Here is a 114,083-nt window from a genome sequence, read left to right as displayed (position 1 = left end):
AGGCCGGTAAGATTGAACAGATTAACCCGGGGCTGGCACCCTCGCTGGCAGAGGAAAACCTGGCTTTTCATCACCAGTCCGAAGAGGGCGGGAAAGGAAGCGGCTGGCTACTGTACCGTGATCTGGAAAACCCTTCAGATGCTTTCTGGCAGCCCGTTCTCCGGCGCTCCGGAAATCTCGCTGAATTGGTGGCCTGGTGTTATTGCAACGGTTTGCTGACCCGTTCCACTCGTCTCAACGTCCGCTCCGGGCAGGGCGTCGCCTCCGTCAGTGAATTGCGGGAAATGCTGAATGCGCTTTTGGGTTTTGTGCCATTTCCTTTGGGGCCTGCTGAGCGGGAAGCTCTGGCTCGCGGCGTTCGCCCCCTGCGTAACTTGCTTCTGGTCAATGTGGGCGTTGATCCGCAGGCCCATCTTACAGAACGCGGGCTGCACAAACTTAGTGCCTGGCATGATTCACTGGGCTTCAGCGGTGGGCGAGAGAATCTGGTTGTTACCATTGATCAGGTCACGCTTAATAGTTGGCACGAGGTCAGCCTTCAGCACTACGCCTCCGGTGATACTCTGATTCAGTGCCTCAAAAACGTACTTGCATCGGTTGCTCTCGATCCCCGCGCAGTTCCCGGCATTGAGGTACACAGCCACAAGCGTGGTCATGGCAGTGCTATCGCGCGGCGGGTGCAGGAGCTGTTTGCCGATGTATTGCGTCAGTTCTTTGCCGGGGGGGCTGGCCCGCATCCGTTGCGTTATGTTATCGAAATGGACCGCCGGTATTTTCTGCTGGAGTTCAGCGGTACCGAGCCGGGATTCATTGCTCTGGAAAGTCGGGATGCTCTCATGGAGTGTCTGGCCCAGCCTCGGGATGTATATCTGCCCATCATATTTGACCGCCACGCACTTCTGGACGAGCCCGCGTTGCGGGCGGCCTGCCAGGCCAGTGAGCCGGACAGTATTCAGGTGTTTTATACTCTTCGTGGCGAGCGGGCGCAGATCTGGGTGATTGACGAGCGCGGCTCATTGTTCGGTTGGGAGCAGACGGTTCCCCACCGCCGTTATCTTCTGGCACCTCTGCTGCGCTTTCTGGAAAATCTGGTAGAGCGGCGCACCTTGCGCTTCAGCGAGGTGCCTGTGGCGCTGGCCGGTGTGCGGTGTTACGAAGTGGTTGCCAGTAATGGGCTCTGGCGCCCGGAATACCGTCCGCAACTGGATTCCGGAGTTGCTTTGCCGGGGCTTGAGGTGCAAGCCGTGGGTGTTCAGGAAGGTGAAAACCGGGTTCGCTTTGATCTTTACTGTGGTGAGCAGGAGTTCACGGTGCTGCAATACGGTGATCAGCTGATCCCGGCCTTTGCTCACTATATTCATTCACTGCGCCAGAGCGGAGAGCGCTATCCGGTTTATCTTACGGATGTGCATCTGCCCCACGACCTGGATCCGCGGGTTTATCAGCAGGATATACAGACCAGTCAGTACCTCTATTATCGTGCCGCTCTGGAGGATGCCCTGAACCGTGAACTGGCGGCGTTTCGATAGCCCGTCCCCCTCGCCGTGCTGGCCACGGGTCAGGTATACTTCGGTCATTACAAACTCAGGGGTGGCAAGTATGCGCGCGTGGACACTGCCAATCGTTATTCTGGTCGTGGCGGCGACACTTGGTGGCTGCGGCCAGAAAGGGCCTTTATACCGGGAGAATCCGGAGATGTCAGCCGTGCCACACCAGACTCCGAAACACGTTCAGGAACCTAATGGATCATTTTAACTACCGTGACGGCGAGCTTTACGCCGAAGATGTCGCTGTCTCTGCTATAGCCAAACGCTTTGGTACGCCGGCTTATGTATATTCCCGGGCCACCCTGGAGCGCCATTACAAGGCATATGATGACGCTCTGAAGGCGCGCGAGCATCTTGTGTGCTACGCAGTCAAAGCCAATAGTAATCTGGCGGTGTTGAATGTTCTGGCACGCCTGGGTGCTGGCTTTGACATTGTGTCGGCCGGTGAACTGGAGCGTGTGCTGAGGGCCGGTGGTGATCCAGGCAAGGTGGTATTTTCCGGTGTTGGCAAGCAGGAATGGGAAATGCGTCGGGCTCTGGAAGTGGGTGTTCGCTGCTTCAACGTGGAATCCGACACCGAGCTGGACCGGCTCAATGCGGTGGCCGGTGAGCTGGGCGTCAAAGCCCCGGTTTCCCTGCGTGTGAACCCGGATGTCGATGCCGGGACTCACCCGTACATTTCCACGGGTCTGAAAGAGAACAAGTTCGGTATTGATATCGCAGAAGCACCGGCGGTCTACGCCCGGGCTGCAACACTGCCGAACCTGGATATCAAAGGCGTGGATTGCCATATTGGTTCACAGCTCACATCGGTTTCGCCATTCCTGGATGCGCTCGATCGTGTCCTGGAGTTGGTCGACGCGCTGTCGGAGAGTGGCATTCACATCCGTCACCTGGATATGGGAGGGGGCTTGGGCGTTACTTACAACGATGAACAGGCGCCGCAGCCGTCAGAATACGTCAGGGCTCTGGATGAGCGTATCGGCGACCGCAAGCTGGAGCTGATACTCGAGCCAGGCCGTTCAATTGCAGCCAACGCCGGCATACTGCTTACCCGGGTCGAATTTCTGAAGTGCACCGAACATCGCAACTTCGCGATCATCGATGCCGCCATGAACGATCTGATCCGCCCGGCGCTTTACAGTGCCTGGCAAGCCATTGTGCCGGTACAGCCTCATCAGAATGTTGAAGAAAAGATTTGGGATCTGGTTGGCCCTGTCTGTGAAACCGGGGATTTTCTCGGTAAAGACCGGCCGCTCCGGCTCAGGGCTGGTGATCTCCTGGCCGTGCGCTCTGCGGGCGCCTATGGTTTTGTTATGAGTTCTAACTACAACACCCGAAACCGCCCGCCCGAGTTGATGGTTGATGGAGAGCAGGTGCATATTGTTCGCCGTCGCGAGACCCTCGAGGATCAGCTTGCGCCAGAAAGCAGTCTCCCAGAATGAGTGCAGGCCAGGAAGTGACTCAGCATCGCCGAAATCATGGGCCGCTGCTCCGGTTCAGTAAAATGCACGGGCTGGGTAACGATTTCATGGTGGTTGATGCCATTAGTCAGCCATTCCGGCTGCGCCCGGAAATGATCCGGGAGCTGGCGGATCGGAACTTTGGTATCGGCTTTGATCAGTTGCTGGTCGTGGAGCCTCCGGGATTGCCGGATGTGGATTTCCGTTACCGGATATTCAATGCCGACGGTTCCGAGGTTGAACAGTGTGGCAATGGTGCGCGGTGTTTCGCAAAATTTGTGCGTGATCAGCGGTTGACCAACAAAAAGATCATTCGGGTCCAGACCTCCGCAGGGGTGATTGAACTGCGGGTGGTCAAAGACGGTATGGTGATGGTTAATATGGGCGTACCTGAGCTGAATCCGCCGGCCATTCCTTTTGCTGCTGAGCAGCGCAAAAATGTGTATACGGTGGAAACGGGTGCGGAAACGGTTGAGCTCAGTGCGGTTTCCATGGGTAACCCCCACGCCGTTATCGTGGTCGATGACGTGGACACAGCGCCGGTCGCAGACCTTGGTCCACGCCTGGAAAGCCACCCGCGATTCCCGTCGCGGGCCAATATCGGCTTTCTGCAGATAGTAAGCCGAGGCCACGTGCGCTTGCGGGTATATGAGCGCGGCTCAGGCGAAACTCTGGCTTGTGGCAGCGGTGCCTGCGCGGCTGTGGTTGCCGGGTGTCTGCGTGGCTTGCTCGATAACCGCGTAGAGGTGGATCTGCGCGGGGGGCGGCTGGTCGTTGAATGGCAGGGTGAAGGGACGCCTGTTATGATGGAGGGGCCCGCAACAAGCGTATTCGAAGGGCAGTTGAGACTGCCTGGTGACTCAGGTGGTAGCCGGCGCCGAAAGCCTAACCGCCCACATAAACAACCGATCTGACAGCCAGGAGATCACAATGACAGACCAAACGGCCCGCCAGAAGGCCGGTGAACTCACCCCGGAAGAGGTGGCTGAGTACCTGAGAAACAATCCTGATTTTTTTATTGAGCAGGATGAGCTTCTGCGCAGCCTGACCCTGCCTCACGACAGTGGCAGGGCCATTTCCCTGGTTGAGCGTCAGGTACACCTGTTCCGTGAGCAGCGGGACACGCTACGACATGAGCTGGTGGAGCTGGTCTCCATCGCCCGTCACAATGATCGCCTGTTTGAAAAAAGCAAACGGTTGCTGATGCAGGTGATTGAAGCTCGCAACCTCATTGATATGGCATCCACCATCGATGACAGCATTCGCGGTGATTTCGGGCTGGATGCGGCTTCGGTGATCCTGTTTACTGATGCGGAAGTGCCCGGCAGTTCCCAGGGCGCGCTTTATGTTGTGAGCCCGGCAGAGGCCCGGAATCGTCTCGGTAACCTGCTGGAAGGCAGCAGAGCGGTATGTGGCCAGTTCCGGGAAAGTGAGCGGAAATTTTTGTTTCCGAATCGGGATGAGCCCATTGCGTCGGTTGCCCTGGTGCCTTTGCGCACCGACGATCTGCTAGGCGTTTTCGCGGTTGGCAGTTGCCAGCCTGGCTATTTTGACCAGAGCATGGGATCGCTGTTCCTCAGCTACATCAGTGATACGCTCAGCCGGCTTTTGCCACCAATGGTTCAGCGCTATACCACTGCCGCTCCGGTATCCGATCTTGCGACGGAGTCCCGCTAGAGTGACCGTTGTACCCGTGTCGGCTCAATTACCCGATGAGCTGAGCGGGTACATGGCGGATTTCGTCCAGCACATGGCATCTGAAAAACGTCATTCCCCCCGAACCTGTGACAGCTACCAGCGCGACCTGCATCGGCTTGCCGCCTGGCTCGTGGAGCAGGGCAGCACTGAATGGCGAGCTGTCAGTGGTTATGATCTGCGTCGTTACGTAGCCAATCTCAGTCGCCAGGGGCTTAGTGGTCGCAGCATTGCTCGCCATTTGTCAGCTATAAGGCGTTTTTATCAGCATCTGTTGCGGGAGCGACGGGCCACGGATAATCCGGCACTGGATATCCGGGCTCCGAAGAGTAGCAAGCGCCTGCCCCGGGTGGCGGATGTGGATCAGCTCAATGCCCTTCTTGATGCCCGGCCGGATGATCCGTTGGAAGTTCGTGACCGCTGCATGTTCGAACTTATGTATTCTTCTGGCTTGCGTTTGGCGGAGCTGGCCAGCCTGGATATCGATGCTGTTGACTGTAAGGGTGGCGAAGCACGGGTTGTGGGTAAAGGTAGTAAGACACGACTGCTCCCGGTTGGCCGGAAGGCGCTGGAGGCCATAGCCCAGTGGTTGCCCGTCCGAGCAGGGCTGGCTCCGGAGGCCCAGGCAGCCCTGTTTGTAAGTCGCCGGGGCGACCGCCTGAGCCATCGCAGCATTCAGGCTCGCCTGAGCCGGTGGGGCGTCGTCAAAGGCGCTGATCAGAAGCTCCACCCGCATATGCTGCGGCATTCATTTGCCAGCCACATGCTTGAATCCAGTGGAGATTTGCGTGCGGTGCAGGAATTGCTCGGCCATGCGGACATAGCCACCACACAGGTCTATACTCATCTTGATTTCCAGCATTTGGCCCGGGTTTATGACCAGAGCCACCCCAGGGCGCGCCGACGCAATTCGCGTGACCACGACGACCAGAACACCGGACAGGAAGGAAACGCTTAATGTCATCGGATCAATCCTGGAAAGAAAAGTATTTCCAGGAGCTTGAGGCTGCAGAGCACAGAGAAGGGCATTGGAAGGCCGAGCGCAATACACTTGAGCGAATGCTGGTGCGCACATGTCTCGCCTCTGAAGGCCAGGCACTGGAGCTTGATAGCCTGCTTGCCCGTGTTCGATCTGACCTGCGCAAGAACAAGGTTGATGTGGATAGCTGGAGGGAGCTGCAGGAACAGATCGACCGCCAGGTTGCTCTGCTGGATGATGTGCCTGTCAGTAACGTCGGAGCTCGGCCCAAACTTTCTTCAGAGACTGTTTCTGAGCCAAAGCCTTTAGCCGAGGCTAAGGGTGAGTTTGATCTGCCCGATGCTGGAAACGATAGCCAGCGGCTTCGGATTGCCCGGCGTGTTGGTCATCTGCTGGGTCAGCTGCTTAGCCAGGTCTCGCTGGATCCAGATGCTGAGATGACGGCGAGGAATCTGCAAAGGGCACTGCTATCCAGCGATAACTGGGACGAGCTGCGGGATGGGCTGAATCAGGTGGCAGACCTGATTGTCGCCGCTGTTACCCGCAGTCAGAGGGAGTTTGAGGCCTTTCTCAAGCGCCTTGATGAGCGTCTTGAAGCGCTGCAAGAGCATTTTTCCGTGCAATCATCTGCGCAGTCTGGTCGTCAGGCGGCGGTAGAAACCCTTGATCGCAACATCCGTGAAGAAATTGAACAGGTTGGCCGACACATCGAATCGAGTGATGACCTCCAGGATCTGAGGCAGTCAGTCAGTCGCCACCTGGAGTTTATCGGTCATGCGGTTGGCCGTTTCCAGATTGAGGAAACGGAGCGGGAAAAAATGCTTTCCGAACAGTTGCTGGCCATGCAGGAAAGGGTGGCAGTTATGGAGGCGCATTCAGAACAGATGCAGGGGCAGGTTCGCAGGGAGCGTGAGCGAGCTATGACAGACCTGCTTACCCAGCTGCCCAATCGGGAAGCCTGGCAGGAACGTTTGTCTTTTGAGTTCAATCGCTGGAAGCGTTACCAGTACCCACTGACCGTAGGCGTTATGGATATAGACCATTTCAAGCGGGTTAACGATTCATATGGCCACAAAGCCGGTGACAGAGTGCTTCAGCTGGTGGCCAGAGAGATCAAAAACCGCGTGCGTAACACGGACTTTGCAGCCCGCTTCGGTGGTGAGGAATTTGTGCTCCTCTTTCCGGAGACCCGGGTAGATGACGCACTGGCAGTGATGGATAAACTCCGGGCCCATATCAGTGCTCTGCCGTTTCATTTCGGCGGCAACCCTGTAACGATTACCTTCTCTGCAGGCCTGACGGCTTTTGTCCCTGACGATACCGAAGAAACTGTCTTTGATCGTGCGGATCGCGCACTGTATTCCGCCAAGGACGCAGGTCGGAATTGCGTCAGAGTCAGCTAGCCGGCGAGTTAGTGCAGGCCTCCTGAATACGGCGGCCTCTCAATGTCGCATCATGGCATCCAGTTCGTCGATCACCTCCGCCCAGTCACTGTCATCTTCCAGGCCTTCTTCGAGAAGCTGGGACTGGCTTTCAGACCAGAAAGGCGCATCTTGCAGGGCAATTTCACGGGGCAGGGGAGAATATCGGGTGGTGAACGCTTCTATGCTTTTCTCGTCAGATGCCAGCCCGAGCTGATCAAAAAGCGTGCTCAGATTATGTTTGCTTGTGTCCATGGAAAGGTTCTCCCGGTTAGTGATTGCCTGAATGAAATTTCGCGCATTTGCAGGTATTGTTTCCTGAAATGTAGCGCAACCCCTGAGGATATCCAGTGAAGGCCACCCTTCTGTTTCTATGTAGCTGGCTGTTGCTGGTTTTTCAATCCACGGCTCTGGCAGACCCACCCCAGGCATCACCTGCTCCGGTTCTGGGTAGCAAGGACCTGAGTTGGGTCAGTGAGCAGGAAAGCCTCCGGATTGGTGTGCGTGCGGATCAGGTACCCTTGGTGTTCGATACCGGTAACGGAGATCTTGCCGGCACTTATATTGACTATCTTGCACTTCTTTCCGACAAGTTGGGCTTGCCCATTGAGCCTGTCGTCATCAGCACTGGCCCCAACGCGGGGGCGGTGCCTGACCAGCCGAAAATCGATGCGCTTCTGACCACCAGAGTATCGGGCACACCTGTGCCAGATGGCAAGCGCTTTACCAGCCCGTTGATGTCACTCACTTATGGTCTGTTCGTTAGTGCCGGCGATGCTGCAATCCGTTCACTGGCCGACCTGGAGGATGGTCGCATAGCCGTGGTTGAAGGCGATCCCAATCAGTACACCATGCTTGATTCGGTAGAAAGTTTTACCCCGGTGCCTGTTCAGAGCCTGGGTGAGGCTGTCAGCCGAGTGCTGTCCGGCCAGGCCGACGCCTTTCTTGGCCCGGTACCCGTGGTGTCGGACTATCTTCAGTCAGCAATGATTAATGGTATTGGTCTGTCCGTGTTGCTTGATCAGAAATCGGTAGACGTTGTATTTGAGGTGGATGAGAGCAACGGATCTTTGTTCCGCGTTCTGGATCAGACATTAAAGGCGATCAGCCATAACGAGCATCGCGTTATTCGGCAGTCATGGCTGCAGGTCGACCTCACCGAGCTGGAACAGAGCTGGGTAGAACTCTCTGCTTCTGATATTGATTGGCTCAAGCGTCATCCTGCGTTAAAGGTCGCATACCGGTCTGACTGGCCACCGTTTGAGTACGCTCAGGACGGTCGTGCCACCGGCCTTGTGCCAGATCTCGTCGCCCGCCTGGAAAATCAGCTGGGCACACGGTTTGAGAAAAAGATTCTGGAAAGTCGCGTCGTTGCAGAGCAGGCACTTGTTTCCGGGGAAGTGGATATTTTGCCCGGGTTGTCGCGCACACCGCGAACAGAGGAGTCATTTCTGTTCACCCGGGCCTATGTGAACGTGCCGATTGCTCTGGCGATTCGTGATGACGGGCGCTTTATCGGGGATTTGCGGGAGCTGCGCAGTGAGCGTGTGGGGGTGGTCAACCGCCATGCGGCTCACGACTACCTGCTTATTAATCATCCGAATCTGGATCTTTACCCCGTAGCAACGGTAGAAGAGGGGTTGCTAGCCCTTTCCAATGGCGATCTGGATGTCATGGTGACTCATATCCCAGCGGTCAGTTATACGGTTGCCAGACTGGGGCTGTCCAACTTGCGTATCACCAGTATCACGCCATACCAGTACGATCTCAGGCTTGCTGTGCGTAAAGACAGCCCGGAGCTTCATCGCATTCTGAACAAGGCGCTGGGTAGCCTGAAAGCTGCCGAAACCGAGGCCATATACAACCGGTGGATCCATCTCGATATTGAGCAGGAAACCGATTACACCGTGGTTCGCCGGGTTGTCCTGATTGCTATTGTGGTTGTACTTATTTTCCTTTACTGGAATCGTAAGCTGTCGCGGGAGGTGGACGAGCGAATCCGCTCTGAAAATGCGCTGCGCCGTAGTGAGGATGAGTTGCGGGCAGCTAAACTCGAAGCAGAGCGTCTGGCCCGGGAGGCGGAAGCGGCAAGCCGAACCAAGAGTGAGTTTCTGGCCAATATGTCCCATGAGATCCGGACACCCATGAACGCGGTGATCGGCTACAGTGATCTGCTGAGCAACAGCGTTACCGACCCGCAGCAACGCAACTACCTGAATGCCATCCGGGCGGGCAGCCGCAGCCTGCTGATGCTGATCAACGATATTCTTGATCTCTCACGTATTGAGGCCGGAAAAATGCGGCTGGACTACTCACCGGTATCCGTACGCCGGCTGCTTGATGACGTTCGCCACATCTTTGATTTGCGTGCGCGGGAACAGGGCATCACGCTGGAGGTGAGTGTTGGTTCAGACATGCCGGTTACCATGATGCTGGATGAAACCCGTTTCCGACAGGTGCTGTTCAATCTTGTAGGTAACGCTATAAAGTTCACCCATGAGGGCGGTGTGGCTGTGCGGGCAACTGTTCAGGCGGTTAAAGGCGAAACGGGGAAAACCCCGGAGCATCAGGTCTACCGGCTCACAGTCAAGGTAAAGGATTCCGGTGTCGGAATCCCCTCTGATCAGCGCGAACGGATCTTTGACGCGTTTGAGCAGCAGGAGGGGCAGAATACCCGCCGCTACGGAGGTACTGGTCTGGGGCTCGCTATCAGCCGCAAGTTGGCCCAGATGATGGGCGGGGAACTGGAAGTGGAAAGCGAACCAGGGAGTGGATCTGTTTTTACGCTCACCTTGCCCCAGGTTGAGGCGACCGGCGAACAGGCCGAGGACGAAGGCGAAACCAAAGAATCGGAACGGCTACTGGCACAGACGTTGAGTATGCAGGAGCGGGGCTGGCTGAGAGAGCAGCTGACTGCAGACTTTGGCGATGAATGGCAGGCCGTGCGTGAAAGCGGTGATCCTGAAGAGATGAGGGATTTTGCCGTCCGCGTGCTGGAATGGGGGCAGCGCTATCGATCCCGGTTGGTCACAGGTTATGGGGAGAAGTTGATGGCAGACGTAGAGGCGTTCAATCTGGACGCCGTCAACAGTGCACTTGAGGCGTTTCCAACTCTGCTGTGGCGAGAGGACTAGCAAATGTGTTGATTCGGTCTTAGGCAGGCTTACAGGCAGTCGAACTGGGAGCGACGATCAAAGGCAACCGAAACCATATCGTAGCCGGAGTCAGACAGGCTACGAATCAGTTCCCGGTCTTTCAGCAAAGCCATGCAGACTTTATGAACACTGGCCTGGAGTTGCTCTGATGCAGGTTGCGCTGTCGCAAGGCGAAAATCCACGATGAGGTACTTCCGTTCAATAGCAGCGGAAACCGGGATATCTTCACGCTCAACGCTCTCATAGCCGATGTAGGTTGCGTGATCCTGAGGGAATACCTGGCTCATTACGATGTCCAGATTCTCCGCGTGGACGGTTGGTGCAGAAAACAGTGCTATCGCGGCTGCAGCACGGATCAGATTCTGGATATTCATGGTGCCGGCTCCCCGGAAGGCGTTCCGGAACGAGTGTAACAGGATGTAATGTTTGGTTACGATTAATTATCGCAAAGACTGTCGTCTATTGCGCGGTATCTGGCCGACCTTTTTCAATTGTTTGCAGTTTGCATGAATTGACAGCAGGGTTCTGTGTGCGCGGGGCTCCCCTGGTGATGTTCTATCAACTATCATGAATCCAAAACCGACGGCAGGAGAGTGGCCCATGTTTCAGCTCGTATTCAAGGGTGAGTGTGCCCCCGGCACTGATATGGCGACGGCAAGGAGCAATGCCCGCGCGCTTTTCAAAGCCAGTGTTGAGCAACTGGAGCGCATGTTCAGCGGCGGCACGGTGGTGATCCGGAACAAGCTGGATGAGGAGCAAGCAGAAAAGTATCGCGCGGTACTTAACAAGCACGGCATGGTTGCTTATGTTGAGCCCATGCCGGGTACCCAGGCAAAGCCAGCGCCAGTTGCTCATCCGGCCAGTACCACGCCTGAACCCGTGCCTGCGAAGACGGTTTCCCGCACCGCCAGTCCACAGCCCCGCACTGGCGCTCCGGATGTTGAGTCGGGTGGTCGTTTGTCTGTAGCAGGCGACAAGGTCGATGACATTCTTGCGGGGTCAGCGCTTGGGCTCGACCCCGTGGGTGTAAAACTGGTGGAGACGGAAGAGGTAGAGCCTCCCATGTTCCAGCATCTTGATGACTGGACGCTGGCGCCGGCGGGTAGCGATATAGGTGTAGAGCGGGATTTGCCGCCGCCCATAGTGCCAGATGTTTCGCACCTGTCGCTGGTAGATGAAGAGCGGGACAATAAGTGAGTATCGGGTATATAGGGTTTGCCAGATTTTGAAACGATCATCGGGATTGACCCTCATCTGCCTGGCTGTAGCGCTCCTCATGTCGCTTCCTGCTGCAGCCAGTAATACCATGACCGAACGGCCCCGGGTCGGCCTTGTGCTCAGCGGCGGTGGGGCTAAAGGCATGGCCCATGTGGGCGTGCTTCGAGTGCTGGAAGAGATGAATATCCCGGTGGATATGGTGGTGGGAACCAGTGCAGGCTCAGCGGTGGGTGCACTTTATGCCTCTGGCATGTCGGTAGCAGAAATTGAGCAGCGCTTTATCAATATGGACTGGTTGTCGAGCTTCAGAGACGACCCCGGCCGGGCGTTCAAACCAGTCCGCAGGAAGCAGGGAGAGTGGCGATTTCCCGTTACGCCGGGCCTTGGCGTCAGCGCGGACGGCCTGCATCTGGGCGCAGGTATTATCGCCGGTCAGAACCTTGGCTTTATCCTCAACGAACTGACCCGTAACGTTGCCTTGGTGGAGGATTTCGACCGCTTACCCATTCCCTTTCGTGCTGTTGCGACCGACCTGGAAACCGGCGATATGGTGGTGCTCCGCAGTGGCAACCTTGCTACGGCAGTGCGCGCCAGTATGAGCATTCCCGGAGTTTACGCTCCAGCCAACCTTGATGGCCGTTTGCTGGTAGACGGTGGCGTTGCGAACAACCTGCCGGTCAATGTCGCCCGTGATATGGGAGCTGACGTCATTATTGCGGTTGATATCACCGACGCGCTGGTGGGGCCTGACAATCTGCGGGAGGCGTTCTCCATATTCGGCCAGCTGACTACCATCATGACCCGGCGCAATACCGACCAGCAACTCGATTTGCTGGGGGAGCAGGATGTGCTTATCCAGCCGGACCTGGAGGGCCACAGCTCTGCAAACTTCTATAACGCGCCGGTATTGTTTGAGCTGGGAGCGAGCGGTGCCCGGGCACATGCGGTCGAGCTGAATTCTCTGGCCGTATCAAACGAGGCCTGGCAGGCATACCGGTCGCGACTGGCCTCTGCCAATCATAATAACTCAGGACTTATTGCCCGTGTTGAGGTCGAGCATGATCGCCGTCTGGGCCGGAAGTTCCTCCGGGAGCGGATACGCCAGAAAGCTGGCGAGCCGCTGGATGTGGAAGCGCTGGAAGCAGATCTCAAGCGCATCTATGGCCTGGGCTATTACGAGACTGTTTCTTACTCCCAGTCGCCATCACCGGATGGGACACTGCTTAAAATCAAGGTTCAGGAGAAAAGCTGGGGGCCAAATTATTTGTCGTTTGGTCTGAACTATGAGGACAACTTTGACGGTGATACTCGCTTCAATCTCGCTTCTTCCCTACGCGTGACCGAGTTGAATGAACTGGGAGCCGAGTGGCAGACAGGCTTGCAGTTTGGCACGGAGCCGCGTATCCGTACCCAGTGGTATCAGCCGCTTGATTATGGGTATGAGCGTTTTCTGGTGGTGGGTGCTGAGTATTCCCGCGATACATTCAGTATATATGGCTCTGGAGACGAACGTGTTGCTGAGCTTGATGTGACGTTCCGCCGAGCTGACTTGAGCCTGGGTATGGAACTCGGTGGCAATGCCGAGGTGCGGTTTACATACGCGCGTGGTTACGCCACCGTAGATGAACAGATTGGCACGGCTGTAGCGCCTGATGGCGCGGTCCACCAAGGCAATCTTAGCTTGCAACTGGTGCACGACTCCCTCGACGATGCGTTTTTCCCTCGTGAAGGAGCTTTTGCCGGAATCCGGGGTCGATTGGAGCGAGAAGGCCTGGGGTCCGACCGGCATTTCGACTCGGTGACGGGTATGGCGCTTGGTACGGATAGCTGGAAAGGCTTTACTCTGACGGGGCTGCTCTATGCTCACACGGTGACCCGCGGAGAAGCGGGCATTGAAAATGCGGTGCGCCTCGGTGGTTTTCGGCGTTTATCCGCATACGCTCCGGGCCAGATTACGGGTAACAGTGCGGCTATGGCTTCTGTCTATGCCAGCCAGGCGTTCGGAGGTCCTATTGTTCCCTGGTTTGCGGGGATGGGGCTGGAGGCCGGGAACGCCTGGGAGTCTCTCAGTGATGCCGGATGGAACAGCTCTGTAAAATCCTGGAGTATCTTTGCCGGTCTGGACACTTTTCTTGGCCCGGTGCAGATAGCAACGGCTTACAACAATAAAGACAACTGGGCTGCTTACCTGAATATTGGCTTTTCATTTACCCAGCTCTTTTATTAAGAAGACTCGGCAAGGGGGCGTGTGGCTAAAGCAGCCTCACGAACTTGCTGGCACTGCTGAATGGCATAACGGTGGAGGACAGACGCAAGCCTGACTTCATCCCTGTCTCTGATTGCGCTGATGGATTCCTCCATGTGCGACAGGTTATCTTCCCGCACCCGTTTTCCACCACGCTTGAAAGCGACGAAGGCGCAGCGTCTGGCCGATGGCCAAAGATCGTCGATTGCCGCAAGAATAAAATAATTGTCGGCGTAAGCCAGCGAAGCCTTGGTATATTCAACGCCCAGATCCAGAAACGCCATCAGATCATTCTTTTTGAAGCAGTCTTCCATTTGGTGGTAGAGCTGTTCCAGCCGTTCCAGATCATCCGGCTGCCATTGTCTGGCGAGTTTGCGGCCGGTATGGGTCAGGTACAGCTCCAGCGTCTCATAAAGACTGCGCACAAAATAGTCGTCCAGAGTTGTGACAAAAGCGCCTTTGCGGGGCACATTTTTCACGAGGTGGCGCTTCTCAAGGAGTAGCAGGCCCTCCCGGATTGAGCCGTTGCTGACCTCTATCTGCTTTGCCATGGCGGCTTCGTAAATACGTTCTCCGGAATCAAGCTGACCGAAAACAATCAGGTTCTCGATGTGGCGGGCGACCTGTTCGGTCAAAGTAACTTTGGGTTTGAAGGCCTTCATGGAAGATGTTCACTGGGTTTGATTGGCTGAATGAGGGAAGAATAGTCGCATATTCCCCCGTTTCGGAGCCAGCACCCTTGGCCTGACTATAGCAGGGGCGCGAGCAAGCGAATTGCCCGGCAGGTCAACCGGAACAGAATAGAACGGCCCTCGTAGTCGTGCTCGGTCATCTTGCGGCAATTGATGAGATCTTCTGTGAGCATGGCATCCACTTTGGAAACAAAGGATTCCGAGGTGGTGATCGCAGTGATTTCAAAGTTGAGACGCATGGAGCGGTTGTCGAGGTTCGCTGTGCCCACAGCTGCATAGTGGTTGTCTACCAAGACCACCTTCTGGTGCATGAAGCCGGGTTGATACTGATAGATGCCAATGCCCGCCTGATTAGCCTGAACCAGATAGGAGTATGCAGCGAGGCGGGCAAGCTGGCTGTCCGATTTTTCCGGTATCATGATTCGCACATCTACGCCCCGAAGGGCAGCAAGCTGAAGTGCGTTGACGATCTGGAAGTCTGGAACAAAATAGGGTGAGGCAATCCAGATGCGGGACTGTGCATTATTGATGCAGTTGAGGAAAAACAGCGAGCAGGTTTCCCAGGTATCTGCGGGGCCAGTGGGGAACACCAGAACCCGCTCATCTCCCGGTATGTTGTCCTCCGGAGCCCAGTCGAGATCGGGGAATTCATTACTGGCCCAGTTCCAGTCTTCCAGCCAGGCAAGCTGAAGCCCGGTAACGGCTGGGCCTTCGATTCGGCAGTGGGTATCCCGCCAGGGCTCCTGATCTATCACGGTGCCGAGGTATTCATCGCCCAGGTTGATGCCACCGACAAAACCGATTTTTCCGTCACAGACCAGCAGCTTCCGGTGGTTGCGGAAATTGATCTGAAACCGCCGACGCCGGATATTGCCATCACCAAAAGAGGCAACCCGGGCACCGGCCGCTGTGAGCTCTTTCAGATAGATGCGGGGCAGCCCGACGCTGCCTATTTCATCGTACAGGAACCAGACCTGCACGCCTTCCGCCAGTTTGTTCTCCAGAATGGTCTTGATGCGTTGGCCAATCTTGTCTGAGCGCACAATATAGAACTCAAGAAGAATATAGGAAGTTGCGTTTTCCATGGCTCTGATCAGAGCTTCGAACGTTGCCTCGCCATCACGCAACAGGGTGCACCGATTGCCTTCGGTAAAGGGTTGCCGCCCAAGTTTGCAAAGAACCTGTAGCTGCTTATCAAGCTGTGCCTGGTCTGGTGTGGAGAGAGAGGTTGTCTGCCGTTCAAAGCGGTTAAGCAGGTCGGTGAGAGACTTGTCTCCCATGCGCCGGGCTTTGATGTAACCACCGAAGCGCGAGCGGCCAAATACAAGAAACAGTGGCACGGCGACATAGGGCAGGCCGAGCAGGCTGATAATCCACGCGATGGCGCCCTGGGCGGTGCGGTAGGTCAGTAAAATGCGATAAATACAGGCAGCCGAGCCCAGGTAAAGCAGGCCAACGGTGATGGCCACTAATGAGGTGTCAGGCATCATTGAGCGGTTTCCCGGGTCAGGTGATGTGCCCGGTATTGTGCCGGTGCCACGCCTGTCCAGCGCTTGAAGGCCCGACTGAAAGCACTCAGCTCGGAAAACCCGAGAAGAAAAGCGATTTCCCCGAGAGCGTAGCGGTCGGAAGCGACGTAGCGCAGGGCCTTGTCTTTCCGTACCTGCTCCACAAGTTCATGAAAACCCAACCCTTCCTTTTTGAGCCTCCGATAGAGAGTCTGGCGGCTCATGTGGCACTGGCGGGCCAGAGTGTCTGCATCAATTTTTTCGGTAGACATCTGACGCGATATCAGCCTGCGGATTCTCCGACCGAATGAGCGCCGGGTCTGAAGGCGTGCCAGTAATCCGTTGACCTGTCGCAGAACGGCTGAATATACATAAGGGTTGCGGTGAGGAATCGGATGGCTGAGATGACGACTGTTGAATGCCAGCCGGGTTGCGGCCGCTCCGAAGGTCACCCGCCCTCCGAGCAGCTGTTCATATTTGTGGGCGTAGTCCGGGCGGGGGTGCGCAATTTCTGCCCACTCAGCCTGTATTCCGGAATAAATGAAATGTCGGGTACGGCACAATGCAGCAGCCAGCGTACGATCCATATCCTGCCGGCAGTAGTGCTCTGGTGAATCCGCCTGCCAGGTAAGAATGGCCAGTTCTCCGGTCTGCTCGAAGCTTAAAGTCACCGATTCATTGATCAGTCTGTGCAGGCGCACATACTGGGTAACCGCCTCGCCCAGAGTGTCGCAATTAAAGAACACGTGCCCGACGAGCCCCATGCGCTCCGGGTCAATAATCTGCCCAGCATTCAGCCCGATAGCCGGGTCCCCGGTGACCCTTTCGGCGTGATCCCACAATTTGTAGTGCGCCTCTGCAGGTACGCGCCTGTCAGGATCCTCAAGCGCTGCCATATCCAGGCCGGTAAGCTGTTCTACGCGCCGGCTGTCCAGAACACCCTGGAGGTTCAGGTAGTGAACCAGTGCCAGTGTGCTGGAGGCAGCAACGAAGAGTGTCGTTATATTGTCCGTAGGCGCAGGGGCCACATTAACCGCCTCATTAACGAGTTGTCATGGATGCTGATACAAAATGTCAAGCGTGTGGGACAGTCTGTCAACGGGTTTTGCCTTCTTCAACGATAGCATCTAATGAACAGATTAAAGTAACTGGAAGATCAGTCAGGAGGCGTTTTATGCAACACGAAATTTTTGTACCCCGCACTGAGCATGAGCGTGAAAACGTCGTAGCACTTGCTGAATACCTGCGTGATATGTACTGCTGCTAGGGATTCAGACGCACCATCTATGACCTTCAGGCCGGGCTTTGCCCGGTCTTTTTTTGCCGCAAGAAAACCTCACCCGCCCTCGCGCCTCTTGCTCGTGTTTCTGGCAATGTTAATGTATCGGCATTTAAACAATGCGATTCCTGACGGAGGCAGCCTGCCTATGAGCGTTAAGCTGAACCACAAAATTACCGGAGAAGGTTTCCCCCTGATCCTGTTGCACGGAGTGTTCGGATCCCTTGAGAACCTCGGCGGTATCGCCAGAAAATTGCAGGGGGAGTGGCAAATACACGCTCTGGATCAGCGTAACCACGGCAGTTCGCCTCATACCGATACCATGGACTACCCATCCATGGCTGCAGATGTAGTTGCCTATATGGATGAGCAAGGGATCGACAAGGCCTGCCTGCTGGGACACTCGATGGGCGGGAAAGTGGCCATGCAGGTTGCCCTGCAGGCCCCGGAGCGCGTTGAAAAGCTGATTGTGGCTGACATTTCGCCTGTGGCCTACAAGTCGGGCCATGATGCGATCCTTGAAGGGCTGAAGCAGATGGATCTTACGGATGTGCGCTCGCGTGGTGACGCAGACAAGCTGATGGCGGAATTCGTTGAGATGGCAGCTACAAGGCAGTTTCTGCTTATGAATCTTGAACGAATACCGAAGCAGGAACAGGTGGAAGGTGGCCCGGTTTACCGCTGGCGCCTGAACCTGAAGGCGATTGAGGCCTGTTATGCCAACCTGGCTAGCGCGCCGGAAGCTGGAGCCCCTTACACAGGGCCGGTTCTGTTTCTGAAAGGTGCCGATTCGGCCTATATTCAGGAAAAGCACCGGGATGAAATCCGCCGGCTGTTTCCGCATGCTCAGCTGAGCATTATTGAGGGCACAGGCCACTGGTTGCATGCTGAGAAGACAGACACCTTTGTGGCGCTGTGCCGGCGGTTTCTGGAAGGTCGCGATACGGACTGACGCCCTATAACAACAAGCAGATAACAGGCAGGTTAAGCGTATGAAGTGGTTGATGGCTGGGTTGCTGGTTCTGTTTCTGCTGTTGGGTGGATTTCTGCTGGTTCCGTCCCCTATCGATGCCCAGACATGGCAGTCGCAGGCTCCAGAGCCCATGAGCGGCTTGCTGGCGCCGAATGAGTACCTGCGTCAGGCGGAACTGTTAGCTCTGGGTCAGGTCTATGGCCCTGAAGATACAACCGTTAATTCTGAAGGCGTAGTCTTTGCGGGAACTCAGGACGGACACATTGTTCGTGTGTTTCCGGACGGCAGTGTTGAAAACTGGGTGTCTACAGGGGGCCGTCCCCTTGGAATGGTTTTTGATCAGACAGGGAGCCTGATTGTCGCCGATGCCTGGAAAGGTCTGCTCTCCATTACGCCGGGTGGCGACATTACCGTGCTAACCCGTGAGGCTCAGGGCATTCCGTTCCGGTTTACCGACGATGTTGATATTGCCGCTGATGGCCGAATCTACTTCACCGATGCCAGTTCCCGCTTCCAGCAACCGGATTACCGGCTAGATCTGCTGGAAATGAGACCCCACGGCCGGCTGTTGCGTTACTCCCCGAAAACCGGCATGACCGAGGTTTTACTGGGCGACATGCACTTTGCCAACGGCGTTGCCGTGGCGCCAGACGGCGATTATGTGCTGGTTAACGAAACCTGGAAATACCGCATTCTCCGTTACTGGATAAGAGGGCCAAAAGCCGGTCAGGTGGAGGTCTTTGCGGATAACCTGCCAGGGTTTCCGGACAACCTCGCGGTCGATGAAAAAGGCCGGTTCTGGGTAGCGTTCCCCACACTCCGTAATGCCAGCATTGATGCCTTGCATCTGAAACCCTGGCTCAAGGAGCTTGTAGCCAAACTACCGAAAGGCCTGCAGCCGGCTCCTCAGGAATACGGCCTGGTTGTGGCGTTCGATCGAGGTGGCAAGGTGATCGCCAGCCTTCACGACACTCGTGGCAAGCACCTGCAGGAAATTACGTCGGTTAATCCCTATGATGGTCAGCTCTATTTTGGTTCACTTCACAACGACCGTATAGGGCGGTTATCGTTGAAGGCGATTCCAGGCCTTGGAGATCAGCAATGACAGAACAGCCAATACAGTGGGATCTGCCAGATCCTTTCATCCTCGAGATCCAGGTTGTTGAGGAGGACACCGACCGACTGGGGCACGCCAATAACGTAGTTTACGTGTGCTGGCTGGAAGATATCAGCTGGGCCCATGTCGAGAGCCTGGGCATGACCTGGGAGCTGCATGAGGCAACCGGTAAGGCCATGGCCATCACGCGCACTGAAATCGACTATCTGGCGTCTGCCAATGCTGGTGACAGGCTGGTTATGGGCACCTGGCTGACTGATTTCGACGGCCGCTTCCGGTCTGCGCGGGAGTTCCAGTTGGTACGCCCGGCTGATGGCAAAACCCTTGTGCGGGCCGTGTCGACCCACGCCTGCGTGGATCTGAAAACCCAGCGTCCGTCACGCGCACCGAAAGAGTTTGCAGATATTATGAAGGCGGCCACTGTGGCCGGCGGAATGGGCCTTTAGGGCACCTGAGTCACTATTATTGCCAACTTCTGTTAGTCTGAAGGCGTAGCAGCAGAGCTCACTTTTGTTAACCCCCTTGTCCGGAGATATTCATGGAAACGACCGTTGGCCAGCATTCTGATTCTTCCATGCGTCAGGTGGTATACCGCCAGTTTGGTGAGCGTGATGTTCTGCAGGTTGTCAGCTCGGATATGCCTTCGCCGGAAGATAGGCAAGTGCTGATTCGCGTTCATGGCGCAGGGCTTAATCCTATCGACTGGAAAACCCGGAAAGGACTTGGATTTGTGGCGCAGCAGATTGAAAGCTCGCTGCCTTGGACTCCGGGCTACGATGTTGCGGGGGAAGTAGTTGCCATCGGAGATGGAGTGGCCACTCTGGCGCCCGGAGATCGGGTCATGGGAATGATTGGTTTTCCATTGAATGGCGGGGCTTATGCTGAGTATGCCCTCGCGACTGCAGATGAGTTGGCTATCGTGCCGGAAGAGCTCGACCTGGTAACGGCCGGGGCACTGCCACTTGCTGCGCTCACCGCCTGGCAGGCACTGTTTGAAGTGGCCAAGCTTGAATCCGGGCAGAAAATTCTGGTACACGCAGGCGCCGGCGGTGTGGGGCATCTTGCTGTGCAGTTCGCGCTGGCACGGGGCGCTCATGTTATTGCGACCGCTTCAGCGGGCAATCGGGACTTTCTTGCAGGGCTTGGTGTGCACGAAGTTATTGATTATCACACCGCAGATTTTGCCGATGAGTGCTATGGACTGGATGTGGTACTGGATCTGGTAGGCGGTGACACGGGCAAGCGGTCCCTGCGCACCTTGGGTGAGAATGGCATGCTGGTTACCATTCCTACGGTTACGGCAGATGAGATCGTCAGTGCTGCCGAAGAGCAGGGGTTAAGGGCGCATGGCATGACCGTACGCCCGGATGTGTTCCACCTGGATGAAATCGCTGAGCTGATCGAAGATGGCGATGTGAAGGTACACATTGAGAAGGCTTTTACACTGGGTCAGGTGGCACAGGCCCACGAACTTCTTGAAGGTGGGCATGTGCGCGGCAAGTTGGTACTGGACTGCCGCTAGGTGTTCAGCTTCCTGGGGTAGAGCCTTCTGTTGAGGGCTCTTTGCCGGGAGCTGAAGGCTCCTTACCCAAGGCTGAAGGCTCTATCCCCTCCCTGTTTTCCTTTTCTTTCCGCTCTTTGCGGTCCTGGGGTGGCACCAGGCTGATCAGTATCCAGTCGTCACCCGGCTTCAGGTCGTCCATGCTGCGAACTGGCTTAACGTGGCTCTTGCTGTCGAAGATGAATAATACCAGTGCCTGCCCCTCGTACTTTTTGAGGAAATCGTTGTAATCGAACTCTTCACTGAGTTCCGTGGTTTTCACGGAGTAACCCTGGCTGGCAAGGCTGGCCAGTTTTGCATAGCTCACGCCGTCGAAGAGACCACGGGTCATCTGGATCTTCTCCGCAGTCTGGTGCCGTGCCTTCTGATCCTGATCGCCTTCCGCAAGGCTGAATACTTTGGTGTCACCGAACCAGTCGAGAAAGTGATACGTCGCCAACGAGTTCATGTGTTTGTAAGGCGAGATGACCAGCAGGTTGCCGATCCCGGTGAGGTCGAGGTGGCTTGAGGCATGCTCAGAAATCGGGTTGCCGAAATACACCTTCAGATTGTCCATGCGCGCCTGGCGCATGTTCTCCCAGTTGGTATCCGCCAGGGTAACCGGGACCTCATGTTTTTTAAGTGCCAGCCCGATCATGCGGGCAACCGGGTTGGCTCCGAGAATCAGGAACCCATACTCTGCTGGCTCAGTGACTTTCAGCAACCGGGCGATCGGCCGGGCGGTCAGGCTTTGCAGGGTAACGGTGGCAATGATCAGCACAAACACCATGGGAACCAGGGCGCCAGCGTTGTCATAACCAAGTTTCTGCAACTGGAAAGCGAACAGGGCGGAAACCGCCGCGGCCACAATGCCCCTTGGGGCGATCCAGCTCAGAAACAGTTTTTCCCGCCAGCTAAGGTCGGTGCCGATCGCTGACAAAAACACACTGAGCGGGCGGGCCAGCAGCATCAGCAGAGCCAGAACCACGGCCAGGCCCCAACCGAGGTCGGCAATCGCGGCAAACTCGACCCTGGCGGCCAGGATGATAAACAGCGCCGATATCAGTAGTACACTCAGGGATTCCTTGAACTCAAGAATGCTGTCGACAGAGACCTGCTTCATGTTGGCCATCCAGATGCCCATAACCGTTACCGTGAGCAGGCCGGATTCGTGGGCCATTTCATTGGAGAGCGCATAGGCACCGAGCATGAAGGTGAGGGTGCCGGCATTGTGAAGGTACTGTGGGATCAGATGCTTGCGCAGTGCCAAGCCATTCAGATAGCCGGCGAGGGCGCCGAGAGCGAAGCCAATCAGCAGTGTCTTACCGAAAATATACAGGGAGTGGCCGAACACATTGCCCTGGCCCCAGGAGACGATGCCCTCGAACACCAGAACCGCCAGCAAGGCGCCCACCGGGTCAATGATGATGCCTTCCCAGCGCAGGATATTGGCGATCTTGGCGCTCGGGCGAACCGAACGCAGCAGCGGCGCGATAACCGTTGGGCCGGTAACAATCGAAATGGCGCCGAAGAGCAGCGCAACCGCCCATGAAATTTCCAGAACCCAGCGCGCGGCGAGAGTGCCGATAATACCGGTTACGATCGAACCCACAGGGATGAGGTTGCGAGTCATCTTGCCGTGCCCTCGGACTTCCTCAAAGCGCAGAGTCAGGCTGCCTTCAAACAGGATGATGGCGACGGCCAGCGAAACCAGCGGAAACAGCAGGTCACCGAATACCTCATCCGGGTTGAGATAGCCCAGTACCGGGCCCACAAGTATCCCGCCGGCAAGCAGGAATAGAATGGCAGGCACCCGCATACGCCAGGCGAGCCACTGAAAAGACAATGAGAGGACACCAATGCTGGCAAGAATCAGGACTGTGCTGGCTGGCATAAAGGTTTGGGGTCCGTATGTTTATTGGTCGGCGCGTCGTGCAATGCGATTTAACAGCCGGGAGGCTGCGAACAGGCCAAAGCTGGCGGTAACCGGGCAGGCGGCGCCAAAACCGGAAGCACAGTCAAGCCGCGAGGGGCCGTCGGTTGCAGGCTTCTGCAGACAGACTTCACCATCGTCGGCAGGATACGTGAGCTGTTCTGTCGAGTATACGGCCTCAATGCCGAAGCGTCGCTTGGGATTGCGAGAGAAGCCGTACTCCCGGCGCAGAAGGTTGCGAACCTTGGCCAGTAAAGGATCCTGGGTCGTTTTACTGAGATCCGCTACCAGAATTTTCGTGGGGTCTGTCTGGCCGCCAGCGCCACCGGCACAGATGATCGGGATTTTTCCGCGCTGACAGTGGGCAATCAAAGCGGTTTTCGGCTTTACGCTGTCTATGGCATCGACCACGCCCGTTATGTCAGGCGTGATCAGCTCCGTGAGGTTTTTCAGAGTGAGAAAGCCAAAGTGGATCCGGATATCAGCGTGGGGATTGATGGCTTTCAGGCGCTCAGCCATGGCATCGGTTTTGGTACGTCCATACTGCCCGTCCAGAGCATGTAACTGGCGGTTGGTGTTGGACACGCAGATATCATCCATATCGATCAGGGTGAAGGTCCCAATTCCACTGCGGGCCAGAGCTTCGGCGGCCCATGAACCAACCCCGCCCAGACCGACAACAGCAATGTGGGCGTCACGAAATGCGTGCAGGGCGCGGCGCCCGTAAAGCCGTTCAATACCGCCAAAGCGGAAAGCATAATCGTCTGCGTTCATGCGGTCTCCGTTCAGATCCGGACGCAAGCCGGAGACTATCAAAGGGTGCATCAAAGGGCGCAATTGTACCCCAGTGCCGGGGCAGACAGAAAAAAGCTGTAAAAAAGCCACGCAGTGCGTGGCTCAATTCAGAACGCCTGACTGATGGCTCAGGCCGCCCAGTGATCATCTCCCATATCCATCAGGCTGTCTTTGCCGCTCTCAATGTCGCTCAGCAACCAGTGAATTTCAGGCAACAGTTTTTCAAAGTAGAAGCGAGCTGATACAAGTTTGCTTTCCAGCAGAGGCTTGTTGCCTTCTCCCGCTGCAATCTGATGGCTGGCAACGTTGGCCATGCGTGACCACATGTAGCCAATAACCGTCAGAGCCATCAGCCGCAGGTATGGCGTGGCGGCGGCGCCGGCCTGCTCCGGATCTTTCGGAGCATTGGTTGCCAGCCACATGGTGGCCTTTTCCAGCGCACCTATTGCGCTTTTGAGCTCGTCGCGATGGGGTGCTTCCGGGTTGTCCTTCAGGTAGCCCGAGAGCACGCCAAACAGAGTGCGTACAAGTTGTCCGCCTTTCAGGCTCAGTTTACGGCCCACCAGATCCATCGCCTGGATGCCGTTCGTACCCTCATAGATGCGTGCAATACGGCCATCGCGAACCAATTGCTCCATCGGCCAGTCGGTGGTGAAGCCGGAGCCGCCGAGCACTTGCAGGCCGGAGTTCGCATTATTGGAACCTTCGTCGGTCAGGAATGCTTTGACCACCGGGGTAAGCAGCTGCACCAGGTCATCGGCGGATTCCCGTGTAGATTCATCCGGATGAGCGACCGAGAGATCAAGCTGGTGGCCGGTAAAGAGGGCGAGGGCGCGCATGCCTTCATTCAAAACCTTCTGGCGCATCAGCATGCGGCGAACGTCCGGGTGCACGATAATCGGGTCAGCCGGGCCATTCGGGTTCTTGGCGCCGCTCAGGGACCGGCTCTGCAGGCGATCGCGGGCGAACCCGAGGCTTTCCTGATAGGCCATCTCGGCAAGACCCAGGCCCTGCATACCAACCATCAGGCGTGCTTCGTTCATCATGGTGAACATAGCGCGCATGCCGTCGTTAGGTTCACCCACCAGCCAGCCTTTGGCGCCTTCGAAGTTCATCACGCAGGTCGCGGAGCCTTTGATACCCATTTTGTGTTCCAGACCACCGCAAAACGCCGGGTTGCGCTCGCTGGATTCCGGCAGAACCTTGGGAACCACAAACAGGGAAATGCCTTTTGTGGTATCCGGAGCGCCGGGCAGCTTTGCCAGTACCAAGTGCACAATATTGTCCGTGAGGTCGTGTTCACCGCCGGTGATCCAGATTTTGGTACCTTCAATGGCGTAGCTGCCATCTGCGTTGGGCGTGGCGCGGGTGCGAATCAGACCCAGGTCGGTACCACACTGGGGCTCGGTAAGGCACATTGTGCCTGCCCACTCGCCGGAAACCAGTTTTTCCAGGTAGGTCTGTTTGAGCTCATCGGAACCGTGCGTGTATATAGCGCTGATGGCGCCGTGGGTCAGCCCCGGGTACATGCCCAGAGACAGGTTGGTGGAGCAGACCATCTCATCCACGACAAACTTCAGGGTGTGGGGCAGGCCCTGCCCACCAAACTCCAAGGGTGCGTCCAGTGCGGTCCAGCCACCTTCGACAAACTTTTTGTAGGCCTCTTTGAACCCTTCTGGCGTTTTTACATCGTGGGTTTCCGGGTCGTAATGGCACCCTTCGCGGTCACCGGTCTGGTTAGTCGGCTGAATGACTTCCGCCGCCAGTTTACCGGCTTCGTCAATAACTGCGGAAATCAGGTCCGGCGTGGCATCGGCGTATTTTTCCAGCTCATGAAGCCGGTCTACACCCAGTACATCAAACAACAGAAAACGAAGATCATTTGCCGGGGCCTTGTATTGCATGAGCACTCTCCTCAATGGGGTTATTCAGCCTTAATAGGTTTCTCGGGCCTTAACGGATCTCTATGGACTTTTTAGCGGGTTGCGAAACCGTGGTAGCAACCTTCAAGAGATATCAGTGCTATTTCATACGACTGTTTTAATTTCGTGGTTCACCCGTTTATGCGGTCTGCTGTGCCAGTTGTTCGTATATGGTTGAGAACCACATGGAGGGATGACATGAAGCGAATTTTAGTAGCCGGCGTATCCGGTGCGATTGGTGGTGCTCTGGCAGAGGCACTGTTGGAGCGTGATGAAGAATCGGTGGTGGTGGGCTTATGCCGTGACACAGCGAAGGTGCCTGAGTCACTGCGCAGCCACAGCCGGCTGACACTGTTGGCTTGGGATGCGGAGGATAGTCAGTCGCCTGGTGTGGTGGTGCGGGCTCTGGAAAAGACGATTTCCGCCGCGAAGGGTATCGATACGTTTATCTACGCCGCAGGTTTGCTTCACGACGGCCCCATGTTTCCGGAAAAACGGCTGGAAGAGCTCGAGGCGAATAGTATGGCTCGGGCCTTTGCGGTGAATGCGACAGGCTTCGCCCTGCTGGTTCAGGCGCTGCTGCCGTGGCTCCGGCATCGTGATTTCAAACGGATTGCCGCCGTTTCGGCCAAGGTGGGCTCGATTGAAGATAACCGCCTGGGTGGGTGGTACGCGTATAGAAGCTCGAAAGCGGCCCTGAACATGCTGGTGCGGACACTTTCGGTGGAATTAGGTCGCCGCTGCAAGCTTGTTGCCTGTGTCTCATTACACCCCGGAACAACCGACTCAGCCCTGAGCGATCCCTTCAGGCAGTCTCTGGCGCAGCTTCAGGTGCATAGCGCAGCCGAAACCGCCGGAAATCTGTTAACGATCATTGAGGGGATGACTTCTGAGGATAACGGCCGCTTTCTGAGTTGGGACGGCTCAGAACTTCCTTGGTAAAAGCGGCCATAGGGATAACAAAAAAATCACTTGATAAACGGATTCAGCATGCGGGTGAAGGTTCCTGTCAGTTTCACCGGAGCGCTCAGCACAGAGAGAGTGATGCAGTCTTCGCACCCGACTGCGACCGGCTTGTGCTCATCCTGATCGGTGAGAACGACAAAGTCCCACTGGTTGAAAACGCCTTTCTGATCGGCAAAAGCACCTTGCAACACAATAGTTGTCTCAATACCGCGATGAGTATGAGCCGGTGCTTTGCCTCCTGAGACCAGCTTCTGGAGAACAACCTGTTCCTCCTGGCCCGGAAACTTCTCAGTGATATCCAGAACGCTGACATCACCCAGCTGACGTTTCCAGGGAAGGTTGTTTATGTCGTCTCCAAGCAGCTTTTGAAGGATGCTGATCCTGGGTGCAGTCTTTGTCTCAGGCTGGGGTGACGGTGCGTTATCTATCTTTGCCAGGATGCTGTCAAACATTGACTCGGAAACACTGACCTTAGGCTGTCGTTCCATCATCACAGCGCCAAGGCTGTCCAGCGTGTCTACTCGACTGCGGCAAAGGGAGCAATCGTTGAGGTGCAGCCGGATGCACAGGGCGTGAGGCTCGCTCAGGTTGCCCGCGCTGAACTCCATCAGGTGCAGGCTTTCGGGGTGATGCCGTGTCATACGTTCTGATCCTGCAAAATCACTTTCAGCTTGTTCAAAGCAAGCCGTACCCGGCTCTTCACCGTCCCAAGGGGGATGTTCAGTTCGTTCGCCACCATTTGATGGGATTTCTGCTCCATATACACCTTGGCGATCACGGTAATCTGTTCTTCTGGCAAATGGCTCAAGGACTCTCTCACACGCCGCTCGGACATCAGGCGATGCAGTGAGGTTACTGGTTCGTTGTCATCTTCGCCGGGGATCTGCCACAGGTCTTCTGTCTCAACTTGCATTTCTGCGCTGGTACGGCGCATCTTGCGCAGCATATCAATGCGCTGATTACGTGCGATGGTGAAAATCCAGGTTGAGGCTGCAGCTTTTTGCCAGTCGTAAAGGCATGCGCGCCTCCAGATGGAGACAAAAACTTCCTGCACCAACTCTTCTGCGTGGCTGGCCATGCCATTTGCCATGGCATAGTATTTGAGCTGCGGGGCAAAATGCTCAAACAATGAATGATAAGCCTGGCGATCCTGGTTTTTCCCCACTTTCACCAACAGTTGACTCCAAGGATCCTTTCGGCCCTCACCGCGTGCTGGTTTTTGATCCAGTGTGGTCACCGGACGCTCCTCGACAGTCGCATGATTTAAATTCGTTCTGCTTATCATTCTATGCACTCGCCACGGGTTTGTCAGTGGTGATGTTTACGCGCCCGCTCTCAGTGTGGATCAGCCTTCCGTTAAAGTAATTTTGTAATCGTGCGTTTCTTTGCGTCCAGATTCCATAGAGTTCCTAGTATTCCAGATAGGTATAACCTTCAAGCCCGGCGGCCAGTTCTCCCAGCAAGGCTGCTTGAGCATCCTCAGGAAGCTCGCTCGCGGCAAACTTGCTGCGGTACGCCGCCAGAAGGGTTTGGGGCTCAAAGTTCACATATCTGAGAACGTTGGCGACTGTATCGCCAATAATGGGAGAGCCGGTGTCGAATCCGCCAGCGTCGTTCAGGCGCACATCCACAGAGTGAGTGTCGCCAAACAGGTTGTGCATATCCCCCAGGATTTCCTGATAGGCGCCGGTCATGAAAAAACCCATCAACAAGGGTTCGCCGGGCTTGTCTTCAGGCAGGGCCAGTGTGGTTTCCGTGCCCTGGCCATCCACGTAACGGTCGATGCGACCATCGGAATCGCAGGTGATATCCTGAATCACCGCACGCCGGCTGAGTGGCCGGTTCAGGCCGTTCACTGGCATGACCGGAAATATCTGATCGATGCCCCAGACATCCGGTAGCGACTGAAACAGCGAGAAATTAACGAACAGCTTTGCGGCCAGCTTTTCGTTCAGCTCATCAATGATTTCACGGTGGGCCCGGCTGTTTTTATCCAACTGGCCCTGCAGCAGCCTGCAGCAGCGGATATAGAGTATTTCTGAATCTGCACGCTCCTGTAAGGAGAGCGTACCGTGGGCAAACTGGCCGTGAACGTCCGCCATGGCGTGCAGCACATCGTGGTAGATTTCTGCCAGCGAGCGCGGGGATTCCAGGTCTTCCAGGCTTTCCAGATCGCGCCAGAGATCCTGCAGCGGTGCCGACGCATCCTGTTGCGGCTTTGCAGCGGGTCGGTCTTCCGGCTCTTCGTGATCAATAACGTTGGTAACAAGCACAGAGTGGTGTGCGGTCAGCGCCCGGCCGGATTCGCTGATCAGGTCTGGATGAGGAAGGCCGTGGCGGTCACATTCGGCTTGCAGCACGTGCACCACGTTATAGGCATATTCGTGCATGCTGTAATTCATCGAGCAGGCACTGCGGGAGCGAGTGCCCTCGTAATCGACGCCCAGGCCGCCGCCGATATCAACGGTATTCACCGGGGCGCCCATCTGCCTGAGCTCACTGTAGAAACGCGCGCACTCCCGCAGCCCCGTCTGGATATCGCGAATGTTGGCAATCTGGGAGCCCAGATGGAAGTGCAGAAGCTGAAGAGTGTCCAGAGCGCCAGCTTCGCGCAGTGTTTTCACCACATCCAGAACCTGGCTGGCGGATAATCCGAACTTGGACTTTTCACCACCTGTATTCTGCCAGTTACCTTTGCCGATGGTTGCCAGGCGAACGCGCACGCCAATAAGCGGAGATACTTCGAGTTTTTTGGCTTCCTCGAGAATAAGCGGCAGCTCCGACTGTTTTTCCACCACAATAAACACCCGGTGGCCGAGCTTCTGACCGATCAACGCCAGGCGAATGTACTCCCGATCCTTGTAGCCGTTGCACACGATAACCGACCCCGGCTGTCGTGCCAGCGCAAGCACCGCCATCAGTTCCGGTTTGCTGCCTGCCTCCAGGCCGATCTGCCTGTTGCTGGCAGCCGGCTCTGCGGCGATCAATTCTTCAACCACCCGGCGTTGCTGGTTTACCTTGATGGGGTAGACGGCGGTGTACCGCCCTTCATAGCTATGCTCTGTGGCAACTTTGTTGAACGCGTTGCACAGTTTATTCACCCGGTCGTGAAGAATGTCTGTAAAGCGGATAAGCACAGGTAGTTGCAGCCCTGAGTTCACCAGCGAACGGGTCAGTTCCGGAAGATTGATCTCCGCGTCACTTTTGCCACGGTTTGGTCGGATAACAACCTCACCCTCTGGGTTGACGCCTATGTAGCCATCGCTCCAATGGGCAATGTTATAAACCTTGTGAGCCGGGGAGGCGCTGGTATTGCTCATGGCTGCTATCCTTCTGCGAAAACCGGGGCCGGTCAGGCCGTCTGAATGGCTGGTATTGTAGGGCCTGACCTTTGCACCTGAAAGTCTCCGCTGCTGTTCTCCGCGTTTGCAGTGTTGCTAAACCGAAACAAACACTTTGGCTGACTGCTTCGCGCCCCTACAATACTCGTTTTCGACATCGCACCCAGGTTTCGCAGGAGAGCACCATGACGACGCTGAACAACAACTGGTTTACCGAGATATTCCAGGACCAGGGAACCGCATTTTCCCTGCAGGTGAAACAGAAGCTGCATGAAGAGCAGACCTCGTTTCAAAAACTGGAAATCTATGAAACTGAAACCTTCGGCAACCTGATGGTGCTGGATGGCTGTGTGATGCTGACCACCCGGGATAACTTTCTCTACCATGAGATGATGACTCACCCGGCTATTTTCACTCACAAAAAGCCAAAGAAGGTGGTAATTGTGGGTGGTGGCGACTGCGGCACCCTGAAAGAAGTTCTGAAACACCCTGACGTGGAAGAAGCCTGGCAAGTTGAAATCGACGAGCGTGTTACCCGCCTGTCGGAGGAGTACTTTCCTGAACTGTGCGAATCCAACAATGATCCACGGGCCAATTTCTTCTTTGGCGACGGCATAAAGTGGATGCGGGAAGTGGACCCCGGCAGCATCGACATCCTCATTATAGACAGCACCGACCCGGTCGGCCCTGCCGAAGGCCTGTTTGCCCTGGATTTCTACCGCGATGCCATGCTGGCGCTGGGTGAGGGCGGCATTATTGTTCAGCAAAGCGAATCTCCACTCCTGCACACCCATACCATCATAAAAGACATTCACAGCGACATGCGCAAAGCCGGCTTTGACCACGTGCAAACGCTGCCGTTCCCCCAGCCCGTTTACCCCACTGGCTGGTGGAGCTGCACCATGGCCAGCAAAGATAACCCGGTGAAGTATTTCCGTGAGGACGACGCAAACAACCGCCCGTTTGTAACTCGCTACTACAACGCCGGCATTCACCACGGCGCGCTCGCCATGCCCCAGTTCATGATTGATGCCCTGGAAGACGAAGTGCACCCGCAAGAGGGTTAACTTAAGAACTTGCTCCACCACCCAGGTCTGCGGGAGTGTCAGCCGGTCTGGGGCGGTCTGGTACGCACGGATACCACCCTCGTTCGAGGGACTAAAGTGATTCAGCGTTTAGATGGACACGGAGTGGTAAAATGATCAAGCAAAACGAACCCTGCCTGACGCCTCAGCAGGCGCTTGCGCAAACCCTGGACGATTGTCAGCCCGACACACTGCTGGTATGCGGTACGCTGCCGGTTCGTCTGGGCCGGGCCTGGCATGAGCAGTATCCGGACAGACATTACACCGAACTGTTGCTGTCAGCTCTCAACAACGGTCTGCCGTCGGCAGATACCCACGATCTGGCACTGATTGAGGGCGCTCTGGAGCAGTTGAGTCATGAAGAAGGCACCCTGATGCTCGGCCAGCTACGCAACTTTGGCACGCATCGGATAGCTGTGATTATGACCAACGAGTCGGGCTGGCAACTGGGTGACTTTCTCGGCCTGGGTTTCAAACGTCAGGCGCACTTGCAAGGTGCTCCAGCGCGCACGCTGTATACCTACAACATCGATAGTTACAACCGGCGACGGGACTGGAATAACCCCCAATACTGGGCTAACCCGGAAATGTGGGACAAGGCACGCTGGTAAATCCCTGCGTTATCAATAACCCGGTGCCTTCTACCAAGTCTTGCTCACTCGGTGCGCCGAGGGCTGGTCCTTCATCTATCCTTAGATGGCCAAAGTGCAGAGTGACAGTAGTCGAACCTGGAAACACTGTCATCTGTTGGACTTGTCAGAGCCATCGCTGAGAAACAGAACTCTTGTAAATGAAAAGGGGTGCCGTTTCAGGCACCCCTTCCAGTTCACTTTCAGAGTCTGTTACTTGCTGCTGACAAACTCCGGATAGGCTTCCATGCCGCACTCTGACAGGTCTACGCCTTCGTACTCTTCTTCTTCGCTGACACGCACACCCATTACTGCTTTGATGATGCCCCAGACCAGCAGGCTTGCGAGGAACACCCAGCCGAAGATGGTTGCAGCGCCAATCAACTGCCCGCTGAAGGTAACGCCACCATTAGTGATAGGCACAAGCATCAAGCCGAGAAAACCACACACCCCGTGGGCTGAAATGGCGCCCACCGGGTCATCGATGCGCAGTTTGTCCAGAAAGATGATGCTGAATACAACGGCTACACCACCCAGGCCACCCCAGAGGGTTGAGACCAAAGCGCTAGGTGTAGATGGCTCGGCGGTGATAACCACAAGGCCCGCAATGGCGCCGTTGAGGAGCATGGTCAGATCGGCCTTGCCAAACAGCAGTCTACCGGTTATCAGCGCTGCGATAGCGCCACCAGCGGCTGCGGCGTTAGTATTGAGAAACACCATGGCAACCGAGTTGGCGCTGGCGATATCGCCCAGCTTCAGAACCGAGCCACCGTTAAAGCCGAACCATCCCATCCACAGGATAAAAGTACCCAGCGCCGCCAGAGGTAGATTGGCACCGGGGATGGCACGGATTTCGCCGTTGGGGCCGTACTTGCCTTTCCGGGCTCCAAGTAACAGCACCCCGGCAAGCGCTGCGGCCGCACCGGCCATGTGAACAATGCCGGAACCGGCAAAGTCGCTGAAGCCAAGATCGCCCAGGTTATACAGACCGAAGACGTCGTTGCCGCCCCAGGTCCAGGAGCCTTCCATCGGGTAGATGACGCCGGTCATGGCAACCGCAAAGATCAGGAATGACCAGAGTTTCATGCGCTCAGCCACAGCGCCGGATACGATCGACATGGCGGTGGCTACGAACACCACCTGGAAAAAGAAATCCGCCGCGCTGGAGTATATCGCTCCGCCTTCGAAGCCATCCTCCCGAGTGGCAAAATCCCCTAATACTGTTGCGGCATCCGTTTGCTCGATGCCGTTCAGTAACAGGGTGCCGTCATACATGATGGCGTAGCCACACACGAGGTACATGATGCAGGCGACGGCGTAGAGCGCGACGTTTTTAGTGAGAATTTCCGTCGTGTTTTTGGCTCGTACCAGCCCGGACTCGAGCATGGCAAAGCCCGCGGCCATCCACATTACTAATGCACCGCAAACCAGAAAATAAAAGGTATCTATTGCGTACTGCAGGTGAAAAATGTTGCTTTCCATGAGAGGCCCTCCGCACGAGGCACTTCAGATTGATTTTTTTGCGTTAGCTGCTAATTGATCAGAGCAGGATCAGACCGCTTCTTCGCCGGTTTCGCCTGTCCGGATCCGGATTGCCTGTTGCAGTTCGGTCACGAAAATCTTGCCATCACCGATCTTGCCGGTATTGGCGGCCTTGGTGATGGACTCGATAACTTGATCCAGCAGGTTGTCGCCAATGGCAACTTCCACTTTTACTTTGGGTAGAAAATCCACCACATATTCCGCGCCACGATAGAGTTCTGTGTGGCCTTTCTGCCGCCCGAAGCCTTTGACCTCAGTGACGGTTACGCCTTGTACGCCAATCTCGGATAGTGCCTCACGGACATCATCCAGTTTGAAAGGCTTAATGATCGCTGTCACAAGTTTCATCGCTTTCTCCTTGGTAAAACCGTCCCAACAGTGAGAGCCCATCGGCCAGTTGTTGAGTTCGGGGTGCTGCCGCTTCGCACGTCAATTGTGCGGATTGCGTACAAGAGCTTTAGCACCGGGTATGCCAACGCAAAAAAATACTTATAAATCAGAATGTTATCTATCATGGTGATCATCTAGCATAAATCTGAGAGCACAACTTGTGCGCCATAATGGTGCGCCATGCCGCCCAGTGAGCCAGATTGGAGCAGGCCGGGGCGGGCAAGGCTATAATGGTGCTCACCGCGCACAGTATGGCAGGGCTGGCGGTGTGATACACTCCTGTAAATCGGCCGCGGCTCCAGTCTTTTGGTCGAAACCGGACATTATTTGAATCAGTGAGGTGATGAGTGAAAGGTCCACAGGATATATTCGCCCAGCTACAGGGGCAGTTCGGCCAGTTTGTCCCGGATATGGCGCGCGCCGCGCGTGAAGATTTTGAAACCCAGGCCCGGGCTACAGTTATGTCGGTTCTGTCGCGTCTGGAACTGGTGACCCGTGAAGAATTTGATGCCCAGCAAGCGGTGCTTATGAAAACCCGCGAAATGGTAGAGGCTCTGGAAGAAAGGGTTGCGGAGCTGGAGAAAACTCCGAAAGCGCAATAATCCTGAACGATTCCCGGCAGGATGCCGGGTCGGCCGACTTAACCCGGCCCCCATACTGATATTCAGAAACCATGGAAGGTTGTTATGTTTGCCGTCGTCCATTCTCGCGCCAGCGTTGGCGTGTCTGCACCAAAGGTGACCGTTGAGGTTCACCTCTCAGGTGGTCTGCCCGCGCTCACTATTGTCGGTCTGCCGGAAACCGGCGTGCGTGAAAGTCGGGAGCGTGTACGAAGTGCCCTGCTGAATGCGGGTTTTGAATTTCCTGCCCGTCGAATAACGATCAACCTCGCTCCTGCAGATCTGCCCAAAGAGGGCGGCCGCTTTGATCTGCCAATTGCCCTCGGCATTCTTGCCGCTTCCGGACAGATCCCGCCGGAAAGTCTGTCTTCCTGTGAATTCCTCGGAGAACTCTCGCTCGATGGCGCGCTTCGGCCCCTGAAGGGTGTACTTCCCGCTGTACTGGCTGCGCGCAAAGAAGGCCGGAGCTTGCTGGTGCCAAATGGTAACGCCGAAGAAGCCGCCCTTGCGAGCCAGGATGATGTGCTGGCGGCGGGCCATATACTGGCAGTCTGCGAACACCTGTGTGGCCGGGCGCGGCTGGTTCCGGTGTCCCGGACGGTGCCCGAATCCGCTGCGGCTGCCGGCATGCCGGATCTTGCGGATGTGCGAGGGCAGAGTGTTCCGCGACGGGCGCTGGAGGTGGCTGCGGCGGGTGCTCATAATCTGCTGTTTTTTGGCCCTCCAGGGACCGGGAAAAGCATGCTGGCCAGTCGTTTGCCCGGAATTCTGCCGGATCTGAGCGACGAGCATGCCATGGAAGTTGCCAGTGTGCACTCGGTTGCCGGGATGCCGTTAAGAGCGGGAGGCTGGCGCCAGCCTCCGTTCAGATCTCCGCATCACACCGCCTCGGCAGTGGCGTTGGTAGGCGGTGGCAGCAGCCCGAGGCCCGGAGAAGTTTCCCTTGCGCACCGTGGCGTGCTGTTTCTTGATGAGCTACCAGAGTTTGAACGCCGCGTTCTCGAAGTACTGCGTGAGCCCATGGAAACCGGTGAAATTTCGATCAGCCGAGCTGCGCGTCAGGTCAATTTCCCTGCACGATTTCAGGTCATTGGTGCCATGAACCCCTGCCCGTGCGGCTACAGTGGGCACCCGGCCATTGAATGCCAGTGCACGCCCCAGCAGGTGATGCGTTACCGGTCTAAAATTTCCGGTCCCTTGCTGGACCGGTTTGACCTGCACGTGGAAGTGCCCGTGCAAAGTGGTGACGTACTGATGCAGTGCGGCGGTGATGGCGAACCCAGTGCGGTGGTGCGCGAACGAGTGGCGCGTGCCAGGGAGCGTCAGGCTAAGCGTGGTTGTGTTAATGCCACTTTGTCCGGGCGCGAGTTGCAGGAAGCCTGCAGCCTTGAACGTTCCGGTGAAAAGCTGCTTTCCGGCGCCATGGAGAAGCTTGGGTTGTCGGCCCGGGCGCTGCACCGGATACTCCGTGTGGCGCGCACCCTGGCGGACCTTGAAGGGTGTGATGCCGTTGCGCAGTCGCATCTGGTGGAAGCGTTGGGTTACCGTCAGTTTGATCGCCAGACCGGTAAGAGCTCTGTGGTATCCGCCTGACCCTTCCTACTCTGGTAAACTGTATGCAAATTCCGTTAATCAGACCCGCAGCCTGCGGTTGAGGATTGCAGATGAGTGACCAGAAAGAGCCGCATGATCTTAACGACGAAAGCGCCCTGAAACAGCCGGCCATCGATTCACCCATGACTACGCGCCGGGGAGTTCGCAGTTTTGTGCTGCGCCAGGGCCGTATGACAGAAGGCCAGAAAAAGGCCTATGAACGCAGCTGGCCGAAGTTTGGCCTGAGCCGTGAAAACGGCGTGATTGATCCGCGCCAGGTGTTTGGCCGGGATGCCATGCTCAACCTTGAAATCGGTTTTGGCATGGGCCGTTCTCTGGCGGAAATGGCTGAAGCCGCACCGGAGCAGGATTTCATCGGCGTGGAAGTTCACCTGCCTGGTGTCGGTGCCTTGCTCAAGGACATTGAGGATCGTGGGCTGGAGAATGTCCGCGTTTACAACATCGATGCCAACGATGTGATTGATCTGTGCCTGCCGGACGCCTGCCTGGATCAGGTAATGGTGTTCTTCCCGGATCCCTGGCACAAAAAGAGACATCATAAGCGCCGGCTTGTGCAGCCTGAATTTGTCCAGCGTATTCGTCATAAGCTGAGAGTGGGCGGTATCCTGCATTTGGCGACAGACTGGGAAAACTACGCTGAGCACATGATGGAAGTGATGGGTGAATCTGAAGGCTTTGCCAATACTCAGGAGCAGGGAGCATATTCACCGCGACCCGAATACCGCCCAGTAACCAAGTTTGAGAAGCGCGGTGAGAATCTGGGCCATGGCGTGTGGGATCTGCTGTTTCACCGCACTAATTAAAATTTGGCTGAAGCACTCTAAAGCTCTGGTCTTTTGGGCTGATTCAGCCCGGTGCTAATGGGTGGCGCCGGGCTGCCCGGATGATCACTAGCCCCGCGATACCAAGTGTCAGGGCGGTAAACTTTGCCAGCGCGCTGATGGTGGCGGCAATGCTGATGGCATCCGTGGGCGCTTCCAGGTTGTTCAGCAGTAGCATGTTCTCTGTCACATCGGCCACGCCGGCAGCTATAAACATTGTGCGGATCCAGCGCGCGGTCGTGCGCTCGCGAACGCCGGGCCTGTCCAGAGTGCATTGCCGGGTCAGCAGTATCAGGGTCAGGCAGTAAAGCGGGATGAACAGGAAATCCACCCACAGGGAAATCTTTGCCCATTGCAGTCCTTCGTTGCCCCAGCTTTGCACGATAGCCAGCGCCTGCTCGGCGCTTCCCGCCAATTGGTAGCTTACAATCCCTTGATGCGCAGACCCGGTTTTCAGGGGCTGATTGATCATCACCAAGGCTGCCAGCAGAACCAGCGTTGCAGTCAGACAGGCTTTCAGGCTTTTAGGTAAAGCCGGTAATCTCTTTTCCGAGTCCATTACAGAAAACGCTCCAAAAGACTGTTCAGATACCTTTGCCCCAGGCCTGTTGCCTGAAGCCGGTCACGAACCAGTAATTTATCTTCACGCAGCTTTTCAAGTTGTACCGCAACGGATGTCAGGGGTAAACCCGTTCGTTCGGGAAAAAGGTTTTCATCCACACCTTTTCGCAGGCGCAGTGCGTTCATCAGGAACTCCAGAGGGAGTTCTTCTGGTTCAATTTTTTCGCTTCCGGCGGTACGGCTACCAATCCGGTTCAGATAGGCATCCGGCTGCCGCGTTTTCCAGTAGCGCTTGATAGTGCCGTCTGGAAGGCTGATCTTACCGTGGCCACCGGCTCCCAGCGCCAGGTAGTCCCCGAACGTCCAGTAATTCAGGTTGTGCTGTGAGGCTTTGCCTTCCCGGCTCCAGGCCGACACCTCGTAGTCATTAAAGCCCTGCTGGCGCAGATACTCCCCGCCGTGCTGAGCGATCTCCCAGAGTTGGTCGTCGTCTGGCAGGTCCGGTGGCCGGCTGTAGAACTCGGTATTTGGCTCCAGTGTCAGCTGGTACCAGGACAGGTGCGGCGGTTCATGGCTCATGGCAGATTGGAGGTCTTCCAGGGCCTCGCTGGGGGTCTGGCCGGGCAGGCCATGCATCAGGTCCAGGTTGAAGTTATCGAATCCGGCCTTTCTTGCGGCGTCGATTGCCCTGTGTGCTGCCGCGCTGTCATGGATGCGGCCGAGCGCTTTCAGGTGGGCTGGATTGAAGCTCTGCACGCCAATGGAGAGGCGATTGATACCCGCTTCCCGAAAGGCTTCAAACCGACCTTCTTCCAGAGTGCCGGGGTTGGCCTCGAGGGTGATTTCTGCATCCTCTGCAAACGTCAGGCGCTCCCGGAGACCCATGAAAAGCCGCCGGTAAAAATCACCGCTCATCAGCGACGGCGTTCCTCCACCGATAAACACCGTCTCGATAGTGCGGCCTGATGCCAGTGCAAGATCCTGGTCCAGGTCTTCAAGCAGGGCGTTCAGGTAGGCGGATTCGGGAAGGTCGTTCTGGATGGCGTGGGAATTAAAATCACAGTACGGGCATTTGCGCACGCACCAAGGCACATGAATATACAGGCTCAGAGGTGGTGTGACTGGCTCTGGGGTAAGTGTTGTCACAGTGTTCAGATCTCCGCCCGGAGCTGTTCCATCAGCAATGCCAGAGCCCGGCCTCGGTGGCTTATCCGGTTTTTCTCTTCCCGGCTCAGTTCTGAGGCGCTGCAGTTCTTTTCCGGGCAAAGAAAAATCGGATCATAACCAAATCCGCCATCGCCCTGTGGCGCCCTGAGAATCGAGCCAGGCCAGCGGCCATGGCAAATGATGGGTGTTGGATCATCTGCGTGCCGAAGGTACACCAGTACACAATGGAACTGTGCACCCCGTTGGCCCTCGGGTACATCGGCCATGGCTTCCAGAAGTGCATTCAGATTATCGAGATCGGAAGCGCCGGCTCCGGCGTAACGTGCCGAGCGAACACCGGGTGCGCCCTCCAGCGCGTCCACGGCCAGGCCACTGTCGTCAGCCAGTGCCGGTAAACCGGTTTCCCGCGCGGCATGACGCGCTTTCAGGATGGCGTTTTCTACAAAGGTGACCGCCGGCTCTTCGGCTTCGTCGACGTCCAGTTCGCCCTGGGGTACCGGAACAAGGTCCAGTGGCGCAAGGAGATGAGTGAATTCGCTGATTTTGCCTTTGTTGTTGCTCGCAATAACAAGTTGCTCAGACATGGTTCGCTCAGTCGTTGAAGAGAGTGTGGGCGAATCGCACCTGCAGATCCCGGCTATGCCCGGCAGGGCGGGCGGTAATGTTGAACGTTATCAGCTCGGCGGATGAATACTGATATTGGGCAACAAAGTAGACCGAATCGCCCTCCGTTATCCGGCGGAATGCCAGAAACTTCACTTGCTGGATGTCGTTTGAAGACTTTCCTTCGACCTGACCTGTAACGGGTTGAAGGATGCCGTTTTCGTTTTTCTGCATGATGGAGATGTTGACTATGCCGATGCCCTTGCTGCGCTGCAGGTTGTTTGCCTTTGCTGTTTCGGGAGTCAGGAAGGTGCTGGGTAATACACTCCAGCGCACCTGATAGTCTCCGAAGTCCTCGGAGCCGGCGTGGGCAGGAAGGCTGAAAAGGGCAGCGAACAAGGCAACTGACGCCATGGTAAGAATGCTGTGCAGAGCTCTATTCATCATTGTGTTTTCTCCCGGGTAATGCGGTAGATGGCAATTTCTCCCAACAGGTTCGGCCAAAAGCGCGCCAGCCAATTGTTCTGGTGCTGACCGTCCACTACACGTCTGCTTTTGATGCGAATGCCTTTCTGACGACACAAAGCTTCAAAATCCTTGAAGGTGCAGAGCCGTATGTTGGGCGTGTTATACCATTTATACGGTAGAGCTTCGGATTCGGGCATTCGGCCGCTAAGAGCGAGCCCCCAGCGCAGGCGCCAGTGCGCGAAGTTCGGGAAGGTGACTATGCCTTCGTCACCAAGGCGCAGCATTTCATCCAGTACCTTGTCTGGCCGGCGCACTGCCTGCAGTGCTTGCGTCATCAGCACAATGTCGAAGCTGTTGTCTTCAAAGTTATCCAGACCCTGAGTATCCAGATTCTGCTCAATGACCGAGACACCACGATTCATACAGGTAGTGATGTGATCCGGGTTAATCTCCAGGCCAAAGCCGCTGGCATTGCGCTCCTGTTTGAGGAAATCGAGCAGGGTGCCGTCGCCGCAGCCAAGATCCAGCACGTGATCGCCGGGTTTTACCCATTGCTGAATGATTTCAAGGTCCGCTCTCATGCGCCTACCTCCCTGGCAACACGATCCATATACGCGGTGAAGATATCTGTGTAGCGCGGGGTCGGAATCAGAAACGCGTCGTGGCCCCAGGGCGCATCGATTTCCGCATAGCTGACTTTCCGGCGGGCTGCGATCATGGCGTTCACCATTTCTTCAGAGCGTGCCGGCGTAAAGCGCCAGTCGGTGCTGAATGACAGCACCAGAAACTCACAGCTGGCCTTGGTGAGCGCTTTTGACAGGTCGCCGCCAAACACATAAGCCGGGTCAAAATAGTCCAGCGCCCGGGTCATCAGCAAATAGGTGTTGGCGTCGAAAACCTCTGAGAAGCGTTCGCCCTGGTAGCGAAGATAGCTTTCCACCTGGAACTCGGCGTCGTAACCAAACTTGTAGGCCTGATCTCTCAGTTCGCGGCCAAACTTCTCGCCCATAGAAGCATCTGAGAGATAGGTGATGTGCCCTACCATCCTTGCCAGCATAAGGCCGCGGCGGGGCAGGGTATCGAAATCCTGGTATCGGCCGTCATGGAATTCGCGGTCTGAGGTGATTGCCTGCCGCGCAACCTCGTTAAACGCGATGTTCTGAGCGGTCAGGCGGGGGCTGGAGGCGATGGCTACTGCATGCTTCAGGCGATCCGGGTAGTCCAGACTCCATTGCAGCGCCTGCATGCCACCAAGAGAGCCCCCCACTACAGCTGCCCAGCACTCAATATCCAGACGATCTGCCAGCAGTGCCTGGCTCTTTACCCAGTCGCTAACAGTGATGACCGGAAAGTCCGGGCCATAAGGCTTGCCTGTAGACGGGTTGGTTGAGCTGGGGCCGGTGCTGCCGTGACAGCCGCCCAGGTTGTTAAGGCTGACCACAAAGAAACGATCGGTATCGACGGGTTTGCCAGGCCCGATGCAGGTATCCCACCAGCCCGGTTTGCGGTCGTCCACGGAGTGGTAGCCGGCGGCATGATGGTTTCCGCTCAGGGCGTGGCATATGAGCACGGCGTTGCTGCGATCAGCGTTGAGTTCGCCATAGGTCTCCACCACCAGATCGTAGCGTTCCAGTGCTTTTCCGCACGCCAGCTCTATAGGCGTTTCAAAACGGTACGTCTGTGGGGTGACTACCCCTACAGAATCCACGGGCATGGGATCGGGCATCGGCGCGAAAGGTTCCTGGTTCGGTCCGTTGGTAACTGTTTTGCTGGCTGGGGCAAAAAACCTCTACCAGCAAAACAGTTTAAAGGCGGGCCGTCATGGCTGCAACCGACAGGCTGTGCGGCGCTTAGATTGCGCCGGAGATATTAACCACTTTCTGTTGGATCATGGTGGGGGCAGGTTTACGGATTTGTCTCTGCATAGCATCAGCTAGTTCCAGCTGCCTGCGTAAGTCGCTGATAGTATTGCCTAGCCGGTCACGCTCGAAGCGGCCGTCACGATCGCTTCTTACCATATCCCGGAGGCGTCGTATCTGGTGCTCCAGCAATTGTTTCTGTTCCATGGAGTACTGCATGATCGGCAGCAGTGCTTCTGAAGGCCAGCGCTCCACATCCTGGCGTACACGAGCATGCAGGGTTCTGGCTTCGCTCACCATCACATTGAAAAAACGTTGTACCAGAACGGACTGCTCGGTGAGCAGGTTCTTGGGGCTGACACGGAAGCGTCGGGCTTTTTTACGCAGCTCCCTGACAGCAATAACATGCCGGCCGGCACGCAGCGGGATGGGTTCCAGGTGCTGGGCACGGGTATCCTCGTTATACCGACGATAGATGGCTCCGACCATTTTCTCCGCGAGGCGGCCCTCGCTGAGCAGGTTGGTGAAATCGCTTTCCAGCAGCTCAAAAAACTGGTCCATGGCGCTGTTCATACCGGCCGTAGTCCAGCTTTTGGACATACTTTTGTGGATCTTCTCGGCATGAGACTCAAAGCGATCTTCGGCTACCAGGTTTTTCAGCATCTCACCCTGAGAACCCATCAGTCGGCGGCTTGAGCGCAGCGTGATCAGCTTCTTGTAGTAAAAGTCGTAATCTCGCTGAGCTCGATCTGCCAGCCGTGCGAGGGCGGCCTTGTCCATGGTGGTGCCTGAGCAGGCCTGAGACTCTTCTTCGAGTGAATCGAGGCGGGTCTGCATCGCCGCCTGGCTGTTTTGCAGCATGCCCAGCAGGTCATTAATCAGGCTTTGGGTGATCAGCTGCTCTTTGTGCATCAGAATGCGCTGGATGATCAGCTGTTCCAGGTTGCCAATGTTGGAGCGGGTGAACAGATCGTTGTCTTTCCTGACCCTTGCGACCAGGCCCTGCTTGGCGGACAGGGGTATTACGTCCTGCTGCCGGATGCCGAGATGATCCGCTGTATACTCACGCACCCGCTCAATGGCTTCGCGGGTGTGTTTCTCGCCCTGCAGGTCGTCCCAAAGCACATCTATTTTGTTCAGTACGGCAAAGCGACCGGCGCGGTGATCAGCGTGCTCGGTGTCGATGTGCTCTTTCCAGATGGTCATGTCGCTGGCGGTAACGCCGGTATCTGCACTGAGCACAAAAATGATGGCATGAGCTCTTGGCAGCATGCTTATGGTGAGTTCGGGTTCAGAGCCGAGCGCGTTAAGGCCTGGTGTGTCAAGAATGCGCAGGCCGCGCTCGAACAGCGGGTGGCGAATACTGATCTGGGCATTTCGCCAGGCTGGAATCAGGACATTACCGGGGTTGTTGCGGTCATGCTCTAGCATGCCTTCGTCGAAGCCGAGCGTTCGCGCCTGCTCAGGATCAACACTTTTGACCCGGGCAACTTCTCCCAGGATCTCTCGCATGATTTCAGGATCGCGTTCATCCAGTCCGTGCTTTACCCAGCGTTCCGGCTGTTTGCGCAGCTGTTGTAATGACAGGTCACCGGTACGGGTCTCTATTGGGAGCAGTAACAAATAGTTTTCGTTGGCGCTGCGGTCAAAAAACAGCTCGGTCGGGCACATGGTTGTGCGCCCGGCCTGGGATGGCAGCATGCGTTGGCCAAAATCCGAGAAGAACAGAGCGTTTATCAGCTCCGTTTTGCCACGGGAATACTCGCCGACAAACGCGATAGTGAGCTCGTCCTCAATGAGAAGCTCAAGCCCATGACGGATACGCGTGCTGATGTCGTCTGAGAACAGGTTGTTGTCCTGAAGCCATAACCGGTAGCGGCCGATCTGGCGGATCAGCTCTTTTTTCCAGTTGTGGTATGCCTCTACCTGTTGAGTCAGATTTCCCTGGTGATTCATTGGATTTTCCTTGTACACGACTTCCGGCATTCCCCGGGCAGATTCGCTGGGATCTACTTGACGTACGGGTTAATTAATTACGGTTAATACTAGCTTGTTCCCGGAGTTTTTGCGGCTTGGTGTTTGCGGGTGTGTGGCAATTATTGACATGACCGGCATAAAAAAAGCCGCAAAATCAACGGAGTGAACTTGCGGCTTACAGGTCAGGCTTTTTGTGGAAAACTGTTACAGATTGTTTATTTGAGACCTGGTTTACAGTCCGAGACCAATGGATCCAAGACCGGCTGCGACTTTCATGTGTTCAATAACAACAGAAAGGACGTTCAGGATAAGGAAAACGATAATGGGTGACAGATCCAGCCCGCCCATGGACGGCATCAGTTTGCGTACAGGGCGCATAACAGGTTCCGTGATCTGCGCAACCAGCTGAATAGCAGGGTGTCCGCTGCCGGGGGCGATCCAGCTGACGACGACGACAGCGATAACTGACCAGAAGTAAATTTTGACGATCAGGTCCAGGACATTCAGAACGGCCCAGACCAGCAGGGTGAGCGGATTGAATGAAGGAATGCCGCCATTCAGGGCAACAAGGATCAGAAAGAAGGTGATCGCCTGAATGATAATGGCAAGAACCAGGGCGGCACCATCAATTCCGCCCCAGCCAGGAATAACCCGGCGCAGAGGTCTAAGCAAGGGGTTGGTGGCCTTTACAGCAAACTGGCAAATCGGGTTATAGAAGTCGGCCCGTGCCAATTGCAGCAAAAAGCGCAGCAGTATAATCGTCATGTAAAAAGTGGACGCGATCAGCAGGATCGTAATCAGGATGTCTGCCAGCATGTAGCCGTTTCTCCGTTGTCAGTGACTGTTTTACTCTTTGCCTGCCAGTTCTTTGGCCATTTCTTCCGAACGCTTGTAAGCAGCGCTATACGCTTTCTTTACCAGGTCGCGCAGGCCGCCTTCTTCGAAGGTATTAACCGCCTGTTCAGTTGTGCCACCCGGAGACATCACGTTTTTCTTCAGCTGGGCCGGGTCATGCTCGCTTTTGGCTGCCATTTCAGCGGCGCCTGCCATGGTCTGTATGGCAAGTTGCCGGGCAGTTTCCGGGTTTACGCCTGCTTCGGTTGCAGCCGCCTCAAGCGCCTCCAGCATCAGGAAGAAATAGGCGGGGCCGCTGCCCGAAAGGGCCGTCACGCCATGAAGCAGGGCTTCGTCCTCAACCCACACTGCGATACCAATGCCTTCAAAAACCGATTGCACCATCTCTTTCTGGGCACTGCTGACGCTTTCGTTGGCAAAAAGCCCGGCTGCACCTTTGCCTACCAGAGACGGTGTGTTGGGCATGACCCGCACAACCGGCAGGCCGCCACCAAGCCACTCATCAAGTGTATCCGCGCCCAGGCCTGCTGCAATAGACACCATTAGCGGGCGGGTATTCTGGGCGATGGGGGCTATGTCATGACAAACGTCCGCCATTGCCTGGGGCTTCACCGCGAGCACAACCATATCTGCCTGCTGTGCACAGTAACGGTTGTCTGTTGTCACGCTTATCCCAAAACGTTTGCGAATGGATTGCAGGTGGCCGTCGTCCGGCGCGCTTGCCCATATGTTGCTAGCTTTGAATCCGCTATCCAGCATGCCGCCAATAATGGCGCTGGCCATGTTGCCGGCACCGATAAACGAAATGGTTGGTGATTTGCTCAAGGTTTGCTCCAACGGTTATTCGGTTAGACATCCGGCTCCGATAATAGCAGGAACCGGTCAATTCAGCTCTTAGATGGCCGTTCGCCAAAAACAGCCGTGCCGATACGGACCCAGGTGGCACCTTCTGCAATCGCCATTTCGAGATCACCAGACATGCCCATGGATAAGGTGTCCAGTGGCCCGGCCTCGGGGTATTTCTGCCTCAGCTCTTTCAAGGTGTTGGTCAGCTTGCGAAAACTTGCTCTCAGCGCGGACTCTGCCTGCTCCGGATCTGGGATCGCCATAAGCCCCCGCAGAGTGAGTCCCGGCAGCTGGCTTATTTCCGAGACCAGTTCGGGCAGATCTTCAGGCTGGCACCCGGACTTGCTCTGTTCATTGTTGATATTGACCTGCAGGCAAATGTTCAAGGGTGGCAAGCCGGATTCTCGTTGCTCGCTGAGGCGGCGGGCAACTTTCAGGCGGTCCACACTGTGCACCCAGGAAAAAGCCGAAGCGATCTGCCGTGTTTTATTGGACTGTATCGGGCCGATAAAATGCCAGTCGATGTCGGTCAGATCGTCCAGTGCTGCAATCTTGTCCAGGGCTTCCTGAAGGTAGTTTTCCCCGAATGCCCGTTGGCCGGCAGTCACAGCTTCTCGCAGCTCTTCCGGCGAGCGCGTTTTGCTCACCGCCAACAGCTTCACAGAATCGGGCTCCCGGCCCGCCTGCAATGTTGCTTTTTGTATGCGTCGGGTTACGCTCCCGAGGTTGTCTGCTATGCTGCTCATATTATCAAATAGTCGCGTTTAGTCAGCCTGTTCCTTGGCGATACGTTACTCGCAGGTCACTGAAATGCCAAGTGATCAGAGCCGGGTTGTGCCAGATAGACGTTACCTGTGTAAAAGAAAAGCCTTCCGAGGACTTCTATGGATATTACTGAACTGCTTGCCTTCTCGGCAAAACAGGGTGCGTCTGACCTGCACCTTTCTGCCGGCCTGCCCCCTATGATTCGTGTTGACGGTGATGTTCGCCGCATCAATCTTCCGCCCCTGGAGCACAAAGAAGTTCACGGGCTGATCTACGACATCATGAACGACAAGCAGCGCAAGGACTACGAGGAATTTCTGGAAACCGACTTTTCCTTTGAAGTGCCGGGTGTCGCGCGCTTCCGTGTTAACGCCTTTAACCAGAATCGCGGGGCTGGTGCCGTTTTCCGTACCATCCCCTCGAAAGTACTGACAATGGAAGACCTCGGCATGGGCCAGGTGTTCAAGGATGTTTCTTCTGTGCCCCGTGGGTTGGTACTGGTAACCGGGCCGACTGGTTCCGGTAAGTCCACCACGTTGGCGGCGATGATTGATTACATCAACGATACCCGCTACGAGCACGTTCTCACCATAGAAGACCCGATCGAATTTGTGCACGACTCCAAGAAGTGCCTGATCAACCAGCGGGAAGTGCATCGAGATACTCTGGGTTTTAACGAAGCCCTGCGCTCCGCATTGCGGGAAGACCCCGATATTATTCTGGTAGGTGAGCTGCGAGACTTGGAAACTATCCGTCTGGCGCTCACCGCGGCGGAAACCGGCCACCTGGTGTTTGGCACTCTGCACACCACGTCGGCTGCGAAAACCATTGACCGGGTAGTAGACGTGTTCCCGGCGGAAGAAAAATCCATGGTGCGTTCCATGCTTTCCGAGTCGCTGCAGGCTGTTGTTTCCCAAACGCTGATGAAGAAAATGGGCGGTGGACGGATAGCCGCTCACGAAATCATGATAGGTACGGCCGCTATCCGTAACCTGATTCGCGAAGACAAAATTGCCCAGATGTACTCATCGATTCAGACCGGCGCTTCGTTGGGCATGCAGACGCTGGATCAGTGTCTTGAGCGTTTGCTGCAGAAGGGGCTGATTTCCCGCGAGGCGGCGCGGGCCAAGGCGAAAATGCCTGATAATTTCTGATCCCCGGCGTTTTGGCTGATAGTCATATAAAAAGAATATAGGTAATCAAAATGGAATTCGAAAAGCTGCTTCGCCTGATGGTAGAAAAAGGAGGCTCAGACCTCTTTATCACGGCCGGTGTTCCACCCAGCATGAAAGTGAACGGTAAAGTGCTGCCGGTCACCAAAAATGCGTTAACGCCGGAGCAGACCAGGGAGTTTGTGTACGGCTCGATGAGCGACAAGCAGAGAGCCGAGTTTGAGGAAACTCATGAGTGTAACTTTGCCATCAGCGCCCGTGGCATTGGACGCTTCCGGGTGAGTGCGTTCTTCCAGCGCAACTTGTGCGGCATGGTACTGCGCCGGATTGAAGTGAAAATTCCTCAGATCGACGATCTGTCGCTGCCGGAAATAATTAAAGAGCTGGCCATGACCAAACGTGGCCTGATCATGTTTGTCGGGGCGACGGGTACCGGTAAATCGACGTCGCTGGCCGCCATGCTAGGGCACCGTAACCGGAATAGCCGGGGACATATTATTTCCATCGAAGACCCTATCGAATTCGTACATCAGCACCAGGGCTGTATCGTGACGCAACGGGAAGTCGGGATCGATACCGAGAGCTTCGAAGTTGCGCTGAAAAACACGCTCAGACAGGCACCGGACGTTATTCTCATTGGTGAGGTGCGCACCCGCCAGACCATGGAATACTCTGTTCAGTTTGCCGAGACAGGTCACCTTTGCCTGGCAACACTGCACGCTAACAACGCCAACCAGGCGCTTGACCGAATTATCCAGTTTTTCCCGCCGGAGCAGCACAACCAGATCTGGATGGACTTGTCTCTTAACCTCAGGGCAATTGTGGCTCAGCAACTGATCCCGACACCGGACGGAAAAGGCCGCAAGGCCGTTATTGAAGTTCTGATCAATACACCGCTGGTAGCAGACCTGATTCGCAAGGGTGAGGTGCATAAACTCAAGGGGTTGATGGCCAAGTCCAACGAATCCGGCATGCGGACCTTCGATCAGGCTTTGTATCAGCTTTATGCTGAAGGCTCTATTACTTACGAAGATGCGCTGGCTCACGCCGACTCGGCTAACGACCTGCGCCTGATGATAAAACTGGGTACGGATGCCCAGGGGGCAGACCAGTTGTCATCCTCTGTTGATAAGCTGACTATTCAGGATAACTGATAACCCTGATGCCGACGAAAGTCGGAAGCAGTTAGTTTTTCAAATCAGTAGTTTTAGCATTTGAGACCATTGGACACGGCTGCGTATACTCCGCCCCAAACTACAAAGGAGATACCGCTGTTATGAGATCCACACTGCTAACCCGTGCTGTTCGGCTGGCGACGCTGGCCGCAGTAGCTGCTCCCACCAGCGTTCTTGCTGGTGGTTTTTCCCTGAACGAACAGAGTGCTAGCGCAATGGGTGTTGCTAACGCCGGTGCCGCTGCAAACCCGGAGAATGCTACCACGGTATTTTTTAACCCGGCGGGCATGAGCCAGTTAAAAGGTACGAATATATCTTTTGGTGCTGCGATTCTGGATATTGATGCCGAGGCAAAAGAAGGAGCCAGAGCAAACAATCAGCTTCCCTCCATTGCACCCCAGAGTGAGGTTCAGGGTTCTCTTGGCGGCGATATTGCGGATCCGGCCGTTTTGCCAAACGTCTATCTGACTCATGAAATCAATGATTCAATTGATGTGGGTTTTGGCATCCACGCACCCTACGGCCTTGCCGCAGACTACGAGGATGATTTCGTTGGTCGTTTCTTCGCGGACAAGACCGAGTTGACAGCGCTTTCCTTCACACCAGCTATTTCCGTTAATAACGGCCAAGGCTTGTCTATGGGCTTGGGCCTTAACGTAATGTACGTCGAAGGCAAACTTACGAAGTTTATCGATAACTCAGGCACTATTGCCCAGGCGCCAGGTGGGGTTGTTCCCGGTACTCCAGCGCAGGGCTACGCCGACATTGAAGGTGATGATGTTGCCGTGACCTTTCAGGTGGGCTTTCTGTATGAGCTGAATGACAGAACTCAGATTGGACTGAAGGCTCAGACGGGTACAGAGCTTGAGCTCAAGGGTGATGCCAAGTTTACCAATTTAGCCGTGGCTACTCCCGCAGGTACCCCCACTCCTCCGGGGCCAGGAGTTGCTGTCGCGATTGACTCGACTGAGCCGGCCAGAGTCCCACTGGCTATCCCCGAGAGCATCACGGCCGGTATCAGACACAGTCTGACCGATGAGATTACGGTTCTGGCCGGTGCTACCTACTCCAGATGGAGCCGGTTCGAGTCTCTGGATATTTACGGGCGCGATTCCAGCAAGCCTCTGACGGCTCAGAGCCCGGGCGGTATGCCTAACCAGCTGACACATATTCCCGAAGAGTGGGAAAACACTTGGCAACTCAACGTGGGTGGTATTTGGCAGGCAACGCCTGAGTGGGCTTTCAAGGCCGGGTATGCCTGGGATGAATCGCCAGTTGATCAATACGTCACCGCTCGAATTCCCTCCAGTGATCGTCACTGGCTGACGTTGGGCGCCCAGTGGAAGCCGGCTCAGAGCGGCTGGACAGTAGATGCTGCGGTAGGCACCCTGCTGTTCACCGACGACCCAACAGTGTCAGACAAATCTTACGTCCTGACTCCGGGTGGCACTATCCCTAGCCCTGCGGACACGAACTCGTTCTATGAGGGCGAGTACGATCTTGAGGCCTGGAGTGCGGCCATCCAAATCAGCAAAGCCTTTTAACGTCTGATTTCAAAGAAATAACGGCAGACTGGTTTAACCTACTACCTGTCCGCGGTAGATGATTTTTTTCTTCCGCGGCAGGCCCTCTTCCTGACTTGCTTCCGCTATCCTGGCTGTGGGTGTGTCATCGATAATCTCCTGCCCCCGATACATTTTCCTGGAGTGCTTCTCCGTTTTCATTCCCAGTTCCGGAACCTGGGCAAGCAGGCATTCCCAGGTATCGACTAACTGCCGGGAGCGGCTTTTACCGGCATAGTCTGCCAGCTGCTGCTCCAGATGCTCTTCCGTCAGGTGCAATCGTACTCCAAATTCGGCGCTAATCAGCCGGCGGCACTGGTAAACAAGCTTCAGAAGGTTGCGGTCCATTAGCCAGCTGCGCTCAGAGGTTAGAGATGTCATTTTCCGGTACCGTTATGGGTGTCACAACATGGGCGTCACCGGTACGGTGGTGAGCAGGTGACGATCGACATAAAAGGGGATGCGAATTTCGTGCCGTTCCGGAATGTGAGGTCAGGGTGGGAATTGAGTGGGGAAGGGCAGGCGCCTGCACCGTTTTGCGATGTAAAGACGCACGGTTTCAGTGCGTGCTGGGTTTTCTGTCGTGGCTGCCCCCGCGCCCGGGGGAACCATTGAAAGCTGTTTTTATTAACTCCCTAGTGGGCTTCGTCCCAGTTGTCGCCCACGCCAGCTTCTACCAGCAGTGGCACCGCTAACTTCACCGCGCCGGACATGCGTTTGATAAGCCCTTCGCGGATCTCGTCAGCGGCTTCTGCCTTCACCTCCAGAATCAGTTCGTCGTGCACCTGCATGGTCATGCGGGCAGTTTCAGGGTGCTCCGCAAGCAGCCAGCGCTCTACTTCAATCATGGCCAGCTTGATAATATCGGCGGCTGTTCCCTGCATGGGGGCATTGATAGCCGTCCGCTCGGCGGCCTGCTGCAGCTGTTTGTTGCGCGCATTGATTTCAGGCAGATACAGGCGTCGGCCATACAGTGTTTCAACATAGCCATCGTTGTGGGCCTGCTTTCGGATGTTATCCATATATTGCAAAACACCCGGATAGCGCTCGAAATAGCGGTCGATATATTGCTGGGCAATCTTGCGACCCACATCCAGTTGGCGGGCCAGTCCGAACGCCGACATGCCGTAAATCAGGCCGAAGTTGATGGCTTTGGCGCTGCGGCGCTGGTCGCTGTTTACATCGCCCCGCGCCACACCGAAGACTTCTGCTGCTGTTGCTTTATGAATGTCTTCGCCATTTTCGAAGGCCGTCAGCAGACCTTTGTCACCAGACAGGTGGGCCATGATCCGCAATTCAATCTGCGAGTAGTCCGCCGCCAGAAGTTTATAGCCTTTCTCGGCGATAAAGGCCTGGCGAATGCGCCGACCCTGCTCGGTGCGGATAGGAATGTTCTGCAGATTTGGCTCCGATGAGGACAGACGTCCGGTGGCTGTGACCGCCTGGTGGTAAGAGGTATGCACCCGCCCTGTGCGGTGGTGGATCAGCTCCGGCAGGGTATCTGTGTAGGTGGACTTGAGCTTGCTCAGGCTGCGGTGTTCCAGAATCAGTCTGGGCAGTTCGTGCTCGTGGGCCAGCTCCTGCAATACTGGCTCTGCTGTAGAAGGCGCGCCTTTGGGTGTTTTCTTGATCACCGGGAGGCCCATCTTCTCGTAGAAAATGACCTGCAATTGCTTGGGTGAGCCCAGGTTAAAGTTTTCGCCAGCCACTGCGTGGGCTTCTTTTTCCAGTTCGGCCATCCGCTCCGCCAGTTCCTGGCTATGCTGGCGCAGGGTGCTGGCGCTGATCAGCGTGCCGCGCTGCTCCATGCGAGACAGCACTGGCACCAGGGGCAAGTCTATGTCCTCATAAACCGACTGTAGTTTGCCGATCTTGGCCAGTTGCGGTCGTAGAACCTGATGCAGGCGCAAGGTTATGTCAGCGTCTTCTGCTGCATAGGGCCCCGCCATTTCCAGATCCAGCTGGTTAAAAGTGAGCTGCTTGGCACCTTTCCCGGCAATGGACTCAAAGGTAATGGTTTCCTCGCCCAGATAATTTCGGGCCAGAGTGTCCATGTCATGGCGGGATGAAACCGAGTTCAGCACGTAAGATTCCACCATGGTGTCTTCAGCGATGCCTTCCAGACAGATGTCGTGGTTGGCCAGTACGTTCTTGTCGTACTTAAGGTTCTGGCCAACTTTCTTCTGCTTTGGGTCTTCCAGCAGAGGTTTGAGCTGGGTCAGTACTTCCTCGCGATCGAGCTGCTCAGGAGCCCCCATATAATCGTGGCCAAAGGGCACGTAAGCCGCCTCGCCCGCCTTGATGGCGAACGACACACCCACCACCTCGGCGCTCATGTACCGCAGGCTTGTGGTTTCAGTGTCAAAAGCGAATAGCTCGGATTTTTTGAGTCTTGTTACCCACTCATCGAGTTCTTCCTGGCTGGTGATTACGCTGTAATGTTTTTCCTGTGCAGCCAGCGCATTATTGTCATCGGATTCTGCAGTCCGATTGTCGCCGGCTTCAGCGGTTTTAGAGGCTTTGGCCTCCAGTTCTGCAACCCAGCTCCTTAATTCGTATTCTCTGAACAGTTCCAGAAGATCTTCGTCGCTTTGCTGTCGCTCCTGCAGATCTTCCAGACCAAACGCGAGGGCTACATCCATTTTGATGGTGGCCAGTTCCCGACTCAGGGGCAGGGTATCGATGGCCTCACGCAGATACTCGCCAATCTTGCCTTTGATCTCGCCGGCATGCTCAATCACGCTGTCCAGATTGTCGTAAGCCTCTAGCCATTTTACCGCTGTTTTCGGGCCGCATTTGTTGACGCCGGGAATGTTGTCTACCTTGTCGCCGACCAGAGCCAGGTAGTCGATTATCTGGTCGGGGCGAACGCCAAACTTCTCTTTCACACCGTCCCGGTCCATCCGCGTTTCGGTCATGGTGTTGATCAGCGTTACGTGATCGCTGACCAGTTGGGCCATATCCTTATCGCCGGTTGAGACCACCACATCAATGCCTTTGCTGGTGGCTTCGTTGGCCAGAGTGCCAATCACATCGTCGGCTTCCACTCCCTCCACAATCAGTAGTGGCAGCCCCATGGCTTTTACCATCTGGTGGATGGGCTCAATCTGCATGGCCAGATCGTCCGGCATTGGCGGGCGATTGGCTTTATACTCTTCGTAGAGATCGTGGCGGAAGGTTTTGCCCTTGGCATCGAACACCACAACCAGCTTTGAACCGGGGAAGTCCTGCTCCAGCCGCCGGATCATTGCGATGACGCCCTTGATGGCGCCGGTGGGGTGATTTTTGCTGGTGGTTAGTGGCGGAAGTGCATGATAAGCACGGAATAAATAGGACGAACCGTCCACAAGTACCACAGGTGGGTTCTTTTGTTCAGTCATGTCAAAACGGATCCGGATTCTGATTGAAGCGTGGGTTGGCTTGTGCAACTCTGTACTCAATTCGATGAACAAAAGGGTATCACGAAAATGAAAAGAATCGCCTGTTCCGCATTGTTGCTTGTCAGCGGCCTTGGGCCTGTGCTGGCACAGGAAAGCGGTGCTCTGGATGAGACCGTTGTAGAAACGCCCAGAGAGCCGGTCGTGGTGTCTGATTATCAGTCATCCAGTGACGGCCCGCAGATTGTTATCCGGCCCGGTGATGACAAGGTGTTTTACGAGTACAGGGTGAACGGACAGCTCATGGAGATAAAAGTAGTGCCGGAAGTTGGCCGTGAATATTACCTGGTGCCCGCTGACGGCGGCGGATGGATCCGGGAGGCTGATTCCGGCATGCTGATTCCGAGCTGGGTTCTGTTCCGCTGGTAAGCGCTCCGCTCAGATCAGATCGACCATTACGGCTGGAGAGCGCCTGCTTTCCAGACCCTCTGCATCAACCGTTGTAATCGCAAATTCGTAAGCGCCAGGTGGCAGGTCAGTGAGTGGCTGGCTTGTGCGCTGCGGGTTGTTGACTGGTATTACGCTGAAGCGTTTTTCATACCGTAACCGGTAGTAGATCCGGAACCCGGCAATTTGCCCAGGCTTTAACGCGGAGCCGTCTTCCCGTGTTTGCGGCGCGCTCCAGCTCAGTGCCTTGGGCGGTTTTGCTTCTTTTGCAGAGCTGTTTGCCTGTTTTCCCTGCCCAAGTGTTTCAAGCAATCCACCTGTAGCCATGTCGAGCCGACCGTTTGCCAGCTCTGATGCGCGGAGAACGGTTGTGTGGGTGCCTCGATCGTCTTCCTGGCAGCCGGTAAGCAGAGTCAGCGCAGAGATGAAAGCAATAAAAGGCACGCAAGCAAACAGGTTAAACCCGCTCCGCCGGGAGGATAATCGGTAAGGCATGGCGCTCTTCATGGCACTCTCTATAACTATAGAATTCGCACGTCAGGGCTGGCGTTGCAGCCTCTGTTTTTACGGGTTCGCAGAACCGGTATAAAACGGGGAGGCGTGCTACAAAAAAGAGCTACGCATTATGCGGATTGAGGGGCGTCTGGCAAGTGAATAATCCGTAAAAAAACCTATATGCTTCGTGCGTGCATCCTCCGCTTTTAGTATGAACATTCTAATTTTTCCCCGTAACCTTGGTTCCAAGATCAAAGAAAAGCTTTCACCTTAGAGCGGATCAGGCAGATCAAGCATTGGTCAGAAGCGATAGGGAGAGGTTTCAAAAGAACTTAAGCAAATCAAGGAGAAATGACATGGGTAAACTTAAAACTTATCAGGAACAGCTACAGGAAATCGTAGACAAGGGCATCAACGCTGCTGAAGAGCAGCAGAAGAAGCTCGCGTCCATGCCGTTTGACTACGCGGAAAAGCTAGAGTCTGGGGCGCGTGAGTACAGTGTTAAAACTTTGCGCACTCGTTATAACGGCTACAGTGACAGTCTTTTCGGCCAACTGCGTAACCTGAACAGCCGCTTTGGCAACTTTGCAGCCGATCTGGTAGCAAAGCTTGAGAAAGAAGCAGTTGAAGGCGCAGACGCAGTATCTGAAGCGGCAGACGATGTATCCGATGCAGCTCAGGAGGCCAAGAAGTCTGTAGCGGCCAAGAAGCCTGCAGCCAGCAAGCCTGCTGCCAAGAAAAAAGTAGCAGAGAAGACGGAAGCTGCTTCAGCCTGATTTAGGGTGAACCAGTAATGCCAGCACGAAGTTTGTGCTGGTGCACAAAAAAGGGGCGCCGAACTGAGTTTTGGCGCCCCTTTTTTGTTTGGTTAATGGTGCTCTGGTGTTCGTGCCCCGAAAGCTGGTTAATCCACGGTATTGACCGGATCCAGCGATAGCGTGCGGGTTTCGCCAGTGACTTTTTCAAGCCGTTTTATATCTGCCTCAAACGACTGTATCAGGGAATCCGTTTCCTGAGTTTGCCAGGAGATTTCCCTCTCGATATCGCGGATCTGTGATTCAAGACGGCGGATCTTGTCAAGAGTTGCGTCCGGTACTTTTTGCCCGGAACGCTCCATGTTTGCGGCCCGACTCTGCTCGTTGTCGAGTTGGCTTGAGATAACAGAGATGTTGCCCCGCTTGAGCTGAATCAGGCCTCGCAGCTCATTCAATTTGCGATGCATGGCTCTGATTGCCTGATCCGGATGGCTGAAGCGCTTTAGTAGTTGAGCGTCATTCTCGCGCTGAACGGCGAGTTCCTTCTGGCGCTGCTTTTCTGCTTCGCGAACGGCAATTTCATCTTCCGTCGGCGCCGGAGGGATGACTTTCTCTACGCGACCATTTGAATTGAGGATGTCGTAGCCGCGTTTTGTGGCTTGCTGGGGAATGGTGTTGCTGATCACGATCTGGCCGCTTTCGTCCGTGTAACGGTACATGCCCGCTTCTGCATGGGTTGCTATACTCAGCGTCAGCAAGAGTGCAGAGGCCGTGGCTGAAAATGCAGTCAGGCGCTTTTGCATCAGTCAGACTCCGTAACGTTCCCGGTAGCTGGCTACCTTCGCGGCGTGGCCAGAAAATTCCGGATTGGTCTCAAGATAGTCCAGAACCTGTTCCAGACGTATGATGCTGACAACCGGGATGCCAAATTCGCTCTCAACTTCCTGTATGGCGGAGAGTTCGCTGTTTCCCCGCTCCTGTCGGTCCAAGGCGATCAGTACACCGGCTGGTTCTGCCCCGGCGGCACGGATAATATCTATAGATTCGCGTATGGCTGTGCCAGCAGTAATTACATCATCGACGATTAGTACTTTACCTTGCAACGGTGCGCCAACAATATTACCGCCTTCACCGTGATCTTTCTTTTCTTTACGGTTGAAGGCAAACGGCTTGCTGTTACCCTCGCGGGCCAGCGCCATGGCAGTCACGGTTGCCAGCGGAATGCCCTTATAGGCAGGCCCGAAAATGATGTCATAATCCAGACCGCTGCGGCCGATGGCTGCAGCGTAGGCCGTGCTGAGCTGAAGCAGGTCGTCCCCGGTGTTAAACAGCCCTGCGTTAAAAAAGTATGGGCTGGTGCGACCGGACTTGAGTGTGAAATCACCAAAACGAAGTACGTTGCGGCGGATGGCGAATTCAATGAAATTTTGCTGATAGTCGTGCATAGCAAGGCTTCTGGCGGGTGTGGATCTTTAAATAACGCGTAAAAACGGTATCATACACACAAACCGAATCAGGGAACACGTATGCGGGTAGTATCAATCAGCGTCAACGGTCTTGCCCGGGCTGTTGAGAAAGGTTTCTTTGACTGGCTAGCCGAGCAGGACGCAGACGTTGTCTGTGTTCAGGATCACCGTATGCGCGCGTATGAAATTGAGGATTTCAATCTCATCCCTGAAGGGTATGAGGCCCATTTCATTGATGGCGAAAACAATGAGGATGGCGGCGTGGGTATTTACACGCGGCATTTCCCCAAGGCCATTATGTACGGTTTTGCCAACGAGCAGGCGGATCGTGAAGGGCGCTTTATTCAGGCGGATTTTGACAAGGTTTCTGTTGCCTGTGTGCTGGCTCCCTGCGCTCTTGGTCGTGAGGATGAGCTGATCAGTGAAGATGATCTGACGGTGCTTGACCACAAAGATGACTTTATGGAGGCATTCGGGCTCCACATGCAGAAAACGCTGCGTAAGCGCCGTCAGTTCATTTTCGGTGCGAACCTGCAGACGGCTCATCATGTGACGGATGCCAGTCCTTTGTACCACAAGCTGGATTTTTCCGGGTTTCTGCCCCACGAGCGTGCCGGGCTTGACCGGCTGTTTGATGAGATGGGCTGCGTTGATGCGTTCCGCGACATCAACAAGCAGGGTAATCAGTTTACCTGGTGGCCGGAGCAGGCTGAAGGTTCACCGAAGAATGCGGGTATTCGGGTGGATTACCAGTTGATCACGCCGGGTATTCGCAAGACCATTCAGGATGGCTGGATCGACAGCACGACGCGCTTTTCGGATCACGCTCCTGTGATCATGGATTACGATATCGAGATTGGCCTTTAAGCTGGCTTGAGCCTTGGGGGAGTGTCGGCAGTGATGCTGTGCTCCCAGACACGCTGCAAGTACATCCCTGTACGCTTGTTTCCGGCCATCCTTGGCCTCCAACAGTCTGGGAACACAGCATCACTGCCGACACCCAGGCTTCTGCGTTGGCTTCTTTATCCTTCCAGCGCTTCTTTCTGCAGTACGAATAACTTCTCAATGCCTTGTTTGGCAAGCACCAGCATGCTGTCCAGTTCTTCCTGAACAAACGGCGCACCTTCTGCAGTTCCCTGGATTTCGATAAAGCCGCCCTGGTCGGTCATGATGACGTTCATATCTGTTTCGGCTTCGGAGTCTTCCGGGTAGTCCAGATCAACCACCGGTGTGCCTTTATAAACGCCAACGGAAAGTGCCGCTACCATTTGCTTCAGGGGTGACTTCTTCAGGCGCTTTGTCGTAACCAAATGGTTCAGGGCGTCGACTAAAGCCACGCAGCCGCCGGTAATGGCTGCTGTGCGGGTGCCGCCGTCAGCCTGGATCACGTCGCAGTCTATGGTGATGGTGTGCTCGCCCAGACCTTCCATGTCGACGGCTGCGCGCAGGGAGCGGCCGATCAGGCGCTGGATTTCGACAGTGCGTCCGCCCTGTTTGCCACGGGCGGCTTCGCGGCCCATGCGGCTGCCGGTTGAGCGGGGCAGCATGCCGTATTCGGCGGTGATCCAGCCTTTGCCTTGGCCGCGCAGGAAGGGCGGCACTTTGTTTTCTACGGACGCGGTGCAGATGACTTTGGTGTCCCCGAATTCAACCAGCACGGAACCCTCAGCGTGGCGGGTGTAGTTCCGGGTAAGGCGAATCTCTCTGGGCTGTTCGGGCGTTCTGCCGCTTGGACGCATAGTATTTCCTGATATCTGAGGTAAGTGTCCGGGAAACTGTCCCGGTCGGACTCGGGTTTAAAAGCCGTGAAGTATAACACGTTGGGTCAGGGTACCGGAGTGCCGGGCGGGGGCTCTCTTAGTTGTTTAAGGGACTGCTTGAATAATCGCTTGAAGTGGAGTTCGCCGCAGGTGATCGCTGCCTGTTAGACTCGTGTTATACGATCACAATTAATGACAAAGCCGGAGCTGCCATGATCAGAAGTATGACTGCATTTGCCCGGAAGGATGTTCAGGATAGTCAGGTAACGCTGACCTGTGAGATTCGTACCGTCAATCATCGGTATCTGGAGCCGTCTTTCCGGTTGCCGGAAGCTCTTCGGGAGCTTGAAAATCCGTTTCGGGAGGAGCTGCGAAAGCAGTTGAAGCGGGGCAAGGTGGATGTGTCGATTCGTCTTCAGTCGGCTGAGTCGAGCAGTCCGGGGTTTGAGATTAATGAGGATATAGCGCATGCGGTTAATGAGGCTGCAAACCACGTTAATCGAATGCTGGATAACCCGGCGCATATCAGTGCCCTGGATATTCTGCGCTGGCCCGGCGTGTTGTCGGTGCCGGAACAGGACTTCAGCTCGGTCCGGGAGGCAGGCCTGAACCTGTTCCGGCAAACTGTTGCAGAGCTGGTGGTTGTTCGTGAGCGGGAGGGTGAGCGTCTGTGGCCTTTGTTTGAGGAGCGCCTGGCGCAGATGAGAGCTCTGGTTGTCACAGTTCGCGATGGGATGCCCGGATTGCTGAAGGCGCAGGAGGAACATCTGCGTGAGCGTTTCCAAAAGGCCAAAGTAGAGCTGGATCCTGAGCGTGTTGCTCAGGAAATGGTGATGCTGGCACAGAAGAGCGATGTGGCGGAAGAGCTGGATCGGCTGGATGCCCATATCAGCGAGGTTACTGACACCCTTAAGCGTGATGAGGCGATTGGGCGCCGGCTGGATTTTCTGATGCAGGAGTTGAACCGGGAGGCCAATACCCTGAGCAGCAAGAGTATTGATGCCGGTGTAACCCGTGCTGCAGTCGACTTGAAAGTGCTGATTGAGCAGGTGCGGGAACAGGTGCAGAACGTCGAGTGATTCAGCTCTGCCCTGGTCAGGCCGGACCCAGACTGTTCAGCGGCTCCGGCAATTCCAGTTTCACCCGCTGTCGGCTCAGGGGGCAGTCAAACTCAAGGCTGGCAGCCAGCAGTTGTAATGGAGTCTTGGCGGGCTTGCCGTAAAGGCGGTCGCCGACAATGGGGTGTCCTATGCTCTGCAGATGCTTGCGAATCTGGTGTTTTCGCCCCGTTTCGATGGCTATCTGCAGGAGGCTGGTCTGGCCGGTTTCATCCGTGCTCAGCGTGGTAACTCGGCTAATGGCAGCTTTACCGTCAACCGGCGTGTCGATGAGCTGATCCTGAGTATGGATAATGCCTGTTACCCTGGCCAGGTATTGCTTGGTTATGGTGCGCCCGGCAAAGCATTGGGAGAGGGCGCCAGCGGCTTTCGGGTCGTGAGCGATAAGCATCAGCCCGGCTGCATCGGCGTCCAGCCGGTGGATCAGATGGCAAGGGCGTTTGAGTTCAAGCTCAGCCCAGCGCAACAGGCTGCAGTGGTCTCCCCATTGTGAGCCTTGTGCCAGCATGCCATGGGGTTTGTACCAGACGCTGTAGCGGCTTTTGTCCACTATCAGAGTTGCCGCTTCTGGCTTTCGATCCAGCACGTTCTCGTCGTAGTAAAGCTGCAATCGCGTACCAGCCTTGACCTCCCGGGTTGCGCGCCGGAGTCGTACCTGCTTGCCCTTTAGTGTCCACCAGCACGCGCCCTTGTTCATGGCATCCTTGATGCGCTGGCGCGAAAGCCCTGATGCCTGGCTCAGGGCTTCAATAGCGGTTTCGGGTTGTTCTGTCGTAACGTCGAATTTTCTGCGCATTACTGGCCAGCATCTCCGGGTTTGATGGCAAGCAGATCGGTTCTCAGGTGAGTGAGCACTTTCTCTGCGGTATTGCCAATTACCCTGGCTCTCAGGCCGGTTTTGCCGCTGGTGCCAATCACCACCAAATCAGCTTTCAGCTTGCTGGCAATGCTGGGGATAACCTTGTGTGCGGGGCCAACGGCCATATGAATCTGATCCCGGCTCAGGTGCCAGGTATTGCACAGGTGAGTGATGGCAGGCTCCAGTGCTTCTCTGTGCCTCTGTTCGTGCTCGGCCACATTGATGATCTCAAGATCTGCCAGCACCTCGGAAATATGCAGCGCATGGACCAGGTGGACTTCCGTTCCGAACGTTTTGGCCAGAGCGCTGGCCTGTTCGATGATTTTTGCGTTGAGCGCCTTTTTGACCGGCTTGGTAGAGCTCAGGTCTACCGCTGCCAGGATCGGATGGGCGTGATTCCACTTCTGTTCCGCAACGAGCATAACTGGAACCGGACATTCCCGGATCAGGTGCCAGTCGGTCGGTGTGTACAGAAGGGTTTCGGAGCGGCTTCCGGTTTTGATCACGGCCTTGAAACGGTTGGGGTGGCAGTGTTCGATAATCCACTGATGTATATTCTTTTCCCACACCGTGTGCGTGGTTGCTTGAACGTCGCTGCAATCCGAAAGCGCCAGCATCTGATCCAGCCAACGCTGGCGAAGCTCGATCAGTGCATCCCGGGCGCGCTGCTGTAATGCAGGATCTGAAGGCGGAGCGCCAAGGTGTTCATGGGTGAAGGCCACGATTTCCAGGTGAGCGCCAGTGGCGCGCGCCAGTTCGATTCCTCGGGCCAGAGCCTTCTGGTGCTTGTGGGCCGGATCCATGACAATCAGAAGTTTATCCATGCTGGCTTTCCGTCGTTTTGCTGTGCTTGGGATTGATGCTGCGGTATTACCTGCAGCGAGCCTAATGTTACCAGTTGTCGAGGCATCCGGGATGCGGTGTTTGGTCAAAGGCCGTATAATTGCCGGTTTTCCGGGCCTTCAGTAATGGCGGCCAGATCCAGTTCAGGAGTTGTCGAGTCATGAGCCAGGCCGGTGAAACGGGTACTCTGTTTGTCATTTCTGCGCCATCGGGTGCTGGCAAAACCAGTCTTGTAGCAGAAATGTTACGCGCAGATCAAAAACTGGGAGTGTCTGTCTCACACACTACCCGCCCTATGCGCGAGGGTGAGAAAGACGGCTTCAACTACCATTTCGTCAGCCGTGGTGAATTTGAAACCATGATTGGTCGTGGGGACTTTCTGGAACATGCCGATGTTTTCGGCAATTACTACGGCACGTCCCAGGTTTGGGTCCGGGAGATGCTGGCCAGGGGGCAAGATGTCATTCTTGAGATCGACTGGCAGGGTGCCGGGCAGGTAAGACACCTTATCCCCGAGTGCGTCAGTATTTTCATCGTGCCGCCGTCACCTGAAATCCTGCGGGATCGCCTGGTGGGCAGAGGTACTGATGCGCCGGAGGTGGTTAAGCGTCGTCTGTCTGAGGCCAGAGAAGAGTGTCGCCACGTTGCGGAGTTCGATTATCTGGTCGTTAACGATCACTTCCGGGAGGCTCTGGCCGATCTGCTGGCAATTGTCCGCAGCCAGCGCCTGCAGATTGTTATCCAGCAGACACGGCACCAGCGCCTGCTCTCGGGGCTCTCGGATGTAAACAATAACCCGGCATGACTCGGGCTTTTTCTATATACAAATTGTGCCGCTGGCAGTAGACTATGCGGTCTGCTGAATCAGTCATTTTTATATTGTCGGGGAAGTTATGGCACGAGTTACCGTTGAAGACTGTCTGGAACACGTTGATAACCGCTTCCAGCTGGTGATGTTGGCTACCAAGCGTTCCCGTCAGCTTGCCACCAAAGGTGCCGAGCCGATGGTTGCAGACGAAAACGACAAGCCCACGGTAATCGCCTTGCGCGAAATTGCCGCAGGCTTGGTTAGCCGCGATCTGCTGAACGAAATCGAAGAAGATTAAGGTTGATGCGGGCATATCTAGCCCGTGCTGCACAGGAAAGCATTGAAATCTGTCTCCGCAGTTTTATAGAGTAACTCTCTGGACGGTTGCTGGAAGGACAGAAGAGAGGCCCGGATGCATGCATTCGGGTTTTTTTGTTTCTGCTCCTGGTAACAGTGGGGAATCGGAATATTACGGAGGCGCGGTGTCGCTTGATGCTACGGTAGAAGGGCTGGCGGGTGAGCTCAGTACCTATCTGGATACCAATCGCGTTAATCAGGTGCGAAGGGCCTACTATTACGCCGAGCAGGCCCACGAAGGCCAGATGCGCAAAAGTGGCGATCGTTATATAACCCACCCCCTTGCCGTTGCTCATATTCTTGCCGGCCTGAAACTCGACCATCAGAGCCTGATGGCCGCTATGCTTCACGATGTCATAGAAGATACCGGTATCCCCAAGGATGCGCTTGCCGAGCAGTTCGGCGACGATGTAGCAGAGCTGGTCGATGGCGTCAGCAAGCTGACCCAGATAGAGTTTCGTACCCGTGCGGAAGCCCAGGCGGAGAACTTCCAGAAGATGACCCTGGCTATGGCCCGGGATATCCGGGTTATTCTGGTCAAACTGGCTGACCGCCTGCATAACATGCGTACTCTGGGCCCCATGCCCTATGAAAAGCGCCAGCGCATTGCCACAGAAACCCTCGATATATATGCCCCGATCGCCAACCGTCTGGGTATGCATGCGATCTCCACCGAGCTGGAAGACCTGGGTTTTTCATCCCTGCATCCGATGCGCTCCCGCTATATCTCCAAGGCCGTAGAAAAACTGCGCGGCAGTCACCGTGAGATTATTGAGGATATCCGCAGCAGGCTTCAGGAAAAGCTGGAAGAGCGTGGTTTTCCGGGCCGGATACTCGGGCGTGAGAAGCACCTGAACAGCATCTACAATAAGATGAAGCTCAAACAGAAATCGTTCCACGAAATCATGGACGTATACGCCTTCCGCATCATTACGGATAACGAAGACGACTGCTATCGGATTCTGGGCGCAGTTCACAGCCTTTATAAGCCAATGCCTGGCCGGTTCAAAGACTATATCGCGATGCCCAAGGCCAATGGTTACCAGTCACTGCACACAACCCTGTTTGGCATGCATGTAAACATCGAAATCCAGATCCGCACCGAGGAAATGGAACATATTGCCAACGATGGTATTGCGGCGCACTGGATGTACAAGAACGAGCCGACCAGCGCGACCAGCGCGAACCAGACAAGGGTAGACCGCTGGGTTAAAGGCTTGATGGAAATGCGTGAGCGGACAGATGACTCCCTCGAGTTTATCGAGCACGTAAAGGTGGATCTCTTTCCGGACGAAATCTATGTATTTACCCCAAAGGGTAAGATCATGGAGTTGCCCAGAGGCGCAACCCCGGTGGATTTCGCTTACGCGATCCATACGGATATAGGCAATGCCACGGTGGCCTGTCGGATAAACCGGAATCTGGGTTCTCTTAGCAAACCCCTGCAGAGCGGTCAGACCGTCGAGGTGATTACAGCACCCGGCGCCCGCCCCAATCCTGCGTGGCTCAGTTTTGTGGTAACCGGCAAGGCGCGCAGCAGCATTCGCCACACTCTTAATAGTCAAAAGCAGGCGGAATCGCTCGATCTTGGGCGCGCTCTGCTGAAAAAGTCCCTCAATGGGTTTGGCGTTCGTTTGTCCAGTCTTGACGATGCCCAGAAACAAGCCGTTGTTAATCATAATCAGGTTAACAGCTTTGATGATCTGGTCAGCGATATCGGCCTGGGCAACCGCATGGCCTACCTGGTGGCACGCCAGCTTGTCAGTGGTGCGGAAAGCGCAGAGTCCGGAGCGTCGGCAACGGATATCAAGGGCGCTGACAATGCCCCTGTAACCATACAGGGAACCGAAGGCATGTTGGTTCACTTTGCCACATGCTGCAAACCGATCCCCGGGGATCCGGTTGTCGGGGTGATGGACTCCGGAACGGGCATGGTGATCCATTCAGACACCTGCTCTCGCCTGCCAGAAGATAATGAAGGTCGGTCCCGCCTGACCAATCTTACCTGGGCCAAGGATATTACCGATGAGTTCTCCGTAGAGTTACGCGTTGAACTTGAGCGCCAGCGCGGCGTGATTGCGGAAGTCGCCAACGCAGTAGCTATGGCGGATGGCAATATTGAGCGCATTAACGTGGACGAGCAGAACGCTCGCTTCGGCGTGGTCAGCCTGGTGGTTAAGGTACATGGCCGCAAGCACCTGGCCCGCGTAATGCGCAGGGTTCGTAACATCAAGGCCATCACGTCGATCAATCGTGTGAAATACTGAACCTGGCGCAGGTGTGTGGTTGACAGCTCCTGTGCCGAAGGGCGACGATTGGCGTTTTAGACGAGAGGAAATTGAACGGTATGACCAACAAATCTGTAATCCAGACTGAAAACGCACCTCAGGCAATTGGTACCTATTCTCAAGCTGTAAAGGCGGGTGACACGGTCTATATCTCTGGTCAGATTCCGCTGGTTCCCGAGACAATGGAAGTGGTGGCTGGGGATTTTGCAGCCAAAACCCGACAGGTGTTCGAAAACCTTAAAGCTGTATGTGAAGCGGCTGGCGGTGAGCTGAAGGATATCGTCAAAGTGAATATCTATGTGACTGACCTGGCGAACTTTGCCACGGTCAACGAAATTATGGCGACTTACTTTCCAGAGCCTTACCCGGCCCGGGCGGCCGTTGAGGTTTCAGCTCTGCCCAAGGGTGTTCCGGTAGAAATGGAAGCCGTGATGGTGCTGAGCTGATATTGCACAAAACGGTAAGACTCAGAACAAAGGCGGCCTAGGCCGCCTTTGTTCGTTAATGGGTCTGGCCTTTGTCAATCATTTCGCGGTAGCCGGCCCGGAAATCCGGATAGCGAAAGGTAAATCCGGTTTGCAGCAGCCGCTGATTGTTACAGCGCTTGCTGCCGGCCCTGCCGCCTTTTCTGGCCTCAGCTACCGGCTCAGCGCAGGGAACCTGCTGGCGAACCCAGTCAACCACTTCATCAAGGCGAACCGGCTCGCAGTCGCTGGCTACATAGCAGTTGTCCAGTGGCTTTCCTGAAAGCGCCAGCCCGTTGAGATAGGCCACGGTCGCTGCTGCGTCCTCCTCGTGAATGCGGTTGCTGAACGGCGCCGACTTCATTGGATTCATGCGGCCCTCAATAACCTCTTCCAGAAAACGCCGCCGCGAAGGTCCGTAAATCCCACTGAAGCGAACAATGGTTGCGGGGTGGTCGCTGTTTAGTGCCGTTTGCTCACCGGCAAGTATTTGCTGGCCCGTGACGCGGGAGGGGGAAGCCGGGCTGCTTTCATCTACCAGGCTGTCATCATTCTGGGCGTAAACGCTCGTGCTGCTGATAAAAAAGAGACGTTTCAGTGACTGGTCACCTAATGCCTCAAGCAGGTTGCTCAGGCCGTTAACATAAGCATCTTGATACCCCTGCTCGTCGTAACTGGAAGGAGTCAGGCAGTATATAATGCTATCCAGGTTCTCCGGCAGTTTGCCGGCGAGGGTTTCCGGGCGAGTCAGATCTGCACCAATACCCTCCACGCCTTCAGGTACTTTATCCGGATTGCGACGAAGTCCGTAAACCTGAGCGGACTCTTTCAATATACCGGCGATGGCGCCACCAAGTTTGCCGCAACCGGCAACAAGAATTCCCGGCATACTATTGCGTTCAGTGATTGCCATAGACAATATCAATCCTTATCCTTTAACCCATAAATAAGTGACATTTCGACCCGTATCTATTTGACCGGAGACCACCATGACTCTTACCGAGTTACGATACGTCGTTACGCTTGCCCGTGAAAGGCATTTTGGCAGGGCTGCCGAGCGCTGCCATGTCAGCCAGCCAACACTCAGCGTCGCGGTCAAAAAACTGGAAGACGAATTGGGCATTCCTCTGTTTGAGCGTAGCAAGAGCAGCATTCGCGTAACGGAAACCGGTCAGCGCATTGTCGAGCAGGCCCAGCGTGTTCTGGATCAGGTGGGCGTGATCCGCGATATGGCTCAGGATGGCAAAAGCCAGCTGAGCTCGCCGCTCAAGGTCGGGGCAATTTACACCATTGGGCCCTATCTGTTCCCGCACCTGTTGCCAGAGCTGCGCCGTGCGGCACCGGAAATGCCGCTGTACATCGAAGAAAACTACACGGCCAGTCTGCGCCAGAAGCTGCGCCAGTCTGAACTCGACGCCATTATCATTGCGCTGCCGTTTGAAGAAGCGGAAGTACTCACATTGCCACTATATGACGAGCCTTTTGTTGTGCTTCTGCCTGCGGACCACCCTCTGGCAAAAAAGGAACAGATCACCGGTAAAGAGCTCGCCCACGAGCAACTTCTCCTGCTTGGTCCCGGGCACTGCTTCCGGGATCAGGTGCTGGAATCCTGTCCGCCCCTGGTGGACGCAGTTACCCGCAGGGCCGATGTCGGGTCGCCTTCGCTGGTCACCGAGGGAAGTTCCTTGGAGACCATTCGTCATATGGTTGCGTCCGGTTTGGGAATTACGGTACTGCCGCTCTCTGCGGCCACCGTCATGCATTATCACAAAGATGTACTTGTAACCCGGCCTTTTGCTCCGCCTGTGCCTTTTCGCACTGTTGCGCTGGCCTGGCGGGTAACCTTTCCCCGGCCGAAAGCTATTGATATCCTCTCGCTTGCAGCCAGCCAGTGTCGTGTGATTGAGAAAGCGAAAGCGGACACTCCGGTTGCTGCCGAAACGGACTGACATCAGCCATGGCATCATTGGATGATATCCCGGTTACTGAGCTTAAGGGCGTAGGAAGCGCCCTGGCTGAGAAGCTTGCGCGGTTGGGTATCGCCTCGCTGCAGGATTTGCTGTTTCATCTCCCCCATCGTTATGAGGATCGCACGCGCATTGTCCCTATGGGCAGCCTGAGGATAGGCGATGTCGCCGTGGTTGAAGGCGAGGTTATGAAGGCGGATCTGATGATGGGGCGGCGCCGCAGCCTGCAGGTTACGCTGAAAGATAACAGCGGGTTTCTGGTAATGCGGTTTTTTCACTTCAATGCCGCCCAGAAAAACCAGCTGGCAGAAGGCGCCCGGGTTCGATGCTTCGGTGAAGTGCGCCCGGGCCGTGCCGGATACGAGTTTTACCATCCGGAATATCAGGTGAATCCGCCTCCTATGCCAACAGGCGAGCAGGCAGTTCTGACGCCAGTCTACCCGCTGACCGAAGGTGTTCAGCAGCCCCGTGTCAGAGGGCTGTGCCAGCAGGCTCTGGGATACCTTCAACGCCATCCGATTCGTGACTGGCTGCCCGCTGAACTGTTGGCTGGTTATCGGCTGCCTGGGATCAGCGAAGCTGTCCAGATGGTACATTCTCCGCCAGCCAATGCCCCGGTTGATCTGCTGATGGAGGGGCGTCATCCGGCACAGCAGCGGCTGGTTATGGAAGAGTTGCTCGCCCATCAGTTAAGTATGCTGCAGGTTCGCGCACAGATTCAGGCGCGCCAGGCCCTGCCTCTGCTGCCTGCAGGAAATCTGTCCGAACGTTTTCTCGAGGAGTTGCCGTTTTCACTGACGGGCGCTCAGCGTCACGTTGTGAGCGATATTCGGCAGGATCTTAGTCAGCCATTGCCCATGCTCCGGCTGGTTCAGGGCGATGTGGGTTCCGGCAAAACCGTGGTCGCTGCGCTGGCGGCGATCCAGGCCATAGGGGCGGGAGCTCAGGTGGCTCTTATGGCACCGACAGAAATACTCGCCGAGCAGCATTATCGGAATTTCTGTGGCTGGCTTGAGCCCCTGGGCATAAGGTTGGCCTGGTTGTCTGGCAAGGTAAAAGGAAAGGCGCGGAAAGAGGCGCTGGAAGCAGTTCAGACTGGAGCCGCCAGCGTGGTGATAGGCACTCATGCGCTGTTCCAGAATGATGTAGTGTTTCATCGCCTTGCCCTGGTTATTGTCGATGAGCAGCACCGGTTTGGCGTGCACCAGCGCCTGGCATTGCGTGAAAAAGGGGTAGGTGGCACTCTGGCGCCGCACCAGCTGATCATGACCGCCACGCCTATACCGCGCACTCTGGCCATGAGCGCCTATGCCGATCTTGATACTTCGGTAATTGACGAGTTGCCGCCGGGCCGAAAACCGATTGAGACCATCGTAATCCCGGACAGTCGCCGGGAAGATGTGATTGAGCGTGTGCGCAGCGCTTGTACAGAAGGGCGCCAGGCTTACTGGGTCTGTACCCTTATCGAAGAATCCGAAGTATTGCAGTGCCAGGCAGCAGAGGTGACTGCTCAGGAGCTGGAGGAGCGGTTACCGGGCCTGAAAACGGGGCTGGTACACGGACGTCTCAAATCGGCAGAAAAAATTGCGGTGATGGAGCGATTCAAGCAAGGAGAGCTGGACCTTCTGGTTGCCACAACCGTGATAGAAGTAGGTGTGGATGTTCCCAACGCCTCGCTGATTATTATTGAAAACCCCGAACGCCTGGGGCTTGCCCAACTTCATCAGTTGCGGGGCCGGGTGGGCCGGGGCGAGCAGGCGAGCTTCTGCGTACTCATGTATCATCCGCCTTTGTCTGCCAACGGCAAAGCGCGATTGCAGGCACTGCGTGACAGCCAGGATGGATTTGTTATTGCCGAGAGAGACCTCGAAATACGAGGGCCTGGTGAAGTGCTGGGCACCCGGCAGACTGGCATGATGCAGTTTCGGCTGGCAGACTTTGAGCGAGACAAAGGCTGGATTGAGCCGGTGCGCGAGATGGCACCAGGGCTTATGCGGCACCCTCAGCTGGTGCAGGCTCTGATCAGGCGCTGGCTGGGCGAAAAAATACGTTATGGCGATGTGTAAACTGGCTCTATATAAACGTTTATACTCAAACCATGCCCTATAATTATAATGAAGGGCCCCACGGCAGATTTGAAGGCCGGATGGCAAGCAGCAACACTGGGGAGAATATGATGGAATTACCTGTCACGGTTCAGCAAGCTCTGGGCGACGCAGCCAAGGGAGTGTCGCTGAGAGACGCACGCCAGGCTAACAGGCACGAGCTGTTGCGGATGGTGTTGCTCGAAGACGGGCAAGAGAACCTTCAAGCCATTTGTTGTAAAGAAGATCTGATTGATCTCGAGCGTTTGAACAAACAGCTGGGGCGAGATTTTCGTCTGATGAAGTCCCGCGAGCAGGTTCGCGTGAAAGAGCGCGCCGGGCTGAGGGAGCTTCCAGCACTGCCTTCGCTTACAGGTTGGCCCACCATAGTGGATCGCCGGGTGGATGATTTGCCCTCGGTAGCTTTGGAGTTGGGTGAGCAAAATCTGGCCATGGTGATGCCAGCCGAAGACTTTCGGGCGCTGACGGCAAACGCAGATCGTCGTTCATTCACGGTGGCATCGGAAAATATAGTGGTCAACCTGGATGACCCGGCCAATGACCGGAGTCAACTGAATTTCGCCATCAAAAAATTTACCAGCCTGCGCATTCAGCAGCGTCTGGAAGACACGTTGGAGCTCCCGCCGCTGCCGGAAACTGCACAGCGCATCATTCACTTGCGGGTGAACCCGAATGCTGTGATGGGAGACCTGGTGGACATTGTTGAGAGTGACCCCAGTCTGGCTGCTCAGGTTGTCAGCTGGGCATCGTCTTCCTTTTATGGGGCCGCCGGGCAAGTTCGCTCTGTGCACGATGCCGTATCAAGAGTGCTCGGGTTTGATATGGTCATGAATCTGGCCATGGGGCTGTCCCTTGGGCGTGCACTCAAGCAACCCCAGGATCATCCGGATGGGTATATGGGCTACTGGCAGCAGTCCATCTGGCAAGCGCAGTCGGCGGGAATTCTGGCGAGCATGATGCCCCGTGGTGAGCGCCCTGTGTTCGGGCTGGCCTACCTTGCCGGCCTGCTGCACAATTTTGGCTATCTTCTGCTGGCTCAGATTTTCCCTCCCCATTTCAAGTTGGTATGCCGCTCTCTGGAGGTGAACTCAGCTATCGATTCCTCAGTAACAGAGCACTATCTCCTGGGCATTACCCGTGAGCAGATTGCAGCCCAGCTCATGGAGAACTGGGGGATGCCGGATGAGGTCACACTGGCTCTCAGGTATCAGAAAAGCCCTGGTTATAAAGGCGCTAACAGCGTTTATGCCAGGCTTCTATGGTTGGGCAGGCAACTGTTGACGGCCAGAGGTGTAGCCTTGGGCGCCAGTGACATTGTCGGGCAGAATGTTTTTGACGAGCTGGGGCTGGATCGCAAGCAGGTAGAAGATCAGTTTGATGAGCTGGTAGCCAGCAAAGACAACATTATGGCTATGGCCGGCATGATGAACCAGTAACAAAAAAGCCGGCCCGGAAAGAGGCCGGCAAGGCTTCCGTTGATAGCAGAGTCGTCCGAACGTATCAGGAGAAACAACGCAGGACGGCAATCGATGCAAAAAAGCCCACCGTCCTGAATTCAATTTAGACAAGGTCTGCAAAAAGAAAAGGTAGTTGAGAGATACAGCTGAACCTGATTGCTGCGTCACTTTTTATACCTTGAGCAAGCTGATGATATTGAATGAATAAAATTATTTTCAGCAACTTTCCATGTTACAAAAAGAAACAAATATCAGTGTTGATCAGAACGGATGATTTCGGATGGCTGTCGCGGCACGGCGTATTTCATCAGCGTGGCGTTTTTCTACCGCAAACCGCTCCTTGTCCATTTTATCCACAAAACGCGCTTCCGTATCCTGACGTGCCTGATGAGTGGGCATATGGCGAAGCTGTTCATATACCTCCATAAACACCCGGAAGGGTGGCTTCTCCATTAGCTGGGGCTCGACATGGTCGAGCAGGCCCTTGATGCGCAGGCAGGCTTCCGAGTATTCGACCTGATCTTCCTCAATCGCCATAGCAATAACGTGGATACTGTCGATCATATCCTGACGCCGTTTCGCCTGGAAAGCCTCTGCCTTGTGCTGGCGCTTGCGGTTTTCCGATAACATAACCATTTGCCGCCGGATAAAAACCAGCAGCGCAATGATGGCGATAGCGCCGCCAGTAATGAGACTCAACTGTAGCCATTGAGGCATCCTGTTCTCCCTGTTTCGTTCAGGCCGATATACGTTGCTGTTTCGGCTGCCAGACTTTGACAGTTACAGCCTGACCATTCAATACGGATGTACCCGCTACTGGATCGGTATCCTGGTCACTCAATATATCGTTAATGCTCGCGCCGGCATGGTCTGAGGCCGTAGATTGCAGTGTACCGTCGCGGTCATGACCCCAGCCATGGGGTATGGAAACCACGCCTGGCATCATGTCTTCGGTGATTTCCACGGGCAAGACGACCTTGCGGCCACCGGCACTGATTTCTGCCTGACCGCCGCCCTCAAGGTTCAGACGATTCGCATCATGCGGGTGCACCAGCAGCGTGCAGCGGTCTTTGCCTTTCACCAGCCTCCGGCTGTTGTGCATCCAGGAGTTGTTGCTGCGCATATGGCGCCTGCCAATCAGCAACAGTTCGCCGGGCGAGTCTGGCGCAGACAGCTGCTGATGCAGGCGCTCCACGTCTTTCAGATAGCGCCGTGGGGCCAGGTTTATTTTTCCGTCCCGCGTGAACAGACGATTGGGCAGAGCTGGTCGCAGAGCCCCCAGGTCGATCCCGCTGGGGTTCTCCTTCAGTCGTTTGAGGGACAGCCCTTTTGGTAGTCCCTGCCATTGCGGATTGAGTGAGCTCAGTTTGGCGAGGCCGCGCAGTGGGTGGTGTTTCGGGAGCAAGCCCATAACCAGGCTTGTCGCTGGCTCCAGTATCTCGCGGGCTCGACCGGTATCGGTGCCATAGGGCCCAGTTCGCAGAAGCAGGTCAATGATCGGGTCAGGGCCTGCCTGCTTGAACGCCCGCCAGCCCAGTTCGGAACGGATTGGCAACTTTCCTCCTTTGCGCAGCTTCTCCAGCTTGTGCGCCAGCTCCAGAAGAATCTGCCAGTCATGCCGACTGTCGGGGCCGGCATCAAACAGTGCCTCGCTGTATTTGGATACGTTACGCACTGCCAACATGTTGAAAACGATATCGTAATGGCTGCGCTCAAGAGCTGCTGTCGGGGGCAGGATGATGTCTGCGTGGCGGGTGGTTTCGTTGATGTAGTAATCCACCGACACCATAAAATCCAGCCCGCTCAATGCCTCGTCCAGCCGGCGTCCATTGGGACTCGAAAGCACCGGGTTTCCCGCTACGGTCACAAAGGCACGGATTTGTCCCTCACCTGGAGTCAGTATTTCGTCCGCCATGGTGCTGGCAGGGTACTCACCGGCAAATTCCGGCAGCCCTTTTACGCGGCTGTGGCGCTTGCCGAAATGCCCTCGTTGCCCGGCCATAGCCCCCAGGGCGATCAGATCGATTGCAGGCTGCGTGAACATGACGCCCCCAACAGTGTCCAGCTTCCCAGTCAGGATGTTCAGGCAGTATGCCAGCCAGGTCGTGATACTGCCGAACGTCTGGGTGCTGGTACCCATGCGCGTGTAGAGTGCTGCCTTGGGGGTGTTTGCTAGCTGGTGCGTAAGGTCGCGTATAGTCTCAGCTGAAATGCCAGTGCGCTCAATAACGGCTTCGGGAGTGAAGGGAAGGGAGGACAGGCGTAAAAGATCCAGATCTTTGATCAGATGTTCCGCCGGCCCCGGGCTGATCAGCTTATCCATAAACAGGGTATTCACCATTGCCATCAGCAGAAACGCATCGGTACCGGGCCGAATAAAATGAAATTCCTCAGCCTGCTTCGCGGTTTCCGTGCGCCGTGGATCCACCACAATCATTTTTCCATTGCGCTGCTTGAGGGCTTTCAGCCGGCCACGGAAGTCCGGCACGGTCATCAGGCTGCCGTTGGATGCCATTGGATTGCCGCCTATACAGATAAACAGATCGGTATTGTCGATATCCGGAACAGGGAACAGAACCTGATGGCCGAACATCTCCAGGCTCGCAAGCATATGCGGAAGCTGGTCATTGGACGTTGCGGAGAAACGGTTCTGGGTGCCAACGGCATGCAGAAACGGCATGGTGGCGATTAACGAGCCGTGGTTGTGCACATTCGGGTTGCCCAGATACACCCCAACACTGTTGCGGCCGTGGGCGGTGCGGGTATCGTGGAGCTTTTCGGCGACCGTATCAAAAGCCTCGTCCCACTCGATCTCCTGCCATCCGGTAGACGTTTTGCGAACCGGCTTGCGCAAACGCTCAGGATCTTCATGAAGATCCTGCAGAGCGACGGCCTTGGGGCAAATGTGTCCATGACTCAACGGATCTTTCTCATCTCCGCGAATGGCTGCAATCCGGCCCCCTTTCACTTCGACGGCAACGCCGCACATGGCTTCGCATAAATGACAGGTGCGGTAATGGATGCCGTTGTCCATGAAAATCTCTCCTGATGTCTTTTGTTGCGACAGGTTGGGTTTCATTGTGCAACCAGATTAGCAGGAAAACGGTCGTGGTGGGAACTTATGGGGAGTGTTCTGGGTATAAAAAAGGCCAGTCCGGAGACTGGCCTGAAGAGTGCTGCAGTGGGCCTACCGCTCTGCGGGGAGATTTTTTACGAAGTTGAGGTAGGTTCCTCCAACTGGGATTTCCATATCTGGCGAACCCCGCAGGCAACTGCAGGGTTTGCCTACACTCATTGGGCTCAGCTGGCCATTGAAGCTTCATAATCGCGGATTATGCTGTAAAGCTGATCTTTCAGGCTCAGCCGCTTTTTCTTCTGCTCTTCCAGGTATTCATCTGAAGTGGTCTCGACACCCTGTTCAATGCGGTGCACCTCGTGATCAATGTCATGATAGGTTTCGAAAAGCTTCGCAAAATGCTGATCGGTCGTTTTCAGTTTATGGATGGCGTCTTTAGACTCTGGCAGTTCATGTAGAAGATCGTGTTTTTCGAGTGACATTCGTTAGTACTCCTGGGATAAGTGAGCGTATCGGTCAGTTTCATTTTAGGCTGTTTCGCATCGACATGCTTGATCTTCGTCAATGTGCCCGGAATTCAAGTGGGCTGGCTTGAATGGCATTTTTGAAATGGCATTTTTGAAGGGGGAGAGAGCTCTCCCCCTTGGTTTTCAGGTGCTCGGGGAAGCTTAGTTTTCCCGAGTCTCGATCTTGCCTTCTTTATCCGAGATGACAATCTCCACGCGGCGGTTCTGTTGCCGGCCAGCGGAGGTGTCATTACTGGAAACAGGATATTGCTCACCGTAGCCCCTGGTTTCTACCCTGCGGCGTTCAATGCCCTGGGAAACCAGTTCATCGCGGACCGCTTGGGCACGACGCTCGGACAGCATCTGATTATAGGATTCGGCACCGGTGCTGTCAGTATAGCCTTCCACCCGGACTCTACGATCCTCATACTCTCGCATGAACTTTGCAAGGCGGCCGATGGTCTGCTCCCCTGATAGTTTCAGATCGGCTTTATTGAGGTCGAAGAGGACATCACCCAGAGTCAGAACCATGCCACGGTCGGTTCGCTCAGCTTGCAGCTCCTCCATTCTCTTGCGCAGCATCTCGGCTTCTTTGCGTGCCCGCTCGGCTTCACTGGAACGCTGATCAAGCATCAACTCGCGACGGCGCTCTTCTGCAGAATCAATCTGATTCTGCAGCTTTGCGCGCTCGCCCTGCTCGCTGGCGATCTGCGCGTGGCGATTGGCCAGGTAAGCTGCATGCTCAATGCGAACTGTGTCCTTCCCGTCTTCCAGCAGGGACTCAGCGCGACTGAGCTCATCTCTTGCACTGCGAAGCTGGCGGTCGCCGCTGCGGGCGACATCCGGGTCGTCCTTGATTTTCGCGTAAGAGGCGCGGGCTTCATTCAGCATCGTGTTGTCTGGTGGTGTTGAAGCGCAGCCGGCAAGCATTACTGACAAGCCCATAGCCATGCCCAGTGTTATGTTGCTTTTTTTCATAACAGTCTCCTTTCCAGATTTGGCAATTACTGGTCTTGATTGATTTGCTTGCGCATCGACTCAATGTTCCGATTGATCTCCTCAACTGCCAGGCGCGCTTTTGCTGTATCAGCGCGCGCGCCCGCCAGCTGGGCATCGACGGAGGCCTGCTGAAGAAGGCGCTCGGCTGCAATAAACTTCTCCTGCTCAATCAGGTTTTTCGCGTCTGCTAACTTGTTCTGCGCATTATTCAGCAGCACCGGCTCAAACTCACGGGCATCCGCCGCGACGGCCTGTTGCAGGGAGGACTCAGCAGACTGAAGCTCCGAATCTGGCGGTTCGCCGGGACTGGCGCAGCCACCGATGGTAAGAGCGATGCCAGTAATACCAGCGGTGTATAACATCGACTTATGCTTATTCATGCACGATCTCCTTTCAGCGGTATAAGCTTTGCAAGAAAATGTTGTTTGCACGAAACAGTCCGAACGTCGGAGTTGACGGTCTCTTATGAACGGCGATGAGACGTACCGTAAAACTGCGGAGTGCCACGCGCACCTATAAAACAAGCATAGCAGGCAACTGGCAATCTACCATGACTGATTCGCAATAAACCCGGATGAGATGTCTGTGTAATACAGTGGTCCGGTTGTCTGAACGGCGTGTAAGCTTCTGAAATAATTCGAATAGATTCGTTAATAGCGCAGTGAACAAGCTGTCATAGGAGCGCGGAGTGATAATAAAAGGTGGGGCTATGTTGAGGCGCCAGAAGTAGCCGGTGAGGGGTTTTCGAGTAATGGTGGGCCCACCTGGACTCGAACCAGGGACCAAAGGATTATGAGTCCTCTGCTCTAACCAACTGAGCTATAGGCCCGTTCAGCGAACGCTGTCAGGAATGTGTTTCCTGTGAGGGAAACAAAGCGGGCGCCATTATACCGGGGAGGTGCGGCGCCCGCTACTGTTGTGAAGCTTATCCGTTGCCCTGATCGTCAATAAAGCCACGCAGGTGATCGGAGCGGGAAGGGTGGCGCAGTTTGCGCAAGGCCTTGGCTTCGATCTGACGGATGCGCTCGCGGGTTACGTCGAACTGCTTGCCGACTTCTTCCAGCGTGTGATCAGTGTTCATCTCGATACCAAAACGCATGCGCAGTACTTTGGATTCACGAGCAGTGAGACCGGAAAGTACAGAGCGAGTCGCTTCGCGCAGGCCTTCTGCTGTTGCAGAATCCACTGGCGAGAGCGCCTGGATATCTTCGATGAAGTCGCCCAGATGGCTGTCTTCGTCATCACCGATCGGCGTCTCCATGGAGATCGGCTCTTTGGCAATCTTCAGTACCTTACGAATCTTGTCTTCCGGCATTTCCATGCGTTCGCCCAGTTCTTCCGGAGTGGGTTCGCGGCCCATTTCCTGAAGCATCTGTCGGGAAATCCGGTTGAGCTTGTTGATGGTTTCAATCATGTGCACCGGAATACGAATGGTGCGCGCCTGATCCGCGATAGATCGGGTGATAGCCTGACGAATCCACCAAGTGGCATAAGTAGAGAACTTGTAGCCACGACGGTACTCAAACTTGTCGACTGCCTTCATCAGGCCGATGTTGCCTTCCTGAATCAGGTCGAGGAACTGCAGGCCGCGGTTGGTGTACTTCTTGGCAATGGAGATAACCAGTCGCAGGTTGGCCTCAACCATTTCTTTCTTGGCGCGACGGGCTCTTGCCTCACCAATGGATACGCGGCGGTTGATTTCCTTGATGTCGACAACAGCCAGGTCCACTTCGGTCTGCACATTTTGTATGCGCTTCTGAAGCCGGATGATTTCGTCAATACGCTCGCCCATCGCCGCGGCATAGGGCTTTTTGCTCTTGATAATCTTGTCAGCCCAGTCCTGATTTGCTTCATTGCCAGGGAAGGATTTGATGAAATCCTTGCGTGGCATCTTGCAGTCACGGACACAGATCTGAAGTATCGCACGCTCATTCTGACGCACGAGGTCGTTGGTGGAGCGCACCACGTTGACCAGTTCATCGAAAGCTTTGTTGTTTAACTTGAACGGCGCAAAAACCTTGCCCAGTTCGTTAAGCGCGGCTTGGGTTTTCTTGTCAGCGCGGCCATGCTTAGCCAATAACTCTTCTGCGACTGACAGTTTTTCCCTGAGAAGCTCGAAGCGCAGGCGGGTCTCTTCGGGATCTGGTCCGCTCTCGGGCTCTTCTTCCTCTTCGTCTGAATCGTCTTCAGATTTGCTGTCGTCTGCTACCTCGGGCTTGGCGGGCTCTTCCGGCATGAACGGTTCAGCGCCGTCGGGGTCGAGGAAACCGGTTACGATGTCGGTGATGCGGCCTTCGTTCTCGATGATGCGATCGTAGGCCTGGATGACAGTTCCTGCGGTGCCAGGAAAGTGCGCAACCGCAGCCATGACATCCCGGATGCCTTCTTCAATGCGCTTGGCGATAACAATTTCGCCTTCGCGGGTCAGCAGCTCCACGGTACCCATTTCACGCATGTACATGCGCACCGGGTCGGTGGTGCGGCCGGCGTCGGATTCCACGGCGGCGAGAGCGGCAGCAGCTTCAGCGGCAGCGGCTTCGTCGGCGGTGGAGTCACCGTCGGTCATCAGGAGAGTATCGGCATCCGGTGCCACTTCAGACACCTGAATACCCATATCGTTGATCATGCGAATGATGTCTTCGACCTGATCCGGGTCGGCAATGTCTTCCGGGAGGTGGTCGTTCACCTCGGCGTAAGTCAGGTAGCCTTGTTCCTTGCCTCGTGCGATGAGGTCTTTCAAACGTGATTTCTGCGAATTGCCTGACATAGACACCCTGTGAACTCGCTTAAATAAAGAGAAAATGAAACAGCCATTATAGCTGTCGCTCTAATGCTCTGCCACCGAATGGTTAGATGGTGATCAGTGCGCCAAGTTTCAAGTGCTGTTAATCCGGGGTTCCCCCGCTCAGCTCTCGCAGCTCTTGCCGTTCCTCGGCGGAAAGGTTTGCGAAATTGCGTAATAGTGTAGCCAGCTTTTGCTGCCTTGATGCTTCTTCATTCGGGCTCAGCATCTCTCTTGCGGCGGCCAGAGTGCTTTCCCGTGCCGGGATGTGCTCAATGCCGTCAAACAGATGGTAGAACCGCTCTCGTGCCTGGCTGTCCAGAGCCAGTGTTGTTATCAGTACTTTCCGATTCCGGATTTCATGTTCCAGAATAAAACCTGCAAAACTTCGGGCCTGGTTGTACTGGCGGGAATGTCGGGCCAGTTCGGTGACCTCGCTTGCCATATCCGGCGCCTCTAGCAGTGCCAGGCACAGAATGCTGTCTTTGCTCAGCTTTACGTCGATACGTTCTTCGGTGACGCGATCCCGCCGCTCACCTTTCCATTTGCCCCATTGTTGGGGTTGCCGCTTCTGCCACTGATTGCGCCCCCCGCAAAGGCGCAGCATTTCGTGCCACATGGCATCCCGCAGGGTGCTTCTGGGCATCTTGTTCAATAGCGGCTCGGTTCTGGCTCTGAGCTCGCCACGATGTTCTGGCAGCTGCAGATCCAGGCCCTCGCTCTGGCGGTCAAACAGGCGCCGGGAGAACGGGGTGGCGCCATCAATGCGTTTCTGAAACGCTTCGGAGCCTTCCTTGCGTATCAGCGTATCCGGATCTTCGCCCTCCGGAAGCATCAGAAACTGCAGGTGCAGCCCGTCTGCCATCAGCTCAAGAGCATTATCCATAGCCCGGTCAGCCGCTTTTAACCCGGCTTGGTCGCCGTCAAAGCAGAACACTACATGCCGTACCTGTCTTAGCAGTGCGGTCAGGCTGTCCTGATTTGTTGCTGTGCCAAGGGTCGCGACGGCGTAATCAATGCCGTGTTGCGCCAGGGCAATTACGTCCATGTAGCCTTCTACTACGAGCAGCTTGTCGAGCTGTTTCAGTGCCTGTTTTGCTTCAAACAGACCGTATATTTCCCGGCTTTTATGGAATACATCCGACTCGGGGGAGTTGATGTACTTGGCTTTGTCATCACCAAGTGTGCGCCCGCCAAAGGCTATGGTTTTTCCCCGGCTGTTACGGATAGGGAACATCACCCGGTTGCGAAAAAGATCCCGCGGCCGGCCATATTTGTCAGAGATTGTGCCGGTCTCGATCAGCGGCCCCTGCAAATCTTTGTTTGCAGCATCGAACAATGAGGTGTCAGCCGCTGGCGCATACCCCACCTGGTACCGCTGGATAACACTGTCGTCGAGCCCCCGTTGTTTCAGGTAGTCGCGGGCGTAGGTGCCTTGCTGGCCAAGAAGCGCTGACTGGTAAAAGCGGCCGGCGAAGTCCAGCGCGTCGGTCAGCGTTCGCGCCTGCTGGATTTCCTGCTTGGCGGCCTGGTCGTATGGCACTTCCAGCCCGGCTCGGCGTGCCAGTTCTTCAACAGCCTCGGTAAAGCCCAGACCCTCAAACTCACGCACGAAGCTAATAGCGTCACCGTGAGCACCGCATCCAAAACAATGATAAAAACCTTTATCCGGCCTTACGTTAAATGACGGCGTTTTTTCATCGTGAAACGGGCAGCATGCCTTGTAATTGGCGCCGGCCTTTTTGAGTGTAATTCGCGAGCCGATCAGCTCTGCCAGATCTACCCGGTCGAGCAGGTCTTCAACAAAGCGTTGGGGGATCAGTCCGCTCATAGTGGCTCCACATCAGGCCGGCTACATACTAGGGCCAATAGCCAAAAATGCCGCCGAAGCCAGGCCCCGGCGGCATTTTATGGTCGCTCTGTGCAGCCTGTGGCTGTACAGGCAATCAGTGCTTTGCAGTCAAGCGGCGTCTGCAGTAACTCAGTACAGGCGCTCGAACTTGCGCTGTTCCCGCTGAAGCTTCTTGAGATGGCGCTTAACTGCAGCGGCTGCTTTGCGCTTACGGACGGAAGTCGGCTTTTCATAGTGCTCACGACGACGTACTTCTGAGAGTACACCCGCTTTTTCGCAAGAACGCTTGAAGCGACGAAGTGCTACGTCAAACGGTTCATTCTCTTTCACTTTAACAGCTGGCATTCGGCAATCACCTACCTGATAGATTCGGTTTCATTTAGATGCGCGTCTGGCAGTGCCAGACTGGCTCGATCCCTGGTCTGATTGGCTAAAACTCGACCAGTTCGTAATTTAGGGCGGCAATGATAGCGCCTGGGTCGTGGCAAGGTCAATGTTTGTTGGATGAAACTGCCAGTGAGTTTCGGGTTTCTGCTAAAATGCGCATCGTTTATCCATTTACGCCAACCAATGTGGCCAGATTATATGCTGATCCTGGGTATTGAGACTTCCTGTGATGAAACCGGCGTCGCCTTGTTTGACACTGACAGGGGGCTGTTGAGCCACGCACTGTTCAGCCAGGTTGACATGCACGCCGATTATGGCGGTGTGGTGCCGGAACTGGCATCCCGTGATCATGTTCGCAAGCTGCTGCCCCTGTGCGATCAGGTGCTCTCAGACGCTGGCCGGGCTCGCAAGGACATTGAGGGTATTGCTTACACTGCGGGCCCGGGTCTGATCGGGGCTCTTATGGTGGGTGGTTCGGTTGCACACGCATTGGGCTTTGCCCTTGGCATACCGGTGCTTGGCGTGCACCACATGGAAGGCCACCTGCTGGCGCCCATGCTGGAAGATAATCCACCGGCATTTCCGTTTGTGGCCCTGTTGGTTTCAGGTGGCCATACACAACTGGTGCGTGTGGATGGCATCGGCGAGTACCAAATGCTCGGTGAGTCCGTAGATGATGCCGCCGGTGAGGCGTTCGACAAAACCGCCAAAATGCTTGGGCTGGACTATCCCGGCGGCCCCCGGGTCGCCGCGCTGGCAGAAAAGGGCGTGCCGGGTCGATACCGGTTTCCTCGGCCGATGACCGACCGGCCTGGCCTGGATTTCAGCTTCAGTGGTCTGAAAACCTATACTCTCAATACGGTCAATGCAGAAAAAAAATCAGCCGAGGGGCTGAGCCATCAGGTGCGCGCTGATATCGCCCTGGCCTTTGAAACGGCTGCGGTGGAAACTCTGGTGATCAAATGCCGGCGGGCACTCGAGCAAACAGGCTGTGATCGCTTGGTGATTGCCGGAGGGGTGAGTGCCAACAAGAGGTTGCGTGCAGGCCTTGAAAAGATGGCTGCAAAGCTTCGGGCTCAGGTGTTTTATGCCCGCCCGGAGTTTTGTACGGATAATGGAGCGATGATCGCATACGCCGGTGCCCAGCGCATGAAAGCGGGCCAGCGTGATGGCGAGCGGATTGTGGCAGTGCCCAGGTGGCCTATGAATACGCTACCACCTCTCACGGAGGTGCGGGTTACGGGCCTTGTTGACTGATCTGCGGCGCGGCTAGAAGCCGATTTCCCGCCCTTGGGCGAGCCGTATCAGATTGTTGCGGTGGCGGACGACAATCAGGATCGCCAGCAAGCCAAACATGGGAAGGTTTTCCGGTTCAATAAGCGCGCTGATGGCCGGCCCACTGGTGATAGCTATCACCGATGCCAGTGCGGAGATCCGCCAGCGCCATAGCACCAGCAGCCACAGAGCGGCCATAGCGAGCGTGGTAACCGGTGCCAGCGCAAGGCCTGCACCCAGAGCGGTTGCAACGCCTTTGCCTCCTTTGAATCGATAAAATGCCGGAATCATATGCCCGGTAACGGCGCACAATGCAACCATTGCCTGAGTCAGGGCCGATAGACCTGCGTTGTGTGCGAGCCAGACGGGCAGCCAGCCCTTTGCCGCATCCAGAGCCAGGGTGATCAGCGCAGGGAGCCAGCCGCCGGTTCGGTAAACGTTAGTTGCACCTGGATTTCCTGAGCCCTGTGCCCGAGGGTCGGGCAGCCCCCAAAGCCGGCAAACCGGTAATGCAAACAGCACCGAGCCGGCCAGATAGGCGGCCATACACAACAGAACAGTTACTACCGGGTCACTCAGGGCCATTTTGCGAGCTCGGAGACAAAGACGTTCAAGGTAATGTGTGCGAAAATACCGGCCCTCAATTTGCAGGCCGGTGTGGTTACAGTATCCGCAGTCTGTACGTTATTCAATCAGCAGTGTGTGGGATCGTCCCGGGAGCCCCCTTGGCAGACAGCGTATTGATCGAAGGCCTGGTTGTAGAGACCGTGGTGGGTGTATACGACTGGGAGCGTGAAGTAACCCAGGAACTGGTTGTGGATCTGGATATGGCCTGGGATAACCGCGCTCCCGGCGCATCTGATGATGTGGCGGATGCTCTTGATTACGCATTGGTCAGTGAGCGCATAGGGCAGTGCCTGAAAGAGCTCAGGCCAAAGCTGCTTGAGCACGGCGCGGAGGTCCTTGCGGAAGTTCTGCAACGGGAGTTTGCTGTTGGCTGGCTCCGGCTTACGTTGCGCAAGCCCGGAGCCGTTCCCACGGCCCGGTCTGTGGGTGTCTGCATTGAAAGGGGAGTTCGGTAATGGCTGATCAGATTCCGGTTTATATCAGCATTGGCAGTAATATCGACAGGGAGCGTTATGTGCGTGCGTCTCTCGATGCGTTGGCAGGCTGGTTTGGTGAGCTGGATATTTCCCCGGTTTATGAAAGTGAAGCCGTAGGATTTGATGGCTCTCCATTTCTGAATCTGGTTGTGGGGGTTAAGACCAATCTTTCTGTGGGCGAGCTTTCCCGGCACTTCAAGCAACTGGAAGCAGAAAACGGCCGGCGCCGGGAGGCCCCGAAATTCAGCGCAAGAACGCTGGATCTCGATATTCTGACTTACGGAGAGGCGGTAGGCCGGATGGACGGTGTGGAATTGCCCAGAGGCGAGATTCTCAAGAACGCTTTTGTGCTTCGCCCGCTGGCAGATATTGCGCCGGCAGTGAAGCATCCGGTGTGCCGGAAGAGTTACCTGGAGCTCTGGCAGGCGTACAACACCGGCCAGAAACTGTGGCCGGTGGATTTTAGCTGGCAGGGGCGAGTAATTTCAAAGGCGGTTTGCTGAGCGGAACAGCTCAATCAGATTATCCGTAGCGCTGTCACTTGCTTCGTCCGTTTTGTCCGACTCCAGCAGCCGGGGCAGAATGGTTTCGCCCAACTTTTTACCTAGTTCAACGCCCCATTGGTCAAACGAATCGATGTCCCAGATAACGCCTTGTACAAAGGTACGGTGTTCGTAAAGAGCGATGAGCGCACCGAGGGTTTCCGGTGTCAGCTTTTTCATCATTAGCGTGTTGCTGGGCTGATTCCCGAGGATCACCTTGTGCGGCGCCAGTCGTTCAATTTCCTTTTCGGTCATGCCGCTGGATGCCAGCTCTGCTCTGGCGTCTTCCAGTGTCTTTCCTGCCATCATCGCGCGGGACTGGCCCAGGCAGTTGGCAAAAAGATCGGCGTGGTGTGTCGCGACCGGGTTATGGGTTTGCAGGGGGATGATGAAGTCCGCTGGAATCAACCGGGTGCCCTGGTGAATCAGCTGATGGTATGCATGTTGGCCATTGGCACCGACCCCGCCCCAGATCACGGGCCCTGAATGGTATTTCAGGGCTTCCCCGTGCTGAGTGACCCGTTTACCGCTGCTTTCCATATCCAGTTGCTGCAGATGGTCCGGCAAGCTGCGGAGGTAGTGGTCGTAAGGCAGTATGGCGTAGGTTTCAGCGCCCCAGAAATTGTTGTACCAGATGCCAAGCATGGCCATGACAACAGGCAGGTTCTTTTCCAGAGGTGCATCGCGGAAGTGGGTGTCCATGGCGTGGGCTCCGGCGAGCAGTGCCCGGAAGTTGTTCATGCCGATCATCAGTGCGACAGGCAGCCCGATAGCTGACCAGAGAGAATATCGCCCGCCTACCCAGTCCCACATCGGGAATACATTGCCGGGATCAATGCCAAATTTTTGCGCGGCAGCCTTATTGGCAGTGACGGCCATAAAGTGACTGGCAACAGCTTGCTCATTGCCGCTGCGCTCAATGAACCATTCTCGGGCGACTTTGCTGTTTTCCAGGGTTTCCCGCGTGGCAAAGGATTTTGACTGAACCAGGAACAGTGTGGTTTCAGGATTTACTCTTGCCAGAGTTTCGCAGATTTCTGTGCCATCAATGTTGGCCACATAGTGACATCGAAGGTCCGAAGCCCGATACGGCTGCAGTGCTTCGGTCACCAGTTTGGGGCCCAGAAATGAACCGCCGATGCCAATGCTGACCACGTCGGTAAACGCCTTGCCGGTATAACCTGTACGTGACTGGCTCAGCACCTCCTGCACAAAAGTGTCCATGCGGGCCAGCGTTGCGCTTACTTCCGCGATCACATCCTGACCATTGATCACAATGGTCTCAGTCCCAGGGTTACGCAGCGCCGTGTGCAGTGCTGGGCGGCCTTCGGTAACGTTTACCTTTTCGCCGCGAAACAGAGCCGCTCTGTGGTCTTCCAGCTTGCGACTCCGAGCCAGGGCCATCAACGCCTCAAGCACATCATCCGTAAGCCGGTTTCTGGAGAAGTCCAGCGACAAGCCGGCACCGTCAATGAAATAACGCTTTGCTCGTTCCGGGTCGCCCTCAAAGAGATCCTTCATGGGGCGGCTTTGCAGGCGTTCCCGGCAGGCCGTCAGTCTTTGCCATTCGGGTGTTGAAGTCAGTGCGGTGTGTGGCGTGGTCATCAGAGAGTCCTTTCCTGGTGAATTAGCGTAAGGTCTCAGCGCGTTACTGAGACATTATCAATCAGCCGCGTGGTGCCCAGGAAAGCGGCAACCAGCAGCGTAACGTCTCTGTCTTCCGGTGCGGCAGGTTTCAGGGTGTGGCTGTTTGCAATGTTGAAGTAATCCAGACGCAGCCCGGCTTCGCGCAGGCTGTCACCGGCTTCCTGTGCAAGCACCTGAAAATCATTGTGACCATCGGCAATCTTGGCTGCAACGGCTTCCAGAATCCTGAAGATGATGGGGGCGATCTTTCGCTCCTCCTCAGAAAGGTAGGTGTTGCGGGAGCTTTTGGCCAAACCGTCTTTTTCCCGTACGGTTGGAGCGCCAATCACCTCAACCGGCATCATCAGATCCCGCGTCATCTTGCGGATGACTGCCAGTTGCTGGAAGTCCTTTTCACCGAACACTGCGAAGTCGGGCTGGATCATGTTGAACAGCACGGAAACCACCGTCGCAACCCCTTCAAAATGTCCCGGGCGGCTTGCGCCACAGTGGCCGTCACTGACCTCCGGCACTACAATCCGGGTGTGCCGGGCAAGGCCGTCCGGATAGACTTCCTCGGCCGAAGGTGCAAATACCAGCGTGTTTCCCGCAGCGCTGAGTTTGTCCTGATCTTCAATCAGGGTGCGGGGGTAGGTATCGAGATCCTCGTTGGCACCGAACTGCATCGGATTGACGAAAATACTGGTAACCACAATGTCTGCTGCTTCCGCAGCTTTGCGAACCAGTGAAATATGCCCCTCATGCAGATTCCCCATGGTCGGTACCAGACCAACGGTTTTTTGCTGCTGGCGGTAACCGCGGAGAATGGCACGCAGCTCTTTCAGTGAATGGACGGTTCTCATGCCTTGAACGTATGCTCCTCGGCCGGGAATGTGCGCTCACGCACTGCTTTTGCGTAGGCGGCAATGGCTTCCTGAATGGAGTCGGTCTCTGCCAGGAAGTTTTTCACGAAACGTGGTTTACGGCCTGTGGTAATGCCCAGCATGTCGTGTAATACCAGAATCTGTCCATCCGTATCGGCGCCTGCCCCAATTCCGATAACAGGCGCTTTGACTGCCTGGGCAATTCGGGCGGCCAGCGGCGCGGGAACGCATTCCAGCAGAATAACATCAGCACCAGCGGCTTCCAGTTCGCAGGCGTGTTGTATCATTGTGTCCGCCGATTTTTCATCGCGGCCCTGAACTTTGTAACCGCCAAACTTGTTGACGAACTGTGGCGTCAGGCCCAGGTGGGCGCATACTGGCACAGCCCGCTCGGCAAGCGCGGTGATGGTGTCTTTCATCCAGTCTGTGCCTTCCAGCTTCACCATATGAGCGCCTGCCCGCATGAGTTCTGCGGCGTTCTCCAGAGCCGCATCCACCGTGCCGTAACTCATGAAAGGCATGTCTGCCATGATCAGCGAGCCGCGATTGCCCTTGGCAACACAGCCGACGTGGTACACGATCTGATCCATGGTTACCGGCAGGGTACTATCGTGGCCCTGAAGAACCATGCCCAACGAGTCGCCAATCAGAATAACGTCTACGCCAGCTTCGCTGACTACCTGCGCAAAGGTGGCGTCGTAGGAGGTGAGGGCAGAGAAGGCTTCGCCCTTTTGTTTGTATTCCCGCAGGGTATTGATGGTAACAGCCATAAAATCCTTGCCTTTTGGGTAGGTGGGCCAAGACCGTGCCGGGATGGCCGGCGTTCACTTGCTAAGAGTAATCCGGAGGTGGAAGTTTGCGCAACCGGTTGTCTGGGCATTGTGCCCTCAGGGTAGCGATTGCGATACCTTCTGGCAGTGTCAGGTCAGATTTCAGGTCCAGCAGCGGCTGAAGGACAAAATCCCGGTTCGGGAGCTCCCGGTGGGGAACAGTAAGCCGATCGTCGTTCAGCTCCAGATTGCCGAACACCAGCAGATCAAGATCCAGAGTGCGAGGGCCCCAGTGCCTGAGCCGTTCGCGCCCATGAGCCTGTTCGATGGTCTGAAGCTGATCGAGCAGAGTGTGCGGGTCAAGCCCGGTGCTGAGCCACACCGCACCGTTCACAAAGTCTGGCTGATCCTGTGGGCCAACCGGGCTGCTGGCGTAAAAAGGCGACTGCGCAATAAGTTTTGTGTCGGGTAACGCGGCCAACTCAGCTACAGCCCTTGCCAGCTGGGCTGCGGGTTCTTGCAGGTTGCTGCCCAGACCAATGAAGGCGTCGGTTTTCATTAGGGTGCTGGCCGTTTTACCGGTTTGCGGCGACGGCGCTTTTTCGGTGCGTCGCTGCTGAGCTCTGAAAGCATGCGTTCCTGCCCGCGCTCATCCAGGCGCTGAAACTCAGTCCACCAGTCGCCCAGCCCAGGTTCGATTTCATCGCAGGCTTCCCGGACCAGCAGGAAATCGTAGGCTGCACGAAACCTTGGGTGGCTCATGGTTACAAAGGCCCGTTTGCCCTGACGACGGGGCAGGCGCATCTGAAGCTCCCAGATTTCTTTCATGGGGCCTGAGAATCGCTTGGGTATCGAGGTTGCCTGTACCTGGCGACCAATGACTTTTCCGATAGCGCCGTGAAGTGCTGGCTGTACCGGGTCGCCGTTATCCTGGCGGTGGTTCCATTCTCTTTGCAGCGCAGGCCAGAGCATGGCGGCAAACAGGAAGTAAGGCGTAACGGACTTTCCTTGCGCGATACGGGCATCGGTGTTGCGCAATGCCTGACGAATCAGTTCGTCCGGCTCTCCAGCCTCAATGGCTTTGGCGGTTTCCGGGAATAATGGCGCCAGAAGATCGTAGCGGGTGAGAAGGTCATAGGTGGCTTCACCGTGCCCGGCGGAAAACAATTTCAGTACTTCTTCAAACAGGCGAGCCGCTGGGACGTGAGCCAGCAACGGAGCCAGCCTCCGGATGGGGGCTTCGGTTTCTGGCTCTATATCAAAGCCAAGCTTGGCGGCAAAGCGAATGGCGCGAAGCATGCGAACCGGATCTTCCCGGTAGCGAGTTTCCGGGTCCCCGATCAGACGGAGTTGCTGGTTGCGGAGGTCTTCAATGCCGTTGGCAAAATCAATAACGGTAAAATCGCGGATGCAGTAGTACAGAGCGTTGACCGTAAAATCCCGGCGCAGCGCATCTTCTTCCTGGTTGCCGTAAACGTTGTCTCGCAGCAGCCGGCCATGCTCGCTGGTTTTCCGGTCATCGTCGGTGCCGTTGTCGTCGGCTTCGCCGGCGTTTCCGCGGAAAGTTGTTACTTCAATGACTTCGCGCCCGAACACCACGTGCACAATCCTGAACCGCCGCCCTATAAGGCGAGAGTTGCGGAACAGATCGTGTACCTCTTCCGGCGTGGCGTTGGTGGCAATGTCAAAATCCTTGGGTTGCTGTCCCAGAAGGATGTCGCGTACACCGCCGCCTACAAGGTAAGCCTGATAGCCGGACTTGTTGAGCCGGCTGAGAACTTTCTTGGCAGGCTCGCTGATAGCAGAGCGTGAGACGTTGTGCTGGTCTCTGCCGATTTCCCGTCGCTGGTAGGCCCGTGCCCTTTTTTTCCCGTTTCCGGGGATGAAAGAGCGGAGCTTATCGACAGATTGCTCGAAGATGGAGGAGAGTGTTTTTGGCATCGAAATCCGTGGTTGCGTTGAGCAAAAACCGAGAGTTTAACGGTTTGTGCAGGATTTGCACACGTTTGCCTCGGAATCTTGTGAACCCCAGATAATCAAAAGGCGGATTCACTTTCGCGAATCCGCCTTCAAAACGTTGACGATCTACATTGTTTTTGTTTTTTTACCGGGATTTTTCTTCGTTTTTGTACCCCACTGTATATCCCCAAAACCGGGGCTTCTCAGTAGTGCAAACGGAAAGCTTTGAACACAATGAGCAGTCAAAGACGACGAACAAGTTATTGGTAGGTGCTGCGTCACCTCAGGGTGATTCTTCTCTGCATCTCTACAACTCGCACGTGCCAAGGGACTACCAAAAAAACAAAGTACCCAAAACACTCAATTCGCTCACGTTCTATTTTTGTTTTTGTTGCTGAACGTATTCCCGCAGCTTTTTGTTTTTGTTGAAGCGCTGCTTTGTCACTCTTGTTTTTGTTGTTGTGCGCTTAATAGTGTGCAGTTGGTGTGCCAGTTTTTGAAAGCTGTTTATTAACAGGGGGTTAGTTTTTTTTGGTGTGTAAGTGTTACCCCGTATCTTATATAAGTGTTACCCATGACGAGTGCTTTTCCTGTGGAGTGTTACCAAGGGGAACATGCGGTAACAACTGAGTAAGGGTTCACCCTTTTAGGGCCAGGGCGAATTGGCCTGAATCTTAGAAGTTAGTTTCCTGAGGTTTTCTTCCGGGGGATGCCGAGCCTCTGCCTGCGCTCCCATAGGGATTTCCGGCTGATGCCCAGTTTCTGGGCAAGTTCGGTCTCGCTCATGCGATCCTGATTTTCCAGCACAAAGTGCTGGAAGTAGTCTTCCAGAGAAAGGTCGTTGGTGTTGTCCCCGCCACGGGTGCGGGGCTGCTCGTTATTGCCTTCCACCAGCGTTTCAGGGATGTACTCGTCACCACCCTCGCTGTCGAGGTCCAGTAGCGAGGGTGTGATGATGTCTCCGTCGCACAGGATACTGGCCCGTTCAATAGCATTTTCCAACTCCCGCACGTTGCCTGGCCAGCGATATCGCTCAAGCACACGCATTGCTTCGGGGCTAAGATTCAGGTTGGGCTTGCCCACTTTATCTCCCTGGGAGGCAAGAAAGCGCTGGGCAAGCCCGAGGATATCGCTTTGGCGTTCGCGCAGAGGTGGAATCCGTATCTGCATCACGTTCAGACGATAGTACAGATCTTCCCGGAACCCGCCGGTACGGGTCATTGCTTTAAGGTTGCGATGGGTCGCGGCGATCATTCGTACGTTGACCTTCCGGCTCTGGGTTGAGCCCACTTTGCGGATTTCGCTTTCCTGGAGCACACGCAGCAGGCGCGCTTGCGCTTCGGCTGGCAGTTCGCCGATCTCGTCCAGAAACAGGCTGCCACCATCAGCGGCTTCAATCAGGCCGGTTCTGGCCGACACCGCACCGGTGAATGCGCCTTTTTCGTGTCCGAACAGTTCCGATTCAATAAGGCTTTCCGGAATGGCCGCGCAGTTTACCGAGATCAGCGGCTTTGTGGCGCGTGGGCTTAAAAGATGCAGCGCCCGGGCAACCAGCTCTTTACCGGTGCCTGATTCGCCCTGCACAAGCACGGTTGCCTCTGTCGGTGCTACTTTGCGTATAAGTGTGAAAACCCGCTGCATGGGCTCGCACTGGCCGTACATGATGTTGGCAGGATCATCGTTTTCTGACGGTGCAGCGGTGTCACTCTGACGTTCCGGGGCCGACGCCATTGTGCGCGCGAGAATGCTCGCCACGGCTGCCAGCATTTCATCGTGATCAAAAGGCTTGGCGATGTACTCCACCGCACCCATTTTCATGGAGTCCACTGCGGAGCGCAGGCTGGCGTAACTGGTCATGATCAGTACTGGTGTGTTCGGTGCCCGGTTGATCAGTTCCGTGCCGGCGGCACCGGGTAGGCGCAGATCTGAAATGATCAGGTCGAACTGGTCAGGATCGTGTTCCTGCTCCGCTTCTTCCACAGAACCGACATCTTCAACGTCATAGCCAGCGTGCAGCAGCAGCTTGCGGACGGCGGAGCGAATAATGTCTTCATCTTCCACGATCAGAATACGGGGCATGGCAGTTTCAGAACCTTTTATTCGGACGGATGGGGGGAGTTGTCTGTCTCCGGCTCATAAGCTGGCAGTTTCAGTCGTACGCAGGTGCCTAGCCCGGTTGCCGGGTTGGCAGGGCTTTTAACCTGAATATTGCCGTAGTGTTCTTCAATAATGCTGTATACCAGCGACAAGCCCAGTCCCGTTCCCTTGTTGGTTGCTTTCGTGGTGTAGAAGGGTTCAAAGACATGGTCAAGCTGGTCTAAAGGTATTCCCGAACCCTGGTCAACGACTTCGATGATAGCTGAGTAGCCGTCATCCTTGCCAGCGACCCGGATTGAACCGCCCTCAGGTGACGCGTCCCGGGCGTTAGCGAGAAGGTTCACAAAAACCTGCAAAAGCCGTTGCTCGTCACCCAATATCTGGAGTGTTTCCGGACAGTCGTTGATGTAATGAATTCCAAGCCCTTTGTCACTCAGGGACAACAGGCTGATGGATTCGTCTACGCAGCGGCGGATGCTCACGGGCTCATATCGGTTTGCCTGAGCATGGTTACCTGTACGCGCGAAGTTCATCAATGATTGCAAAATGGCTGATATGCGCCGGGTCTGCTGTTGAATCTGGCTTGCAGTATCGAGAATGTCCGGGTTATCGGTTTCCAGTTTTAGATTCTGTGCCAGAGAAGAAATGCCAGTCACCGGGTTGCCGATTTCGTGTGCTACGCCTGCTGCCAAGCGCCCAACCGATGCCAAGCGCTCGCTGTGCATCAGTTCATCCTCCAGCAGCCGGATTTCGGTCTGGTCTTCCACCAGGATGACGCTGCCACCATCCGGGTGGTCCGGGCCGCTGAGAGCAGCCTTGTGCAGGTTCAGCCAGTGGGGCCTCCCTTTGAGATCGAGCCGGTGCTTGTAACGATGCAGATCTTCTCCGCTGTTGAAATCATCCAGCAGGTGGTGCCAGTGGTCTGGCAGGGCCATCAGCCGTGCGCCCACAACATCGTCGGCGGTGATTCCCGTCAGTGTTTCAATGGCATGGTTCCACATGAGGATTTCACCATCCTCGCCCACTGAACAAGCCGGAATTGGCAAGTTTTGCAGGGTCTGACGGTAGTGGCGGCGAAGGTTGTCCAGCTCGCCGGCGAGACCGGTCAGGCGGTTCTGGTAATCTCCCAAGGCGCGCTCTACATAGCGGATATCCTGAGCCGTGCCGCCCTGGGTCATAGGTTTGAAACCGAGGTGGCGCTTGACCATATCTCGGGCCACTGACGGCCCCAGCAAGCCCGAGAGGTTGATTTCCACCTGATCACGAAGCCGTCTTAGTTGATAGGGTCGGTACTCAACATTGGGTAGTTTTAGCTGCCCGAGGGCTCGTTCTACTTCTCGCTCGGCAACTTCCAAACCAAGAGGTTCGGCCATTTGACGCACAAAATCAGCTGAAGAACTTGCAAGCAGTTCGCGGCGCTGGGGGCGTGATAGAGCTCCCAGGGAGCAAGCTTGTGCGGCGCTTGTTTCTTCGTTGGTGCTTGTGCTGAGTACCGAAATCAGTGCAAAGATCGTTACGTTCGCTGTCAGGCTGACAAATGTAAATATGTGCCAGTTGCTGTAATCCGGAATCAGCGGGGCCCCCAGCCATTCCAGCAGGTTGGCTGTATGGGAGAACGGCAGTACCAGCGTTACCACCCAAATCACCAGGCCGGCTATAAGCCCCGCAATCAGCCCGCGGCGGTTGCCTTCCGGCCAGTAAATGACGCCCAGGGCGCCAGGCAGCAATTGCAGAGTTCCGGAAAGCGAAATCGCCCCGAGAATGGACAAATCCAGATTCTTGCCAAGAGTTTCATGGAATAGCAGTGCCAGAAGGATGATTGCGGCAATCAGCAGGCGTTTGGTCCATTGCAGCCAGCGATAAATATCCCCCTGATCTTTCGGAGTCTTCAGTGGTAACACCACGTGGTTCAGCACCATCCCGGCGAGTGCCAGGGTGCTGACAATCATCAGGCCGCTGGCGGCCGAAAGCCCGGCAATGTACATGAGTAGAGTAAGCGCCGGACTTTCCAGTGCCTGGGCAATACCGAGCGTGTAAAAGTTTGGGCCAGTTGTAACCTCCAGCGCCTGGCCGCCCCACAGAATCAGCGGTATCGGAATGCCCAGCAGCAACAAGTAGAGGGGTAGCCCCCAGCTGGCCTTTGCCAGAGCTTTGGGAGAGGGGGTCTCGCTGAACGTCATGTGGTACATATGCGGCAATACCAGCGCACCGGCGAAGGACATCAGCATAAGTGCACGCCAGCTGCCGTCGTCAATGCTCAGAGACATGGTAGTGGCTGGGGTAGTGTTGCCGGCCAGCCAGGTTTCCAGGCCGCTCATACCATCAAATACGCCAAAAAGAATAACGCCGCCAATGACCAGAAGGGCGATAAGTTTGACCAGTGAATCGAAGGCAATGGCGAGTACCAGCCCTGGATGGTTTTCTGCATCCTGGTTGCGCCGGGCGCCAAACAGCACGGCGAACAACACCACGATGAGGCTGAACATAACGCTGATCAGGCGTGGTGAGGTGTCCGGAGCGAGGATACTCGCAGATGTCGACACGGCCTGGATTTGCATGCTCAGCAGAGAAAGAATGGCAACGCCCGAGCACAACGTAACAAGCGTCCCCGCCCACTGGCTGCGGTACCGATAGGCAAACAGGTCGGCGAGTGAGGTCAGTTGATAGGCCCGGCCGATCCTCAAGATGGGGTTGAGCAGAACCGGGGCCAGCAGGAAGGCGCCGCTGATACCGAGGTAATAGGCGAGGAAGCCGTATCCGGATTCGGCCGCCACGCCGACCGCTGCGTAAACCGCCCAGATTCCTGCATACACGCCAAGGCTCAGAGTGTAAACCAGTGGATGGCGTACCCAGTGGCGGGGCACCATGCCACGCTCCGTCATCCAGGCAATGCCGAACAGGATGACAAGGTATAGCAGGCTGGCAAGCAAAAGCCCCGAAGCACTAAAACTCATTGGGGTCTCGTCGCCATTCAAGCCAGAACCCGATGGCTATAAGGCCTGCCCACACCACGAAGGGGCTGTACCAGGCGTTCCCGGGAGAGATCCACCAGTCAAGAATGTTGGGTGAAAAGATATAGATGGCCAGAACCAGCAGAAAAACGAGACGGTAGATATACATCAGGCATGCGATCCGCGCTGAAGTTTGTGAAAGGCTTTATACCACGACAGTCACCGTGATGTCAGGTGAACGGCCCCGCGTTTCCAGTGTGTGCAGGCCCATTCCAGCAGATCTTCCACCGACCCGGCCAGTAATGATTGTGGTGGCCGCTGGTTCAGTGCCTTCAATGCGGCAAACAGGTTCTCTGCCGGTGTGTGTTTATCCAGCGCTGGAGCGTGGTTCTGTTTGGATAGCTTTTGTCCCTGATCGTTAACAACTACGGGAATATGAAGCCAGCGCGGTGGTGCTGCCTCCAGAGCACGGTAAATCTGTAATTGCTGAGCGGTCATGTCCAGCAGGTCTGAGCCGCGAACCACATGGGTAATGCCCTGCGAGATATCATCTACTACCACAGCGAGTTGATAGGCAAAAAAGCCCTCCTTGCGCAGAATGACAGGATCGTCGATTTCCGCCCGGACAACCTGATGCTGCGGCCCCAGTAGCTGATCCTGCCAGTGACACTGCTCATCGTTGAGAGCAAAGCGTATGGCGAAGGGCTGATCGGAGGTTGTGGTGCCGCCATCCCTGCACTGGCGCGGGTGCCGGCCATGATTGGCTTGGAGCTGTTTGCGCGAGCAGCTGCAGCGGTAGGCGCTGCCCTTGCTTAGCAGGTACTCGATGGCTGAGTGGTAGGCCGGGTGATGTTGGGACTGAAAGTGTACGGGACCGTCGGGAAACAGGCCGTGGGTGTCAAGGCTGTTGAGGATTTCGCCGGTGGCTTCTGGTGGCTCCCGCAGTGGGTCGAGATCTTCAATGCGGATAAGCCAATGTCCTTCGCAGGACTTAGCTTCCAGATAGCTGGCCAGAGCTGTGACCAGAGAGCCGAAATGAAGCGGCCCTGTGGGTGAGGGTGCAAAACGGCCCCGGTAGTCGTGAAGGCTGCTCATGGATAAGGCTGATTGGCCGGCAAGGCCTTAAAGGGCAGCGCCGGCCAGATCGGGCTTGCCGCCTTAGATGCCAGTCTGGCGCTCGCGGATTTCGGCCAGGGTTTTGCAATCAATGCACAGCGTTGCGGTCGGGCGTGCCTCCAGGCGACGTATGCCTATCTCCACGCCACACTGGTCGCAAAAACCGTAGTCGTCTTTGTCGATGCGGTCGACGGTCTGATCGATTTTCTTGATCAGTTTGCGCTCGCGGTCGCGGGTGCGCAGTTCGAGGCTGAACTCTTCTTCCTGAGTTGCGCGGTCACTGGGGTCCGCGTAGTTTGCAGCATCTTCCTGCATGTGGTGCATGGTGCGATCCACTTCTTCCATGAGCTCCTGCTTCCATTGCCGCAGCAGCTCTTTGAAGTGCTCCCGCATGTCAGCACTCATGTAGTCTTCACCCTTCTTCATTTCATAAGGGGTGAAGTTGGTGAAACGTTCGCGTGATTGGTTTGATGTGTTTGCCATTTAACCCGGCCTCTTTTTTATACTTCACAAGGACGCTTAGCTTTCCTGCGCGCCAGCCCCCGCTGCGGCGCGGCTATAATTTGGATGAAGCAGTCGTCCTGAAACGGGATTTGGCGGAAAATAGCAGATTAGTCACGGGGGTGCCAGCATTGTGATGTCTACTTCGCATTTGGAGAGCCTATGAAGTTTCCCGAGCCCTTGATTGAAGGGAGTCTTATCCGACGTTATAAACGTTTTCTGGCGGATGTGCGGTTGCCCGATAGCACTGAAATAACGGCCCATTGCCCGAATACCGGTTCCATGCTGGGCTGCCAGCCGCCTGATGGCAGGGTGTGGCTGAGCCGCAGCAACAACCCGGCGCGCAAGTTGCCGTATACCTGGGAACTTGTTGAAACGGCACCTGGCACGCTCGCGTGTGTAAATACGGCAAGACCTAACGCGCAGGCGCGTGAGGCGATTGAAGCGGGCCGTATCAGCGAACTGGTCGGATACAGTCATTGTCGTCCAGAAGTAAAGTATGGCGAGGAAAAAAGCCGGATTGATCTGTTACTCTCCGGGCATGAGGCGGAGCCGGATGCCTGGGTAGAAGTGAAGAACGTAACCCTTGAGGTAAACGGCCAGGGCTTCTTTCCGGACGCGGTTACAACCCGCGGGCAGAAGCATCTGCGAGAACTGATGGCTCAGGTTGCGCTCGGTGATCGTGCCGTGCTGTTTTTTGTGGTGAATCATACTGGCATTGAAACTGTGCGGCCTGCAGATCACATCGACCAGCATTACGGTCAGTTGTTGCGGCAAGCGTGTGATGCGGGTGTAGAGATAGTGGCCTACCGGGCAAACCTTGCCAATGATGATGGCAGTCCATCCGGCAGGATGGCGCTGACTGAAGCGGTGCCGGTTATTCTGGAAGTCTGACTTCCAGCATCTCCCCGGTTTCCCGTATATCCAGAGCGATGAGTGCATCGCCCTGACAAGGCCCGGCAATGCACTCACCGTCGCCGGGCTTGAACAGGGCTCCGTGAGTTGAGCACTGAAGGAACAGGTTGTCGGCATCCATGAAGCGGCCCGGCATCCAGTTCAGTTCAATGCCCATGTGTGGGCACTGGTTCAGGTAGGCTCTGGGCGTGGTGCTATCCAGAAACACGAACCCGGTCGTTGGCAGGGTGTCAGTATTCTGATCAGCGCTGGCCAGCGAGAATTCAATAAACCGGCCGACCTGTAACTCCTGCCTGCTGCATACCGTTTGCCACTGGTCCGCTTGCCTGTCTGTCATTTGCCCTTGCTGTACCGCATTCGTGTGCCGTGGTTCAGAGACATCACGATCTCTTCTGCCTCAAGGCTTTGAGGAAAGAAGCATCCGGAAATCTTGGCACCCGCAATACTGGCTCCTTCCATGTTTGAGTGGCTGAAATCTATACCCCTGATATCAGAGCCCCGAAAATAGGCGTTGCTCAGGTCAAGCCCATGAGCATTCATCCCGCGCAAGTCCAGCCCCCTGAAGTCTCCATGGGCAAGACTGGGCAGGTCTCCCCGCGCTGATTTTTCCGCATTGAAGGCAGTAATATCTTCTTTGCGAAGCGTTTCGTAGAGCGGGTCTGTGATATGGCGCACTGCATCGGTTTCCATGATCCTTCCTTATGGCGTTCTGTTCCGGTTCTTCCGCGAGTATAGCTTGCCCTCGCTCTTTAACGGTCTTGATGGCATTGGCCGGTTACTTGGAAGTCAGGCCAAAGTGCTGCCGGATTCTGCCTGCAACCGCCTCTGCAACATGTTCCCGATCGCTGCGCAGGTGCACGGTATGGCTTTTTTCTTCCGCCGTGAGGGGTTCAAACCAGTCTTTTTGGGCATCCAGAAGTTCCTCTGTCGCTTCCGAGGCGTCGCCCTTGCGTTTGCGCACCCATTCCTTGCGCAGCTCCTCCGGGGCCTCACAGTGAATCAGCGCAAAGGGGACTCCCTGACTTTCTGCGACAGCGGCAAACAGCGCTCGTTCGCGCTCTTTCAGGCAGGCAGCGTCGGCGATAACCGGCAAGCCGGCAGCGAGCAGGTCGCAGGCAAGCTTCGCCAGGCGTTCGTAGGTTTTTTCGTTAGCTTCGGCAGAGTACAGCTTGCCCCCGGTGGGCGACTGACTGTCCTCCAGCGGCGCCAGCCCATGCAGTCGCTTGCGCTCAATGTCAGACCGCAGTCGGATAAGGCCCAGCTCACTCGACATGGCTGCGCTGACACAGGTTTTGCCGCTGGCAGAGAGGCCCACTGTGGCCAGCAGATAGCGATTCGGGATGCTGCCGTAATCTTCTGCCAGCTGGGCATAATCGCGATACCGCTGCATCAGAGTCTCTTTTTCACCTTCACTCAGGGACGGATTGGCCAGGGTGAAAAGCGCAATCTTGGCCCTTACCAGCGCCCGGTAAGCCTTGTAGAGGGGCAGCAGGGGCAGGGCCTCAAAATCGTCGCGATATTCCAGATAGGTATTCAGAACCAGGTTTGCCAGAGCAGATTCGCGTCGGGATTCCAGATCCATCAGCAAAAATGCCAGGTCATTGATGACATCGATCCAGCGGAAGGGCTCATTGAATTCGATACAATCGAAAACCGTGACCTTGCCGTCGTAAACGGTGATGTTAGCCAGGTGCAGGTCGCCGTGGCATTCCCGTACCAGGCCATCTGCACGCCGCTTGGCAATGAGATCCCGGTGGCGTTCGAAGGTGGTCTGTGTCCAGGCTTCGAGATTGTCGAGCTGGCTTAGCAGGTCTTTGTCGTCGATCATCGGCCGAATCTGGTCAAAATTTTCCTGCATGGCCGCGTAAACAGCTTCCGGGGTGCCCAGAGGTTTATCGTCTGGTATCGGTTCCAGGCTGTCGTGGAAGCCGGCTACCTGCTGCGCGAGGCTGGATAAGAGTTCTGGCTTGAGGTCGCCGGTTTCCTGCATATGGTCAAATAGCTGGTTCTGGCGGAACTGGCGCATTTTCAACAGGTATTCAAACGGCTCGCCTTCGCCGCCGATGACGGGCTGCTCGGGGGTTCCTGTAATCGGGAGTACTTCCAGGTACAGAGGTTCTGCCAGGCGACGGTTCAGGCGCAGCTCTTCTTCGCAAAAGTGCTTCCGGCGCGCCAGTGTGGAAAAATCAAGAAACCCGAAATTCATAGGCTTTTTGATCTTGTAGGCGTATTGGCCGGTCAGGATTACCTGAGAAATGTGAGTTTCGATAATCTGGAATCCGTCAACCGGATGGTTGTACAGCTCGGGGTTTTGCAGTGCCAGTAACAGACTGCCTGGGGGTGTTTCACTCACGTTGTGCTCCTCGCTTCCCTGAACTCATTGATTTTTATTGCACCATCATAACGGGCAGGTTACATAAATAACACATAGTTGGCCTGCCTTATGTCGTGCAGGCTTCGTTATAATCCGCCCATGAAAAAAAACAGATCTCCTTCGAAGCCCAACAGAAAATCCCCAAGTAAAAACAGCCGGAACAGACGCAGCCCCTGGTTCTGGAAAATTTTTATCCGAGTGTCCGCTATTGGCCTTGTGTTGCTGGCGGGCTGGATGGTCTATCTCGATGCGGTTGTCACCGACCGGTTCGAGGGGCGGCGGTTTGAAGTGCCCTCGCGGGTTTATGCACGGCCTTTGGAGCTCTACGACGGCGCCGGTGTGAGCTCCGGAGCGCTGGAGCGGGAGCTGACGCTATCGGGTTACCGAAAGGGTGATGGCGTAAAACCTGGAAGTTATCGCCGTAACGGTGGCCATTTTATTATCAGCACCCGGGGATTTCGCTTTCCTGATGGTGATGAGCCCCGGCGTAAGCTTTCGTTGAATATCTACGGAGACCGGATTCAGGACTTTTCTGTGTCAGCTGGTGGCAGCGCAGCGATTGTGCGACTTGAACCGGCTCGTATCGGCGGGATATATCCTGCTCACAAAGAAGATCGGATTCTGGTGCGCCTGGATGAAGTTCCGGCTCTGCTGCCTACCGCACTGATGGCGGTTGAAGATCGGAGGTTCTACGATCACTTCGGAATTGCTCCGGCCTCCATTGGTCGCGCCATGCTGGCCAATATAAGTGCAGGGCAGATCGTTCAGGGCGGAAGTACCCTGACACAGCAACTGGTGAAAAACTTCTTTCTTACCCGGGATCAGACCTTACTGCGCAAGGGCAATGAGGCCCTGATGTCGATTCTGCTCGAGTTGCATTACGAGAAAGACGACATACTGGAAACCTATCTGAACGAAGTGTATCTGGGGCAGGCAGGCACCCGGAGCATTAACGGGTTCGGGCTGGCCAGTCAGTTTTATTTCGGCGAGTCACTGAAAGATCTGGATGTGCATCAGATCGCCCTGCTTGTGGGTATGGTCAAAGGGCCAAGCTACTACAATCCCCGCCGGCACCCTGATCGGGCCACGCAGCGGCGTAATCTGGTCATCAGCGAGATGGAAGATGCGGGCCTTATCGAACCGTCGAAGGCCGCTCGTGCCCGTGGCTTGGCGCTTGGCGTCAGCGCCAAGCCTTCGTACTCTGAAAATCGCTATCCCGCCTATATCGATCTTGTCCGGCGGCACCTGGCACGGGATTACAAAGAAGAGGATCTGCGCAGCGAAGGGCTTCGGATATTCACCACGCTCAACCCGGCTATTCAGTATGCCGCTGAGTATGCCGTTACCGACACCCTGCCAAGGCTGGCAAGCGGCGATATGGCCAAAGCTCTGGAAGCGACGCTCGTAGTGACCGCCAAAGATACTGGGGAGGTGCTCGCGCTCGTGGGCGGAAAAGATCCGCAGTATGCGGGATTCAACCGGGCCCTGGACGCCAATCGCCCGATTGGCTCGCTGATCAAACCCTTTACCTACCTGACAGCACTGGAGCAGCCGGAGCGCTATACCTTGATGACCCCGGTGCTGGATAAGTCCTTCACCCTGGAGTTCGATGATGGGCGGCGCTGGGAGCCCAAAAACTACGACGGTAAAGAGCGGGGGGAGGTTCCTCTGCATCGCGCTCTTTCGCACTCCTATAACCTGCCGGCGGTTCGGGTAGGACTCGATGTTGGTATCCCGGCCGTCCGCAAGACCCTGCGAGCGTTTGGTGTAATTACACCAATTTCCGAATATCCCTCCATGCTGCTTGGTTCGATTGCCATGAGCCCTGTTACAGTTGCTCAGATGTATCAGGGGTTGGCCACCTCCGGATTCAACACGCCTCTGCGCACCATCCGGGAGGTGACGGATGCCGGCGGGCAAGCGCTTTCACGCTATAGACTGGAGGTGGACCAGGTTGCGGACCCGGCTGCAGTGCATCTTTTGCAGTACGCAATGCAGGAAACCATGCACGAAGGCACCGGGCGCTGGGCTTACAACACGGTTCCAAAGGAGCTGTCGCTCGCCGGCAAAACAGGCACAACCGATGACGGTCGCGATTCCTGGTTTGCCGGCTTCAGCGGCGATTTGCTGGCCGTCGCCTGGGTAGGGCGTGACGATAACGGCCCAACGGCACTGACCGGGGCCACCGGGGCTTTGCCGGTCTGGTCGCGTTTCATGGCGCAGGTGCCACAACACGGATTTTCCCCGGTGGTGCCCGACGGTGTTAATTATCACTGGGTAAATTCTGAAAAACAGGCGTTAACAGACGAGTATTGCGATAATGCGCGCCTTCTGCCGTTTATATCGGGTAGCGAGCCGACACAGAAGGTGTCTTGCTCCGGTACCTTTGAGCGGAAAATTCGAGGCTGGTTTGAAGGATTGTTCCAATGAGTAGGCAAGGTGTTTTTCATGCAGGTATGTTGGCGGGGCTTTTGACCTTGGCCGGATGCGCTTCCGGCCCGGGAGGTTCTATTTATGTGCCCGCGGGGGGCGCCTCCCGCGCGCCGGAACCACCACAGACGGCTGAGGATAGAGATGAGCCTCAGGTCTGGCGCAAAAGCGAACAGACTGAAGCCCAAGAGCCGGAGCAGACGCAGCGCAGCAGCAAGCCGAGTTACCGGGATGCCGGGGATGACTTGTCACCGGCAGCCCTGAGCCTGGTTCGTGAGGCAGACGATCTTTTGAAGAGTGGTGATGCCCAGGGAGCCATTGTTCGGTTGGAGCGCGCGCAACGGATCGCGCCCAGCTCGGCAGAGGTTTACTTTAAGCTGTCGGAGGCTTATGTGGCCGGTAACAAGCTCGGGCCTGCAGAGCAATTTACCCTGAAGGGGTTATCACTGGCGGGGAATGATCTCCGTCTGCAGCGTGCGGGCTGGCTTTTGCTGGCGGATATTCGCAGGGCCCGGGGTAATGTGGCGGGAGCCAATCAGGCAGAAGATCGGGCCTCTGCCCTGTAACTGACGTGTTGCTGAATCTTCCTGCCCGGAAACTTTCCGGGCAGAGAAGTAGCTGTACTTACAGTCCGGCGTTTTTCAGCCGGTTAGCGTGTTGCTTGAAGACCGCTTTCGGGTCTGTCTCAAACAGGCTGTGAAGGCCCAGTAACTGATTCACTTCATCCAGGTGGTTCATAAAGTAATTGTCGCGAATGACTTGGCCGAAGTGGTTGCTGCAGCGACCCACAAGGCCATCATTCTTGCCAAACCCGAAGGCCAACCTGGTGGTGCCGAGCAAGGCGTCTGAGAGATCGAGTGCGTTGGTCAGAACCCCGGTGCCGCCCCAGGAATAGAACCGTATACCGTTTGCCGAATAGGCGCCTTCACCGCACGCAGAGGCCGGCATGCCAGCAGGCGCGAAGTTGTTGAACTCGGCGCTTCCCTGGGTGGTCAGTGATTGAAGGCTGGAGCGCACGTCCTGATTGTAACCCCCACCAGACAACGCATCGATAAGAGTACCGAGAGCATTGCCCAGAGTGACCGCCAGGCCTTCAGCGGGTGAGTTGTAGATAAGATCAGCAACGGGGGAACCTGTATGTGGAGAGCCAACGGACGTTACAGAGGCGACCAGATCAGGGCGGACTGTTGCGATATAGCGGGCAGTAGGTCCGCCGTGGCTGTGACCGATCAGGTTCACCTTGCCGTGAACGGCCGCAATGGCCTCCACCTGTGGCAGCAAGGCCTCGCCACGAGCGATGGTGCTGTCGAGCGCTGGAACCTGGGTGGTATAAACATCCGCGCCATTCTTGCGCAGATCTTCCGCGATGCCATACCAGTAGTCCACACCGGCGATGGAATCGAAGCCAAACATGCCGTGAACCAACACGACGGGATAACGGGTGTCGGCGTAGTCTGCAGGTTTGGAATTCCACCACCAGGCGGCAGAGGGAGCTGACCAGGCGATGGTCATAACCAGAGTTATTATTTTGATCCAGAGTTTCATTGTATTTCCTACAGTTTGAGGTTGTGTTTGTTATTCAAACTGCGGCTCAACCTAACGGGTTGCTCCAGATACTGCATGCTTATGCCGTAACGTGCGGAATAAAGCCTCTGTGTGCGGACTTCCATGTTGTATTTGTTAGATGTATGCCGTCAGAGCATCTCCGTAGAGATACGGCCATAATTTGATCAGTTGGGGAGGCAAGTCAACGGCAGAAGAGGTAAACCTGATGTATTGGCAGCTAAAGTGTGATGATGTTCGCGAAACTGGCCCGGCAGGAAACATTAACACGTCAGATCCTGCCGGATCAGTTTCGGAAAACTGCTTGTCTGGTCTTTTAGAGAGTAGCCATTAGAGGGTAGCCATCACTTTTTTCGCAGCTTTGACCGTATCAGCAATATCTTCATCCGTCAGGGCTGCGCTGGTAAAGCCAGCCTCAAATGCGGACGGCGCAAGATAAATGCCCTCCTTAAGCATGCCCTGGAAGAATTTCTTGAAGCGCTCCACGTCACAGCCCATAACCTGGTCGAAGCGGGTGATGCTGGACTCTTCTGTGAAAAAGAAACCGAACATGGCGCCAGCGCCCTGAACAGTCAGGGGGACGCCCGTCGCATCGGCTGCTGCCTTGAGGCCATCACGCACCGCAAGAGTCTTTTGAGTCAGACGATCGTGAAAACCTGGTTCGGAGATGGCGTTCAAAGTGGCGAGGCCGGCGCACATGGCCAGCGGATTGCCGCTCAATGTGCCAGCCTGGTAAACCGGGCCAAGGGGAGCGATGTGTTCCATGATTTTCCGCTTGCCACCGAAGGCCCCAACTGGCAGCCCACCACCAATGACTTTGCCAAGTGCCGTCAGATCCGGGGTAACGCCATATAAGCCCTGAGCCCCACCGAGGGATACCCGGAACCCGGTCATTACCTCGTCAAAGATCAGCACCGTTCCGTGTTCATCGCAGATTTCCCGAAGCCCTTCCAGGAAGCCCGGAACCGGGGGGATGCAGTTCATGTTGCCCGCTACCGGCTCTACGATAATGGCGGCAATCTGGTCGCCCATTTCTTTGAAAGTTTCACGCACGCCATCGATATCGTTGAAATCCAGAGTCAGCGTGAGCTCTGCCAGGCTGGCGGGGATGCCAGGTGAATTCGGTACGCCCAGTGTCAGTGCCCCGGAACCGGCCTTCACAAGCAGTGAATCCACATGCCCGTGATAGCAGCCTTCAAATTTTACGATCTTGTCGCGCCCGGTGTAGCCGCGGGCAAGACGGATGGCGCTCATGGTGGCTTCTGTGCCGGAATTCACCATGCGAACCAGATCAATCGAGGGCACCAGTTCGCAAACCTTGCGTGCCATATCGGTCTCGATCGAGGTGGGTGCACCATAGCCGATGCCGAGTTCCACTTGGGCGTGTAGAGCATCTTTGATGCGTTGGTCAGAGTGGCCAAGAATCATCGGGCCCCAAGAGCCAATGTAATCGATATAACGCTGGCCGTCCTCGTCGTACAGATATGCGCCCTGGGCGTGATTAAAAAAGATCGGGGTGCCGCCTACACCGCGGAACGCCCGAACCGGGGAGTTAACGCCACCAGGAATGTACTTCTGGGCCTGCTCGAACAGGGTTTCTGAGTGCGTCATGTGTGAGAGCTCCTGTTATCGGGGATTAAAAAGAGTGGGTGGTGGCTGGCAAACAGCCTCTGAAATGTTTTTGCATTCTGTTCTGTCGCTTCAGGGTTGCCCCCGAAAAGCCCGCCGACAACGGCCAACAGGTCAGCGCCTGCCCGGATGAGCAGCTCACCGTTGTCTGTGGAAATACCGCCAATAGCGGTAACTGGCCGGTTGAAGCGTTTTGCTTTAGTCAGTATGTTGGTTGCAGCTGCCGGAGCTTCCGGTTTGGTTGTTGATGTAAAGAAGCGGCCAAAGGCCAGATAGTCTGCGCCTGCCTCCATGGCCGTCTTTGCCAGTGCCAGGTCTGCATGGCAGGTAATGCCGATAATGGCATTATCTCCGAGCAGGCGGCGTGCCTCTGCGGCAGAGACGTCTGACTGGCCAAGGTGCACGCCTGCAGCGCCTATGCGTTTTGCAAGCTCTGCATCATCGTTAATAAGCAGTGGAACGCGGGCGGCAGCGCAGACTGACTGCAGATTTCTGGCGTGTGTAAGGCGTTCCGCCATCGGAGCCGACTTCTCGCGGTATTGTACCATCACTGTGCCGCCGCGAATCGCCGCTTCCACGGAAGCAATCAAAGTTGCCGGAGGTGTAAGTTGGCTGTCGGTAATCGCGTAAAGTCCGATTGGGACGCGTGTGTTCATCGTTCCCACAGAATGCCCCGGTCCGGAACTGGCTGGCCCCTGCCCACCTCAAGCGCGTGCAGAATAGTGCGGTGCACGTAATTCTGAGCCTGGGAAATTGCGGCGCGGGGTGAAAGCCCCTGAGCTCGGCCGGCCGCAATCGCCGCTGCAAGTGTGCAGCCGGTACCGTGATACTCGCCTCCAATGCGCTCGATATCCCATGACATAGGCGCAGGCGAATGGCTATAAAGCGTATTGGTGATACGAATGCCCGTGCCATGCCCGCCTGTTGCCAACACCGATGTGCAGCCTTTCTCGAGCAGTTTACGTGCCGCCTCGTCCGGGTTTTCGCTCTCTCCCAGCAGTGCCAGTTCTATGCCGTTAGGAGTGATCATTTCGGCCAGCGGAAACAGCCGCTGTTTCATGGCGGCAAGTAGCTCGTCATTGGCAAGATCACCGCCTCCTGCAGCCTTGATTACCGGGTCGGTTATGATTGGAATATCCGGATGCTTTTCAAGAAACTCTGCGAGCACATCGACTACCGCAGCGCTGCCGAGGGCGCCGGTTTTAACCGCGTGTATGGGCGCGTCCTCAGAGATGCACTTGAGTTGCTGGCGAATCAGTTCCGGGTTGACGGCTTCGGCACCATATACATTCCGGGTGTCCTGAACGGTCAGGCAGGTGAGCACCGGTAACGGGTGGCACCCCAGTGAAGTGATTGCCTGAATATCTGCCTGGATGCCGGCGCCGCCGGAAGGATCGAGGCCAGAAAGAACAAGTATCTGAGGGCGGGTGTAGTGTCGGATGGCTAAAGCTCCCTAGAAAGGTCTAACGACGGCGAGAATAACAACTGCCAGCAGGATGAATACTGGCAGCTCATTGAACCAGCGGTAGAATACATGGCCGCGGGTATTGCGATCTTCGCGAAACACCTTGACCAGATGTCCGCAATAAAAGTGATAAATAATCAGCAGTGCCACAAGCACCAGCTTTACGTGCAACCAGCCCTGGCTGAAATAGCCTGATACATTATAACTGAGCAGCCAGACGCCAAATATCACGGTGGCAATCATCGAAGGTGTTGTGATGCCCCGGTAGAGTTTCCGCTCCATGATTTTGAAACGCTCGCGCCCCGGCTCATCCTCACAGGCGGCATGGTAGACAAACAGCCTTGGCAGATAAAAAATGCCGGCGAACCAGCACACCATAGAAATTATGTGAAAGGCTTTAACCCACAGCATTGGTCAGCTCCGTCGATATTGGTAATAGCTTTCGATATCAGATTTAAGCACCACGCCATAAACCCGTAGAATCATTGGCGCTACATGGCGCTGCACATACAAAGCCTCAGCATTGGTCGTCTCAAACTCGTTCAGCGCCTCTTCGAGCGTGGCCTGATACTGTACCGGGGCGATTTCGCGCCGGTTAGCGGGGATATCCATCAGATCGATAGATTCCGGTGGGTCAGTCCCTTCACCGGTTGCCATCTTCTCGGAGTCTTCCAGATACCGTGCCAGATCGACGGCGGGAAACAGAGAAGTTGGTCCGTTGCTGCCTTCCACTAGCAGCCATTTAGGCTCAGCTTTCAGCGCTTTTCGCGCTTCTTCAGAAGTCAGATGCCTGTCAATTCGCAAAATACTCTTATCCATGATCGCGGCCACAGAGATCCGGCGCAAGGCCTGAATAACCGGCGAACTCTGATAGCTCAGACCCTGGCTTTTCAGTACGGTAAGGAATAGCGACTTTTTTCCGAAGGCCTCGCTGGTGATCAGCGTGGAGGTGGTGATGATAAGCATGCCCGGTAGAATGATGTGCGGGTTCCGGGTTAATTCCATCAGTGCCATCAAGGCCGCCAGAGGTGCTTGCAGCACGGCGCCCATCATGGCGCCCATTCCGAGCATGGCGTAAAAGCCTACGGATGAGGCATGGATTGGTATGATCTCCGCGCCTATGAGTCCCATGGCTCCGCCAAGCGTTGCGCCCATGAACAGCGTTGGGCCGATAATGCTGCTTGGCATGCCCAGGCCAACAGACAGAGCTGTGATCACAAGCTTGGCAACCCCTGCGCTCAGCAGCATCCAGAGGCCGAGCTCGCCGTTTATGGTCTCATTGACTGTGTCGTAGCCAATTCCCATGATCTGAGGCACCAGAATGGCGGCAGGCACCATCAGAACGCCGGCAATAATTACTCGTAGCAAAATGGGGCGGTGGCTGAAGCGCCCCATGGAATCGACCAAGTGAATAAAAAGTGCCGCGGCAACACCAATAACCACAGCAACAACCAGAATCCAGGGTATCTCCAACATTGAGTTCATAGTCAGTGCGGGAACGCTGAACGCGGGCTCTGTGCCATACACAATCTGGGTTACGATAGCGGCGCTGACCGAGGCAAGAATGATGGGTGTGAAACCGGCAATGGTGTATTCCATCATTACCACTTCCATGGCAAATATAACCCCGGAAATCGGTGTGTTGAACGATGCGGAAATGGCGGCAGCACAGCCGCAGGCGACCAGCGTGCGGATACTGTTGTTAGGCAGCCGCATCCACTGCCCCATCAAGCTTGAAAATGCAGCACCCAAGTGCACGGCCGGACCTTCCCGGCCTGCGGATTGCCCGGTAACAACGGTTGTGACACCTACTATGAACTGAATAAAAGCACTTTTTGCAGTGATATAGCCCTGATGGTAATTCAGGCGTTCCATGACGTGAACAACCCCTACCTTCCGGTCATGGGTTGCCAGGCGGTGTAAAAGCAGGCCAAGACCAAGAGCACCGGCCAGAGGCAGCAGTCCCCGAGTAAGAATGTCCAGATTTTCAAATGCCTCAGAGTCGTTTCCCGGCAGAAAGTATCCCAAAGGCCACTCTATGGCCAGACGGAAAACCAGAATCACCCCACCGGTAACCAGTCCTGATAACAAGCCGAGGACAGCCAGTTGCGGCAACGAGTCGACGCCGGATAACCTGCGCGGAATCGCGGCGGTCAGTTTTTCACCAATCTGATGCCAGAATTTATTCATGGGTACCGGTGTTCCGGAACAGGAGAGTGGCCCGTCAGAGGGTTTCTGACAACATTGTAACCGTCGCCCTGTAAGCTGCAATAAGTCGTTGGTTTATCATGGTAGACTAAGACATTAAACTTCTAAATCCTGATACGACGTCGCTGGAGAGCAAGTTGATTAAAGTAGGTATCGTGGGCGGCACCGGGTATACCGGCGTCGAGCTGCTCAGAATTCTCGCGGTTCATCCGCAAGTTACGGTTAGCTGCATTACCTCAAGGTCGGAGGCCGGAACGTCGGTGGCCGACATGTACCCGAACCTCCGGGGACATTTTGATCTGGCCTACTCAGAGCCGGATCCCAGTGTTCTGGCAGCGTGTGATCTGGTGTTTTTTGCAACACCGCACGGTGTCGCCATGCGGATGGTTCCGGAGCTGATGGCTTCCGGTGTGCGGGTTGTTGATCTCTCGGCAGACTTCCGCCTTAAGGATCTGCAGGTCTGGTCTAAGTGGTACGGCATGCCCCATGAATCGCCGGAGTGGGTTGAAAAGGCGGTTTACGGATTACCTGAAGTCGTACGCGATGAGATCTCTAAAGCGCAGCTGGTTGCCAATCCCGGGTGTTACCCCACGGCAGTCCAGTTGGGCTTCCTGCCCTTGTTGGAACAGGGCCTGGTCGACCCGTCACGGTTGATTGCAGATGCCAAATCCGGAGCCAGTGGTGGCGGTCGTCAGGGCAAGATCGGCATGCTACACGGCGAGATAGGTGAAAGCTTCAAGGCATATGGCGCCTCAGGCCATCGTCATTTGCCGGAAATCCGTCAGGGCTTGTCTGCGGCCGCAGGCGTTGAAACCGGCGTTACATTTGTGCCCCACCTTGTTCCGATGATCCGTGGTATCGAAGCAACGCTTTACGCGGAACTGAAAACCCCGGCTGACTTTGAACGCCTGCAAGGGCTGTTCGAAGAGCGCTATCGTGACGAGCCGTTTGTTGATGTGATGCCTTTCGGTAGCCATCCGGAAACCCGCAGTGTGCGGGGAGCCAACTTGTGCCGTATGGCGCTGCACCGCCAGGAGCAGAGTGACGTTGTTATCATCTCCTCGGTTATCGACAACTTGGTCAAGGGTGCTGCCGGCCAGGCAGTCCAGAACATGAACATTATGTTTGGCCTGAAAGAAACGCTGGGTCTTGAAGCACCTGCATTGCTGCCCTGAGGAACGCCAGTGAGCGAACAACGTAAACCGGCTGAGGAATATGTTGTTATTCGCCATCGGCCGGGATACCGGCTGAGGCGGACTTCGATTCTGCTGGCGTTCACTCTTATCGCAGCTGCTGCGGGTTATGCCGCTGGGTTAGCTCAAGGAGGCTTTCGTTTCACCAATGTCGAAGCTTCCAACGAACGGTTGGAAGCTAAAGCCGCGACGCTGGAGGCCAATTATCGCGAGGCACAACAGCAACTGGTTAATCTGGAGCGTGGCAAGATAATTGATGAGCAAGCCCTGAATCAGGCACGGAAAATCATTGTTGATCTGGAAACCCGTGTTGGCGGTCTGAAGTCGGACCTTACTTTCTATAAAAATATCATGGCGCCATCCGAGACCAGCAAAGGGTTGCAAGTAGATAGCTTTTCCCTTTCCCGCGACCGCCAGGTTGGTGCATATAACTTCAAACTGGTGATGACTCAGGTTGGCAACAACAAGAGTTATATTTCAGGTGTCGTGGCGGTCAACATAATCGGTATGCGTGTTGATGAGAAAGAAGTCATCGCACTGCGCGACCTGTCTCAGGAAATTGAAGATCTTGGCGTAAAATTCCGCTTTCGGTATTTCCAGGATGTGGAAGGTAAGCTGACACTGCCTGACGGTTTCGAACCACTTGAGGTGCAGGTGGTTGCTCAGGCCGAAGGACGCAAATCTTCGCAGGCTGAACGCACATTCAACTGGGATGATCTAACGGAGAACTAGAAATGCTTGGCAAGAAAAAACAGAAGCCCCGCCGTCCCACTGGCAACTTTGACACTCTGATATCCTCACGCACGACCATAGAAGGCGATGTGCACTTCTCCGGTGGCTTGCATGTCGATGGCCATATTCGTGGCAAGGTATTGGCTGAGGATGGCAGCGATGCGGTTTTGCGGGTTTCGGAGGTGGGTGAGATTACCGGCGACATCGCGGCTCCGCACGTTATTATCAACGGCACAGTTCACGGCGATGTCTATGCGTTTACGCACCTGGAACTGGCAGAAAAGGCCGCCATTAACGGCAGCGTCTACTACAACCTTATCCAGATGGCCATGGGGTCATCGGTAAATGGCAATCTTGTTCATCAGCGTGAACCTTCCGGATTGTTGACGCAGGATAAGGCGCCCGCCATTGCGGCGGCTGAGGCTCTGCCCAACGCAGGTGCCGACGAGCTATCGGAAGATAGTGATGGAAAATTCGAATAGTTGATTGTTTTACTCAGGAATACCATAATCCTTGTCGTTGTATCAGGTAATCCGGAGGCGAACTTGAGTGTAGTTCAGCAGCAAATGGCAGCACCGCTGTTTTTCAGCGACAGTGCAGTCAACAAAGTACGTGAACTGGTTGAGGAGGAGGGGAACCCTGACCTCAGGCTGCGTGTGTTTGTCACGGGTGGCGGTTGTTCAGGATTCCAGTACGGATTCTCATTCGATGAAAGCCAAGATGAAGAAGACACCGCTATAGAACGGGACGGGGCCATTCTTCTGGTGGATCCCATGAGCTACCAGTATCTTGTGGGTGCCACCATCGATTACCAAGAAGGCCTGCAGGGTTCCCAATTTGTGGTGCAGAACCCCAATGCCAGCTCCACCTGTGGCTGCGGAAGCTCGTTTACGATCTGAGGTTTTGTTTGGTGGGCAGTTGCTCGGGAAAGAGGTTGCTGGTTCAGGCGGGGTATATGGCGCCAAGTATTCTGGGGCCCTTAGCTCCTGTTACGTCTGGCAGATTTCCCGGCTTGCGCTCCATTGTTTGCCGGGCCAGCCATGCAAATGCCGTCGGCTCTACCCACTGGGGATCAAGGCCCAAATCAGCGGTATCGAGCACACGGATAGGGCTGAGTGCCTGAGTAAGCTCCCTCATCAGCAGCCGGTTGCGCGTTCCCCCACCGCAAACATAAACAGTCATGGTTGGTGACTGAGGCATTTGCCGGACTGCTGTTATCACTGACAGCTGTAGCAGTGTGCGCTGAACGTCTTCTGGCCGTGTTTCCCCATGCCGCTGTACCAGAGTTTTAACCCACTCGAGATTGAATTTCTCTTTTCCGGTGCTTTTCGGGGCAGGGCGGTCGAAGTATGCATCCGAGAGCATATCGGTGAGTAGTGCCTGGTCTACGATGCCCTCCTGCGCCCAGCGGCCGTCTTCATCGTAAGAGCGTCCCGTCTGATCTTGGCACCAGGCATCCATCAAGGCATTTGCGGGCCCAGTGTCGAATCCTGTTACCGGGCTGCCGGGTTCACATGGAATCCAGGTTATATTCGCGATGCCACCGAGATTCAGGATGCACCTGTCTTCCGTTTCGGAGCCAAAGAAATGCTGATGGAAGGCGGGAACCAAAGGCGCACCCTGTCCACCTGCGGCCATGTCCCGGCTCCGGAAATCACCTACCGTTGTGACGCCGGTCTTTTCCGCAATGATGGCTGGGTTGCCTATTTGAAGAGAGAACCGGCCTGGGCCGGAAGGTTGATGGCGCAGAGTCTGCCCATGGCTACCGATCGCCCTGATTGAAGAGTGACCAACATTGGAGTTGCGGATCAGGTTTTCTGTCGCGTCTGCAAAAAGTAACCCTGTCAGCGTATCAAGTTCGCCTATCTCATCAGGTGTTGCCTGGTTCTGGCTTGCAAGGACCAGGCGATGATGCAGTTCTTTGGGGTAGGGGATGGAGTATGTGTCGTGGATGTGTACAGTTTTTCCCTGGAAAGAAACCAGCACGGCGTCTATGCCATCCATGCTGGTGCCAGACATCAGGCCTATCCAGGTATCCATTGGGTTTTTAGTCTTCCGAGGCCAGAGCAAGCTGCTGGTAGTTGGTTCTGAAAGCTTCAAACTGCGCAACTTGTTGCTCTGTATGCTTTTTGAACCGCGCGAGTTCAGAGGCAGGAATCGGCTTGGCGTCCGGGAGCTTCACAGTCCGGGAGTTCCGCGGTGAGCCATTAACCCGGAACTCATAGTGCAGGTGTGGCCCGGTCACCATGCCTGATGAGCCAACATAACCTAGGGTTTCGCCTTGTTTTACACGTATTCCGCTCTTCATGCCTTTGCCGATCCGGCTCATGTGAGCGTATAGGGTTGATATATTGTCGCCATGTTTCAGTACAACAGTGCGGCCATAGCCGCCTTTCCAGCCGGCAAACTGAACGCGGCCATTCCCTGCTGCTTTAATTGGCGTGCCCGGGGGGGCAGCGTAATCAGTGCCTTCATGAGGGCGAACAACATCCAGAACCGGGTGGCGGCGTTGAAGGTTAAACGCTGAAGAAACCCGTGCATTGATTGGGGTGCGCAAAAACGCTTTGCGCATACTTTTGCCGTCAGGCGTGTAATAGTCGCTGTCGCCATGGCTGTCTGTGTACAGCAAAGCAATGTTTTCCTCGCCCCGGTTTATAAAGCGGGCTGACAGAATGCGGCCGGTGCTGAACTTTTCTCCGTCGAGATACAGTTCCTCATAGACCACTTCAAACTGATCGCCTTTACGAACATCGTAGACAAAATCGATATCCCAGCCAAAAATTCCGGCAAGCTCCATTGTTAGCCGGTCATTTAGCCCGGCGTCACGGGCAGCGAGATAGAGTGAGCCATCGATTGTACCGGAAGCAAATGCCGGTTTTGGCTCGGGATCCCGTAATTCCGTTTGGCCTTTAAAAGACTCTTCTTGCCTCTCAATTTTCAATGTTTCCAGCAAGCTGCGCTTGAGTTCAACCCCAGCAAGCTCGCCTTCGTTACCGGTCGCAAAGCGGATGGTCTCGCCAGCGTAGAGGCGCTGCAGTTTATCGGCCTCGCCTTCTCCGTGGATAACAGAGAGCATGATCCCGTCATTGAATCCCGCCTTTTTGAAGAGGGACGATAGAGTGTCTCCAGACTTGATGTCGAATGTTTGCCAGTCCAGACGCAGCCCTGGCTCAGGGCTCACCGGGTTCTGTGTTTTCGAGGCAACTTCTGTCTGGTCAGCGGTAACTGCCTGGTCCGGAAAAACAGAGCGCGCCGGCTGCGGTTTTTGCGAGATGATCTCCGATGCACCGCCCTGTTCCAGATCAAGGGCATAGGACATCCGCTTGGCCTCAACATCGGCGCTGGGGCTCATCAGAATGGCAGCTGTCACTGCAACGGTCGCAGCGGCAGCAATGGTAATGTGTATTTTGGGGAACATTTTCAGCACGTGTTGCATCCGTTTTAATCGGTATTCCAGCAGGTTGTACTACCTAACTAAAGCTGTCATTTAAGTATAGACCAACAGATTACCGTATAAAAAGCATGTGGAACAGCGCCGAACATTACGGTTGTTGCGCTGTCCGCCGGATTTCTTGCGGCTTCATTGATATAATATGCCGGCTTCGGTTGCAGGTTTTGTTTAAAAACTGACCATATACACTGTAACAGGGCGCCGGGTAACTCACAGATTTCTTTTGTTGAAGTCTGTAACAGATAATTTTGTGAAACTGATTGGGGACGAGTAATTCATGGCATCTATTGATGAAGCGTTGGCCATTATCAAGCGAGGCGTAGACGAGCTGATTCCGGAAGGCGATCTGGTAGCAAAACTAAAAGAAGGTCGTCCGCTGCGCATTAAGGCGGGTTTCGATCCTACGGCCCCCGACCTCCATCTTGGGCATACTGTACTCATCAACAAATTGCGCCAGTTTCAGGACCTCGGTCATGAGGTGATTTTTCTGATCGGTGATTTCACCGGGAAAATTGGTGATCCTTCTGGCAAAAGCACTACTCGGCCTCCGTTGACGGATGAACAAGTCGCTCAGAATGCCATTACGTATAAAGAGCAGGTGTTTAAGATTCTCGATCGCGATAAAACCCGGGTTGTCTTCAACTCTGAGTGGATGAGCAAAATGACTGCGGTGGACATGATCCGGTTAGCGGGGCAGTACACGGTCGCGCGAATGCTCGAACGGGACGATTTCACCAAGCGTTATCGGGCAGAGCAGTCGATAGCCATTCATGAGTTTCTCTATCCTTTGATACAGGGTTACGACTCTGTAGCACTGAAAGCTGATGTTGAGCTGGGCGGTACGGACCAGAAGTTCAATCTCCTTATGGGGCGTATTCTGCAGAAACATTATGGTCAGTCTCCTCAGGCAGTTCTGACCATGCCGATCCTGGAAGGGTTGGATGGTGTCCAGAAAATGTCCAAATCTCTGGGCAACTACATCGGCGTTAATGATTCTCCGGGTGAAATGTACACCAAGCTCTTGTCTGTGCCGGATGAGTTGCTGTGGCGTTACTTTGAGCTTCTGAGCTTCCGTCCTCTTACTGAGGTAAGTGAGTTTCGAAGTGCAGTAGGCGAGGGGGCTAATCCCCAGGACTATAAAAAGCTGCTGGCAGAAGAGATTATTACCCGCTTCCATGATGAAGAGGCTGCTAAAACGGCGCACAAGTCCGCGGGTAACCGGGTAGCGCTCGGGGAGATTCCTGAAAACGTACCCGTCGTCGAGGTTTCACTGGATGGTCAGTCCGAGGTCTTGATGGCCTCTGTGTTGCGCATGGCTGGGCTGGTTAAGAATGGTGCGGCAGCGCGGGACGTTCTTGGTCGCGGAGCTGTTTTTGTGGATGGCCAGAAGTTTGAGGGCGATCGGGCGTTTGTCGAAGGTGACAGTTGCGTGATTCAGGCCGGAAAGAAGAAAATTGCCCGGGTTTTGATCACTGCTTGATCGATTTCAGGCTATTTTGGGTTTTTCCCAAAATGGCCGTTGACAGAACTGCGTGCGTCTGTAGAATGCGCATCTCCTTCGAGGGACACACCGCTGAGGCGGGATGATCTGAGAAGGGCAACTGTTTGAAAGTATTGAAGAAAGCGAGTTT

At 55.6% G+C, this 114,083-nt stretch carries 107 protein-coding genes and 1 tRNA gene (1 of these 108 running past the window's edge); 45 read left to right on the top strand and 63 right to left on the bottom strand.

Annotation, left to right across the window (positions count from 1 at the left end):
- From BUA49_RS00545 to BUA49_RS00515, 7 genes are all read left to right on the top strand, one after another.
- On the top strand, positions 1-1,529 hold the 3' portion of the coding sequence (locus BUA49_RS00545) for a class I adenylate cyclase (protein ID WP_072794862.1). The gene continues 1,342 nt to the left of window position 1, outside the view; the window shows 1,529 of its 2,871 coding nt (coding positions 1,343-2,871); the start codon falls outside the window, past its left edge; the stop codon is at positions 1,527-1,529.
- 70 nt (positions 1,530-1,599) lie between these two features.
- Positions 1,600-1,755, top strand: coding sequence for an LPS translocon maturation chaperone LptM (gene lptM / locus BUA49_RS18200; protein WP_084063451.1), 156 nt, complete (start codon positions 1,600-1,602; stop codon positions 1,753-1,755).
- On the top strand, positions 1,742-2,992 hold the full coding sequence (gene lysA, locus BUA49_RS00535) for a diaminopimelate decarboxylase (RefSeq protein ID WP_072794861.1): 1,251 nt from the start codon (positions 1,742-1,744) through the stop codon (positions 2,990-2,992). Before lptM ends, lysA begins: the two co-directional genes overlap by 14 nt.
- On the top strand, positions 2,989-3,924 hold the full coding sequence (gene dapF, locus BUA49_RS00530) for a diaminopimelate epimerase (protein ID WP_175547535.1): 936 nt from the start codon (positions 2,989-2,991) through the stop codon (positions 3,922-3,924). The genes lysA and dapF overlap by 4 nt, the downstream gene beginning before the upstream one ends.
- 16 nt (positions 3,925-3,940) lie before the next feature.
- On the top strand, positions 3,941-4,687 hold the full coding sequence (locus tag BUA49_RS00525; protein ID WP_072794860.1) for a DUF484 family protein: 747 nt from the start codon (positions 3,941-3,943) through the stop codon (positions 4,685-4,687).
- 52 nt (positions 4,688-4,739) lie between these two features.
- Entirely contained in the window at positions 4,740-5,663 is a 924-nt protein-coding gene (gene xerC, locus BUA49_RS00520; RefSeq protein ID WP_072797528.1) for a tyrosine recombinase XerC, read from the top strand.
- Positions 5,663-7,087, top strand: a complete 1,425-nt coding sequence (locus tag BUA49_RS00515) for a diguanylate cyclase (RefSeq protein ID WP_072794859.1) — start codon at positions 5,663-5,665, stop codon at positions 7,085-7,087. The genes xerC and BUA49_RS00515 overlap by 1 nt, the downstream gene beginning before the upstream one ends.
- A 39-nt stretch (positions 7,088-7,126) precedes the next feature.
- Here BUA49_RS00515 and BUA49_RS00510 read toward each other — a convergent pair whose 3' ends face one another.
- On the bottom strand, positions 7,127-7,360 hold the full coding sequence (locus BUA49_RS00510) for a DUF2789 domain-containing protein (RefSeq protein WP_072794858.1): 234 nt from the start codon (positions 7,358-7,360) through the stop codon (positions 7,127-7,129).
- 95 nt (positions 7,361-7,455) lie between these two features.
- Between BUA49_RS00510 and BUA49_RS00505 the strand changes: the two genes are divergently transcribed.
- Positions 7,456-10,239 (top strand): ATP-binding protein, encoded by a 2,784-nt coding sequence (locus BUA49_RS00505; protein WP_072794857.1) that lies wholly within the window; start codon positions 7,456-7,458, stop codon positions 10,237-10,239.
- 29 nt (positions 10,240-10,268) lie between these two features.
- Here BUA49_RS00505 and BUA49_RS00500 read toward each other — a convergent pair whose 3' ends face one another.
- Positions 10,269-10,634: a hypothetical protein gene (locus BUA49_RS00500; RefSeq protein ID WP_072794856.1), complete on the bottom strand. Its 366-nt coding sequence runs from the start codon at positions 10,632-10,634 to the stop codon at positions 10,269-10,271.
- Between the two features lie 226 nt (positions 10,635-10,860).
- On the opposite strand from BUA49_RS00500, the gene BUA49_RS00495 reads away from it, so the two are divergent.
- Together BUA49_RS00495 and BUA49_RS00490 are read left to right on the top strand one after the other, a co-directional pair.
- A complete protein-coding gene (locus tag BUA49_RS00495; protein WP_072794855.1) occupies positions 10,861-11,457 on the top strand; it encodes a hypothetical protein in 597 nt (198 codons plus the stop codon).
- A 109-nt stretch (positions 11,458-11,566) separates the two neighbouring features.
- A complete protein-coding gene (locus BUA49_RS00490) occupies positions 11,567-13,705 on the top strand; it encodes a patatin-like phospholipase family protein (RefSeq protein ID WP_228704373.1) in 2,139 nt (712 codons plus the stop codon).
- On the opposite strand, the gene BUA49_RS00485 is transcribed toward BUA49_RS00490, so the two are convergent.
- From BUA49_RS00485 to BUA49_RS00475, 3 genes are all read right to left on the bottom strand, one after another.
- Positions 13,702-14,385: a GntR family transcriptional regulator gene (locus BUA49_RS00485; protein WP_072794853.1), complete on the bottom strand. Its 684-nt coding sequence runs from the start codon at positions 14,383-14,385 to the stop codon at positions 13,702-13,704. The two genes, BUA49_RS00490 and BUA49_RS00485, sit on opposite strands and share 4 nt — an antisense overlap.
- 86 nt (positions 14,386-14,471) lie before the next feature.
- Positions 14,472-15,902, bottom strand: a complete 1,431-nt coding sequence (gene cls, locus BUA49_RS00480) for a cardiolipin synthase (RefSeq protein ID WP_072797526.1) — start codon at positions 15,900-15,902, stop codon at positions 14,472-14,474.
- Entirely contained in the window at positions 15,902-16,951 is a 1,050-nt protein-coding gene (locus BUA49_RS00475) for an AraC family transcriptional regulator (RefSeq protein ID WP_072794852.1), read from the bottom strand. Before BUA49_RS00475 ends, cls begins: the two co-directional genes overlap by 1 nt.
- A 399-nt stretch (positions 16,952-17,350) precedes the next feature.
- Between BUA49_RS00475 and BUA49_RS00470 the strand changes: the two genes are divergently transcribed.
- The 4 genes from BUA49_RS00470 (at position 17,351) to BUA49_RS00455 (ending at position 20,814) form a co-directional block, all read left to right on the top strand.
- Positions 17,351-18,154: an alpha/beta fold hydrolase gene (locus BUA49_RS00470; RefSeq protein ID WP_072794851.1), complete on the top strand. Its 804-nt coding sequence runs from the start codon at positions 17,351-17,353 to the stop codon at positions 18,152-18,154.
- Between the two features lie 40 nt (positions 18,155-18,194).
- Positions 18,195-19,280 (top strand): SMP-30/gluconolactonase/LRE family protein, encoded by a 1,086-nt coding sequence (locus BUA49_RS00465; RefSeq protein ID WP_072794850.1) that lies wholly within the window; start codon positions 18,195-18,197, stop codon positions 19,278-19,280.
- The gene (locus BUA49_RS00460; RefSeq protein ID WP_072794849.1) at positions 19,277-19,738 is read left to right on the top strand and encodes an acyl-CoA thioesterase; all 462 of its coding nucleotides are present in this window, start codon (positions 19,277-19,279) and stop codon (positions 19,736-19,738) included. Before BUA49_RS00465 ends, BUA49_RS00460 begins: the two co-directional genes overlap by 4 nt.
- Before the next feature lie 92 nt (positions 19,739-19,830).
- Positions 19,831-20,814 carry an NADP-dependent oxidoreductase gene (locus BUA49_RS00455; RefSeq protein ID WP_072794848.1) on the top strand — a complete coding sequence of 328 codons (984 nt, stop codon included), beginning with the start codon at positions 19,831-19,833 and terminating at the stop codon, positions 20,812-20,814.
- Between the two features lie 4 nt (positions 20,815-20,818).
- Here the strand turns inward: BUA49_RS00455 and BUA49_RS00450 are convergent, their stop codons facing one another.
- From BUA49_RS00450 to BUA49_RS00440, 3 genes are all read right to left on the bottom strand, one after another.
- Positions 20,819-22,726, bottom strand: coding sequence for a cation:proton antiporter (locus tag BUA49_RS00450; protein ID WP_072794847.1), 1,908 nt, complete (start codon positions 22,724-22,726; stop codon positions 20,819-20,821).
- 21 nt (positions 22,727-22,747) lie between these two features.
- Positions 22,748-23,539: a tRNA cyclic N6-threonylcarbamoyladenosine(37) synthase TcdA gene (gene tcdA, locus BUA49_RS00445; protein WP_175547534.1), complete on the bottom strand. Its 792-nt coding sequence runs from the start codon at positions 23,537-23,539 to the stop codon at positions 22,748-22,750.
- Between the two features lie 149 nt (positions 23,540-23,688).
- A complete protein-coding gene (locus BUA49_RS00440) occupies positions 23,689-25,464 on the bottom strand; it encodes an acyl-CoA dehydrogenase C-terminal domain-containing protein (protein WP_072794846.1) in 1,776 nt (591 codons plus the stop codon).
- Positions 25,465-25,680: 216 nt separating this feature from the next.
- On the opposite strand from BUA49_RS00440, the gene BUA49_RS00435 reads away from it, so the two are divergent.
- Positions 25,681-26,424: an SDR family NAD(P)-dependent oxidoreductase gene (locus tag BUA49_RS00435; protein ID WP_072794845.1), complete on the top strand. Its 744-nt coding sequence runs from the start codon at positions 25,681-25,683 to the stop codon at positions 26,422-26,424.
- Between the two features lie 26 nt (positions 26,425-26,450).
- On the opposite strand, the gene BUA49_RS00430 is transcribed toward BUA49_RS00435, so the two are convergent.
- The 3 genes from BUA49_RS00430 to speA all read right to left on the bottom strand — a co-directional run bounded on the left by BUA49_RS00430 (position 26,451) and on the right by speA (position 29,768).
- Positions 26,451-27,089, bottom strand: a complete 639-nt coding sequence (locus BUA49_RS00430; protein WP_072794844.1) for a ChrR family anti-sigma-E factor — start codon at positions 27,087-27,089, stop codon at positions 26,451-26,453.
- On the bottom strand, positions 27,086-27,685 hold the full coding sequence (locus BUA49_RS00425) for a sigma-70 family RNA polymerase sigma factor (protein ID WP_072794843.1): 600 nt from the start codon (positions 27,683-27,685) through the stop codon (positions 27,086-27,088). The genes BUA49_RS00430 and BUA49_RS00425 overlap by 4 nt, the downstream gene beginning before the upstream one ends.
- Before the next feature lie 172 nt (positions 27,686-27,857).
- Entirely contained in the window at positions 27,858-29,768 is a 1,911-nt protein-coding gene (gene speA, locus BUA49_RS00420) for a biosynthetic arginine decarboxylase (RefSeq protein WP_072794842.1), read from the bottom strand.
- A gap of 206 nt (positions 29,769-29,974) precedes the next feature.
- Here speA and speE point away from each other — a divergent pair, with 206 nt between their 5' ends.
- Entirely contained in the window at positions 29,975-30,856 is an 882-nt protein-coding gene (gene speE, locus BUA49_RS00415) for a polyamine aminopropyltransferase (RefSeq protein WP_072794841.1), read from the top strand.
- Positions 30,857-30,987: 131 nt separating this feature from the next.
- On the top strand, positions 30,988-31,485 hold the full coding sequence (locus BUA49_RS00410) for a DUF6231 family protein (protein ID WP_072794840.1): 498 nt from the start codon (positions 30,988-30,990) through the stop codon (positions 31,483-31,485).
- Between the two features lie 231 nt (positions 31,486-31,716).
- On the opposite strand, the gene BUA49_RS00405 is transcribed toward BUA49_RS00410, so the two are convergent.
- Both BUA49_RS00405 and glnK read right to left on the bottom strand, forming a co-directional pair.
- Positions 31,717-32,985: an ammonium transporter gene (locus BUA49_RS00405; protein ID WP_072794839.1), complete on the bottom strand. Its 1,269-nt coding sequence runs from the start codon at positions 32,983-32,985 to the stop codon at positions 31,717-31,719.
- A 69-nt stretch (positions 32,986-33,054) separates the two neighbouring features.
- Positions 33,055-33,393, bottom strand: coding sequence for a P-II family nitrogen regulator (gene glnK, locus BUA49_RS00400; RefSeq protein WP_071264623.1), 339 nt, complete (start codon positions 33,391-33,393; stop codon positions 33,055-33,057).
- A 389-nt stretch (positions 33,394-33,782) separates the two neighbouring features.
- On the opposite strand from glnK, the gene BUA49_RS00395 reads away from it, so the two are divergent.
- From BUA49_RS00395 to trmB, 3 genes are all read left to right on the top strand, one after another.
- Positions 33,783-34,037: an accessory factor UbiK family protein gene (locus tag BUA49_RS00395; RefSeq protein ID WP_072794838.1), complete on the top strand. Its 255-nt coding sequence runs from the start codon at positions 33,783-33,785 to the stop codon at positions 34,035-34,037.
- Positions 34,038-34,121: 84 nt separating this feature from the next.
- Positions 34,122-35,648, top strand: a complete 1,527-nt coding sequence (locus BUA49_RS00390; protein ID WP_072794837.1) for a YifB family Mg chelatase-like AAA ATPase — start codon at positions 34,122-34,124, stop codon at positions 35,646-35,648.
- Between the two features lie 71 nt (positions 35,649-35,719).
- Complete coding sequence (gene trmB / locus BUA49_RS00385) at positions 35,720-36,472, top strand: tRNA (guanosine(46)-N7)-methyltransferase TrmB (RefSeq protein WP_072794836.1); 753 nt, start codon at positions 35,720-35,722, stop codon at positions 36,470-36,472.
- 43 nt (positions 36,473-36,515) lie between these two features.
- On the opposite strand, the gene BUA49_RS00380 is transcribed toward trmB, so the two are convergent.
- From BUA49_RS00380 to BUA49_RS00335, 10 genes are all read right to left on the bottom strand, one after another.
- Positions 36,516-37,049 carry a hypothetical protein gene (locus tag BUA49_RS00380; protein ID WP_072794835.1) on the bottom strand — a complete coding sequence of 178 codons (534 nt, stop codon included), beginning with the start codon at positions 37,047-37,049 and terminating at the stop codon, positions 36,516-36,518.
- The gene (hemW, locus tag BUA49_RS00375; protein WP_072794834.1) at positions 37,049-38,197 is read right to left on the bottom strand and encodes a radical SAM family heme chaperone HemW; all 1,149 of its coding nucleotides are present in this window, start codon (positions 38,195-38,197) and stop codon (positions 37,049-37,051) included. The genes BUA49_RS00380 and hemW overlap by 1 nt, the downstream gene beginning before the upstream one ends.
- A gap of 5 nt (positions 38,198-38,202) precedes the next feature.
- Positions 38,203-38,802: an RdgB/HAM1 family non-canonical purine NTP pyrophosphatase gene (gene rdgB, locus BUA49_RS00370; protein ID WP_072794833.1), complete on the bottom strand. Its 600-nt coding sequence runs from the start codon at positions 38,800-38,802 to the stop codon at positions 38,203-38,205.
- Between the two features lie 7 nt (positions 38,803-38,809).
- Positions 38,810-39,235, bottom strand: a complete 426-nt coding sequence (locus BUA49_RS00365) for a DUF4426 domain-containing protein (RefSeq protein ID WP_228704453.1) — start codon at positions 39,233-39,235, stop codon at positions 38,810-38,812.
- 29 nt (positions 39,236-39,264) lie between these two features.
- The gene (gene metW / locus BUA49_RS00360) at positions 39,265-39,870 is read right to left on the bottom strand and encodes a methionine biosynthesis protein MetW (RefSeq protein ID WP_072794831.1); all 606 of its coding nucleotides are present in this window, start codon (positions 39,868-39,870) and stop codon (positions 39,265-39,267) included.
- Positions 39,867-41,015: a homoserine O-succinyltransferase MetX gene (metX, locus tag BUA49_RS00355; RefSeq protein ID WP_072794830.1), complete on the bottom strand. Its 1,149-nt coding sequence runs from the start codon at positions 41,013-41,015 to the stop codon at positions 39,867-39,869. Before metX ends, metW begins: the two co-directional genes overlap by 4 nt.
- A 124-nt stretch (positions 41,016-41,139) precedes the next feature.
- Positions 41,140-43,104, bottom strand: a complete 1,965-nt coding sequence (locus BUA49_RS00350) for a dynamin family protein (RefSeq protein ID WP_072794829.1) — start codon at positions 43,102-43,104, stop codon at positions 41,140-41,142.
- Positions 43,105-43,356: 252 nt separating this feature from the next.
- Positions 43,357-43,941, bottom strand: a complete 585-nt coding sequence (locus BUA49_RS00345; RefSeq protein WP_072794828.1) for a YggT family protein — start codon at positions 43,939-43,941, stop codon at positions 43,357-43,359.
- Positions 43,942-43,971: 30 nt separating this feature from the next.
- Complete coding sequence (proC, locus tag BUA49_RS00340; RefSeq protein ID WP_072797523.1) at positions 43,972-44,805, bottom strand: pyrroline-5-carboxylate reductase; 834 nt, start codon at positions 44,803-44,805, stop codon at positions 43,972-43,974.
- 62 nt (positions 44,806-44,867) lie between these two features.
- Positions 44,868-45,572, bottom strand: a complete 705-nt coding sequence (locus BUA49_RS00335; protein ID WP_072794827.1) for a YggS family pyridoxal phosphate-dependent enzyme — start codon at positions 45,570-45,572, stop codon at positions 44,868-44,870.
- 138 nt (positions 45,573-45,710) lie between these two features.
- Between BUA49_RS00335 and BUA49_RS00330 the strand changes: the two genes are divergently transcribed.
- The 3 genes from BUA49_RS00330 to BUA49_RS00320 all read left to right on the top strand — a co-directional run bounded on the left by BUA49_RS00330 (position 45,711) and on the right by BUA49_RS00320 (position 49,482).
- Positions 45,711-46,745, top strand: coding sequence for a type IV pilus twitching motility protein PilT (locus BUA49_RS00330; RefSeq protein WP_072794826.1), 1,035 nt, complete (start codon positions 45,711-45,713; stop codon positions 46,743-46,745).
- 50 nt (positions 46,746-46,795) lie between these two features.
- Entirely contained in the window at positions 46,796-47,917 is a 1,122-nt protein-coding gene (locus BUA49_RS00325; RefSeq protein WP_072794825.1) for a PilT/PilU family type 4a pilus ATPase, read from the top strand.
- Positions 47,918-48,153: 236 nt separating this feature from the next.
- Complete coding sequence (locus tag BUA49_RS00320) at positions 48,154-49,482, top strand: OmpP1/FadL family transporter (protein ID WP_407656681.1); 1,329 nt, start codon at positions 48,154-48,156, stop codon at positions 49,480-49,482.
- Between the two features lie 33 nt (positions 49,483-49,515).
- Here BUA49_RS00320 and BUA49_RS00315 read toward each other — a convergent pair whose 3' ends face one another.
- Together BUA49_RS00315 and polA are read right to left on the bottom strand one after the other, a co-directional pair.
- The gene (locus tag BUA49_RS00315) at positions 49,516-49,881 is read right to left on the bottom strand and encodes a hypothetical protein (RefSeq protein WP_072794823.1); all 366 of its coding nucleotides are present in this window, start codon (positions 49,879-49,881) and stop codon (positions 49,516-49,518) included.
- 254 nt (positions 49,882-50,135) lie between these two features.
- Complete coding sequence (polA, locus tag BUA49_RS00310) at positions 50,136-52,880, bottom strand: DNA polymerase I (protein ID WP_072794822.1); 2,745 nt, start codon at positions 52,878-52,880, stop codon at positions 50,136-50,138.
- Positions 52,881-52,967: 87 nt separating this feature from the next.
- Here polA and BUA49_RS00305 point away from each other — a divergent pair, with 87 nt between their 5' ends.
- Entirely contained in the window at positions 52,968-53,306 is a 339-nt protein-coding gene (locus tag BUA49_RS00305; RefSeq protein WP_072794821.1) for a DUF2782 domain-containing protein, read from the top strand.
- 9 nt (positions 53,307-53,315) lie between these two features.
- On the opposite strand, the gene BUA49_RS00300 is transcribed toward BUA49_RS00305, so the two are convergent.
- On the bottom strand, positions 53,316-53,819 hold the full coding sequence (locus BUA49_RS00300) for a fibronectin type III domain-containing protein (RefSeq protein ID WP_228704372.1): 504 nt from the start codon (positions 53,817-53,819) through the stop codon (positions 53,316-53,318).
- A 356-nt stretch (positions 53,820-54,175) separates the two neighbouring features.
- On the opposite strand from BUA49_RS00300, the gene BUA49_RS00295 reads away from it, so the two are divergent.
- On the top strand, positions 54,176-54,595 hold the full coding sequence (locus BUA49_RS00295; protein WP_072794819.1) for a hypothetical protein: 420 nt from the start codon (positions 54,176-54,178) through the stop codon (positions 54,593-54,595).
- A 128-nt stretch (positions 54,596-54,723) separates the two neighbouring features.
- Here BUA49_RS00295 and BUA49_RS00290 read toward each other — a convergent pair whose 3' ends face one another.
- Both BUA49_RS00290 and pyrE read right to left on the bottom strand, forming a co-directional pair.
- Positions 54,724-55,377 (bottom strand): DUF4124 domain-containing protein, encoded by a 654-nt coding sequence (locus BUA49_RS00290; protein WP_072794818.1) that lies wholly within the window; start codon positions 55,375-55,377, stop codon positions 54,724-54,726.
- Positions 55,378-55,380: 3 nt separating this feature from the next.
- Positions 55,381-56,019, bottom strand: coding sequence for an orotate phosphoribosyltransferase (gene pyrE / locus BUA49_RS00285; RefSeq protein ID WP_072794817.1), 639 nt, complete (start codon positions 56,017-56,019; stop codon positions 55,381-55,383).
- An 81-nt stretch (positions 56,020-56,100) separates the two neighbouring features.
- Here pyrE and BUA49_RS00280 point away from each other — a divergent pair, with 81 nt between their 5' ends.
- A complete protein-coding gene (locus tag BUA49_RS00280; RefSeq protein WP_072794816.1) occupies positions 56,101-56,907 on the top strand; it encodes an exodeoxyribonuclease III in 807 nt (268 codons plus the stop codon).
- Between the two features lie 155 nt (positions 56,908-57,062).
- On the opposite strand, the gene rph is transcribed toward BUA49_RS00280, so the two are convergent.
- Entirely contained in the window at positions 57,063-57,779 is a 717-nt protein-coding gene (rph, locus tag BUA49_RS00275) for a ribonuclease PH (RefSeq protein WP_072794815.1), read from the bottom strand.
- A gap of 233 nt (positions 57,780-58,012) precedes the next feature.
- Here rph and BUA49_RS00270 point away from each other — a divergent pair, with 233 nt between their 5' ends.
- Positions 58,013-58,879 (top strand): YicC/YloC family endoribonuclease, encoded by an 867-nt coding sequence (locus BUA49_RS00270; protein ID WP_072794814.1) that lies wholly within the window; start codon positions 58,013-58,015, stop codon positions 58,877-58,879.
- Between the two features lie 16 nt (positions 58,880-58,895).
- On the opposite strand, the gene BUA49_RS00265 is transcribed toward BUA49_RS00270, so the two are convergent.
- Positions 58,896-59,714, bottom strand: coding sequence for an RluA family pseudouridine synthase (locus BUA49_RS00265; protein WP_072794813.1), 819 nt, complete (start codon positions 59,712-59,714; stop codon positions 58,896-58,898).
- A complete protein-coding gene (locus tag BUA49_RS00260) occupies positions 59,714-60,601 on the bottom strand; it encodes a universal stress protein (protein ID WP_072794812.1) in 888 nt (295 codons plus the stop codon). Before BUA49_RS00260 ends, BUA49_RS00265 begins: the two co-directional genes overlap by 1 nt.
- Positions 60,602-60,780: 179 nt before the next feature.
- Here BUA49_RS00260 and gmk point away from each other — a divergent pair, with 179 nt between their 5' ends.
- From gmk to BUA49_RS00240, 4 genes are all read left to right on the top strand, one after another.
- Positions 60,781-61,425, top strand: a complete 645-nt coding sequence (gene gmk / locus BUA49_RS00255; protein WP_072794811.1) for a guanylate kinase — start codon at positions 60,781-60,783, stop codon at positions 61,423-61,425.
- A gap of 88 nt (positions 61,426-61,513) precedes the next feature.
- Positions 61,514-61,726, top strand: a complete 213-nt coding sequence (gene rpoZ, locus BUA49_RS00250) for a DNA-directed RNA polymerase subunit omega (protein WP_072794810.1) — start codon at positions 61,514-61,516, stop codon at positions 61,724-61,726.
- Between the two features lie 184 nt (positions 61,727-61,910).
- Positions 61,911-64,052, top strand: coding sequence for a RelA/SpoT family protein (locus BUA49_RS00245; RefSeq protein WP_072797521.1), 2,142 nt, complete (start codon positions 61,911-61,913; stop codon positions 64,050-64,052).
- Positions 64,053-64,132: 80 nt separating this feature from the next.
- Complete coding sequence (locus tag BUA49_RS00240) at positions 64,133-64,519, top strand: RidA family protein (RefSeq protein ID WP_072794809.1); 387 nt, start codon at positions 64,133-64,135, stop codon at positions 64,517-64,519.
- 55 nt (positions 64,520-64,574) lie between these two features.
- Here BUA49_RS00240 and BUA49_RS00235 read toward each other — a convergent pair whose 3' ends face one another.
- The gene (locus BUA49_RS00235) at positions 64,575-65,450 is read right to left on the bottom strand and encodes an NAD-dependent epimerase/dehydratase family protein (protein WP_072794808.1); all 876 of its coding nucleotides are present in this window, start codon (positions 65,448-65,450) and stop codon (positions 64,575-64,577) included.
- 76 nt (positions 65,451-65,526) lie between these two features.
- Between BUA49_RS00235 and BUA49_RS00230 the strand changes: the two genes are divergently transcribed.
- From BUA49_RS00230 to BUA49_RS00220, 3 genes are all read left to right on the top strand, one after another.
- Entirely contained in the window at positions 65,527-66,486 is a 960-nt protein-coding gene (locus tag BUA49_RS00230) for a hydrogen peroxide-inducible genes activator (protein WP_072794807.1), read from the top strand.
- Positions 66,487-66,494: 8 nt separating this feature from the next.
- The gene (recG, locus tag BUA49_RS00225) at positions 66,495-68,570 is read left to right on the top strand and encodes an ATP-dependent DNA helicase RecG (RefSeq protein ID WP_072794806.1); all 2,076 of its coding nucleotides are present in this window, start codon (positions 66,495-66,497) and stop codon (positions 68,568-68,570) included.
- 110 nt (positions 68,571-68,680) lie between these two features.
- Positions 68,681-70,045, top strand: coding sequence for an aminoacyl-tRNA deacylase and HDOD domain-containing protein (locus BUA49_RS00220; protein ID WP_072797513.1), 1,365 nt, complete (start codon positions 68,681-68,683; stop codon positions 70,043-70,045).
- A gap of 282 nt (positions 70,046-70,327) precedes the next feature.
- On the opposite strand, the gene BUA49_RS00215 is transcribed toward BUA49_RS00220, so the two are convergent.
- From BUA49_RS00215 to rpsU, 9 genes are all read right to left on the bottom strand, one after another.
- On the bottom strand, positions 70,328-70,783 hold the full coding sequence (locus BUA49_RS00215) for a DUF2489 domain-containing protein (RefSeq protein ID WP_072794805.1): 456 nt from the start codon (positions 70,781-70,783) through the stop codon (positions 70,328-70,330).
- 19 nt (positions 70,784-70,802) lie between these two features.
- Positions 70,803-73,100 (bottom strand): molybdopterin-dependent oxidoreductase, encoded by a 2,298-nt coding sequence (locus BUA49_RS00210; RefSeq protein ID WP_072794804.1) that lies wholly within the window; start codon positions 73,098-73,100, stop codon positions 70,803-70,805.
- A 266-nt stretch (positions 73,101-73,366) separates the two neighbouring features.
- Positions 73,367-73,624 carry a YdcH family protein gene (locus tag BUA49_RS00200; protein WP_072794802.1) on the bottom strand — a complete coding sequence of 86 codons (258 nt, stop codon included), beginning with the start codon at positions 73,622-73,624 and terminating at the stop codon, positions 73,367-73,369.
- Between the two features lie 186 nt (positions 73,625-73,810).
- Entirely contained in the window at positions 73,811-74,626 is an 816-nt protein-coding gene (locus BUA49_RS00195) for an OmpA family protein (protein WP_072794801.1), read from the bottom strand.
- 26 nt (positions 74,627-74,652) lie between these two features.
- Positions 74,653-75,027 (bottom strand): DUF4398 domain-containing protein, encoded by a 375-nt coding sequence (locus tag BUA49_RS00190; protein ID WP_072794800.1) that lies wholly within the window; start codon positions 75,025-75,027, stop codon positions 74,653-74,655.
- Between the two features lie 372 nt (positions 75,028-75,399).
- Positions 75,400-75,476: transfer RNA gene (locus tag BUA49_RS00185), tRNA-Ile, on the bottom strand.
- A gap of 96 nt (positions 75,477-75,572) precedes the next feature.
- Positions 75,573-77,414: an RNA polymerase sigma factor RpoD gene (gene rpoD / locus BUA49_RS00180; RefSeq protein WP_072794799.1), complete on the bottom strand. Its 1,842-nt coding sequence runs from the start codon at positions 77,412-77,414 to the stop codon at positions 75,573-75,575.
- Positions 77,415-77,532: 118 nt separating this feature from the next.
- Positions 77,533-79,260, bottom strand: a complete 1,728-nt coding sequence (gene dnaG, locus BUA49_RS00175) for a DNA primase (RefSeq protein WP_072794798.1) — start codon at positions 79,258-79,260, stop codon at positions 77,533-77,535.
- A gap of 150 nt (positions 79,261-79,410) precedes the next feature.
- Complete coding sequence (gene rpsU / locus BUA49_RS00170; protein ID WP_072794797.1) at positions 79,411-79,626, bottom strand: 30S ribosomal protein S21; 216 nt, start codon at positions 79,624-79,626, stop codon at positions 79,411-79,413.
- A 240-nt stretch (positions 79,627-79,866) separates the two neighbouring features.
- Between rpsU and tsaD the strand changes: the two genes are divergently transcribed.
- A complete protein-coding gene (tsaD, locus tag BUA49_RS00165) occupies positions 79,867-80,925 on the top strand; it encodes a tRNA (adenosine(37)-N6)-threonylcarbamoyltransferase complex transferase subunit TsaD (RefSeq protein WP_072794796.1) in 1,059 nt (352 codons plus the stop codon).
- A gap of 12 nt (positions 80,926-80,937) precedes the next feature.
- Here tsaD and plsY read toward each other — a convergent pair whose 3' ends face one another.
- Positions 80,938-81,528, bottom strand: coding sequence for a glycerol-3-phosphate 1-O-acyltransferase PlsY (gene plsY, locus BUA49_RS00160; protein ID WP_072794795.1), 591 nt, complete (start codon positions 81,526-81,528; stop codon positions 80,938-80,940).
- A gap of 140 nt (positions 81,529-81,668) precedes the next feature.
- Between plsY and folB the strand changes: the two genes are divergently transcribed.
- Together folB and folK (BUA49_RS00150) are read left to right on the top strand one after the other, a co-directional pair.
- The gene (gene folB, locus BUA49_RS00155) at positions 81,669-82,025 is read left to right on the top strand and encodes a dihydroneopterin aldolase (protein WP_072794794.1); all 357 of its coding nucleotides are present in this window, start codon (positions 81,669-81,671) and stop codon (positions 82,023-82,025) included.
- The gene (gene folK / locus BUA49_RS00150; protein ID WP_072794793.1) at positions 82,025-82,549 is read left to right on the top strand and encodes a 2-amino-4-hydroxy-6-hydroxymethyldihydropteridine diphosphokinase; all 525 of its coding nucleotides are present in this window, start codon (positions 82,025-82,027) and stop codon (positions 82,547-82,549) included. Before folB ends, folK (BUA49_RS00150) begins: the two co-directional genes overlap by 1 nt.
- On the opposite strand, the gene pgi is transcribed toward folK (BUA49_RS00150), so the two are convergent.
- The 10 genes from pgi to dksA all read right to left on the bottom strand — a co-directional run bounded on the left by pgi (position 82,532) and on the right by dksA (position 94,474).
- On the bottom strand, positions 82,532-84,193 hold the full coding sequence (pgi, locus tag BUA49_RS00145) for a glucose-6-phosphate isomerase (RefSeq protein ID WP_072794792.1): 1,662 nt from the start codon (positions 84,191-84,193) through the stop codon (positions 82,532-82,534). The two genes, folK (BUA49_RS00150) and pgi, sit on opposite strands and share 18 nt — an antisense overlap.
- A gap of 35 nt (positions 84,194-84,228) precedes the next feature.
- On the bottom strand, positions 84,229-85,077 hold the full coding sequence (panC, locus tag BUA49_RS00140) for a pantoate--beta-alanine ligase (protein ID WP_072794791.1): 849 nt from the start codon (positions 85,075-85,077) through the stop codon (positions 84,229-84,231).
- On the bottom strand, positions 85,074-85,868 hold the full coding sequence (gene panB / locus BUA49_RS00135) for a 3-methyl-2-oxobutanoate hydroxymethyltransferase (RefSeq protein ID WP_072794790.1): 795 nt from the start codon (positions 85,866-85,868) through the stop codon (positions 85,074-85,076). The genes panC and panB overlap by 4 nt, the downstream gene beginning before the upstream one ends.
- Before the next feature lie 61 nt (positions 85,869-85,929).
- Positions 85,930-86,427, bottom strand: coding sequence for a 2-amino-4-hydroxy-6-hydroxymethyldihydropteridine diphosphokinase (folK, locus tag BUA49_RS00130; protein ID WP_072794789.1), 498 nt, complete (start codon positions 86,425-86,427; stop codon positions 85,930-85,932).
- Complete coding sequence (gene pcnB / locus BUA49_RS00125; protein WP_072794788.1) at positions 86,427-87,809, bottom strand: polynucleotide adenylyltransferase PcnB; 1,383 nt, start codon at positions 87,807-87,809, stop codon at positions 86,427-86,429. Before pcnB ends, folK (BUA49_RS00130) begins: the two co-directional genes overlap by 1 nt.
- 699 nt (positions 87,810-88,508) lie before the next feature.
- Positions 88,509-89,906 carry a sigma-54-dependent transcriptional regulator gene (locus BUA49_RS00115; RefSeq protein ID WP_072794787.1) on the bottom strand — a complete coding sequence of 466 codons (1,398 nt, stop codon included), beginning with the start codon at positions 89,904-89,906 and terminating at the stop codon, positions 88,509-88,511.
- A 17-nt stretch (positions 89,907-89,923) separates the two neighbouring features.
- Positions 89,924-92,878: an ATP-binding protein gene (locus BUA49_RS00110; protein WP_072794786.1), complete on the bottom strand. Its 2,955-nt coding sequence runs from the start codon at positions 92,876-92,878 to the stop codon at positions 89,924-89,926.
- On the bottom strand, positions 92,868-93,044 hold the full coding sequence (locus BUA49_RS17730; RefSeq protein ID WP_175547532.1) for a hypothetical protein: 177 nt from the start codon (positions 93,042-93,044) through the stop codon (positions 92,868-92,870). Before BUA49_RS17730 ends, BUA49_RS00110 begins: the two co-directional genes overlap by 11 nt.
- 50 nt (positions 93,045-93,094) lie before the next feature.
- Complete coding sequence (gene gluQRS / locus BUA49_RS00105; RefSeq protein ID WP_072794785.1) at positions 93,095-93,970, bottom strand: tRNA glutamyl-Q(34) synthetase GluQRS; 876 nt, start codon at positions 93,968-93,970, stop codon at positions 93,095-93,097.
- Between the two features lie 63 nt (positions 93,971-94,033).
- Positions 94,034-94,474, bottom strand: a complete 441-nt coding sequence (dksA, locus tag BUA49_RS00100; RefSeq protein ID WP_072794784.1) for an RNA polymerase-binding protein DksA — start codon at positions 94,472-94,474, stop codon at positions 94,034-94,036.
- A gap of 180 nt (positions 94,475-94,654) precedes the next feature.
- Between dksA and sfsA the strand changes: the two genes are divergently transcribed.
- On the top strand, positions 94,655-95,386 hold the full coding sequence (sfsA, locus tag BUA49_RS00095) for a DNA/RNA nuclease SfsA (RefSeq protein WP_072794783.1): 732 nt from the start codon (positions 94,655-94,657) through the stop codon (positions 95,384-95,386).
- Here the strand turns inward: sfsA and BUA49_RS00090 are convergent.
- From BUA49_RS00090 to BUA49_RS00080, 3 genes are all read right to left on the bottom strand, one after another.
- Complete coding sequence (locus BUA49_RS00090) at positions 95,370-95,744, bottom strand: Rieske (2Fe-2S) protein (protein ID WP_072794782.1); 375 nt, start codon at positions 95,742-95,744, stop codon at positions 95,370-95,372. The genes sfsA and BUA49_RS00090 overlap by 17 nt on opposite strands.
- A complete protein-coding gene (locus BUA49_RS00085) occupies positions 95,741-96,097 on the bottom strand; it encodes a pentapeptide repeat-containing protein (RefSeq protein ID WP_072794781.1) in 357 nt (118 codons plus the stop codon). The genes BUA49_RS00090 and BUA49_RS00085 overlap by 4 nt, the downstream gene beginning before the upstream one ends.
- Positions 96,098-96,182: 85 nt before the next feature.
- Entirely contained in the window at positions 96,183-97,760 is a 1,578-nt protein-coding gene (locus BUA49_RS00080) for a bifunctional aminoglycoside phosphotransferase/ATP-binding protein (protein WP_072794780.1), read from the bottom strand.
- 120 nt (positions 97,761-97,880) lie between these two features.
- Between BUA49_RS00080 and mrcB the strand changes: the two genes are divergently transcribed.
- Both mrcB and BUA49_RS00070 read left to right on the top strand, forming a co-directional pair.
- On the top strand, positions 97,881-100,211 hold the full coding sequence (gene mrcB, locus BUA49_RS00075) for a penicillin-binding protein 1B (protein ID WP_072794779.1): 2,331 nt from the start codon (positions 97,881-97,883) through the stop codon (positions 100,209-100,211).
- A complete protein-coding gene (locus tag BUA49_RS00070) occupies positions 100,208-100,777 on the top strand; it encodes a tetratricopeptide repeat protein (RefSeq protein ID WP_072794778.1) in 570 nt (189 codons plus the stop codon). Before mrcB ends, BUA49_RS00070 begins: the two co-directional genes overlap by 4 nt.
- Before the next feature lie 58 nt (positions 100,778-100,835).
- Here BUA49_RS00070 and BUA49_RS00065 read toward each other — a convergent pair whose 3' ends face one another.
- The 6 genes from BUA49_RS00065 to BUA49_RS00040 all read right to left on the bottom strand — a co-directional run bounded on the left by BUA49_RS00065 (position 100,836) and on the right by BUA49_RS00040 (position 107,058).
- Positions 100,836-101,723: a lipase family alpha/beta hydrolase gene (locus tag BUA49_RS00065; RefSeq protein ID WP_407656680.1), complete on the bottom strand. Its 888-nt coding sequence runs from the start codon at positions 101,721-101,723 to the stop codon at positions 100,836-100,838.
- Positions 101,724-102,104: 381 nt separating this feature from the next.
- Entirely contained in the window at positions 102,105-103,385 is a 1,281-nt protein-coding gene (gene hemL, locus BUA49_RS00060) for a glutamate-1-semialdehyde 2,1-aminomutase (protein ID WP_072794776.1), read from the bottom strand.
- Complete coding sequence (gene thiE / locus BUA49_RS00055) at positions 103,382-104,068, bottom strand: thiamine phosphate synthase (RefSeq protein WP_175547531.1); 687 nt, start codon at positions 104,066-104,068, stop codon at positions 103,382-103,384. Before thiE ends, hemL begins: the two co-directional genes overlap by 4 nt.
- A complete protein-coding gene (thiD, locus tag BUA49_RS00050) occupies positions 104,056-104,820 on the bottom strand; it encodes a bifunctional hydroxymethylpyrimidine kinase/phosphomethylpyrimidine kinase (RefSeq protein WP_072794774.1) in 765 nt (254 codons plus the stop codon). The genes thiE and thiD overlap by 13 nt, the downstream gene beginning before the upstream one ends.
- 36 nt (positions 104,821-104,856) lie before the next feature.
- A complete protein-coding gene (gene hemJ / locus BUA49_RS00045; RefSeq protein WP_072794773.1) occupies positions 104,857-105,279 on the bottom strand; it encodes a protoporphyrinogen oxidase HemJ in 423 nt (140 codons plus the stop codon).
- Between the two features lie 3 nt (positions 105,280-105,282).
- Positions 105,283-107,058, bottom strand: coding sequence for a chloride channel protein (locus BUA49_RS00040; protein ID WP_072794772.1), 1,776 nt, complete (start codon positions 107,056-107,058; stop codon positions 105,283-105,285).
- A gap of 155 nt (positions 107,059-107,213) precedes the next feature.
- Between BUA49_RS00040 and argC the strand changes: the two genes are divergently transcribed.
- The 4 genes from argC to erpA all read left to right on the top strand — a co-directional run bounded on the left by argC (position 107,214) and on the right by erpA (position 109,900).
- Positions 107,214-108,251 carry an N-acetyl-gamma-glutamyl-phosphate reductase gene (gene argC / locus BUA49_RS00035; protein ID WP_072794771.1) on the top strand — a complete coding sequence of 346 codons (1,038 nt, stop codon included), beginning with the start codon at positions 107,214-107,216 and terminating at the stop codon, positions 108,249-108,251.
- Between the two features lie 9 nt (positions 108,252-108,260).
- The gene (locus BUA49_RS00030; RefSeq protein ID WP_072794770.1) at positions 108,261-109,001 is read left to right on the top strand and encodes a DUF6776 family protein; all 741 of its coding nucleotides are present in this window, start codon (positions 108,261-108,263) and stop codon (positions 108,999-109,001) included.
- 2 nt (positions 109,002-109,003) lie between these two features.
- Positions 109,004-109,483 (top strand): bactofilin family protein, encoded by a 480-nt coding sequence (locus BUA49_RS00025; protein ID WP_072794769.1) that lies wholly within the window; start codon positions 109,004-109,006, stop codon positions 109,481-109,483.
- Between the two features lie 84 nt (positions 109,484-109,567).
- A complete protein-coding gene (gene erpA, locus BUA49_RS00020; RefSeq protein WP_072797512.1) occupies positions 109,568-109,900 on the top strand; it encodes an iron-sulfur cluster insertion protein ErpA in 333 nt (110 codons plus the stop codon).
- Between the two features lie 43 nt (positions 109,901-109,943).
- Here erpA and BUA49_RS00015 read toward each other — a convergent pair whose 3' ends face one another.
- Both BUA49_RS00015 and BUA49_RS00010 read right to left on the bottom strand, forming a co-directional pair.
- Positions 109,944-111,041 carry an anhydro-N-acetylmuramic acid kinase gene (locus BUA49_RS00015; RefSeq protein ID WP_072794768.1) on the bottom strand — a complete coding sequence of 366 codons (1,098 nt, stop codon included), beginning with the start codon at positions 111,039-111,041 and terminating at the stop codon, positions 109,944-109,946.
- Between the two features lie 7 nt (positions 111,042-111,048).
- Positions 111,049-112,428 (bottom strand): OapA family protein, encoded by a 1,380-nt coding sequence (locus BUA49_RS00010; RefSeq protein WP_072794767.1) that lies wholly within the window; start codon positions 112,426-112,428, stop codon positions 111,049-111,051.
- Positions 112,429-112,729: 301 nt separating this feature from the next.
- On the opposite strand from BUA49_RS00010, the gene tyrS reads away from it, so the two are divergent.
- Complete coding sequence (tyrS, locus tag BUA49_RS00005) at positions 112,730-113,932, top strand: tyrosine--tRNA ligase (RefSeq protein ID WP_072794766.1); 1,203 nt, start codon at positions 112,730-112,732, stop codon at positions 113,930-113,932.
- Positions 113,933-114,083 lie beyond the last annotated feature (151 nt).

Origin of the sequence: Marinobacter antarcticus (assembly GCF_900142385.1) — a bacterium.
GTDB lineage: Bacteria > Pseudomonadota > Gammaproteobacteria > Pseudomonadales > Oleiphilaceae > Marinobacter > Marinobacter antarcticus.
The sequence above is the reverse complement of the archived record's forward strand: the minus strand, read 5'-3'. Positions and strand labels throughout refer to the sequence as shown.

Excerpts from the sequence above, each read along its gene's own strand:
- lptM (WP_084063451.1), top strand. The coding sequence starts at position 1,600 with ATGCGCGCGTGGACACTGCCAATCGTTATTCTGGTCGTGGCGGCGACA.
- lysA (WP_072794861.1), top strand. The coding sequence starts at position 1,742 with ATGGATCATTTTAACTACCGTGACGGCGAGCTTTACGCCGAAGATGTC.
- dapF (WP_175547535.1), top strand. The coding sequence starts at position 2,989 with ATGAGTGCAGGCCAGGAAGTGACTCAGCATCGCCGAAATCATGGGCCG.
- BUA49_RS00525 (WP_072794860.1), top strand. The coding sequence starts at position 3,941 with ATGACAGACCAAACGGCCCGCCAGAAGGCCGGTGAACTCACCCCGGAA.
- xerC (WP_072797528.1), top strand. The coding sequence starts at position 4,740 with ATGGCGGATTTCGTCCAGCACATGGCATCTGAAAAACGTCATTCCCCC.
- BUA49_RS00515 (WP_072794859.1), top strand. The coding sequence starts at position 5,663 with ATGTCATCGGATCAATCCTGGAAAGAAAAGTATTTCCAGGAGCTTGAG.
- BUA49_RS00510 (WP_072794858.1), bottom strand. The coding sequence starts at position 7,360 with ATGGACACAAGCAAACATAATCTGAGCACGCTTTTTGATCAGCTCGGG.
- BUA49_RS00500 (WP_072794856.1), bottom strand. The coding sequence starts at position 10,634 with ATGAATATCCAGAATCTGATCCGTGCTGCAGCCGCGATAGCACTGTTT.
- BUA49_RS00495 (WP_072794855.1), top strand. The coding sequence starts at position 10,861 with ATGTTTCAGCTCGTATTCAAGGGTGAGTGTGCCCCCGGCACTGATATG.
- BUA49_RS00490 (WP_228704373.1), top strand. The coding sequence starts at position 11,567 with ATGACCGAACGGCCCCGGGTCGGCCTTGTGCTCAGCGGCGGTGGGGCT.
- BUA49_RS00485 (WP_072794853.1), bottom strand. The coding sequence starts at position 14,385 with ATGAAGGCCTTCAAACCCAAAGTTACTTTGACCGAACAGGTCGCCCGC.
- cls (WP_072797526.1), bottom strand. The coding sequence starts at position 15,902 with ATGCCTGACACCTCATTAGTGGCCATCACCGTTGGCCTGCTTTACCTG.
- BUA49_RS00470 (WP_072794851.1), top strand. The coding sequence starts at position 17,351 with ATGAGCGTTAAGCTGAACCACAAAATTACCGGAGAAGGTTTCCCCCTG.
- BUA49_RS00465 (WP_072794850.1), top strand. The coding sequence starts at position 18,195 with ATGAAGTGGTTGATGGCTGGGTTGCTGGTTCTGTTTCTGCTGTTGGGT.
- BUA49_RS00460 (WP_072794849.1), top strand. The coding sequence starts at position 19,277 with ATGACAGAACAGCCAATACAGTGGGATCTGCCAGATCCTTTCATCCTC.
- BUA49_RS00455 (WP_072794848.1), top strand. The coding sequence starts at position 19,831 with ATGGAAACGACCGTTGGCCAGCATTCTGATTCTTCCATGCGTCAGGTG.
- BUA49_RS00450 (WP_072794847.1), bottom strand. The coding sequence starts at position 22,726 with ATGCCAGCCAGCACAGTCCTGATTCTTGCCAGCATTGGTGTCCTCTCA.
- tcdA (WP_175547534.1), bottom strand. The coding sequence starts at position 23,539 with ATGAACGCAGACGATTATGCTTTCCGCTTTGGCGGTATTGAACGGCTT.
- BUA49_RS00440 (WP_072794846.1), bottom strand. The coding sequence starts at position 25,464 with ATGCAATACAAGGCCCCGGCAAATGATCTTCGTTTTCTGTTGTTTGAT.
- BUA49_RS00435 (WP_072794845.1), top strand. The coding sequence starts at position 25,681 with ATGAAGCGAATTTTAGTAGCCGGCGTATCCGGTGCGATTGGTGGTGCT.
- BUA49_RS00430 (WP_072794844.1), bottom strand. The coding sequence starts at position 27,089 with ATGACACGGCATCACCCCGAAAGCCTGCACCTGATGGAGTTCAGCGCG.
- speA (WP_072794842.1), bottom strand. The coding sequence starts at position 29,768 with ATGAGCAATACCAGCGCCTCCCCGGCTCACAAGGTTTATAACATTGCC.
- speE (WP_072794841.1), top strand. The coding sequence starts at position 29,975 with ATGACGACGCTGAACAACAACTGGTTTACCGAGATATTCCAGGACCAG.
- BUA49_RS00410 (WP_072794840.1), top strand. The coding sequence starts at position 30,988 with ATGATCAAGCAAAACGAACCCTGCCTGACGCCTCAGCAGGCGCTTGCG.
- BUA49_RS00405 (WP_072794839.1), bottom strand. The coding sequence starts at position 32,985 with ATGGAAAGCAACATTTTTCACCTGCAGTACGCAATAGATACCTTTTAT.
- glnK (WP_071264623.1), bottom strand. The coding sequence starts at position 33,393 with ATGAAACTTGTGACAGCGATCATTAAGCCTTTCAAACTGGATGATGTC.
- BUA49_RS00390 (WP_072794837.1), top strand. The coding sequence starts at position 34,122 with ATGTTTGCCGTCGTCCATTCTCGCGCCAGCGTTGGCGTGTCTGCACCA.
- trmB (WP_072794836.1), top strand. The coding sequence starts at position 35,720 with ATGAGTGACCAGAAAGAGCCGCATGATCTTAACGACGAAAGCGCCCTG.
- BUA49_RS00380 (WP_072794835.1), bottom strand. The coding sequence starts at position 37,049 with ATGGACTCGGAAAAGAGATTACCGGCTTTACCTAAAAGCCTGAAAGCC.
- rdgB (WP_072794833.1), bottom strand. The coding sequence starts at position 38,802 with ATGTCTGAGCAACTTGTTATTGCGAGCAACAACAAAGGCAAAATCAGC.
- BUA49_RS00365 (WP_228704453.1), bottom strand. The coding sequence starts at position 39,235 with ATGGCGTCAGTTGCCTTGTTCGCTGCCCTTTTCAGCCTTCCTGCCCAC.
- metW (WP_072794831.1), bottom strand. The coding sequence starts at position 39,870 with ATGAGAGCGGACCTTGAAATCATTCAGCAATGGGTAAAACCCGGCGAT.
- metX (WP_072794830.1), bottom strand. The coding sequence starts at position 41,015 with ATGCCCGATCCCATGCCCGTGGATTCTGTAGGGGTAGTCACCCCACAG.
- BUA49_RS00350 (WP_072794829.1), bottom strand. The coding sequence starts at position 43,104 with ATGAATCACCAGGGAAATCTGACTCAACAGGTAGAGGCATACCACAAC.
- BUA49_RS00345 (WP_072794828.1), bottom strand. The coding sequence starts at position 43,941 with ATGCTGGCAGACATCCTGATTACGATCCTGCTGATCGCGTCCACTTTT.
- BUA49_RS00335 (WP_072794827.1), bottom strand. The coding sequence starts at position 45,572 with ATGAGCAGCATAGCAGACAACCTCGGGAGCGTAACCCGACGCATACAA.
- BUA49_RS00330 (WP_072794826.1), top strand. The coding sequence starts at position 45,711 with ATGGATATTACTGAACTGCTTGCCTTCTCGGCAAAACAGGGTGCGTCT.
- BUA49_RS00325 (WP_072794825.1), top strand. The coding sequence starts at position 46,796 with ATGGAATTCGAAAAGCTGCTTCGCCTGATGGTAGAAAAAGGAGGCTCA.
- BUA49_RS00320 (WP_407656681.1), top strand. The coding sequence starts at position 48,154 with ATGGGTGTTGCTAACGCCGGTGCCGCTGCAAACCCGGAGAATGCTACC.
- BUA49_RS00315 (WP_072794823.1), bottom strand. The coding sequence starts at position 49,881 with ATGACATCTCTAACCTCTGAGCGCAGCTGGCTAATGGACCGCAACCTT.
- polA (WP_072794822.1), bottom strand. The coding sequence starts at position 52,880 with ATGACTGAACAAAAGAACCCACCTGTGGTACTTGTGGACGGTTCGTCC.
- BUA49_RS00305 (WP_072794821.1), top strand. The coding sequence starts at position 52,968 with ATGAAAAGAATCGCCTGTTCCGCATTGTTGCTTGTCAGCGGCCTTGGG.
- BUA49_RS00300 (WP_228704372.1), bottom strand. The coding sequence starts at position 53,819 with ATGCCTTACCGATTATCCTCCCGGCGGAGCGGGTTTAACCTGTTTGCT.
- BUA49_RS00295 (WP_072794819.1), top strand. The coding sequence starts at position 54,176 with ATGGGTAAACTTAAAACTTATCAGGAACAGCTACAGGAAATCGTAGAC.
- BUA49_RS00290 (WP_072794818.1), bottom strand. The coding sequence starts at position 55,377 with ATGCAAAAGCGCCTGACTGCATTTTCAGCCACGGCCTCTGCACTCTTG.
- pyrE (WP_072794817.1), bottom strand. The coding sequence starts at position 56,019 with ATGCACGACTATCAGCAAAATTTCATTGAATTCGCCATCCGCCGCAAC.
- BUA49_RS00280 (WP_072794816.1), top strand. The coding sequence starts at position 56,101 with ATGCGGGTAGTATCAATCAGCGTCAACGGTCTTGCCCGGGCTGTTGAG.
- rph (WP_072794815.1), bottom strand. The coding sequence starts at position 57,779 with ATGCGTCCAAGCGGCAGAACGCCCGAACAGCCCAGAGAGATTCGCCTT.
- BUA49_RS00270 (WP_072794814.1), top strand. The coding sequence starts at position 58,013 with ATGATCAGAAGTATGACTGCATTTGCCCGGAAGGATGTTCAGGATAGT.
- BUA49_RS00265 (WP_072794813.1), bottom strand. The coding sequence starts at position 59,714 with ATGCGCAGAAAATTCGACGTTACGACAGAACAACCCGAAACCGCTATT.
- BUA49_RS00260 (WP_072794812.1), bottom strand. The coding sequence starts at position 60,601 with ATGGATAAACTTCTGATTGTCATGGATCCGGCCCACAAGCACCAGAAG.
- gmk (WP_072794811.1), top strand. The coding sequence starts at position 60,781 with ATGAGCCAGGCCGGTGAAACGGGTACTCTGTTTGTCATTTCTGCGCCA.
- rpoZ (WP_072794810.1), top strand. The coding sequence starts at position 61,514 with ATGGCACGAGTTACCGTTGAAGACTGTCTGGAACACGTTGATAACCGC.
- BUA49_RS00240 (WP_072794809.1), top strand. The coding sequence starts at position 64,133 with ATGACCAACAAATCTGTAATCCAGACTGAAAACGCACCTCAGGCAATT.
- BUA49_RS00235 (WP_072794808.1), bottom strand. The coding sequence starts at position 65,450 with ATGGCAATCACTGAACGCAATAGTATGCCGGGAATTCTTGTTGCCGGT.
- BUA49_RS00230 (WP_072794807.1), top strand. The coding sequence starts at position 65,527 with ATGACTCTTACCGAGTTACGATACGTCGTTACGCTTGCCCGTGAAAGG.
- recG (WP_072794806.1), top strand. The coding sequence starts at position 66,495 with ATGGCATCATTGGATGATATCCCGGTTACTGAGCTTAAGGGCGTAGGA.
- BUA49_RS00220 (WP_072797513.1), top strand. The coding sequence starts at position 68,681 with ATGGAATTACCTGTCACGGTTCAGCAAGCTCTGGGCGACGCAGCCAAG.
- BUA49_RS00215 (WP_072794805.1), bottom strand. The coding sequence starts at position 70,783 with ATGCCTCAATGGCTACAGTTGAGTCTCATTACTGGCGGCGCTATCGCC.
- BUA49_RS00210 (WP_072794804.1), bottom strand. The coding sequence starts at position 73,100 with ATGGACAACGGCATCCATTACCGCACCTGTCATTTATGCGAAGCCATG.
- BUA49_RS00200 (WP_072794802.1), bottom strand. The coding sequence starts at position 73,624 with ATGTCACTCGAAAAACACGATCTTCTACATGAACTGCCAGAGTCTAAA.
- BUA49_RS00195 (WP_072794801.1), bottom strand. The coding sequence starts at position 74,626 with ATGAAAAAAAGCAACATAACACTGGGCATGGCTATGGGCTTGTCAGTA.
- BUA49_RS00190 (WP_072794800.1), bottom strand. The coding sequence starts at position 75,027 with ATGAATAAGCATAAGTCGATGTTATACACCGCTGGTATTACTGGCATC.
- rpoD (WP_072794799.1), bottom strand. The coding sequence starts at position 77,414 with ATGTCAGGCAATTCGCAGAAATCACGTTTGAAAGACCTCATCGCACGA.
- dnaG (WP_072794798.1), bottom strand. The coding sequence starts at position 79,260 with ATGAGCGGACTGATCCCCCAACGCTTTGTTGAAGACCTGCTCGACCGG.
- rpsU (WP_072794797.1), bottom strand. The coding sequence starts at position 79,626 with ATGCCAGCTGTTAAAGTGAAAGAGAATGAACCGTTTGACGTAGCACTT.
- tsaD (WP_072794796.1), top strand. The coding sequence starts at position 79,867 with ATGCTGATCCTGGGTATTGAGACTTCCTGTGATGAAACCGGCGTCGCC.
- plsY (WP_072794795.1), bottom strand. The coding sequence starts at position 81,528 with ATGGCCCTGAGTGACCCGGTAGTAACTGTTCTGTTGTGTATGGCCGCC.
- folK (WP_072794793.1), top strand. The coding sequence starts at position 82,025 with ATGGCTGATCAGATTCCGGTTTATATCAGCATTGGCAGTAATATCGAC.
- pgi (WP_072794792.1), bottom strand. The coding sequence starts at position 84,193 with ATGACCACGCCACACACCGCACTGACTTCAACACCCGAATGGCAAAGA.
- panC (WP_072794791.1), bottom strand. The coding sequence starts at position 85,077 with ATGAGAACCGTCCATTCACTGAAAGAGCTGCGTGCCATTCTCCGCGGT.
- panB (WP_072794790.1), bottom strand. The coding sequence starts at position 85,868 with ATGGCTGTTACCATCAATACCCTGCGGGAATACAAACAAAAGGGCGAA.
- folK (WP_072794789.1), bottom strand. The coding sequence starts at position 86,427 with ATGAAAACCGACGCCTTCATTGGTCTGGGCAGCAACCTGCAAGAACCC.
- pcnB (WP_072794788.1), bottom strand. The coding sequence starts at position 87,809 with ATGCCAAAAACACTCTCCTCCATCTTCGAGCAATCTGTCGATAAGCTC.
- BUA49_RS00115 (WP_072794787.1), bottom strand. The coding sequence starts at position 89,906 with ATGCCCCGTATTCTGATCGTGGAAGATGAAGACATTATTCGCTCCGCC.
- BUA49_RS00110 (WP_072794786.1), bottom strand. The coding sequence starts at position 92,878 with ATGAGTTTTAGTGCTTCGGGGCTTTTGCTTGCCAGCCTGCTATACCTT.
- BUA49_RS17730 (WP_175547532.1), bottom strand. The coding sequence starts at position 93,044 with ATGTATATCTACCGTCTCGTTTTTCTGCTGGTTCTGGCCATCTATATC.
- gluQRS (WP_072794785.1), bottom strand. The coding sequence starts at position 93,970 with ATGAGCAGCCTTCACGACTACCGGGGCCGTTTTGCACCCTCACCCACA.
- dksA (WP_072794784.1), bottom strand. The coding sequence starts at position 94,474 with ATGGCAAACACATCAAACCAATCACGCGAACGTTTCACCAACTTCACC.
- sfsA (WP_072794783.1), top strand. The coding sequence starts at position 94,655 with ATGAAGTTTCCCGAGCCCTTGATTGAAGGGAGTCTTATCCGACGTTAT.
- BUA49_RS00090 (WP_072794782.1), bottom strand. The coding sequence starts at position 95,744 with ATGACAGACAGGCAAGCGGACCAGTGGCAAACGGTATGCAGCAGGCAG.
- BUA49_RS00085 (WP_072794781.1), bottom strand. The coding sequence starts at position 96,097 with ATGGAAACCGATGCAGTGCGCCATATCACAGACCCGCTCTACGAAACG.
- mrcB (WP_072794779.1), top strand. The coding sequence starts at position 97,881 with ATGAAAAAAAACAGATCTCCTTCGAAGCCCAACAGAAAATCCCCAAGT.
- BUA49_RS00070 (WP_072794778.1), top strand. The coding sequence starts at position 100,208 with ATGAGTAGGCAAGGTGTTTTTCATGCAGGTATGTTGGCGGGGCTTTTG.
- BUA49_RS00065 (WP_407656680.1), bottom strand. The coding sequence starts at position 101,723 with ATGACCATCGCCTGGTCAGCTCCCTCTGCCGCCTGGTGGTGGAATTCC.
- hemL (WP_072794776.1), bottom strand. The coding sequence starts at position 103,385 with ATGACGCACTCAGAAACCCTGTTCGAGCAGGCCCAGAAGTACATTCCT.
- hemJ (WP_072794773.1), bottom strand. The coding sequence starts at position 105,279 with ATGCTGTGGGTTAAAGCCTTTCACATAATTTCTATGGTGTGCTGGTTC.
- BUA49_RS00040 (WP_072794772.1), bottom strand. The coding sequence starts at position 107,058 with ATGAATAAATTCTGGCATCAGATTGGTGAAAAACTGACCGCCGCGATT.
- BUA49_RS00025 (WP_072794769.1), top strand. The coding sequence starts at position 109,004 with ATGCTTGGCAAGAAAAAACAGAAGCCCCGCCGTCCCACTGGCAACTTT.
- erpA (WP_072797512.1), top strand. The coding sequence starts at position 109,568 with ATGGCAGCACCGCTGTTTTTCAGCGACAGTGCAGTCAACAAAGTACGT.
- BUA49_RS00015 (WP_072794768.1), bottom strand. The coding sequence starts at position 111,041 with ATGGATACCTGGATAGGCCTGATGTCTGGCACCAGCATGGATGGCATA.
- tyrS (WP_072794766.1), top strand. The coding sequence starts at position 112,730 with ATGGCATCTATTGATGAAGCGTTGGCCATTATCAAGCGAGGCGTAGAC.